This is a genomic window from Stomatobaculum sp. (assembly GCF_057248925.1).
The window spans coordinates 1-108,963 of record NZ_DBHIHF010000006.1 but is presented as its reverse complement, the minus strand read 5'-3'; the positions used below and the strand labels follow the sequence as shown (position 1 = coordinate 108,963).

99 protein-coding genes, 1 tRNA gene and 2 pseudogenes are annotated in these 108,963 nt (G+C 53.5%); 87 read left to right on the top strand and 15 right to left on the bottom strand.

What is annotated here, in order from left to right; all coding sequences use genetic code 11:
* Nucleotides 1-187 precede the first annotated feature (187 nt).
* The 5 genes from ACO4XG_RS03390 to ACO4XG_RS03370 are packed head-to-tail and all read right to left on the bottom strand — an operon-like array spanning nucleotide 188 to nucleotide 6,494.
* Complete coding sequence (locus ACO4XG_RS03390) at nucleotides 188-1,897, bottom strand: ABC transporter ATP-binding protein (RefSeq protein ID WP_308508934.1); 1,710 nt, start codon at nucleotides 1,895-1,897, stop codon at nucleotides 188-190.
* Nucleotides 1,894-3,651, bottom strand: coding sequence for an ABC transporter ATP-binding protein (locus ACO4XG_RS03385; RefSeq protein ID WP_308508935.1), 1,758 nt, complete (start codon nucleotides 3,649-3,651; stop codon nucleotides 1,894-1,896). The genes ACO4XG_RS03390 and ACO4XG_RS03385 overlap by 4 nt, the downstream gene beginning before the upstream one ends.
* Nucleotides 3,644-5,155 carry an ABC transporter ATP-binding protein gene (locus tag ACO4XG_RS03380; protein WP_308508936.1) on the bottom strand — a complete coding sequence of 504 codons (1,512 nt, stop codon included), beginning with the start codon at nucleotides 5,153-5,155 and terminating at the stop codon, nucleotides 3,644-3,646. Before ACO4XG_RS03380 ends, ACO4XG_RS03385 begins: the two co-directional genes overlap by 8 nt.
* A complete protein-coding gene (locus ACO4XG_RS03375; protein ID WP_308508937.1) occupies nucleotides 5,152-5,886 on the bottom strand; it encodes an energy-coupling factor transporter transmembrane component T in 735 nt (244 codons plus the stop codon). Before ACO4XG_RS03375 ends, ACO4XG_RS03380 begins: the two co-directional genes overlap by 4 nt.
* On the bottom strand, nucleotides 5,883-6,494 hold the full coding sequence (locus tag ACO4XG_RS03370) for an MptD family putative ECF transporter S component (protein ID WP_308508938.1): 612 nt from the start codon (nucleotides 6,492-6,494) through the stop codon (nucleotides 5,883-5,885). Before ACO4XG_RS03370 ends, ACO4XG_RS03375 begins: the two co-directional genes overlap by 4 nt.
* Nucleotides 6,495-6,680: 186 nt before the next feature.
* Here ACO4XG_RS03370 and ACO4XG_RS03365 point away from each other — a divergent pair, with 186 nt between their 5' ends.
* The 18 genes from ACO4XG_RS03365 (at nucleotide 6,681) to ACO4XG_RS03280 (ending at nucleotide 27,855) form a co-directional block, all read left to right on the top strand.
* Nucleotides 6,681-7,661, top strand: a complete 981-nt coding sequence (locus tag ACO4XG_RS03365; RefSeq protein ID WP_308508939.1) for a helix-turn-helix domain-containing protein — start codon at nucleotides 6,681-6,683, stop codon at nucleotides 7,659-7,661.
* A 457-nt stretch (nucleotides 7,662-8,118) separates the two neighbouring features.
* Nucleotides 8,119-9,102, top strand: coding sequence for an NAD-dependent epimerase/dehydratase family protein (locus ACO4XG_RS03360; RefSeq protein WP_308508940.1), 984 nt, complete (start codon nucleotides 8,119-8,121; stop codon nucleotides 9,100-9,102).
* A complete protein-coding gene (locus tag ACO4XG_RS03355) occupies nucleotides 9,099-9,902 on the top strand; it encodes an MBL fold metallo-hydrolase (RefSeq protein WP_308508941.1) in 804 nt (267 codons plus the stop codon). The genes ACO4XG_RS03360 and ACO4XG_RS03355 overlap by 4 nt, the downstream gene beginning before the upstream one ends.
* Complete coding sequence (locus ACO4XG_RS03350; protein ID WP_308508942.1) at nucleotides 9,899-11,191, top strand: F390 synthetase-related protein; 1,293 nt, start codon at nucleotides 9,899-9,901, stop codon at nucleotides 11,189-11,191. Before ACO4XG_RS03355 ends, ACO4XG_RS03350 begins: the two co-directional genes overlap by 4 nt.
* A 317-nt stretch (nucleotides 11,192-11,508) precedes the next feature.
* Nucleotides 11,509-12,441: a 3-oxoacyl-[acyl-carrier-protein] synthase III C-terminal domain-containing protein gene (locus ACO4XG_RS03345; RefSeq protein WP_308508943.1), complete on the top strand. Its 933-nt coding sequence runs from the start codon at nucleotides 11,509-11,511 to the stop codon at nucleotides 12,439-12,441.
* A 20-nt stretch (nucleotides 12,442-12,461) separates the two neighbouring features.
* A complete protein-coding gene (locus ACO4XG_RS03340) occupies nucleotides 12,462-13,661 on the top strand; it encodes a glycosyltransferase (protein ID WP_308508944.1) in 1,200 nt (399 codons plus the stop codon).
* A 232-nt stretch (nucleotides 13,662-13,893) separates the two neighbouring features.
* On the top strand, nucleotides 13,894-15,597 hold the full coding sequence (locus ACO4XG_RS03335; protein ID WP_308508945.1) for a M3 family oligoendopeptidase: 1,704 nt from the start codon (nucleotides 13,894-13,896) through the stop codon (nucleotides 15,595-15,597).
* Nucleotides 15,597-16,130 (top strand): hypothetical protein, encoded by a 534-nt coding sequence (locus ACO4XG_RS03330; RefSeq protein WP_308508946.1) that lies wholly within the window; start codon nucleotides 15,597-15,599, stop codon nucleotides 16,128-16,130. Before ACO4XG_RS03335 ends, ACO4XG_RS03330 begins: the two co-directional genes overlap by 1 nt.
* A gap of 105 nt (nucleotides 16,131-16,235) precedes the next feature.
* Nucleotides 16,236-18,545 (top strand): ABC transporter substrate-binding protein, encoded by a 2,310-nt coding sequence (locus ACO4XG_RS03325; RefSeq protein WP_308508947.1) that lies wholly within the window; start codon nucleotides 16,236-16,238, stop codon nucleotides 18,543-18,545.
* A 138-nt stretch (nucleotides 18,546-18,683) separates the two neighbouring features.
* On the top strand, nucleotides 18,684-19,670 hold the full coding sequence (locus ACO4XG_RS03320) for an ABC transporter permease (RefSeq protein WP_308508948.1): 987 nt from the start codon (nucleotides 18,684-18,686) through the stop codon (nucleotides 19,668-19,670).
* Nucleotides 19,671-19,686: 16 nt separating this feature from the next.
* Nucleotides 19,687-21,240: an ABC transporter permease gene (locus tag ACO4XG_RS03315; protein ID WP_308508949.1), complete on the top strand. Its 1,554-nt coding sequence runs from the start codon at nucleotides 19,687-19,689 to the stop codon at nucleotides 21,238-21,240.
* 21 nt (nucleotides 21,241-21,261) lie between these two features.
* A complete protein-coding gene (locus ACO4XG_RS03310; protein WP_308508950.1) occupies nucleotides 21,262-22,422 on the top strand; it encodes an ABC transporter ATP-binding protein in 1,161 nt (386 codons plus the stop codon).
* 17 nt (nucleotides 22,423-22,439) lie between these two features.
* Nucleotides 22,440-23,459, top strand: coding sequence for an ABC transporter ATP-binding protein (locus ACO4XG_RS03305; protein ID WP_308508951.1), 1,020 nt, complete (start codon nucleotides 22,440-22,442; stop codon nucleotides 23,457-23,459).
* Between the two features lie 177 nt (nucleotides 23,460-23,636).
* On the top strand, nucleotides 23,637-24,938 hold the full coding sequence (locus tag ACO4XG_RS03300) for a Na+/H+ antiporter NhaC family protein (RefSeq protein WP_308508952.1): 1,302 nt from the start codon (nucleotides 23,637-23,639) through the stop codon (nucleotides 24,936-24,938).
* Nucleotides 24,939-25,076: 138 nt separating this feature from the next.
* Entirely contained in the window at nucleotides 25,077-25,292 is a 216-nt protein-coding gene (locus ACO4XG_RS03295; RefSeq protein ID WP_308508953.1) for a hypothetical protein, read from the top strand.
* Between the two features lie 61 nt (nucleotides 25,293-25,353).
* Nucleotides 25,354-25,953 carry a glycosyl-4,4'-diaponeurosporenoate acyltransferase CrtO family protein gene (locus ACO4XG_RS03290; RefSeq protein WP_308508954.1) on the top strand — a complete coding sequence of 200 codons (600 nt, stop codon included), beginning with the start codon at nucleotides 25,354-25,356 and terminating at the stop codon, nucleotides 25,951-25,953.
* On the top strand, nucleotides 25,950-26,801 hold the full coding sequence (locus ACO4XG_RS03285) for a pyridoxamine kinase (RefSeq protein WP_308508955.1): 852 nt from the start codon (nucleotides 25,950-25,952) through the stop codon (nucleotides 26,799-26,801). The genes ACO4XG_RS03290 and ACO4XG_RS03285 overlap by 4 nt, the downstream gene beginning before the upstream one ends.
* 31 nt (nucleotides 26,802-26,832) lie before the next feature.
* Nucleotides 26,833-27,855, top strand: coding sequence for a YeiH family protein (locus ACO4XG_RS03280; protein ID WP_308508956.1), 1,023 nt, complete (start codon nucleotides 26,833-26,835; stop codon nucleotides 27,853-27,855).
* 364 nt (nucleotides 27,856-28,219) lie between these two features.
* Here ACO4XG_RS03280 and ACO4XG_RS03275 read toward each other — a convergent pair whose 3' ends face one another.
* The 3 genes from ACO4XG_RS03275 to ACO4XG_RS03265 are packed head-to-tail and all read right to left on the bottom strand — an operon-like array spanning nucleotide 28,220 to nucleotide 31,664.
* Nucleotides 28,220-29,467 carry an SLC13 family permease gene (locus ACO4XG_RS03275; RefSeq protein ID WP_308508957.1) on the bottom strand — a complete coding sequence of 416 codons (1,248 nt, stop codon included), beginning with the start codon at nucleotides 29,465-29,467 and terminating at the stop codon, nucleotides 28,220-28,222.
* Between the two features lie 44 nt (nucleotides 29,468-29,511).
* Nucleotides 29,512-30,444, bottom strand: a complete 933-nt coding sequence (locus ACO4XG_RS03270; RefSeq protein ID WP_308508958.1) for a hydroxymethylglutaryl-CoA lyase — start codon at nucleotides 30,442-30,444, stop codon at nucleotides 29,512-29,514.
* Nucleotides 30,445-30,470: 26 nt separating this feature from the next.
* Nucleotides 30,471-31,664 carry a CaiB/BaiF CoA transferase family protein gene (locus ACO4XG_RS03265; RefSeq protein WP_308508959.1) on the bottom strand — a complete coding sequence of 398 codons (1,194 nt, stop codon included), beginning with the start codon at nucleotides 31,662-31,664 and terminating at the stop codon, nucleotides 30,471-30,473.
* A gap of 269 nt (nucleotides 31,665-31,933) precedes the next feature.
* On the opposite strand from ACO4XG_RS03265, the gene ACO4XG_RS03260 reads away from it, so the two are divergent.
* The 4 genes from ACO4XG_RS03260 to ACO4XG_RS03245 all read left to right on the top strand — a co-directional run bounded on the left by ACO4XG_RS03260 (nucleotide 31,934) and on the right by ACO4XG_RS03245 (nucleotide 38,134).
* On the top strand, nucleotides 31,934-33,775 hold the full coding sequence (locus ACO4XG_RS03260) for a sigma 54-interacting transcriptional regulator (RefSeq protein WP_308508960.1): 1,842 nt from the start codon (nucleotides 31,934-31,936) through the stop codon (nucleotides 33,773-33,775).
* Nucleotides 33,776-33,996: 221 nt separating this feature from the next.
* Nucleotides 33,997-35,397, top strand: coding sequence for a sodium/glutamate symporter (locus ACO4XG_RS03255; RefSeq protein WP_308508961.1), 1,401 nt, complete (start codon nucleotides 33,997-33,999; stop codon nucleotides 35,395-35,397).
* A gap of 108 nt (nucleotides 35,398-35,505) precedes the next feature.
* Nucleotides 35,506-36,933, top strand: a complete 1,428-nt coding sequence (locus ACO4XG_RS03250) for an amidohydrolase (RefSeq protein ID WP_308508962.1) — start codon at nucleotides 35,506-35,508, stop codon at nucleotides 36,931-36,933.
* Nucleotides 36,934-36,955: 22 nt separating this feature from the next.
* On the top strand, nucleotides 36,956-38,134 hold the full coding sequence (locus ACO4XG_RS03245) for a M20 metallopeptidase family protein (protein ID WP_308508963.1): 1,179 nt from the start codon (nucleotides 36,956-36,958) through the stop codon (nucleotides 38,132-38,134).
* A gap of 99 nt (nucleotides 38,135-38,233) precedes the next feature.
* Here ACO4XG_RS03245 and ACO4XG_RS03240 read toward each other — a convergent pair whose 3' ends face one another.
* Complete coding sequence (locus ACO4XG_RS03240; protein ID WP_308508964.1) at nucleotides 38,234-39,064, bottom strand: glycoside hydrolase family 191 protein; 831 nt, start codon at nucleotides 39,062-39,064, stop codon at nucleotides 38,234-38,236.
* Between the two features lie 164 nt (nucleotides 39,065-39,228).
* On the bottom strand, nucleotides 39,229-40,215 hold the full coding sequence (locus ACO4XG_RS03235; RefSeq protein WP_308508965.1) for an FUSC family protein: 987 nt from the start codon (nucleotides 40,213-40,215) through the stop codon (nucleotides 39,229-39,231).
* A gap of 195 nt (nucleotides 40,216-40,410) precedes the next feature.
* Between ACO4XG_RS03235 and ACO4XG_RS03230 the strand changes: the two genes are divergently transcribed.
* From ACO4XG_RS03230 to ACO4XG_RS03215, 4 genes are all read left to right on the top strand, one after another.
* A complete protein-coding gene (locus ACO4XG_RS03230; protein WP_308508966.1) occupies nucleotides 40,411-40,935 on the top strand; it encodes a hypothetical protein in 525 nt (174 codons plus the stop codon).
* Complete coding sequence (locus ACO4XG_RS03225) at nucleotides 40,932-41,126, top strand: helix-turn-helix transcriptional regulator (RefSeq protein WP_308508967.1); 195 nt, start codon at nucleotides 40,932-40,934, stop codon at nucleotides 41,124-41,126. Before ACO4XG_RS03230 ends, ACO4XG_RS03225 begins: the two co-directional genes overlap by 4 nt.
* A gap of 167 nt (nucleotides 41,127-41,293) precedes the next feature.
* Nucleotides 41,294-41,716, top strand: coding sequence for a GNAT family N-acetyltransferase (locus tag ACO4XG_RS03220; protein WP_308508968.1), 423 nt, complete (start codon nucleotides 41,294-41,296; stop codon nucleotides 41,714-41,716).
* 192 nt (nucleotides 41,717-41,908) lie between these two features.
* Nucleotides 41,909-44,590, top strand: coding sequence for a DNA-directed RNA polymerase subunit alpha C-terminal domain-containing protein (locus ACO4XG_RS03215; protein WP_308508969.1), 2,682 nt, complete (start codon nucleotides 41,909-41,911; stop codon nucleotides 44,588-44,590).
* A gap of 4 nt (nucleotides 44,591-44,594) precedes the next feature.
* On the opposite strand, the gene ACO4XG_RS03210 is transcribed toward ACO4XG_RS03215, so the two are convergent.
* A complete protein-coding gene (locus ACO4XG_RS03210; RefSeq protein ID WP_308508970.1) occupies nucleotides 44,595-45,494 on the bottom strand; it encodes a LysR family transcriptional regulator in 900 nt (299 codons plus the stop codon).
* A 119-nt stretch (nucleotides 45,495-45,613) separates the two neighbouring features.
* Between ACO4XG_RS03210 and ACO4XG_RS03205 the strand changes: the two genes are divergently transcribed.
* From ACO4XG_RS03205 to ACO4XG_RS02995, 43 genes and pseudogenes are all read left to right on the top strand, one after another.
* Complete coding sequence (locus tag ACO4XG_RS03205; RefSeq protein WP_308508971.1) at nucleotides 45,614-46,744, top strand: 5-methyltetrahydropteroyltriglutamate--homocysteine S-methyltransferase; 1,131 nt, start codon at nucleotides 45,614-45,616, stop codon at nucleotides 46,742-46,744.
* A 262-nt stretch (nucleotides 46,745-47,006) separates the two neighbouring features.
* Nucleotides 47,007-47,342, top strand: coding sequence for a hypothetical protein (locus ACO4XG_RS03200; protein WP_308508972.1), 336 nt, complete (start codon nucleotides 47,007-47,009; stop codon nucleotides 47,340-47,342).
* Nucleotides 47,305-48,111 (top strand): hypothetical protein, encoded by an 807-nt coding sequence (locus ACO4XG_RS03195; RefSeq protein ID WP_485129648.1) that lies wholly within the window; start codon nucleotides 47,305-47,307, stop codon nucleotides 48,109-48,111. The genes ACO4XG_RS03200 and ACO4XG_RS03195 overlap by 38 nt, the downstream gene beginning before the upstream one ends.
* Nucleotides 48,089-50,614: a hypothetical protein gene (locus ACO4XG_RS03190; protein ID WP_308508974.1), complete on the top strand. Its 2,526-nt coding sequence runs from the start codon at nucleotides 48,089-48,091 to the stop codon at nucleotides 50,612-50,614. Before ACO4XG_RS03195 ends, ACO4XG_RS03190 begins: the two co-directional genes overlap by 23 nt.
* Nucleotides 50,611-52,218: an ABC transporter substrate-binding protein gene (locus ACO4XG_RS03185; protein WP_308508975.1), complete on the top strand. Its 1,608-nt coding sequence runs from the start codon at nucleotides 50,611-50,613 to the stop codon at nucleotides 52,216-52,218. Before ACO4XG_RS03190 ends, ACO4XG_RS03185 begins: the two co-directional genes overlap by 4 nt.
* Nucleotides 52,219-52,377, top strand: a pseudogene (locus tag ACO4XG_RS03180) (5-methyltetrahydropteroyltriglutamate--homocysteine methyltransferase); the annotation flags it as partial.
* Nucleotides 52,378-52,629: 252 nt separating this feature from the next.
* Nucleotides 52,630-54,264 carry a malolactic enzyme gene (locus tag ACO4XG_RS03175; protein ID WP_308508976.1) on the top strand — a complete coding sequence of 545 codons (1,635 nt, stop codon included), beginning with the start codon at nucleotides 52,630-52,632 and terminating at the stop codon, nucleotides 54,262-54,264.
* A 14-nt stretch (nucleotides 54,265-54,278) separates the two neighbouring features.
* Nucleotides 54,279-55,226 (top strand): AEC family transporter, encoded by a 948-nt coding sequence (locus ACO4XG_RS03170; RefSeq protein WP_308508977.1) that lies wholly within the window; start codon nucleotides 54,279-54,281, stop codon nucleotides 55,224-55,226.
* A 153-nt stretch (nucleotides 55,227-55,379) separates the two neighbouring features.
* Nucleotides 55,380-55,850 (top strand): LURP-one-related/scramblase family protein, encoded by a 471-nt coding sequence (locus ACO4XG_RS03165; protein WP_485129647.1) that lies wholly within the window; start codon nucleotides 55,380-55,382, stop codon nucleotides 55,848-55,850.
* 144 nt (nucleotides 55,851-55,994) lie between these two features.
* Entirely contained in the window at nucleotides 55,995-56,219 is a 225-nt protein-coding gene (locus ACO4XG_RS03160) for a DUF1858 domain-containing protein (protein ID WP_308508978.1), read from the top strand.
* Complete coding sequence (locus ACO4XG_RS03155) at nucleotides 56,219-57,079, top strand: DUF4300 family protein (protein WP_308508979.1); 861 nt, start codon at nucleotides 56,219-56,221, stop codon at nucleotides 57,077-57,079. Before ACO4XG_RS03160 ends, ACO4XG_RS03155 begins: the two co-directional genes overlap by 1 nt.
* On the top strand, nucleotides 57,076-57,444 hold the full coding sequence (locus ACO4XG_RS03150) for a hypothetical protein (RefSeq protein ID WP_308508980.1): 369 nt from the start codon (nucleotides 57,076-57,078) through the stop codon (nucleotides 57,442-57,444). The genes ACO4XG_RS03155 and ACO4XG_RS03150 overlap by 4 nt, the downstream gene beginning before the upstream one ends.
* Nucleotides 57,445-57,551: 107 nt before the next feature.
* On the top strand, nucleotides 57,552-58,589 hold the full coding sequence (locus tag ACO4XG_RS03145) for a M42 family metallopeptidase (protein WP_308508981.1): 1,038 nt from the start codon (nucleotides 57,552-57,554) through the stop codon (nucleotides 58,587-58,589).
* Nucleotides 58,590-58,877: 288 nt separating this feature from the next.
* Nucleotides 58,878-59,252, top strand: a complete 375-nt coding sequence (locus ACO4XG_RS03140) for a GntR family transcriptional regulator (protein WP_308508982.1) — start codon at nucleotides 58,878-58,880, stop codon at nucleotides 59,250-59,252.
* Nucleotides 59,253-59,254: 2 nt separating this feature from the next.
* The gene (locus ACO4XG_RS03135; RefSeq protein WP_308508983.1) at nucleotides 59,255-60,121 is read left to right on the top strand and encodes an ABC transporter ATP-binding protein; all 867 of its coding nucleotides are present in this window, start codon (nucleotides 59,255-59,257) and stop codon (nucleotides 60,119-60,121) included.
* Complete coding sequence (locus ACO4XG_RS03130; protein WP_308508984.1) at nucleotides 60,111-60,764, top strand: ABC-2 transporter permease; 654 nt, start codon at nucleotides 60,111-60,113, stop codon at nucleotides 60,762-60,764. Before ACO4XG_RS03135 ends, ACO4XG_RS03130 begins: the two co-directional genes overlap by 11 nt.
* Before the next feature lie 38 nt (nucleotides 60,765-60,802).
* Entirely contained in the window at nucleotides 60,803-61,201 is a 399-nt protein-coding gene (locus ACO4XG_RS03125; protein WP_308508985.1) for a hypothetical protein, read from the top strand.
* 322 nt (nucleotides 61,202-61,523) lie between these two features.
* A pseudogene (gene tnpA / locus ACO4XG_RS03120) lies at nucleotides 61,524-61,825 on the top strand (IS200/IS605 family transposase); the annotation flags it as partial.
* A gap of 362 nt (nucleotides 61,826-62,187) precedes the next feature.
* On the top strand, nucleotides 62,188-63,108 hold the full coding sequence (locus tag ACO4XG_RS03115) for a helix-turn-helix transcriptional regulator (RefSeq protein ID WP_308508986.1): 921 nt from the start codon (nucleotides 62,188-62,190) through the stop codon (nucleotides 63,106-63,108).
* Nucleotides 63,105-63,515 (top strand): VOC family protein, encoded by a 411-nt coding sequence (locus tag ACO4XG_RS03110; protein ID WP_308508987.1) that lies wholly within the window; start codon nucleotides 63,105-63,107, stop codon nucleotides 63,513-63,515. Before ACO4XG_RS03115 ends, ACO4XG_RS03110 begins: the two co-directional genes overlap by 4 nt.
* 16 nt (nucleotides 63,516-63,531) lie before the next feature.
* Nucleotides 63,532-64,170: a GyrI-like domain-containing protein gene (locus ACO4XG_RS03105; protein ID WP_308508988.1), complete on the top strand. Its 639-nt coding sequence runs from the start codon at nucleotides 63,532-63,534 to the stop codon at nucleotides 64,168-64,170.
* Nucleotide 64,171: 1 nt separating this feature from the next.
* The gene (locus ACO4XG_RS03100) at nucleotides 64,172-64,498 is read left to right on the top strand and encodes a TfoX/Sxy family protein (protein ID WP_308508989.1); all 327 of its coding nucleotides are present in this window, start codon (nucleotides 64,172-64,174) and stop codon (nucleotides 64,496-64,498) included.
* Between the two features lie 552 nt (nucleotides 64,499-65,050).
* Nucleotides 65,051-65,905, top strand: coding sequence for a CbrC family protein (locus ACO4XG_RS03095; RefSeq protein ID WP_308508990.1), 855 nt, complete (start codon nucleotides 65,051-65,053; stop codon nucleotides 65,903-65,905).
* 43 nt (nucleotides 65,906-65,948) lie between these two features.
* Entirely contained in the window at nucleotides 65,949-66,461 is a 513-nt protein-coding gene (locus ACO4XG_RS03090; protein ID WP_308508991.1) for a methylated-DNA--[protein]-cysteine S-methyltransferase, read from the top strand.
* A gap of 137 nt (nucleotides 66,462-66,598) precedes the next feature.
* Nucleotides 66,599-68,083 (top strand): hypothetical protein, encoded by a 1,485-nt coding sequence (locus ACO4XG_RS03085; protein ID WP_308508992.1) that lies wholly within the window; start codon nucleotides 66,599-66,601, stop codon nucleotides 68,081-68,083.
* A 116-nt stretch (nucleotides 68,084-68,199) separates the two neighbouring features.
* A complete protein-coding gene (gene recA, locus ACO4XG_RS03080; RefSeq protein WP_009533244.1) occupies nucleotides 68,200-69,267 on the top strand; it encodes a recombinase RecA in 1,068 nt (355 codons plus the stop codon).
* Nucleotides 69,264-69,872, top strand: a complete 609-nt coding sequence (locus tag ACO4XG_RS03075) for a regulatory protein RecX (RefSeq protein ID WP_308508993.1) — start codon at nucleotides 69,264-69,266, stop codon at nucleotides 69,870-69,872. The genes recA and ACO4XG_RS03075 overlap by 4 nt, the downstream gene beginning before the upstream one ends.
* Before the next feature lie 116 nt (nucleotides 69,873-69,988).
* Nucleotides 69,989-71,509 (top strand): ribonuclease Y, encoded by a 1,521-nt coding sequence (gene rny, locus ACO4XG_RS03070; RefSeq protein WP_485129649.1) that lies wholly within the window; start codon nucleotides 69,989-69,991, stop codon nucleotides 71,507-71,509.
* 239 nt (nucleotides 71,510-71,748) lie between these two features.
* The gene (locus tag ACO4XG_RS03065) at nucleotides 71,749-72,723 is read left to right on the top strand and encodes an N-acetylmuramoyl-L-alanine amidase family protein (RefSeq protein ID WP_308508995.1); all 975 of its coding nucleotides are present in this window, start codon (nucleotides 71,749-71,751) and stop codon (nucleotides 72,721-72,723) included.
* Nucleotides 72,724-72,864: 141 nt separating this feature from the next.
* On the top strand, nucleotides 72,865-73,947 hold the full coding sequence (gene leuB / locus ACO4XG_RS03060; RefSeq protein ID WP_308508996.1) for a 3-isopropylmalate dehydrogenase: 1,083 nt from the start codon (nucleotides 72,865-72,867) through the stop codon (nucleotides 73,945-73,947).
* Nucleotides 73,948-74,014: 67 nt separating this feature from the next.
* Nucleotides 74,015-75,691 carry a dihydroxy-acid dehydratase gene (ilvD, locus tag ACO4XG_RS03055; RefSeq protein ID WP_308508997.1) on the top strand — a complete coding sequence of 559 codons (1,677 nt, stop codon included), beginning with the start codon at nucleotides 74,015-74,017 and terminating at the stop codon, nucleotides 75,689-75,691.
* Nucleotides 75,684-77,351, top strand: coding sequence for a biosynthetic-type acetolactate synthase large subunit (gene ilvB, locus ACO4XG_RS03050; RefSeq protein ID WP_308508998.1), 1,668 nt, complete (start codon nucleotides 75,684-75,686; stop codon nucleotides 77,349-77,351). Before ilvD ends, ilvB begins: the two co-directional genes overlap by 8 nt.
* Nucleotides 77,352-77,432: 81 nt before the next feature.
* Nucleotides 77,433-78,512, top strand: a complete 1,080-nt coding sequence (serC, locus tag ACO4XG_RS03045; protein WP_308508999.1) for a 3-phosphoserine/phosphohydroxythreonine transaminase — start codon at nucleotides 77,433-77,435, stop codon at nucleotides 78,510-78,512.
* 3 nt (nucleotides 78,513-78,515) lie between these two features.
* Nucleotides 78,516-79,685: a phosphoglycerate dehydrogenase gene (locus ACO4XG_RS03040; protein WP_308509000.1), complete on the top strand. Its 1,170-nt coding sequence runs from the start codon at nucleotides 78,516-78,518 to the stop codon at nucleotides 79,683-79,685.
* A gap of 1 nt (nucleotide 79,686) precedes the next feature.
* On the top strand, nucleotides 79,687-80,949 hold the full coding sequence (locus tag ACO4XG_RS03035) for a DUF1015 domain-containing protein (protein ID WP_308509001.1): 1,263 nt from the start codon (nucleotides 79,687-79,689) through the stop codon (nucleotides 80,947-80,949).
* Between the two features lie 14 nt (nucleotides 80,950-80,963).
* Nucleotides 80,964-81,449, top strand: coding sequence for a DUF1700 domain-containing protein (locus ACO4XG_RS03030; protein ID WP_308509002.1), 486 nt, complete (start codon nucleotides 80,964-80,966; stop codon nucleotides 81,447-81,449).
* 34 nt (nucleotides 81,450-81,483) lie between these two features.
* Nucleotides 81,484-81,930, top strand: a complete 447-nt coding sequence (locus ACO4XG_RS03025; protein WP_308509003.1) for a bactofilin family protein — start codon at nucleotides 81,484-81,486, stop codon at nucleotides 81,928-81,930.
* Nucleotides 81,890-83,041, top strand: a complete 1,152-nt coding sequence (locus ACO4XG_RS03020) for an NlpC/P60 family protein (protein ID WP_308509004.1) — start codon at nucleotides 81,890-81,892, stop codon at nucleotides 83,039-83,041. The genes ACO4XG_RS03025 and ACO4XG_RS03020 overlap by 41 nt, the downstream gene beginning before the upstream one ends.
* A 274-nt stretch (nucleotides 83,042-83,315) precedes the next feature.
* Nucleotides 83,316-83,903 (top strand): C40 family peptidase, encoded by a 588-nt coding sequence (locus ACO4XG_RS03015; RefSeq protein ID WP_308509005.1) that lies wholly within the window; start codon nucleotides 83,316-83,318, stop codon nucleotides 83,901-83,903.
* 159 nt (nucleotides 83,904-84,062) lie between these two features.
* A complete protein-coding gene (locus tag ACO4XG_RS03010; protein ID WP_308509006.1) occupies nucleotides 84,063-84,926 on the top strand; it encodes a C40 family peptidase in 864 nt (287 codons plus the stop codon).
* A 120-nt stretch (nucleotides 84,927-85,046) separates the two neighbouring features.
* A complete protein-coding gene (locus ACO4XG_RS03005; RefSeq protein WP_308509007.1) occupies nucleotides 85,047-86,231 on the top strand; it encodes a THUMP domain-containing class I SAM-dependent RNA methyltransferase in 1,185 nt (394 codons plus the stop codon).
* A gap of 1 nt (nucleotide 86,232) precedes the next feature.
* Nucleotides 86,233-86,853, top strand: coding sequence for an RdgB/HAM1 family non-canonical purine NTP pyrophosphatase (gene rdgB / locus ACO4XG_RS03000; protein ID WP_308509008.1), 621 nt, complete (start codon nucleotides 86,233-86,235; stop codon nucleotides 86,851-86,853).
* 45 nt (nucleotides 86,854-86,898) lie between these two features.
* Nucleotides 86,899-86,972, top strand: a tRNA-Pro gene (locus ACO4XG_RS02995).
* An 82-nt stretch (nucleotides 86,973-87,054) separates the two neighbouring features.
* Here ACO4XG_RS02995 and ACO4XG_RS02990 read toward each other — a convergent pair.
* Entirely contained in the window at nucleotides 87,055-87,876 is an 822-nt protein-coding gene (locus tag ACO4XG_RS02990) for an IclR family transcriptional regulator (RefSeq protein ID WP_308509009.1), read from the bottom strand.
* 211 nt (nucleotides 87,877-88,087) lie between these two features.
* Between ACO4XG_RS02990 and ACO4XG_RS02985 the strand changes: the two genes are divergently transcribed.
* The 7 genes from ACO4XG_RS02985 to ACO4XG_RS02955 all read left to right on the top strand — a co-directional run bounded on the left by ACO4XG_RS02985 (nucleotide 88,088) and on the right by ACO4XG_RS02955 (nucleotide 95,819).
* Nucleotides 88,088-89,329: an Nramp family divalent metal transporter gene (locus tag ACO4XG_RS02985; protein ID WP_308509010.1), complete on the top strand. Its 1,242-nt coding sequence runs from the start codon at nucleotides 88,088-88,090 to the stop codon at nucleotides 89,327-89,329.
* 180 nt (nucleotides 89,330-89,509) lie between these two features.
* Nucleotides 89,510-90,496, top strand: a complete 987-nt coding sequence (locus tag ACO4XG_RS02980) for an agmatinase family protein (RefSeq protein WP_308509011.1) — start codon at nucleotides 89,510-89,512, stop codon at nucleotides 90,494-90,496.
* A 225-nt stretch (nucleotides 90,497-90,721) separates the two neighbouring features.
* Nucleotides 90,722-92,128: a lanthionine synthetase LanC family protein gene (locus ACO4XG_RS02975; protein WP_308509012.1), complete on the top strand. Its 1,407-nt coding sequence runs from the start codon at nucleotides 90,722-90,724 to the stop codon at nucleotides 92,126-92,128.
* 266 nt (nucleotides 92,129-92,394) lie between these two features.
* Nucleotides 92,395-93,363, top strand: coding sequence for a metal ABC transporter solute-binding protein, Zn/Mn family (locus ACO4XG_RS02970; protein ID WP_308509013.1), 969 nt, complete (start codon nucleotides 92,395-92,397; stop codon nucleotides 93,361-93,363).
* Nucleotides 93,364-93,379: 16 nt separating this feature from the next.
* Entirely contained in the window at nucleotides 93,380-94,123 is a 744-nt protein-coding gene (locus ACO4XG_RS02965; protein ID WP_308509014.1) for a metal ABC transporter ATP-binding protein, read from the top strand.
* The gene (locus ACO4XG_RS02960; RefSeq protein ID WP_308509034.1) at nucleotides 94,123-94,968 is read left to right on the top strand and encodes a metal ABC transporter permease; all 846 of its coding nucleotides are present in this window, start codon (nucleotides 94,123-94,125) and stop codon (nucleotides 94,966-94,968) included. Before ACO4XG_RS02965 ends, ACO4XG_RS02960 begins: the two co-directional genes overlap by 1 nt.
* Complete coding sequence (locus ACO4XG_RS02955; RefSeq protein WP_308509015.1) at nucleotides 94,965-95,819, top strand: metal ABC transporter permease; 855 nt, start codon at nucleotides 94,965-94,967, stop codon at nucleotides 95,817-95,819. The genes ACO4XG_RS02960 and ACO4XG_RS02955 overlap by 4 nt, the downstream gene beginning before the upstream one ends.
* On the opposite strand, the gene ACO4XG_RS02950 is transcribed toward ACO4XG_RS02955, so the two are convergent.
* Nucleotides 95,760-96,434 carry a YoaK family protein gene (locus tag ACO4XG_RS02950; RefSeq protein ID WP_308509016.1) on the bottom strand — a complete coding sequence of 225 codons (675 nt, stop codon included), beginning with the start codon at nucleotides 96,432-96,434 and terminating at the stop codon, nucleotides 95,760-95,762. The genes ACO4XG_RS02955 and ACO4XG_RS02950 overlap by 60 nt on opposite strands.
* Before the next feature lie 251 nt (nucleotides 96,435-96,685).
* On the opposite strand from ACO4XG_RS02950, the gene ACO4XG_RS02945 reads away from it, so the two are divergent.
* Nucleotides 96,686-97,225 (top strand): hypothetical protein, encoded by a 540-nt coding sequence (locus ACO4XG_RS02945; protein WP_308509017.1) that lies wholly within the window; start codon nucleotides 96,686-96,688, stop codon nucleotides 97,223-97,225.
* Between the two features lie 65 nt (nucleotides 97,226-97,290).
* Here the strand turns inward: ACO4XG_RS02945 and gloA2 are convergent, their stop codons facing one another.
* Both gloA2 and glmS read right to left on the bottom strand, forming a co-directional pair.
* The gene (gloA2, locus tag ACO4XG_RS02940; RefSeq protein WP_308509035.1) at nucleotides 97,291-97,671 is read right to left on the bottom strand and encodes an SMU1112c/YaeR family gloxylase I-like metalloprotein; all 381 of its coding nucleotides are present in this window, start codon (nucleotides 97,669-97,671) and stop codon (nucleotides 97,291-97,293) included.
* Between the two features lie 2 nt (nucleotides 97,672-97,673).
* The gene (glmS, locus tag ACO4XG_RS02935; protein WP_308509018.1) at nucleotides 97,674-99,536 is read right to left on the bottom strand and encodes a glutamine--fructose-6-phosphate transaminase (isomerizing); all 1,863 of its coding nucleotides are present in this window, start codon (nucleotides 99,534-99,536) and stop codon (nucleotides 97,674-97,676) included.
* A gap of 107 nt (nucleotides 99,537-99,643) precedes the next feature.
* Here glmS and ACO4XG_RS02930 point away from each other — a divergent pair, with 107 nt between their 5' ends.
* Genes ACO4XG_RS02930 through dtd form a run of 10 tightly spaced genes read left to right on the top strand, consistent with a single transcriptional unit; the run spans nucleotide 99,644 to nucleotide 108,901 of the window.
* Entirely contained in the window at nucleotides 99,644-100,120 is a 477-nt protein-coding gene (locus tag ACO4XG_RS02930) for a LeuD/DmdB family oxidoreductase small subunit (RefSeq protein WP_308509019.1), read from the top strand.
* Nucleotides 100,120-101,373, top strand: coding sequence for a 3-isopropylmalate dehydratase large subunit (locus tag ACO4XG_RS02925; RefSeq protein ID WP_308509020.1), 1,254 nt, complete (start codon nucleotides 100,120-100,122; stop codon nucleotides 101,371-101,373). The genes ACO4XG_RS02930 and ACO4XG_RS02925 overlap by 1 nt, the downstream gene beginning before the upstream one ends.
* An 8-nt stretch (nucleotides 101,374-101,381) precedes the next feature.
* Entirely contained in the window at nucleotides 101,382-101,873 is a 492-nt protein-coding gene (locus tag ACO4XG_RS02920; RefSeq protein ID WP_308509021.1) for a LeuD/DmdB family oxidoreductase small subunit, read from the top strand.
* Nucleotide 101,874: 1 nt separating this feature from the next.
* A complete protein-coding gene (locus tag ACO4XG_RS02915) occupies nucleotides 101,875-103,122 on the top strand; it encodes an aconitase/3-isopropylmalate dehydratase large subunit family protein (protein WP_308509022.1) in 1,248 nt (415 codons plus the stop codon).
* A complete protein-coding gene (locus ACO4XG_RS02910) occupies nucleotides 103,116-103,880 on the top strand; it encodes a tRNA threonylcarbamoyladenosine dehydratase (RefSeq protein WP_308509023.1) in 765 nt (254 codons plus the stop codon). Before ACO4XG_RS02915 ends, ACO4XG_RS02910 begins: the two co-directional genes overlap by 7 nt.
* A gap of 58 nt (nucleotides 103,881-103,938) precedes the next feature.
* A complete protein-coding gene (locus ACO4XG_RS02905; RefSeq protein ID WP_308509024.1) occupies nucleotides 103,939-104,733 on the top strand; it encodes a hypothetical protein in 795 nt (264 codons plus the stop codon).
* Nucleotides 104,734-104,738: 5 nt separating this feature from the next.
* On the top strand, nucleotides 104,739-105,620 hold the full coding sequence (locus tag ACO4XG_RS02900) for a leucine-rich repeat protein (protein ID WP_308509025.1): 882 nt from the start codon (nucleotides 104,739-104,741) through the stop codon (nucleotides 105,618-105,620).
* A gap of 13 nt (nucleotides 105,621-105,633) precedes the next feature.
* On the top strand, nucleotides 105,634-106,950 hold the full coding sequence (locus tag ACO4XG_RS02895; RefSeq protein ID WP_308509026.1) for a vWA domain-containing protein: 1,317 nt from the start codon (nucleotides 105,634-105,636) through the stop codon (nucleotides 106,948-106,950).
* A complete protein-coding gene (locus ACO4XG_RS02890) occupies nucleotides 106,947-108,443 on the top strand; it encodes an ATP-binding protein (protein WP_308509027.1) in 1,497 nt (498 codons plus the stop codon). The genes ACO4XG_RS02895 and ACO4XG_RS02890 overlap by 4 nt, the downstream gene beginning before the upstream one ends.
* A complete protein-coding gene (dtd, locus tag ACO4XG_RS02885; protein WP_308509028.1) occupies nucleotides 108,440-108,901 on the top strand; it encodes a D-aminoacyl-tRNA deacylase in 462 nt (153 codons plus the stop codon). The genes ACO4XG_RS02890 and dtd overlap by 4 nt, the downstream gene beginning before the upstream one ends.
* Nucleotides 108,902-108,963 lie beyond the last annotated feature (62 nt).

Below are 108,963 nucleotides of genomic sequence, written 5' to 3'. Positions count from 1 at the left end.
CTTTCGGAAAAGCCTTATGAGTTTTTGGATATTTAGATTAGGTATAAATACTAGACCATTCTGATTGAAGAATGATTGTGTGAAAACAAATGCGAATTCAGGTGGAGTGGATGCCACTGAAAAAGAAAAAGCTGCCGCAGTATTGCGGCAGCTTTTTTTGTCACTTCCGGATTTAGCCGAACGTCCTTTATGACGCAATCGATTGTTCGGCGTTCCACATGGCCGTATATTTACCTCCCAACTTTAACAGTTGCTCATGGGTCCCGGACTCCGCGATTTTTCCGTCTGCCACGACGAGGATTCGATCGGCATTTTTTATAACAGACAAGGTATGAGCAATCATCACAACGGTTTTGTTTTCCTGCAGCAGATTTGAAATTGCCTGTTTGACAGCGAGTTCATTCTCAATATCCAAAGAGGAGGTTGCCTCATCCAGAAGCAGAATCGGGCTGTTTTTCAATATGGCCCGAGCAATCGAAAGTCGCTGTCGTTCACCGCCGGATAGCAGATTGCCGTTTTCACCGATGGAGGTATCATACCCTTTTTTCATTTTTCGGATAAATGTGTCACAGTTCGCTTTTTTGCAGGCGGTTTCTATTTTCTCATCCGTAGCGGAAGGCTTTGCGTGGCGTATGTTCTCTCGTACTGTTTCATGAAACAGAAATGTGTCCTGATCGACCATAGAGATGATATCCAGTACATCTTCCGCATTGACATGGAGGATAGAGTACCCGCCGATGTCAATGTCCCCGCTTTCCGGATCATAATATTTTGCAATCAGATTCAAGATTGTTGATTTTCCGGATCCGGAGTCTCCTACAATTGCGGTTAGCTTATGATCCGGTATTGTGAAACTCATTTTTTTCAGAACAGGTTCTCCCCGCACATAAGAGAACGACACATCATGAAAGGAGATGCCGTACTCTTTAGGCGAAAAGATATCTTTGCTTTTCGATTGTTCCTTTTCTGTCAACAGGTTTTGGATGTTTGTTTTTGAAATCAGGAGATTCCTGTAACTGAACATGTCCACCGAAATTGCAGCGGTCAGCTTTGCTAAAACCATCGGCATCATGCACAGAAACAGGAAATTGATTGCGTGGATGGCTCCGGATTGCCATGGGATGAATCCAATCCACATAATCAGCGGAACGGTAAGCCAATTTACAATGTTAAAAGCAAAATTAACCGGAATCCCGTGTGCCTCATATTGATAACTGACTGTGCTGAATTTCCGCAGGGCAGCGGTTGTGTTTTTGTTTTTAGTGCCTCCCATTCCATATGACCGGAAGGTCTGAATTCCGTCGATGTACTCAACGATTTGTCCTACAGCGTCGGCCGTAACAGCATTCTTTTCCTTACCGTACTTTCCCACAATTCGAAATGACAGCCACATTTCGGGGAGCAACAGAAGAAGAGAAAACAGTAGGATGACCGCAGCCGGGAAATACAGAACACCGATAAAGGAGATCACGATGACTGACAGGATCCCGTTTTTTACAAGAGAGGCAAGTTTATGCGTAAGAATCTGCTCATAACCATTGACATCTGCCGTCATAATATTGATGTATTGCCCTTCGCGCTTTTCCGTAAAGCCGGATAACGGAAGCTTTCTAAGCTTATCGCCAAGGCCGAGGCGAATGTTCTTAGACACCTCAGCGCCACCGATTTGGCTCTGCGTATAACCAATGCTGTAAATGACAAGTCGTATCACAAAGATAGCTCCGACGAGGCCGGATAGACTGAAGATGCGCCGCATAGAAGCAGTACCGTCGTACAGCATTGTGAGCACTGCGTAAATGACAATATAGTTACTTCCGGAAAGAAGTCCCTCCAAAACGGTCAATATCAGACCACGGTAAAACCGGGTATTTTTGTGGAAAAGGTTTTTATCTGTCATCCTGCGATACCTCCTTTTCCATAGGTGATATTCCTTGCTGATTCATAGCTTTCCCAACTTCTTCGGTAATAGCTGTTGCGCGAAAGCAGTTCATCATGGGTGCCGATATCGGAAATCGTATGATTCTCTACCACCGCAACCTTGTCACACATGCCGACAACACTGAGCCGATGAGCAATGATGAGGACGGTTTTCCCCTTGGAGAGGTTCCGGATTGCTTTGTCAATCTCCATCTGATTTTCCGGATCGGCGGCACTCGTCGCTTCATCCAAAATAAGAATCGGCGCGTTTTTTAAAATTGCCCTTGCAATGGCAATTCTCTGCTTTTCGCCGCCCGAAAAGCGGGAACCGTAACTCCCGACTTTTGTTTCATATCCGTCGGGGAGGGACATGATGAAATCGTCAATTTGTGCTGCACTTGCAGCTTCTCTAACCTGCTCCAAAGAGGCGTTCATCCCCATGCGAATATTGTCAAAGACAGAGTCTCGTGTCAGGAAAGTCTTCTGAAAGACGAGAGATATATGCGCGAGGAGTGTTTCGTATCGGATACTTTTGACGTTTTTTCCTCCGATTAGAACCTCTCCGCCATCCGGGTCGTAGAAACGGGAAATCAGTGCGGCAATCGTGCTTTTACCCGTGCCGGAGGCGCCTATAACGGCGACTTTTTCGCCTTCGCGGATGCACAGGTTGCAATTTTCAAGCACATTTGTTTTTCCGTCATAGGAAAAGCGCACGCCTTTTAGTGTGATATCACGGCTTTCGGGGAAAGCATCTCCGCCTTCAAAAACCGGAAGTTCCAGTATTTCTTTTACTTTTGCAATGCCGCTGAACGCCTGCGCGAAATTTCCGGAAAGCTGTTGAAGCGGAAGCAATTCCGTCAAATACAGGGACCCGATATAGGTAAACAGGAGAAATACGCCGGATGTGATAGTTCCCCGCAGGAATAGCCTTCCGCCCAGGGGAACGATCAGCAAAAGTCCGGACTCCAGTATCAGAATGAAGACAGCATACAAGGGAGCAGTCTTTTTCGAGATTCTGTTCCACGCTCTGTTTCCGTCGAGAATGGCTTCTCTGAATTTTTGAAATGATTTGCTGCCCATCCGGTATGCCTTAATCAGACGCATGTCGCGGACATATTCGACCATGACGGAATTGAAGTCGGCAAGAGATTCGTTGGCCTCAGGCAACATATCAGACATTTTTTGAAACACTGCCATCATCACCGGAATATCCAAAAGGAGAGGAAGCAGAGAAATGAGTGCCAGCGGAACATTCACCGTCATGAGATAAGCAAAAATAACGACAGGACCGGTAAGATAGCTGACAAGCTCCGGAATGTTATGTGCAAGACATAACTCTAACTTCTCAATGTTCTCATTCAAGACGGTTTTGATTTCACCGGTGCTCCGCTCGTTGACATATCCGAGCGGAACCTTCGCCAGGTGTTCTATGATCATGCAGCGCACCCGAAACAGGGTGTTATAAGCACCTTTGTGCGAGAGTACACCGGACAGACCAAGCAGAATCATTCGAAGAATGGTTGTGACTGTTACCGGAACGATGCTGTCCGTCAATTCTTTCTTTGTCAGCGTTCCCAGTAGGACGCTGTCCATCAAGCGATAAATGCCGACATACGGTCCGATTACAAGCAGTCCGCTCAAAAATGCACACAAGACAGAGGCAAATAAGTACCATTTGTCGCTGCCGGCCCATGTAAGAAGTAATTTGACCGGTTTTTCTCGTCCCTTATTCAAACAGATCACCTCCCTTATTTATCCCCACGGCAGAAAAGAACAATTGCTTCATCTGCGCCTTGTTATCCGCACGGAATTTTAAATCGTCGCTGATGTCACCATCGGAAAAAACAAGTATGCGGCTACATGTCCTGCAAAGAAATTCATAATCGTGTGTCACAACAAATATGATTTTCCCCTGTTCGGAGAGCTTGCGGATTATTTTGGCGACGCTTGTCATGCTCTCATAATCCAATCCGCTGGTAGGTTCATCAAAGACAATCAGTTCTTTTTTACATATCTGTCCCACAGCGACGGCCAGCCTTTGCTTTTGTCCGCCGGAAAGCGTACCGGGATGTTGTGCGGCGAAGGGTGTCAGATCCAGCGTGTCCATCGTTTCTGCAATCAGAGCTGAATTCGGGTTACGAATGCCGAAGGAGCATTCTGCCTCCACGCTCTCTGCAAAAAGTTGAAAATTCACATCCTGCATGACCATATAGGAGATTTCCTGCCGTTTTTTCTTTGAGATGATTTTGCCATCCCGGAAAAAATCTCCTTTGATTTCTGGATGCAATCCGCAGAGGGCTCGCGAAAAGGTCGTTTTACCGGTTCCGTTTTTCCCGACAAGTGCAATTACCTCACCCCGCGAAAATTTCGCGCTGATATTTCTCAGCACAGGTTCTTTCCTGTGGAACAGGGAAACATTTTTGAGCTCCAGACTGTTTTCCGGTTCTATTTTCGCAATTACCCCGGGAAGCTCTTTTCGCAAGTCAGTGGTTCGGAGCCCCAGTATTCGGCGCTCTTCTTCTGTCAGGGTCAGGAATTCTTTGGCAGAGTAATTTTTTGTTATCTGTCCTTCATCCAATACAAGGATGCGGTCAACGATATCCATCAGGTAATATAGGCGGTGTTCGACAATCAAAATGGTTTTTCCCTGAGACTTAAGCTCTTTGAGATGAGTTCTTAAAGCATCAACGGTCTCCATATCCAGATTGGAGGATGGCTCGTCCAAAAGGTAAACCGAGGGATTCATGGCATATACAGAGGCAAAAGCAATCTTCTGCTTTTCTCCGCCGGAAAGAGAGAAAAGATTCCTTCCGCGCAGATTTTCGATTTTCAGATTCCTTGCGGCGGCAGCTACTTTTTGCGCAATCTGTTCCCTGGGCAAGGCCCGGTTTTCCACGCCAAATGCAATCTCGCTGTCTGTATCCACATTGAAGAACTGTGTCTTTGGGTTCTGAAACACCGAACCGACAAGAGATGCGATTTCGTACATCGGAAGTTCCGAAAGGTTCTGTCCGTCAAGCAGAACATTCCCGGTCAGCTTCCCGGGATAGATATTGGGGATAAGTCCGTTTACAAGGCGCGTCAAGGTGGTTTTTCCGCAGCCGCTCTTCCCGCAGAGAAGGACGCATTCTCCGTCATTCACCGTGAAATTGATGTCATGCAAACTCGCTGTTCTATGTATATTCGTCTGCGCCCTGTGTGAGTCATATGAAAAAGATACATGCTGAAATGTAATCATGGTGACACAATCCTTTCCCAAATAAGACCCAGCACAAGAATGCAGACTGCAAGAACTGTGGCAATCCGGTCTCTTCTCCGGAAGCGTATCTCAAGAAGGCAGGTACGCGGTGTTGGGTTCTCTATCCCGCGAGTCACTGCGGCGGCAGAGAGTTCATCTGCCGCATTGGAAGCTGTCATCAGCAAGGGGACATAGAGACATTCCACCGTCATAACCGGATTTTTCAGAAAGCCGAACAAGGAGGGGGTTACATCTCTGAGCCGCATGGCGTCCTTGATATACCCCCAATCCTCACAAACTGTGGGAATGTACCGAAGCATGATTGCCAACGGAATAATCACCTGCTTGGGAATATGTGCCTTGTTCATCGCGCTCAGGAATTCATTGACCTTCGTCGTGGAAAGAATAATGTTTGCCAGAAAAGCACAGGGGTAGACCGTATAAAATAAGCCGAGCCAGGATGTGAATACGGTGTACAATAGGCCTTTTTCAAGTGACATAATTCGTGTTGTCAGCAGGTAAAAGACGCCGTAAAATGCCGCCGGGACAAGTGACATTCGGACTTTTCCGCTTGCGCACCCGAATATGGTAATCGCAAAAACGAGTAAGTTCTCATAGGAAATAGAGGGCACAATCATCGCTGAAATCACGCATAGAATCAGCAGAATCATTTTTGTGCGGGGATCAAACGACAGCCCGGGACGGCTTTCTGTGTTCGCACTTTGTATCATGCCGTGATTCCCGCTTTTTCAAATTGCTTCTTTAACAGTTGACTGCCGACAAAACCGCTGAAAAGGGCGACTAAAACAGTGCCTGCCAACATGGTTATCAAAATCCGCCGGTTGACGGTTGCCGCCATTGTATCTAGGTATTCCTGCGGTGTGCCCTTTTCCGACATCCTGCTTACCCAGGCTTGCGGATTGATGAAATATGCAAGATAGGACCCGGTTCCGCCGAGGCAGAAAACAATATAGGATAGAATGTTGATTTTAATATTCCGATAGCGTCCGGTCCTTGCTACCGTATCGGCCAGTGCGCTTCCGGCCAGATAGCCGATGGTCATTCCGATATGCATGCCGGTCACATAGCAGAAGATTGCCATCATCAGACCCGCAATAAAAATAGGGCCCGGTTTTGGGACTTTTGCGACCAGTAAAAGATATACCGGTCCGGCAAGAAGTGCCGCGCCTACCGGAAAATAAAAGGTCAAGGTCGGGAACATTGCAAAGGGGCCCCCGCTCAAGGAAATACATATCAATAGAATGGCGGAAAAGACACCGACAGTAATGAGATCCTTGACTGTAAGTTTCTGTTTCCTGCGGTTTGTTTCACTTGTCATAACAAAGGCCCTCCCTTTCAGTGTACACATTGCAGTGCAAAAGACGCGGTGGTAGTATAGTATTAGATTCAACTAATTATAAAAACAGTATAGAAAATCAGGAAAAGCAAAACAATACGGTTGAGAACGGTTTGTCTGATGCGTATGAAATCGCGTCCGATATGTATGATTTCGAGGGGATTACGTATGGAAATCGACGAATTTTACAGAGAATGGCTTACCAGCAGCGGTTTTGTTGAGAGTAAGTCAACACACAACTTCAGCCCTGCCGGAAAAGTGTACCTCGCTCCAAAGGGAGTAGCCTGCGGATATTACTGGGTCTACGGAGAAAGAGATTTATTTGATATTAAAATCCACGATTTCTATTTTTTCGAGGATCATTTGATATCCCTGACTACGCCGGAGTGTTTAAGCATTACCTACTATGACTCTGTGTCCGGGGAGGAGTTGACCCCTTACCGCCGCTTAACCGCAGGGTGTGTCAAAACCTTTCACGGAGGACATGAGGTATATCAATTTATGATGCACAAGAATATTCCGATTCGTTCCGTGGGAATTGAAGTATTTCCCGCATATTATGAAGAGTATCTGCGGGAAAGCTACCCGAATGACTATGTTCCTCCGCAGGAGGCATTCAGTCGCGTTGGGCAAACACTCGACTTCCCGAAAATGTCACAGCTTTTGCGTCAGGTTTGGGAGTATAGAGGAGAAGGCATACCGGCAAAGTTGTTTTATGAGGCCAAGGTTGCGGAAGCAGTCTCTCTTGTTTATGAACGTGGAAAGAACAGCAAAAATGACAGCTGCGGAAGAATATCTAAGCAGGACATGGATGCCTTGAACAATGTCGCATCCTATATCAATGACCACTTCAATTCGGAACTTCCGCTGGATACGCTTGCACGAATCGCCTGTATGGGCACCACAAAGTTGAAGACCTCTTTTAAGCAAACCTATCACTGTACGATTTCCGAATACATCCAACAGCGACGCATGCGTCACGCGGAAATGCTTCTGGTCTCTACAGACCTTGCAATCGAACAGGTTGCTTTGGCTGTCGGGTATTCCAATGGCGGAAGATTTGCGGCAAATTTCAAAACCAATACAGGGCTGTTTCCATCGGAATATCGCAAAATGGCACACAGGAAATTCGACAGTTCTCTCGGATGAAGAGAAAGCTGACTTTTCGGAAAAGAGAGGAAGTATCCGCATATTGCGGTGCCCATGACATTGTGAGGAGTTTGATAAAGGGACTGAATTCGTCGGCAACCGGAGTTGAGAGGATGTGAAGGCGAAGAAGACTGAGGCAAATCTGCCGGAGAAGAAGACCGTTCTGATTGAAAAATGATTGTGAGAAAACAAACGCGAATTCAGGTGGAGTGGATGCCACTGAAAATGAAAAAGCTGCCGCAGTATTGCGGCAGCCTTTTTTATGCCCTGTCGCAATGTTGAAAAAGCCCCGATGAACCGTTATGATAATTAGCGTATTGATAACAATGGATGTAATTATGCTGCAAACCGTTCCACAGGAGAGTTTGGTCTGATTTTGTAGGCGTAGTTGCTTTGCCCCGGCTGCGCGCGGTTGCAGCCGGGGCTTTGTATTTCCGAGAAAGTGTATGGGAGGAAGATGAGCAGAGTATTGGTGACCGGCGCGTACGGCTTCCTGGGACGCTATGTGGTGCGGGAGCTGCTCGCACACGGGTATGAAGTGGTCGCGTTCGGGCGAAAGCGGGATGCGCTCGAGGCGCTCCGCGCGGACGGCGCGGAAGAAGCAGAGCTCTTTGTCGGGGATTTCTGCCGGCAGGAGGACATCACGGCGGCGACGAAGCATGTGGATTATGTGATCCACGCGGGGGCGCTCTCTACGGTCTGGGGCAAGCGCTCTGCGTTCATGGAGACCAATGTGCGCGGCACGCAGCGGGTAGTCCGCGCCTGCAAAAAAAACAAGGTGAAGCGCCTGGTCTTTGTCTCATCGCCGAGCATCTACGCGGGTAAGTGCGATCGCCTGAACATACGGGAGGAGGACTACGATGCCTCAAATCACCTGAACTACTATATCGAGAGCAAAATTTTGGCGGAAAAAGTACTGCGGGAGCAGCGGAGCGTTCCCTGCGTAATCCTACGCCCGCGGGGGCTCTTCGGCATCGGGGACAGCAGCATCATCCCGCGGCTCATCAAAGCAAATCGGCGGAGCGGTATTCCGCTCTTTCGGGGCGGACATAATCTCGTGGACATCACCTGCGTGGAAAATGCAGCGCTCGCCCTGCGGCTTGCCATAGAGAGCGAGGCCGCGGTAGGGCAGGTCTATAACATCACGAACGGAGAGCCGCAAGAATTTCGGGCAATTCTGGAGGAGCTCTTTCGAGCGCTCGGCGAAACGCCGCGGTATCTGCGCCTGCCACTCGGCCTTCTCTACGGCGTCGCGACTTTGTCGGAGCGGGTTTACCGCCTGTTCCGCCTGGACGGGGAGCCGCCGTTTACGTGTTACACGATATGTACGCTCGGCTACAGTCAGACCTTAAACATCGAGAAAGCGGAGCAGGAACTCGGCTACAGGCCTATTGTCAGCCTACGCGCGGGGATTCGGAAGTATGCGAAGGGGGAGCGATGACAGCATTCAAGTCCGTTGAGAGTATCCGTTACTATGCTTGCGGCTACTGCACCAATGATTTGCACACGGTGTTTCGGGGATATTCGCATGAAAAGCGGCAGTTTCCGGCGGGCGTCTTTTTAATCCGGCACGCGAAAGAGGGATATATCCTTTTTGACACCGGCTATAGCAGCGAAATCTCTGCTTTAGGGTTTAAGGGGAGGCTCTACCATCTGTTGAATCCGACTGTTGTGCGCCCGGCGGATGAGATTCAGAATCAGCTCATGGCGGACGGGATTCAGCCGGAGGAGATACGCTATCTCTTTCTGTCCCACCTGCATCCGGACCACATCGGCTGCGTGAAGCACTTCAAGTCGGCTCGGATCGTGCTGAGCCGGGACGCCTTTTTGCGCTACCGCCGCAACCGGCTCGGAGACCTGATTTTTCAAAGGCTCTTGCCGCCCTGGTTTGCGGCGCACTGCACGGTGCTTCGGCGGGAGCGGCTTCGGGAAGAGAAGAATGCGTATTTTTCTTACTGTGATTTTTTCCGGGACGGGAGCCTTCTCTTAACGCAGATGGACGGACACGCGCGGGGACAGCTCTGCTGCCTGGTGGAAAATAAAATCTTTCTCGGGGCGGATGCAAGCTGGGGCAATGAATTCGTCGGAAAAGCGGATGAACTCTGCTTTCCGGCGCGGCTTGTGCAATACGATATGCGCGCCTATCGGGAAAACGATCGCATTCTGTCGCGCATGCGCTCGGACGGCATACGGCTATGCTTTAGCCATGACCGCGGAATCGAGGAGGTCATCAAGGGATGAGAGAGCGTTTGGCGGTTGTTTGGTACTTTATTCGGGCGCGCTATTTACAGCGTTTCCGCACGAGAAAGGCGCTGCGGCGCTATCAGAAACGGCGGGTGCTAAGGCAACTCGCCTATTTGAAAGAGCATTCCCCGTATTTTAAGGAGCTTTCCGTTCATAGCTTCGAAGACTTTAAGAAACTGCCCCTGATGAACAAGCAGTTCATGATGGAGCATTTCAATGCGCTGAATTGTGTCGGCGTGGACCGGGATGAAGCGCTTTCCCTTGCAATCGACAGTGAAAAGCAGCGAGAATTCTCGGAGAAGCTCGGCGGTATCTCGGTGGGGCTGTCCTCGGGAACAAGCGGGGCGCGCGGACTCTTTTTGGTGAGCGACAGGGAGCGCGCGCTCTGGGCGGGGACGGTGCTCGCCAAGTTTTTGCCGAAGGGCAGAATTTTCGGGCACCGCATCGCCTTCTTTCTCCGCGCGGACAATAATCTCTACGAGACCATAGATTCCAAGCTGATTCGGTTTCGCTATTTTGACCTTCTGAGAGACATGGAAGAGAATCTTTCGGAACTCGCGGCCTACCGCCCGAGCTTGCTGGTCGCACCGCCGTCGGTCTTACTCGACATCGCACGGGCCATGGAGAGCGGAGCACTCAGAATCAATCCCGAAAAAGTGATCTCGGTCGCGGAGGTGCTGCGCGCGGAGGATGCCGCCTATCTAAAGGCGCAATTCGGACTTCAAGTCATCCACCAGGCCTATCAGTGCACGGAGGGCTTCCTCGGCTATGTCTGCGAATACGGGAACTTTCACTTAAATGAGGAACTGGTGTTAATCGAACGGGAGTATCTGGACGAAACGCGCTTTGTCCCCATTGTCACGGACTTTACAAGGCAGTCGCAGCCCATCGTCCGCTACCGTCTGAATGACATTCTGGTTGAGAAAAGGGGGCATTGCCCCTGCGGGAATCCCGCAAGTCTGATTCAATACATCGAAGGGCGAGAGGACGATATCTTTTATTTTGCGGGCATCGATCGAGACAAAGTCGCTGTCTTTCCGGACTTCATAAGCCGCTGTGTGATTTATGCGGAAGGGGTAAAGAACTATAAGGTCGTACAGGACGGCAGCGCGCATGTAACTGTCTATCTGGAGCGGGAGCGCTCCGATACCTTAGCGCAAATTCGGCGGGAGTTTTTGCGTCTCGCGGAAAAGATGAAGTTTCACTGCCCGGAAATCGCGTTCGCGCCCTATGTTCCGGATCCTCGGCGCAAGATGAAGCGCGTGGAGCGGAAAATCGGGGGTTGAGAAAAGATGTGTCGCCGGATAACAAAGCTATTCCGAGCGTGCTTATCGTGGGTTTTGCGTAATCGGGCAGGCGCGAACTTGGGAGAATGGCAAAACGACTGCCGTGCTTCCTGTGTATATGCAAACAAAGAAGCGTAACAACGAAAAAGCGTAACAACGAAAAGCGGTGAAGCGCAACATGAAATGCAGGAAGAAGTGAGCAATGCAATATTGGGAATGCAATCGATGAAAGATAAAGCTGTAAGCGAAGTAAACGGTGGAATGAGCACTGCGGAACGAGACGGAAGCGTTGGACTTGGAAAGGAGAGCAGGCAGAGATGAGAAACATCCGAATTGCGGGCTACGGGAAGTATGCGCCGGAAAACACAATGGAATTTCACGGGGAGTGCCGTTATCGCGCAAACGGCAGCGAGACGCAACTCGATATGGCGGTCAACGCAGCCAAACGGGCGCTTGCGAGCGCGAAGATGCAAATCAAGGAGATGGACTGCATTGTCTCGGCGAGCGCGGTCATGATGCAGCCCATTCCCTGCAATGCGGCTTTGATTCACGAGCGGCTTGCAAAGGGCAGCAATATACCCGCAATGGACATTAACTCGACCTGCACAAGCTTTGTGACGGCACTCGATATGATGTCTTATCTAATCGACGCGGGGCGTTACCGGAATGTCCTGATTGTCTCGAGTGACATTGCTTCCGAGGGCTTGAATGAGAAGCAAGCGGAGAGCTATGAACTTTTCTCGGACGGCGCCGCTGCCTTTATCATAAGCCGCACGGAGAACGAGAAGCAAGGTGTCGCGGACAGCATCATCCGCACCTATTCGGAGGGGGCGCACGCCACCGAGATTCGGGGCGGCGGTACTCTGCATTCCGCCATGAAATATCGTCCCGCGGATAAGGCGGATTACTGCTTTGACATGAAGGGAAAGAGTATCTTAAGTCTCAGTGCCAAAAAGCTCCCGGAACTCTTCCGGGAATTTGAAGCGCAGAGCGGAATTTCCTGTGCGGAGGTCGATATGATTGTGCCGCATCAGGCGAGCAAGGCACTGCCCTTTATGATGAGTCGCCTCGGTATCCCGGCGGAAAAGTATGTGAACCGGGTCGGTCAATACGGCAACATGGTCTCGGCTTCGATTCCCTATGTGCTCTGCGCGCTCCTTGAGGAGGGCAGGCTTAAGGAAGGAAATCGTGTGCTTCTCTGCGGGACGGCGGCGGGACTTACTTGCAATTTGCTGCTGTTACAGCTCTGAGGCAGGAGATGCAAAGCGCAATGAGAGGCAAACGAGTGGTCTTTTTTTCGACCCCGGCATACGGGCATCTGCAGGCTGTGTACCAGGTGCTCGCGCGACTTGTCAGGGCAGGCGTTCGGGTTGACTGGTATTGCACCGAAGCGTACAGGGACTTGGTCACGAAGACGGGTGCGCACTTTCATCCCTATTGTGTGGATTTTTCGCGCTATCCGCTCGACCGGCTGACGGCGGACTTTTTTTCGCTCTACCGCGGACTGCTTGTGCTGAACCGGCGCTGCTATCTGCGCCACAGACAGGAAATCCGAGAGAATCCGCCGGATGTCATCCTCTATGATTCCATGTGCTCGTTTGCAAAGAACATTGCAAAAAAGCTCGGCATCCCTTCCGTCTGTCTCTGTACGACCCTCGCTTATAATCTCCCAACCTTAGTGTTTTCGAATCTCTTTTGGCCCTCGCTTACGCTAACCCTCAGGCACGCGCCGGAACTCCTGCGGCTTACCCGTAAGGAGCAGTGCTTCCGGCGGCGGGAGGGGCTGCCGGGCTTTCGTCCTTTGGATCTCTTTGTGAACAGCGGGGACAAAACCCTGGTGTTTTCGCCCCCGGAATTTCAACCCTTTGTGCGGAGCTTCCCGCCTTCCTTTGTCTTTGTCGGCACCACGATACGCGACCGGTGCGGGAAGGGGCCTGTTTATGAGACATATGATATTTATCTCTCGCTCGGTAGTATTTTCGCGGCGCGCGCGGGCGAACTGGAGAGGCTTTTAGAGACGCCGCTGTTTCGGGGGAAAAAGGTGATTGTGAGCGCGGGAGAGGCCGCGGCGGACTTACAGAAACGCCTCGGGCGTGAGCGGCTTACCTTTGTGCGCCGCACGAATCAGCTTGCCCTGCTTAAGAAGACCGGCCTCTTTGTGAATCACGGGGGCTTAAACAGCGTCTATGAAAGTTTATACTTTGGCGTCTTTCAGCTCTGCCTGCCGCAACAGGAGGAGCAAAAACTGACCGCACTGATGGCAGAGCGAAAGAAGTTCGGGCTTTATGTGAGAGATCTTTCCGACCTCACCGCAGCGAAAGTCGAAAAACTGCGGCGCGCGTGGCGGCCACAGATAAAAAAATACCGGCGGGTGCTTCACGCTGCGGACGGGACGACACAGGCCTGCCGGGAAATTTCAAAACTGCTCTTCTCTACAGGATATCCGGACAGAGAGAGCATATACTTATAAAAATACAACCACTCCGCAAGAAATATGCAAAAACTGACGGGATAATCCCGATAAAATTGCACAAAAACAAGGCATTAAACTTATGCAGATAGACGGATAAAACAGTGTTATTCGTGTGGGACATAGCAATTATACACCACTAACTACAGGAAAGCATTGCCGCTATGGGAGAAATGAGGTATTATTCTAACTAAGGCTTGGTTTATGTGTATCAAGACTACGGAGGATAAGCATGAAGTTCAAAGAAATGCAGTATGAGCGGATTTCGGTGGAGAGCATCGCCGAAGAAGAGAAGAAGCTGATCAAAGCGCTGCAGGAGGCAAAGACTTTCGCAGAGGCGGAGGCAGCTTTCCTCGCAATCGACAAGCTGGACAGACATGTATCGACGATGTTCGCCCTTGCCTCGATTCGCCATTCGATTGACACCACGGACAAGTTTTACGACGAGGAAGAGAACTATTGGAACAATGCCTCGCCGCAGATTCAGGAGTACAGCCAGGAGTGGACCAAGGCTCTGCTCGCTTCCCCCTTCCGCAAGGAGTTTGAGGAGAAGTACGGTAGCATCCTTTTCACCAATGCGGAGCTCGCGCTGAAGACTTTTTCTCCGTCGATTATCCCGGAACTTCAGCAGGAGAATGAGCTCGTCACAGCCTACGAGAAGCTGCTCGCGAGCGCACAGATTCCGTTTGAGGGCGGTGTCTATACCATTTCGCAGATGACGCCGTTTAAGAATGACCCGGACGATGCGAGACGCCTCGCGGCCTGGAAGGCGGAGGGACAGTGGTACAAGGACAACCAGGAAGAGCTCGACAGACTCTATGATAAGCTGGTGCACCTTAGGGATACCATCGGCAAAAAGCTCGGCCACGATAACTTCCTGCCGGTCGGCTACTGCCGCATGCAGAGAAACTGTTACGACAAGGCCGATGTCGAAAAGTTCCGCGAGGCCGTGCAAAAGTATGTGGTGCCGGTGGCGGTCAAGGTTTACGAGAGACAGGCAAAGCGCCTCGGCAAGACGTATCCGATGAGTTACGCCGACAATGCGATGGAGTTCCGCTCGGGCAATCCGAAGCCGCAGGGCACGCCGGACGACATTGTCACGGCGGCAAAACATTTTTACGAGTGGCGTTCCCCGGAGACCGCCGAGTTCTTTAATCACATGATTGACGATGAGCTCATGGATCTGCTCTCCACCAAGGGCAAGCAGGGCGGCGGCTACTGTGCGGAAATTGCGGATTACGACACGCCGTTCATTTTCGCAAACTTCAATGACACCCAGCACGATGTCGAGGTCATGACCCATGAGGCCGGCCACGCGTTCGAGAGCTACCTGAATCGTCACCGCGTGCCGATGGAGACCATCACGCCGAGCCTTGAGGCCTGCGAGGTGCACTCGATGTCGATGGAATACTTTGCGGAGGCTTTTGCCGAGGAGTTCTTTGGCAAGGACGCCAGGAAGTATCTCTACTCCCATTTGACCGGCGGCCTGACCTTCATCCCCTACGGCACGATGGTCGATCACTTCCAGCACATCGTCTACGAGAACCCGGATTTGACCCCGGCCGAGCGGCATGCCAAGTGGAAGGAGCTGATCGGTATTTACCAGCCTTGGATGAAGCTCGACGGTGACATTCCGTTCTACGCCGAGGGACAGAACTGGCAGAGACAGCATCACATTTACTCGCTGCCGTTCTATTACATCGATTACTGCCTCGCACAGACAGTCGCGCTCCAGTTCTGGAATCGGATTCAGAAAGATCAGAACGACGCGTGGAAGCATTACATGGCGTATACGAGTCAGGGCGGCAGTGTCGTCTTCACGGAACTTCTGAAGAACGCGGGGCTTGACAGCCCGTTTGAGGGAGATTGCTTAAAGCAGGTCTGCGAGACAGCCGCGGCTTATCTGGACAATTACGACTTGTCGGATTTCGCCTAATGGGAATGTTCCGTACGCCCTATGACCGGGGCGGTGCTCTCTCGAAAGAGGCCATGCAGGAGAGGGCAGAGCGTTATCTGGATATGCGGGAGAAGGAGAGCGCAAAGCAGGAGAACCGGTTGATTGCAATCCGCTATCTTTTGCTCTGGCCGTTCGCACTGTTGCCGGGGTTTCTTCCTCAGGTGGCAGTCGCGCATACGGCGTTGCTCCTTTTGCCCTACGCACTGGAACTGGTCTGTATGTTGCTCACGGGGATTACCCTGGTCGGCTTCGTACAGAATGCCACGGGTAGCGTGAACGGACGGCTCTATAAGCAGCTGTTTACCGGGTTACAAATGCGGGCGGCGCTCGCCGGTCTGTTCGGCGCACTGTTCTTTCTCGCACAGCTTCTCTGTATGTTGCTTCACCGCAACGCACGGACACTGAGCGAGGGACTGGTGCTCCTGATGCAGTTCCTGTTTTTGCTGACCTTTGTGTTATTTTTCCGGCAGACGGATCGGGTGATTCGCAACTGGCGTCTGGCGGATTTATAAAAATCGGCATCACCGGAATGACCCTGCAAGGGAGGGGCGTTCTGTTTGCAAGTCGTCGTGCATACGGTATGTGCGGCAACCAACAATCCGAAGGAGGAGAAGGGTATGAGAAAGACAAGACGTGTCGTTGCTTCCCTTTTAGCAGCGACCATGGCAGTTTCGCTTCTGGCGAGTTGTTCTTCGAAGAAGGACACGGGAGCCTCGGACGGAACACAGAAATCGGGGGATTCGCAGGCGGGTAATACCGGCGACAGCGTGGTATACGCAAGCGGTGAGTTCAACGGTAAGTTTTCGCCGTTCTTTTACGAGACTGTGCCGGATTCGGATATGGTCGGGCAGTGCACGGCCGCCCTTCTTACCACAGATCGAAACGGCGCCGTCGTCCTGAAGGGCATTGAGGGCGAGACCAGAGAGTATAACGGCAAGCAGTATACCTACCACAGCCTTGCGGACTGTACAATTACGGAGAACAGCGACGGCACCGTCTACTACGATTTTAAGCTGAAGGACGGCGCCAAGTTCTCGGACGGCGAGCCGATCACGGTCGACGACGTGATTTTCTCGATGTATGTCTATTCGGATCCGACTTATGATGGCTCTACGACCTTCTTTACGCTTCCGATTCAGGGTATGGAAGAGTACAGAACCGGTGTTGACACCCTCTTTAACCTGATGGTCAAGGCAGGCGAGAATAACACCGACTTCTCTAAGTGGACCGAAGATCAGCAGAAGAAGTTCTGGGCTTCTTACAACAAGGCCGCTGAGGCTTTTGTGAAGGAGATTGTGGATTCCTGTATTGCGAAGGGCACCAACAAGGAAGGTGATTCGATTGCGGCTGTCGCTGCGAACTACGGCTATCCGGATCTCAAGGCGGATGCGACCGCAATGGATTTCTTCAACGCAATGCTCGCCAAGTATGACGGCAGCGTGAAGGATATGTCCGACAAGGAAAATGCGGGAACGCCGTTCTCCGAGCTCATGGATAACTACCAGGATTTCGCAATCGGTGTTGAGACAGGTACTTCTGCACCGAACATCAGCGGTATCCAGAAGACCGGCGACAATACATTCCGCATTGTCACGACGAAGGTTGACGCACAGGCCATCTACCAGATTGGTGTCGTTGTTTCGCCGCTTCACTACTACGGCGACAAGGCGCAGTACGACTACGCAAACAATAAGTTCGGCTTCCCGAAGGGCGACCTCAGCCTGATTCGTTCGAAGACTTCGAAGCCGCTCGGCGCAGGCCCGTATGTCTTTGACAAGTATGAGAACGGCGTTGTCTCACTGAAGGCAAATCCGTACTACGACCAGGGCGAGCCGAAGATCAAGAATCTTCGCATGAGCTACATCAACCAGTCCGACTACATCAACTCGATCATCGCGGGCACGGCAGACATTGCGAACCCGTCCTACACGAATGAAATTGCGGACGCAATCAAGAAGGCAAACAGCAACGGCGAAATTTCGGGCAACAAGATTTACACGGTTGCGGTCGATGCATTGGGCTACGGCTACATCGGCATGAACTCGCACAACATCTCGGTCAACAAGGAGCCGGGCAGCGATGCTTCGAAGAACCTGCGCCGCGGCTTCGCAACCATTTTTGCGGCATACCGTGATCTCGCGGTCAGCACCTACTACGGCGACAGAGCGAGCGTCATCAACTATCCGATTTCCAACACCTCCTGGGCGGCACCGCAGCCGACCGACGACGGTTACGAGATTGCATTCTCGAAGGATGTAAACGGCAATCCGATCTACACCTCCGGCATGACGGACGAAGAGAAGTACGCGGCTGCAAAGAAGGCAGCGCTCGGCTTCTTTGAGGCGGCAGGCTACAAGGTTGAGAACGGCAAGATTGTCTCCGCACCGGAAGGCGCGAAGATGGAGTACACGGTCATGGTGCCGGGCGGCGGCACGGGCGATCACCCGTCCTTCATGATTATGACCGAAGCGCAGAAGGCACTCGCAGACATCGGCATGAAGCTCACCATCAACGACCTCAGCAATGTCGCGGATATGTGGAACAAGCTTGAGGCCGGACAGGCTGAAATCTGGTGCGCGGCATGGCAGTCCACGCCGGACCCGGATATGTATCAGGTTTACTACTCCGATGTTGCAAACGGCGGCAAGCAGCCCGGCGGCTCCAACGATCGCTATCAGATTGAGGATGCAGACCTCGACAGCATGATCCTGCAGGCGAGAGAGTCGACCGATCAGGAGTACAGAAAGACCATCTACAAGGCTTGCCTTGACAAGATTGTCGACTGGGCTTGCGAGGTTCCGGTTTACCAGAGACAGGAAGTCACGACTTTCTCGGCAGAGCGTATCAAGACCGACACGATCACACCGGATATCACCTCCTTCTACAAGTGGTATGCGGAGATCGAGAACCTGGAGCTGAACAAGTAAGTAGCTACGGAAATCCGTAAATGTTGTTTTCGGGCAGTAACCGCATCCCCCGGTGACGCGAGGGATGCGGTTTTCCCGATATAGAAGCAGGAACCGCGAAGAGCGGTCGCCTGACCTGTATGGAAGAGCGGGTTTTTTATGAAAAAATACATTATCAAACGACTCTTATGGTCTGTCGTGATTTTGTTTATTGTCTCCTTTCTGATTTACGTGCTGATGCGCTGTCTTCCGACTTCGTATCTCGAGCAGATTGCGAGACAGAAATCACAGCAGCCGGGATCCAAGACTTTTGACGAGTGGATGCAGCAGCTCTCGGCTACCTACGGTATGGACAAGGGCATTATCCCGGGCTTTGCTTCCTGGCTTTCGAAGGCAGTCCGCCTCGATTTCGGTGACAGCTGGAAGTACACGGTTCCGGTCACCCAGAAGTTTGCGCAGGTTGTCGGCATTTCGTTCTGGATGAGCCTCGTTGTCATGGTTCTGGAGGTTCTGATTTCGATTCCACTCGGCATCATCGCGGCGACGAAGCAGTATTCGACCGCCGACAATGTGATTTCGGTCATCGCACTGGCCGGCATCTCCCTCCCGACCTTTTTCATTGCATCGCTGCTGAAGCTGATTTTCTCGGTCAATCTGAAGTGGTTTGATCTGAACGGTCTGATTGGCAGAAATCACGATTTCCTCTCGCCGATGGGGCAGAGATGGGATATCGCGATGCACCTTGTGTTGCCGATTATGACGCTGACCATCGCGAGTGTCGGTGCTTACATGCGTTTTATCCGCACCAACATGCTCGAAGTTCTGAACTCCGATTACATCCGCACCGCAAGAGCGAAAGGTCTCTCCGAGCGCCGCGTCATTTATCATCACGCATTCCGGAACACCTTGATTACGCTCGTGACCCTCTGGGGTACTTCGCTGCCGGGACTGTTCTCGGGTGCCATGATTACCGAGCAGCTGTTCTCGATTCCGGGTATCGGCTATACCTCTTACCAGGCCATGGTATCGGGCGACATTCCGTTCTCGATGTTCTATCTGGTCTTTATCGGAATTTTGACACTGATCGGCAACCTGTTGACCGATATTCTGTATGCCGTGGTTGACCCGCGCGTGCGCATTGAATAAGAAGGGAGGAACTTGTATGTCTGAAACAGAGAAGAAGGCAGAGCAGAATCAGCAGAAAACGACTTACTCCCTGAATGATGATCGCCGCGTTAAGACTTTGTCGCCCGGTGCAATGGTCACCAAGCGCTTCTTCCGGAACCGGATTGCCGTGCTCGGCATGTTCATTCTGATTGCGATGTTTTTATTTTCCTTTGTCGGCGGTGCGATTTCGCCCTACGGCGAGTCGGAGCTCTTTTATCGCACGGACAAGCAGACGCAGAAGTATGCGGGTGTCAAGGTCAATACGGAGCTTCGCTACCAGCAGATCGAGAAGAACGCATTCCCGGCGCTTGCGCAGGCACAGTTCGTGCTCGCAAAGGGCAAGGGGACCCCGGATTTTGCCGCGGGCAATGTGCAGTACAGCTATGAGGAAGCCGGCAAGGACTTCTATGTGATTTACAAGAAAGGCGCAAGCGAGCCGATTGCCTTTGCTTCGCTCGCGACCGTGACTTCTGCGTCCGGCAGCGAAGCGCTTCCGTTTGACATGCAACTTGCGATTCTGAAGGCGGTCACAAACCAGGAGACTTCCTTTACGCTCGGCAGCGACACCTATACGGTGGACGAGGACGGCACGGTCTCAAAGGACGGCCAGCCCTATGCGTATGCGAGCCGCTATGTGATCAATGCGATTATGAGCGATGTCACCTTCTCGAAGCAGTTCAAGGAAGAGCTGATTGCCGAGATTGAGGCGGGCAAGAAGGAGTTCACCTTCAAGGATGCCGACGGCACCGAGGCGAGCTACACACTCGAGTACGATGCGCCTTCGAAGGCCTACAACATCATGCAGAGCAGAGAGCAGCGCGTCTATGACACCTACTCTTCGCCCTCTAAGGCACATCCGCTCGGCACCGATAAGAACGGCATGGACATGCTGACCCGTCTCATGTACGGTGGCCGCGTGTCGCTCTACATCGGCTTCATCGTCGTGATCATTGAGACCGTCATCGGTATGATTATGGGCGGTATCTCCGGCTACTTCGGCGGCTGGGTCGATATGTTAATCATGCGAATCGTTGATATTTTCTACTGCATCCCGAGCATCCCGATTTACATCATCATCGGTGCGGCGATGGACGCGCTGCATGTGGATCCGCAGATTCGTATGATTTATCTGATGATGATTCTCGGCTTCTTCGGCTGGCCATCCATCACCAGACTGGTCCGCGGTCAGATTCTCACGCTCCGTGAGCAGGAGTTCATGACGGCGGCGGAGGCAACCGGTATTAAGCCGATCAACCGCATTTTCCGGCATCTGTTGCCGAATGTCATTCCGCAGCTCATTGTCACCTGCACCATGAGCCTTGGCGGCGTGATTCTGACCGAGGCGACCCTGTCCTTCCTGGGCCTCGGCGTCAAGTTCCCGTTCGCATCCTGGGGAAATATCATCAACGATGTCAACAATACCTATGTGCTCAGCAACTATCTGTTCATCTGGATTCCCGCCGGCATCTGCCTGCTCCTCACGGTGCTTGCCTTTAACTTGGTGGGCGACGGACTCAGAGATGCCTTTGACCCGAAGATGAAGCGCTGATTGCGAACGAAAGGAAATAAGATGGCAAGAGATGACGGCTATCTGTCCGCGCGGGAGTCGCGGCGGATATCAAAGGAAAACAGAAAGATTACAGCAAAGCTCGAGAAGGTGAGAACCCGTCGGAATGTGCCCGAGAGCGAGTACATGACCCAGATGAAGAATCCGGCGAATGCCGTGGAGTTTGAAAACCTCCACACCTTCTTCTTCACGGACGCGGGAACTGTTAAGAGCGTTGACTCCGTGAGTTTCGAAGTGCCGCTCGGCAAGACGGTTGGCGTCGTGGGCGAGTCGGGTTGCGGCAAGTCTGTGACCAGCCTTTCGCTCATGCAGCTGTTGCAGCGCCCGCAGGGCCAGGTGGTGGAAGGCTCCATCCGCCTGAACACCGGGGACAAGGTCTATGAGATCACAAAGACCCCGGAGAACATCATGCAGCACCTCCGCGGCAACTTTATGTCCATGATTTTCCAGGAGCCCATGACCTCCTTAAATCCGGTCTTCCGCATCGGTGACCAGATGGACGAGGTGACCATGCTCCACAAGAAAAGCGAGTATCCGACCAAGGAAGCGGTCAAGGGACGCACGATTGAGCTTCTCAAGATGGTCGGTATCGCAAACAGCGAGGGCATCTACAACATGTACCCGCACGAGCTCTCCGGCGGTATGCGGCAGCGTGTCATGATCGCAATGGCACTCGCCTGCTCGCCGAAGCTCATCATTGCCGATGAGCCGACCACCGCACTGGACGTGACGATTCAGGCACAGATTCTGGATCTGCTCCGCGGTCTGAAGGACAAGATCAATTCGTCCATCATGCTGATTACCCATGACCTCGGCGTCATCGCGGAGATGGCGGACTATGTCGTGGTCATGTACTCCGGCCGTGTGGTGGAAGCGGGAACCGCAAAGGAAATCTTTTCGAGCCCGGCACACCCCTATACCATCGGCCTCATGGCGTCGAAGCCGGTCGTCGGTAAGCACCAGGACAAGCTCTACTCGATCCCCGGCAAGGTGCCGAACCCGATTAACATGCCAAATTACTGCTACTTCCGCGACCGCTGCGACAAGCGCGAGAGGTGTTGCGACGGTGCTTATCCGGGCGAAATCTGGCTCTCCGAGACACACCGGGTCAGCTGCTACCGCTATGATGAGGCACACATGGGTTCCGGGCAGAGCAAAGCCTGAGAGGAAACGAGGAAACGATGGAAAATATCGAAGAGAAGGCATTGACGCCCCTCGTGCACAACGAAGAAAATATCCTGGAAGTCAACGGCCTGAAGAAATACTTCCCGATTAAGGGCGGTTTTTTCAACAGCGTGGTCGGTCAGGTTAAGGCACTGGACGGCATTTCCTTTCATATCAAACGAGGAACCACCATGGGATTGGTGGGAGAGTCCGGCTGCGGCAAGACGACGGCCGGCAGAACCATACTTCGCTTAAACGGCGGCAAGACCGCCGGACAGGTGCTGTTCAACGGCAAAGAAGTCTATGACATTCCGAAGAACGAGCTGAATGAGCTTCGCGTGAAGATGCAGATTATCTTCCAGGATCCGTTCTCCTCGCTCTCGCCCCGACTGCCGGTCGGCGAGATTATCGGCGAGGCGGTGCGTGAGCACAATTTAGTGCCGAAGAACGAGTACGAGGACTATATCGATCAGATCATGGACAACTGCGGTCTGCAGCCCTTCCACAAGGATCGCTATCCGCACGAGTTCTCCGGCGGTCAGCGTCAGAGAATCTGCATCGCGAGAGCGCTTGCGCTGAACCCGGAATTTGTGGTCTGCGATGAGCCGGTCTCGGCACTCGATGTCTCGGTACAGGCGCAGATCATCAACCTCCTGGAGGACTTACAGGAAAAGTACAACCTGAGCTATCTTTTTATCTCGCATGACCTCTCGGTGGTCGAGCATATCTCGGACACGGTCGGTGTCATGTACCTCGGCAATATCGTGGAGTTCGGCACGACGGAGGAGCTGTTCGCAAATCCGCTGCACCCCTACACGAAGGCCCTGTTCTCCGCGATTCCGATTCCGGATCCGGAGGCAAAGATGAAGCGCATCATCCTGGAGGGAAGCATTCCTTCGCCGGCCAATCCGCCGTCGGGCTGCAAGTTCCACACGCGCTGTGCGCAGTGCATGGAGAAGTGCAAGACCCAGGTGCCGGAGCGGAAGGATATGGGAGACGGACACTATGTCTGCTGCCACCTTTACGATGACAAGTAATAAGCTTCTATGCAGGGTTGAGGCTTAAGAGAGAGCAATACGGTTGCCGTCTATGCAGAATTGTGTAGACGGCAGCCTTTTTTTGAAAACAAAAACGGACTGCCGGCATGCGCCGGGTTTCGAGGTGCACCGACAGCCTCTTTGCGAGACGACACAGGCATTGGGGAGGAAAGGTATATGGCCTGGTTGACACTGGGACTGTTTGCGGCGGGCTTGCTGTTATGCCTGTTCTGCAAGCTATCCGTTCTGTATGCACTGAGTTTCGGCCTGCTGCTGTTTTCGGTTTACGCGCGCCGCAGCGGGTTTTCATGGACAGAGATTTTGCGCATGGCGCTTCGGGGCGTTTGGAAGATACGCGGCATTCTGATCACTTTCGTTCTGATTGGCACGATGACCGCGCTCTGGCGGGCGGCGGGAACGCTCCCGGTGGTGGTCTGCTATGCGGCGGGGTTCATTCGCCCCTCGGTCTTTTTACTGATGACCTTTCTCCTGAACTGCGCGGTCTCAGTGCTGACGGGCTCTGCCTTTGCGACCTCGGCGACCATGGGTGTGATTTGCGCCGCGATGGGCAGGACCGCGGGCATCAGCATGCAGTTGACCGGCGCGGCGGTATTGTCCGGTGCCTATTTCGGAGACCGCTGTTCCCCGGTTGCGACCAGTGCGCTCTTGGTTGCGGAACTGACCCACACGAATATCTTTGACAACATTAAAAACATGTTGCGAACCGCCTTGGTTCCTTTTTTGCTCGCCTGCGCGGTTTATGCAGGGCTCGGGCTCCATGCGGTGCCGAGCGGAGAGCTTCTCAACCTGCGGGCGCTCTTTGCAAGGGAACTGCGTCTTCATTGGCTCGCGATACTTCCGGTTGTTGTGATTATGTTGCTTTCCCTGCGGCGGGTGGACGCAAAGACCGCCATGGCGGCGAGTATCTTGACCGCCGTCCCGCTGGCTGTCTTTCTGCAAAAGTTCGCGCCCGCGGACTTACTGCGAATTTCTCTCTTCGGCTATCGCGCATCGGATCCCGAAGCAGCAGCCATGCTGAACGGCGGCGGCATTGCGGCCTTTGTCAAAATCACGGGAATTGTGAGTCTCTCGGCCTCGTACGCGGAGCTCTTTCAGAAGACAGACTTACTGGTCGGGGTCAAGGCCTTGGTGGAGCGTTTCGCGAGAAGAACAAGCCCCTATGCAGCTGTACTCGGGACGTCGGTGCTCTCTGCGATGCTGGCCTGCAACCAGACCCTCACAGTTATGCTGACGAAGCAGCTCTGCGAGGAGGTAGAACCGGAAAGCTCGAGACTTGCGCTCGGGCTTGAGGACAGTGCGGTCATCATCGCGGCGCTGATTCCCTGGTCTGTCGCGGCTGCGGGGCCGCTGGCTTCCATCGGCGCGCCGGGAACTGCGGTCTTACTTGCCTGCTATCTCTACCTCTTGCCCCTCTGGCGATTGATGACGGCAAAGCAGAGGTTCATCGGTTTTGCTTAAACTTGCGGGCGAAGCGAAACTTGAAAAAAGCGCGGAGAGGCGCTATGCTTTAAGGACTTTACCGAGACAGAGCAGAAGCAGATCGAAGCGGGGCTTTCGACCGCAGTAATCGGTGACAAAGAGGCTGCCGCAAAGATTTTGGCGTTGGTACCGGAGGCGTGGATTCAGAAGATTCCGTTTTTTGTGCGGAAGCACGCGACCACCAAGACCATAGAGCGGATTGCAAGCGAGTATCCGGAGCTCTACGCCGTTGCCAAGCGGCCGGGAGCACTGCCCGAGGCGGAGAGAGAGGCGCTTCGCGGCATCATCACGGGCATCTTTGAGGAGAGAATGAAAAAGCATAAGATTCGGTGAGTAGAAACCGGGCTGTGCGGCGCCACTGAAGGCACAGTCTTCGCGACAGAAAGGACGGACCATGCCACCACTGAAAATCATGAAGACCGTATCCGCCGTAAGTTTCATCGCGCTGGCAGCGGCATTCGCGCTGTACCGTTTGACTGATATTCATGTGTTTAAGGTGCTTGCAATCAGCTTTGGGACTGTGTTTTACCACTTCTATGTGCGCCTCATTGTCGGCATTTACATTGACAAGGTCAAGCAGAACCGCGCGGACATCACACGGCCGTGGTACCGGATACGCCCTTGGGAGACACGTTTTTACAAGCGCATCGGCGTGAAAAACTGGAAGGATAAGATGCCCACATCGTTTCCGGAGTATTACGATCTCCGGAAGCACACACCGCTGGAACTCGCACAGGTGACCTGCCAGTCGGAAATCATTCACGAGGTCAATGTGCTTATCAGCGCGGGGGCTCTGCTCGGCGCCATTCCGTTCGGGATGTTTCCGGCCTTTTTCCTGAGCTCGCTCGCGGCAGGCTGCTTTGACATGATTTTTGTCGTGATGCAGCGTTACAACCGGAGTCGCCTTATGCCGCTCGTGGAACGGCAGCGGCGCGCGGCTGGGAAGATAGGCAGCGGCACTGCGCAAGGCAACAAAACAGGAGGAACAAGATGACGGTGACAGAAAAGAACGGGGCGGTCAGAAATAAGCTTCTGCTGGTCAATGACCTCGCTGGTTACGGAAAGGTGGCGCTCTCCGCGATGCTGCCCATACTCTCGCACATGGGGTTTGAACTGTTTACGCTTCCAACAGCGCTGGTTTCCAACACGCTCGACTATGGAAAGTTCGAGATTCTGGACACGAAGGACTATATCCGGGAAACACTCCGCATCTGGCAGGAACTCGGCTTCTCCTTTGATGTGGTGGCGACCGGCTTTCTCGCATCCGATGAGGAGGCGGAACTGCTCGCGGTATTTTGTGCGGAAGAGCGGGAAAAAGGCACCCTGATTTTTGCGGATCCGGTTCTCGGAGATGACGGAAGCCTCTATCACGGCATCGGGACAGCGGCGGTCGAGAACCGGAAAAAGCTGCTCTCGGTCGCGGATATCATAAAGCCGAACTACACGGAGGCCTGCCTCCTCACGGGAACTGCCTACGACGAGACCGGCATCTCCCGCGCGGATGGGGAGACTTTGCTTCGGAAACTGCGCGCGGCGGGAAAAAGTTCGGTGGTCATCACCTCGGTTCCGGTGCGGGAGGCGGCGGGAAAAAAGTGCTGCCTCGGCTATGACCGCGAGAGCGGGCAGAGTTTTTGCCTCCCGTATGAGGAGATTCAGGTGCGCTTTCCCGGCACCGGTGACATTTTCTCCTCGATTCTGCTCGGCGATTTGCTGCGGGGTGAGAAACTTGAGGCAGCGACTGCCCGCGCGATGCGGCTGGTGCGGGCTATGATTGCGGCAAATGCGGACCGCGCGGACAAGTACCGCGGTATTCCGGTCGAGTGCTATCTCGGAGAAATTTGAGTGAGACAGGCGGAAAAGGAGGGAGAAGAGCATGAATTGGTTGCAAAAGAATGGGAGAGGCCTGCTGGTTTGCCTCGCGCTGGCTGTGCCGTCTTGGATCATCGGAAAGCGGTTTCCGGTCATCGGCGGCGCGGTCATTGCAATTTTACTCGGCATGGGAATCGGGATGGTCTGGAGCGACAAGGGACAGGCCGCAGCCGGGATCCGCTTCACCTCGAAGATGGTGTTGCAGTTTGCGGTTGTACTGCTCGGCTTCGGCATGAATCTCGGTGTGGTGGTAAAGACGGGCAGCCAGTCGCTCCCGATTATTGTGTGTACCATCAGTACCGCGTTGCTGCTCGCTTGGTTGCTCTGCCGCCGGCTTCGCATCCCCGGCAACACCGCGATTCTGGTCGGCGTCGGCTCCTCGATTTGCGGCGGTTCCGCGATTGCGGCGACAGCACCTGTCATCGGCGCGGACGATGATGAGGTTGCGCAGGCAATCTCGGTCATTTTCTTTTTCAATGTGCTCGCGGCAATTTTCTTCCCGATGCTCGGCCGCGCTCTCGGCTTCGACACGACAAGCGGCGAGAGTTTCGGCCTGTTTGCCGGAACCGCAATCAACGACACTTCGTCGGTGACGGCGGCGGCCTCAACCTGGGACAGCATGTGGCAGCTGGGCAGCCAGACACTCGACAAGGCCGTGACCGTGAAACTGACGAGAACACTTGCGATTATTCCGATTACACTGGTCTTAAGCCTGCTCCGTGCGAGAGCGGCCGGAAATGAGGCGGGGAGTTTCAGCTTCCGTAGAGCTTTCCCGATGTTTATTCTCTACTTTATTCTCGCGGCGCTCATCACGACCGTTGCGGTACAGGCGGGGCTTCCGGCTTCTGCCTTCCGCCCGTTAAAAGAACTGTCCAAGTTCTGTATCATCATGGCCATGGCGGCGATCGGCCTGAACAGCAATCTCGTGAAACTCGTAAAGAGCGGCGGCAAGCCGCTCCTGCTCGGCGCAATTTGCTGGGGCGGAATTACGGCAGTGAGCCTGTTCCTGCAGAAGATTATGTTTTGAGAAAAAGAGCAGCGAAGTCGCTGCTCCTTTTTTATAGGTTCGTCCTCCCTCGGTACTATGTTGATTGTGGTGATTTACATTATACCTGAAGGACGAGCCGCTGGCTCTTTTCGATTTTTGAATTTACACCATTATATGGGCATTACCGTGGTGTTACAAAAAGCGCTGACCACTACATCGTGTCGCTGTTTTAGAAAGACTAGATTTGCAATATCTGTGCAATCTTTGTGAGCAAATTCTAGGAATTTGGAAAAGAATAGACGTCAGAATAAAAAAACAAAGACAGGTGGATGTATGAACATCCGACCTGTCTTTGACATTCAGAAAAGTCGCTTGTATAAGGTGGGATGAAGGCAATACCTTATCATCCCAAAATATTATATACTCCAAGAAGCGCGACAAGAACAAGAACGAAGAGGCATACAGCTGAAGCTGCAAATAATGTCAGGAAGAGCTTATTTTCTTTTTCTTTGTCGAAGTCCGGATCGGAAGAAGCTGCAGCCATAATTAATCCGCCACCTGTTGATGCAGGGCTAAGGCCTGCAAAGGAAGCTGTCAAACACATGATGCTGATAAGTCCTACAGGAGATATGCCAACACTTGTTGCAACATTGCCAACGGTCGGAATCATGGTCGGCCAGACGACACCAATTGCGGAACTAAACCATGACATAATACCGGCAGTCAGCCCTTGGATTGCAGTTGCTGTCCTCGGTGTCATAATAGAAGCCAGACCATTGGAGAGTAATTCAACTCCGCCAACTGAAATTACGATATTCATCAACATGCCAAAACCAGTTACCATCAGCAGGGTGGACCAGGAAATTGCCTGAAAAACTTTTTTCTCATCAGCAGCACCGATCAAGATGAGGAAGATGCCAATGGCAAATGCCAATAATCCGACATTGCGGGAGAAGAAGGCAGAGCCGATAATAAGGACGGCAAATCCGGCAAGAGTCAGGAGTTGCATTCTGTTAAAATGAGGGATGTCTTCCTGTTCTGTCATAGCATTGGGTTTTTTACCTCTGCTAAACCAGAAATAAGCAGCGATAGCAAGAATTATCGTTGTAATTGTAGCATAGATTAAAACATCTATCTCATAGCCTTGGATACCCTGTGGTGTTGCGAGTTCCCGAATTAGTGCAGATTCAGGTGTAATCGGAGAGAAACGTCCGGCGAAGGATCCCATTTCTCCAATAATGGCAAGCATCGTAGAACTATAACCGGTGGTTTTCGCCAGAGGCAGGGAAAGAGCTGCCACAATTCCAAGTGCAGGGACACAGCCAGGACCAATGGCTGCAATACCATAACCAATGATATAGAGCATAATAGGTGCAATAAAGGCATGGCCACCCGAGAGACGTAAGACCTTTTTGGACAGAAGCTCAAGCGCTCCATTGGTTATGCCGACTGCGCAGAGTAGAGAGACTCCGAGAAGCATAATGAACAGGCTGGATGAAAATCCCTTTATGACTTCTTTGTCAGTTGTACCGATAAAGCTGGCAAAGATTGTGACAGTAAGAATAGCAATCAGTCCAACATTCATTTTGCGGAAAAATCCAACGAAAATAGCTGCGATGAGAACTAGTAGTGAAACAAAAGCAATATTCATGGTTAAACTCCTCGCGGATTGATAAGGTGGTGGATTGTAATAGGTTACGAGTTCTGAGGAACCGGAATCAAATCATGAATGGTATTTTTTACAAGTAAGTTTGCTCCAGAGTAATTTCCTGGGATTTCCTCATGTTCCTCTTTGGCCAAAGTGAGAATCTTATCAAATGAAATGCCGGTATGAACTCCCATTTCTTCGAACATGAATACCAAATCTTCGGTTGCTGTATTACCAGAGGCTCCGGGGGCAAAAGGACAACCACCAAGACCGCCAAGTGTAGATTGAATGCCGTCAGCGCCGGCCTTCCATCCTTCAAGAGAACAGACAATCCCCATCCCTCTTGTGTCATGGATATGGAGTTCCAGCCGTGCGTCAGGAAAGGCTTTTTTCATGGCACGTGTGAAAGAAGCTACTTGTGCGGGATCAGATTGTCCCACGGTATCGCATAAATTAAAAGTGCGTACCCCCATGTCATATGCTCGCCCACAGAAATCTACTACAGCTTGTGCGGAACGCTGTTTTCCTTCAAAGGGACATCCAAAAGCGGTCGCCACATCCAGTACGACTTTCATATCACTGAGCTGCTCAATGATTTTACGGAGCTCTTCAAAGCTTTGATCATGTGTTTTGCGAACATTAGCCATATTGTGACTTCGGCTCAGAGAAATCACAGTGTTCACCTTTTTGAGACCGGCTTCGTGCGCATTTTGCGCGCCGCGAAAGTTTGGAACAAGAGCAAAAAGGTCTAAATCAGGATGACGCTCTACGATGGTCTTAGCGACTGTTGTAGCATCCTGCATCTGCGGGATTGCCTTGGGGCTCACAAAGCTAGTAATCTGAAGATGTTTGATACCCGTTGCAATCAGCTGCTCAATGTAATATATCTTGCGCTCAGCCGGAAGATAGCTACAGAGATTTTGGAACCCATCACGAGGTCCGACCTCGATGATGTCGACATGATGGTTAATTTCGCTCATGGTATTCCTCCTTAGAAAGTGTTAAATCAGATGATTTTCTTTTCTCGCAAAAGTTCAATCTGTTCCGGACTAAGATTTGCGTAGGCTTGGAAAATCGTGTCATTGTCCTGGCCAAGAGAAGGCGCAGGGGTTTCCGGATCGGCAGGATGGTTTGTAAATTTGAGTGCATTGTTTGTGGTAGGAACATCTCCGATACCAGGCTGGCGGATAGAAGGAAACATCTTTCGTGCACCGGCAATTTGCGGATCTTTCACAATACGGTCAATAGTATTGATTGGTGTAGAGGGGACACCGACTTTATTCAATTGATCGGCCACCTCATCAATCGTGGAACGCATAGTCCAAGCTTCTATGAGCTCTTTTAAAGCGGCATGATTTTTCACGCGATCAGAGACGGTGAGAAATCTTGGATCTTCCTTAAGCTCAGGCATTCCCATTACATCGCAGAGCGTCGCATAAAGTTTGTCATTGCCCGCACCGATAATGACATCTCCATCGGAAGTACGGAAAGAGTCATAGGGATAAGTCGATTCGTAGCGATTGCCTATGCGAGTAGGAATACGCCCTCCATTGAGATAAATCATATTGATGTTTTGCATCGCTGATACAACCGAATCAACTAAGGCAACATCAACTTTTTCACCCTCCCCAGTCTTATTTTTATTGTTAAGAGCTGCGAGAATGCCGATTGTAAGATTCAGCCCGCCAAGAACATCGCCCATCGGAGTGCCTGTACGCGTGGGAGCACCACCTTCCCAACCGGTCGTACTCATCAATCCGCCGGCAGCTTGACCGATGATGTCATAACCTGCACGCTTACTATAAGGGCCTGTATGTCCATAACCAGAGACAGCGCCGTAGATAAGGCCCGGATTAACTTTTTTTAGGTCCTCATATCCGAGATGTAACTTTTCCATAGTGCCGGGACGATAGTTCTCAATTAAGATGTCAGCTTTCTGAACCATTGCGAGGAAAACCTCACGCCCCTCATCTGTTTTAAGATTCAGGGTGCAGCCCTTTTTTCCACGATTAAGGCCCATGTAGTAGCAGCTCTGTCCGCTAACGAAGGGACCATAGGCACGGCTGTCATCTCCTTTTCCGACCATTTCGATCTTGATGACAGTTGCACCCATGTCAGCAAGTAACATGCCACAATAAGGACCCGCCAACACTCGTGTCAAATCCAGAACAACGGTACCTTCCAATAACCCGTTAGCCATAACGCACCTCCATATTCTGTATAGCCGGATCGTACAGCTTGTTGCCAGATAGCTGTATTTGATGAATGCAAGATAGCAAAAAAGGGATTTTGGGGCAATTTGACGAAAATGAAGGACAATGTTGATGTGATTTGTTTCTCATACGGGGAAATACAGAAGAAATTGAAACAAATCGTGATATAATTAAGGTCGCTTTCTCAGGTGTGAAGTGGAGTGGGACGGATTAAGGACAAAAAATGTGAGAATTTTAGGGTAACAGGAGTAGGGGAATGAAAGAGAGCTATAAGATCTGTTTTCTGGGATATCAGGGACTTACAGAAATGGCCAAAAAGACAATTGAAGATATGAAATTGTCGGACACAGAGTTTATGTTGCGAGATTGTACACCGGATAGTCTGAGAGAGGTTTTGGATGAGGCGGTAACGGCAGGCTATGAAATTTTCATTGGAGGTGGAAGCAACTATGCTAGGTTTAAGCAAATTAGCTCGATGTACATACAAGAGTTACAGGTGACGGAAGTCGATTATCTGACGGCTTTGAGAAAATCGGAGGCCTATGGGCATAATCCGGCAATTGTTTTGTATAAATATAGGCAACCCATTGACATCGCTGTACTATCACAACTTTTCGGAAAGCAAGTGGGTCTATTGGTATACGAAGAGACGGGTGAATTGAAAGATTTGATTGAGGAATCAAACTATGATGTCCTGATAGGAACAACAGTAGTACGAAGTTATGCTTTACAGGGAAACAGGCAATATGTACTTGCCTATGCAGGGGAGAAGACAATACGTAGCGCAATTTTGCGAGCAAGAAATAGCGCAGCATTTATAAAAAAAGAACAACGCCTTGCGGTGATTAATCGCGCCTTAATGCAGGATACGAATATTGGAATTATCATCAGCAATGAAGATGGATATGTAACTATGATTAATAGGGTTGCGGAAGAATATTTAGAGTTGAATGCTGGAGCGGCCAATGGGAGATTGTTGGCAGAGTTACAAAGAAATTTGGCTCCGAGGGAAGATTCAACATCAGAGTTTTTCAGAATTATTCAAGGAGTTCGTCTGCGCTGTACACAAAAAAAACTATTCGTTAAGGGTGAATTTATAGGATATTTTACCACACTAAGAATAGACAACTCCAAGCTCGCTATTACGCGCAACAAAGAAGTTTCTTTGCCAGTGGAAGTAGCATATCATTGGCATGATATGGTTACAGAGTCGGCAGTTATGCGAAAAGCTATTACGTATGGACAGCAAATCACAGACTCGTGGTTTCCTTGTACAATCATGGGGGAACAGGGAACACATAAAAAATTATTTGCAGAGTGTTTACATTCCGATAGCTCGAGAGCTGAAAAGCCTTTGATCATGTTAAATCTATCTACTATCTCTGAAAATGATGCAGGAAGGCATTTGCTGGGTTGTAGTGATCCGAAAGAACCACATGTGGGATTGTTAGAAATGGCAAATGGGGGAACAGTAGTTTTAAGTAATCTTAATTATTCTAATCGGGCTGTGCAAGCTTGCTTACTTGATGCCGTAACATATCATCAGATTGTTCCAACTGGGGGATATAAGAAAATTAGTTTAAACATCCGATTCATAACCATTCTAGACACACCGGTTTATATGGGGGAAATTAATACAGGTCTGTATAGTCTTCTTACAACGCAGGTGATTGAAGTGCCGCCTATACGAGATAGAAAAGAGGATATAGTTCCATTATTTGAACGAGAAATAGAGCTGTGTATTAATAAGCCATTCCGATTAAAACGCTTTGAAAAAGCTATTAATGTTTTGCAATGGTACGAATGGAGAGGAAATCTTTCAGAGATACAGGCATGCGCGGCACGCTTTGGATTGTCATACTTAGAAAGATCTTCTGCAACACAGGCTTCTGTATACAGAAATGTCATCGACGCAATCGGAAGGAAAAAAATAATAAAGCAAGCAGAGGACAATTTTAATAAAACGGAACAGACAGCAGCGGACTTTAGTAGGATGGTAAATGAGATGTGTGATTATGCAGGTATGACACAAGCCGAAGTAGCAGAACTTTTGAAAATGAGCAGAACAACACTTTGGAGGAAGATGGAACAGAACTGATTGCATCTGCTGTTGATCGAAAGAATTTTAGGCCAATTGAAGCAAAAACAGAATATTCATGCAACTTCGATTTGGGGCGAGTGATATGTGAACACTAGTGCCTGAGCCTATTACGGGAGATTTTCTATCTTTGGAAGTGTTGATATATTACAAAATGAGGTATAAAATCAAGACATCGAACGAGCTGAAATGGGTTTGTTGCGTTTAAAGGAGGGGCAAGTATGACATCGGCAATGTTGACAGATTTACTGAAGAGTTTGGGGCTACTAGGTGGAGCATTGATGGTAGGTGTCTTTTTGCGGAGCAAGCTTGGTTTTCTGCAGAAGACTTTCATTCCGGCGTCCGTCATCGGTGGTTTTCTTCTTCTGCTGCTTGGGCCACAGGTCTTTAATGTGACAGGTAAATTAGGCGTTCCGACAGAGTGGTATAGTTACTATTCTATGATTCCGGGTATCCTAATTGTTCCGGTTGTTGCGGGCGTTCCGCTTGGACTTCGCCTCAAACGGAAAGGCAGCGAGGGTGTAGACTCCGGTTTTATAAAAAATGTATTTCCGCTGTTTTTCATTGGCCTTGGGGTCTCGATGACTCAGTTTGCAGTTGGATATTTGGTGCATCTTTTGTTTCAAGGATCATATGATTTTTATAATCAGTTTGGCATTGAACTTGCAATCGGTTTTGTTGGCGGACATGGAACGGCAGGTACTCTTGGCAATACCTTGAAAGAGTTGAATCTTCCCTATTGGGAAACTGCACAGGGAGTTGCTACGACAACGGCCACATTCGGTATTGTTGGCGGAATTTTGATTGGAATCGCATTAATTAACTGGGCAGCGCGTTCTGGAAGAACAGCACTTCTCAATAAGCCGGCGGACATTCCTGCGGTTTTCTTGAGAGGTTATGAGCGCGATGTGACGAAGCAACATTCCATGGGGCGGGAGACTACGCAGTCTTCTTCTATAGACGCATTAGCTTTTCATACAGCATTGATTTTTTTGGCCTGTGGGCTCGCCTACTTCTGTATTAAAGTGGCAAAAGTTGCGAATATCCCGGTTCTGAAGAGTATTTCGGTTTGGGCTTACGGAATGGTATGCATGTTTTTTATTTGGGGAATCATTTGTAGACTTAAAATCGATTATTTAGTGGATGGTGCGGTGAAGAGTCATATTACTGGTTCTTTTACAGAGTTTGCGGTAACCGGAGCAGTTGCTTCGTTGCCGATTAAGGCAGTTGCAACTTATATTCTACCGATTGTGGTTATGTGCTTTATTGGATATATTGTGACAACTCTCTGGCTCGTGTGGCTCAGCAAAAAACTTTTAAAGGGATATTGGTTTGAGCAGATGATTGGAACTTTAGGTATGGCGACTGGTGTTTTTATAACAGGTGTCATGTTACTTCGGATTTGTGATCCGGATTTAAAATCTCCTGCTTTGACAACTTATTCGTTGTCATATACCGCGACAAGTATTGTTTATTTTGCATTGCTAAATTTGTTTATTACATTGCCGGAAACGAGCGGTGTTTTAATGACTGTTATTGTGGCTTGCGGAATTTCTTTGGCTTGTCTTGTGGCAGCTATCATTTCAGGACGACTTTGCTTTGGAAAGGTTGAAAACCCATAAGAGGTGCTTTTCTCGCTCGTTCGATAAGCGATGAAGTAGATAACGAGCGGTGGAGAGATTTCACCGCTCGTTTACAGTAGGAGATGAAGAGAGAGGGGGAGTATTGCTGTGAAAAGGGACTATGAGAAAAAGTTGATTGAAGTGAGCAGGAAAATCTGGGACTATGCAGAACTTCGTTTTCAAGAAAAAAAATCTGCAGCAGCTCTCGCGGACTTACTGGAAGTAGAGGGGTTTTCCGTGACTCGGGGGCTTGCCGGAATGGATACTGCATTTCAGGCGGTTATCGGGACCGGACATCCTGTCATCGGTATTTTAGCAGAGTATGATGCGCTTTCAGGGCTCTCTCAGGAAGCGGGGGCGTTGGAACCCATTGCACGAGCTGGGATTGAGTCCGGTCATGGATGTGGGCACAATCTACTTGGTACAGGAGCAGTTGGTGCGGCCCTCTTACTTCGAGATTATCTAGAAGAAAGTGGGAATCTGGGAACTGTTATGCTTCTCGGTTGTCCTGCCGAAGAGGGCGGCGCGGGGAAAACATATATGGCTCGCGCCGGTGTGTTTGACGGACTGGATCTTGCATTGACTTGGCATCCCGCTGGAGGGTATGCGGTTATGACTGGGTCAATGCAGGCTAATTGCCAGGCCTATTTTCGCTTTAAAGGAAAGTCGGCTCATGCGGCTGCGGCACCATTTCTAGGAAGAAGTGCTCTGGATGCTGTGGAACTTATGGATGTAGGCGTTAATTACATGCGGGAGCATATTGAGCCGACTGATCGCATTCATTACGCGGTATTAGATACAGGTGGCAGTTCTCCCAATGTGGTACAGAACCATGCAGAAGTACTGTACCTAATTCGTTCTACGGATAATGAGAAAGTGCAGGCACTGTATGAAAGGGTCTGTAAGGTTGCGCAAGGAGCAGCATTGATGACAGAAACAGAACTTGAAATCTGCTTTGACAAAGCTTGCTCGAATACAATATCAAATTCAGTGCTGGAGGATGTGCTTTATCAGAGTATGCTACGAATCCCGTTACCACACTATACTGAGGAAGAATTACGCTTTGCTAGGCGAATCCGTGACACTTACCGATCTTTATCGATGGAGAATGACTTAGCACTCTCATTCCTTCCCAATGTAAAGCAGAGAGTCTATGCCAGAAAACTGGCAGAGACGGAGATGGCACAGTTTGTGGTTCCGCATGAACATTTGGATGTTTATATTGCTGGTTCCTCAGATGTCGGAGACTGCAGTCATGTGGTTCCAACTGCCCAGTTTGTGGCGGGAACGGCGACGCCGGGAACACCGGGACACTCTTGGCAGATGGTATCACAGGGGAGATGTAGCACTGCAGAAAAAGGGATGCTCTATGCAGCGGAAGTTTTAGCGGACGCTGTGAAGACTATATTTGAGAATCCGGAGCTTGCAGTGCAGGCAAAAGCAGAGTTTTTGGCGGTGACGGAAGGAAAACCCTATGTCTGTCCGATTCCTGTCGATATTAAACCACATCAACAAATGAGGAATAGGATAGTTTGAAACATTCAGAAAGGAGAAAATTTTGCTTAATATTATTGAAGAAGCAAAGGCAATCAATCCGCAGTTGATCGATATCCGCAGAGCGTTTCACAGAGACCCAGAGATATCGAATCAGGAGGAGCGAACGGCAGAGAAGATTCTCAAGATTTTGGAAGAGGTTGGTGGCTTTGAAATTCGAAGTGGCATTGGAGGGCATGGGATATTAGCGGATCTCCATGGAAAAAATGCAGGAAAGAACATTGCGCTTCGGGCGGACATGGATGCTCTTTCGATACAAGAAGAGACCGGGTTACCTTTTTCTTCACAGAACCCGGGCATCATGCATGCCTGTGGACATGATGGGCATATGACTTGCTTACTCGGAGCGGCGAAACTTTTAAAGGCACATCAGTCGGAAATACAAGGAAGCGTGCGTCTTATTTTTCAACCGGCAGAGGAGATGGCTCCGACCGGTGGCGCACGTAAAATGATTGAAGGTGGTGCACTTGAAGGAGTGGATGCAGTGTTTGGCTTACATGTGTGGCCGAATCTGCCAATCGGTAAAATCGGAACAAGACCGGGTTCATTGATGGCGGCATCAGATCATTTTTCTATTACGATTAAGGGAGACAGCGCACACGGTGCAATGCCACAACTTGGGCATGACGCTTTAGTGGCAGGTGCACAGTTTATTTCTGCAGTGCAGAGTATTATAAGTCGAAATACGGATCCGTTGGAAGCTTGTGTGGTGACAATCGGCGTTTGTCGAGCCGGAACACGTTACAATATTGTGCCGGGGAGCTGTTATCTGGAAGGGACGGTAAGAACTTATAGTCCGGAAGTGCGGAAGAATACTGAAGTTCGGATGCGACAGTTACTAGCAGGTATCTGTGCAGCAATGGAATGTGAAGCGGAAATAAGCTATGAAAATGGATATCCTGCTTTACGAAATAATCCGAGAATGGCAGAATATATGATGGAAGAAATCACAAAGCTCTTTGGGGCTGAGAATGCTGTCAAGATGGAACGTCCTGCTATGACAGCAGAGGACTTTGCGTTCTATCTCGAGGAAGTGCCTGGAGCGTTTGCTTGGTTAGGAACCCAGGCGACCGATGATGCGGAGTTCTGGCCGCTTCACAGTAGTCATTACAAATCTAATGAGGATGCACTTTGGAGAGGAGCTGCGCTTCTTGCCTCTCTGGCACTGAATTTTAAAGCCTAAGGAAAAATCCGTATCCTAGTTGATAGGATACGCTGATTCTTGGATTCGCATATGAGCTAGAGATATCTATGATAAAGTGCACAAACGAAAAGGAGCTGCCTACCGCAGCTCCTTTTCGTTTGCACTGTATGCAGTAAATCCGTTTTTCTCACAATAGCTCTGTATTTCCGCCGAAAGCTTTGCGGAGGGGCGGTATTCAATGAGATAGATCTTGAGGCCCGCTTCTTTGGCGCGAGTCAAATAGTCGAGGTAATAGTTGCGGGTCTCGGCATCCTGTGCGGTATAGCGGTTTTTCGCAAAGTCGATTTTCGTGAAGACACTCTCCTGATTCACGCCGTCGAAAAGCGTACGGGCAGTTCCGTTTTCCATACAGGCGCTCACAAAGACATCGCCGCCGTTTACGATGCAAGGCTTTTGATAGCGGCTTAGGCCGTGGAGCATGGTCGTGAGCCCGTTGAAGATATCTTCGCGCGGGTAGAGTGCGTAGACATCGCAGTTGTCGAGGAAGAAGCCGTCAAGCCCGAGAGCGGCATACGCGGCCCCGAGTTCATCGACCACGAATGTTTGCCAGGCCGGGGAGGAGACATCCACCCAGTGCTCCTCGGGCCAGTTTTCGTAGGGGGCGAGGGTGATAGTTGCAAAGCGTTCATAATACGGGCGATAGTTCTCGATGGAACCTAAGTTTAAGTAGCCGTAGACGCTTTTTCCCTCGGCTTGCAGCGCTTTGATTTGCTCTGCGGAAAAGGCGCTCGGCTCAATCACGACTGTGCGGTAGGGGCGAAGGCGTTTTAGGTCTGAGGCCTCAAGCCCGATGAATACGCCGTAGGGGTACGAATTGGCGGCGGGTTCGGGGCGAAATAAGCGAAGGCAGAGCAGGCAGAGCGCAAGGAGCGGGAGCAGAAGCGGAAAAAAGCGAAGCGGTTTACGCATAGCGTGTCCTCCGTTCGAAAAGGAATGAAAGTTCGGGATGTTGAAATGTATGATACCACGAATCGGGCGGCGGGAAAGCGGACGGGCGTTATCGGAAAAATAAAAAAGCAGCATCCGCAAATGCGGGCGCTGCTTTTTCGTTGCCGTTTTCGGCCTTGTGTCTTTTATTCGGAATCTGTTTCATCATGCGAGGAGACATATATCACTTCCTCATGTGCCTCCGGTCCGATCGGGTAGGAGACATTGAGAAGTTGCCGGTTCTTCATGAGGCCATAGATGGTCGGGATTGCCCCGCACAGCATCGCGAAGTAGTAGAGGGCCAGATTGCGGTAGTAGACCGGAAGCAGTTCGCTTGTCTTGACCACCTCGTTGACGACCGGGAATGCATCGAAGACATTTGCTTCATAGGCGCGCGCAATCGTGATGGCCCAGTCGAGCTGATTGCCGAGGTAGGTCATACCGACCATGATGAGAATACTGCACACAAGGCCAACGGTATCGAACTTGCCGGAGAGCAGCTCATAGCCCTTTGCGACGCAGACACCCATGACCAGGCCAGTCCAGGGTGAGACATAGCCGAGTTGACCGATCAACACCATTACAAAGAGGCCGGCGAAACTTCCGATTAAGGCGCCGACAATACCGGCAATCGGGTTGCCGCGCTTGGCATTCTGTTCATTAAAGGAGGACTGGGCGCGATTGCGCTCCGTGTCGTACTCATCATGGGTCAGGAAGCGGAGACCGCCGCTCACATAGTAGCAGCTGCTTTCATCCGGGCGGCCGCTCAGCTCACTGCAGTCGCGGAGGCTGTTCGCCTTGAGGAATTCGGTGAGCACCGCGGCGGCGGCAGCGCTCCGCTCAAGTTTGCCGTTGTCGGTCATTGCGTTCGGGATGGAATAGGTCGCGCGATAGCCCTGAACAGACGGGTTGGAGAGAACTTTCTTGTTCTCCTTGTGTGCCTGCTTTAAGACCTCTTTCTCCGGCATTTGGCCTGTGCCGTTTGAAACCGAGACGATGATTTGGCGCAGATTGTTCTGCATGATGAAAGCGATGTGGTAACCGTTGTAGATGCCTGCGACGATTCCGCTCTCGCGGTCGTAGTTGAGTCCAAGCTCCGTGGCGAGCCGTTGATTAACGCTTATGACAGACATGTGAGCTCCTCTCCGATCGTATATTCTTAAAAACCTTCCGAACCAGTATAGGGGGTATTTCGAAAGAAAACAAGGTCGAGTCTTTCGACGACAAAAAGTAATATATACTTGACATAAGCGAGAGCCGGTGCTATCTTGATAATGTAAAAGATAAACGACATTGTGTCGCCTATATCTTGAGAGGAGGATAGGGAAATGAGTTCTTATTATGCAGGTATGATGTGTGGTATGCTTGCGGCAGGCGTGCTGCTCTATGTTTTGAAGCGCAAGCGGGATAAGGAAGGGACCGTGGTCTACGATGAGCGCCAGCTGATTGCGCGCGGTCGCGGCTTTCAGTATGCCTATATGACCCTCATTGCGTTGCTCATGCTCTATGCGGGTTTTGAGGAGCAGACGGAACCCTTTGTGTCGCCGGGTGTCATCCCGATTGCGATTTTGCTGTTATCGGGGCTGGTACTCTTTGGCTACTGCCTGTTTCACGATGCCTATTGGAGCTTCCGCGGGGAGAAAAAGGAAAAGCGCGTGCTGATACTCTGGCTTGCCATGGCCCTGCTCTCGCTCGCGCAGAGCATCCACCAAATACTGGGTGGCAGGCTCAAAATCAACGAGCGTTATTCGGCGCAGTCCCTGCTCCCGCTGTTGCTCGGCATCTTCTTTGCGGGTATGCTCTTACTGCAGTGTATCAAGTACGTGATGAACCGCCGAGAGGAGGAGCGATGAAGAATTTGCGCCTGAAAGCCGCGCGCGCAGCAAAGGATTTATCGCAGCAGCAGCTTGCCGATTTGGTCGGAGTGAGCCGTCAGACCGTTAATGCCATCGAGAAGGGGGATTATAATCCGACCATACGGCTTTGTCTCGCGATTTGTCACGCGCTGGATAAGACCCTCGATGAACTGTTTTGGGAGGAATAATCGAAACAAATAAGACCAAAACGCTTGTATAACGGCATTTTAAAAGGGCACTGCGATATCGCAGCGCCCTTCTCCGTGTTATACTGTAATCAGCCGTCGTGTGGCTTGCGACGTATTTTGTGTGGCTGCAAAAACGGACGGAAGGACTGCTACAGGAGGTGCTCTTTATGCGGACATATCGGGAATTCGGTGCGGAATGCCTGGCGGAAGTGCAGGAAATCTATGCGGCCTGCGGCTGGACAAGTTATCTGGGAGATGAGGAAAAGTTGCGGCGGGCACTCGGGCGCTCCCTCTTTTTGCTCGGCGCTTTTGAAGACGGCGCTTTGGTCGGCTTTGTGCGCTGCGTCGGCGACGGGGAGTACATACTGTATGTGCAGGATCTGATTGTAACGCCCGCCCTGCAGAGAAAAGGCATAGGGAGAGAGCTCATGCGGCGCAGCTCGGAGAGATTTTCTCATGTGCGGCAGTTTCTGCTGATTACGGATGCGGCGGATGCGGTCTCGAATGCTTTTTACAGCGCCATCGGACTTAAGACCACGCTCGGCGGCTATCCCTGTACCGCATATTATCGGGATTTGCCCGAACTGTGACGGCAATGCTGCCGTACTTCCGTGCACGGTTGCTTACATTTCGAAATTAAGAAACAGCATGCTTGCGGGCGTGCTGTTTTTGTTGTATTCGGGACTTAAAAAGCGAGAGAAACTGTGTTATAGTAAATAAAATAACATTGAAATGACGGGGCGAACTTTTACGGAGAAGCGATATCATCACGGGGGAAGGGTATGGCGGAAATCTCTATCGAACGGCTGCATTTATCGGTTCGCGCGAGCAATGTGTTACATCGGATGGGAATCCATTCTGTCGAGAAATTGCAGATAACCCCGATGGAGAAGATTGCGGCGCAAAGAAACATCGGGGTCAAGACACTGGGGGAGATTCAGGCCGCGTTGCGGGATTTGGATGCTTTGATGAAGCAGCCTGTGACTTCGCAACGGCACAGCTTGCGCCTCGAAGAGGACTTGCAGGGCGAAGAAGAAAAGGTCATAGCGCTGACGGAAAAGCAGCGGGAAGAGTTGTCGAAGCATTCGATCGAAGAGCTCAATCTGTCTGTCCGTTCCTATCGTGTGCTCTGTCGGGAGGGCTGTCGCACACTTGACCGGGTCGTACTGGCAATGCCTGTTTTTTCGACCCTGCGGGGACTTGGGAAAAAATCCATCGATGAAATCAAAGAAGCTGTCGCGCGCTGGCTAAGCGACCATTTCGAAGGGGCCGGCGACCTGTCCGAGGCGACAGTGGAAGAGGGACTGAAAAGCCGTCTGCAGGAACTCAGCGCGGAACTGCACCCGGTGGCGGCGCTTTGCTGGGAACAGTTGTACCACTATCTGGAAGCCGAGCAACTGCTACAGCAGGCGCAGCACTTTGCGAAGCAGGAGCTGCTGCGCACGGTACTCTTGTTGCCGCAGCTGAAAAGACCGCTCCGGTCTTTTTGGGAGGGGCTTTCCCGCCACGGCGTGATTGCGGAGGCCATACTCTCAGAGCGCCTGCGGGCTTTAGAACTGCCGTTTGACGAGACGATGCTGCTTGAGACTTCGATCGAGAACGGCGTTCTGATCAAAAACAGAGGGATGGTTCTCCTGTATCGAGATAACTTCGAGGAGGCTTACCGTAAAATCCGGAGACAGGACGAGCGTGCGGCACAGATTCTCCGCCTCCGGGTTGAGGGGCAGACGCTACAGGATATAGGAGATCGCTTTCAGGTGAGCCGTGAGCGCATTCGGCAGATTACGGCGCGCATGATGCAGAAGTTTCCGCTGCTCTTCGAAGACTATTTTTCGGAGCCTTATCAGCATTTTTATCTGCCGAAGTCCCGCTTTTTACAGGCGTTTCCGGAAGTGAGCGCGGAGGGCTATGAGTTCCTCTCGCTTCGTTACCCACACGGCAAAGCAGAACTGGATACGGAGTCGCTGGCGACCTATACCGGTCTCTGGCGGCGCAGACTGCGGGAATTTTTGGCGGAGGAGAATGCAAAAAATGCGAGGGAAAATATCTCTAAGGCCGAGATAGTCAAGCGCGTACTGATCGCAAACCGCAACACGCCGCTCAGCATCGAAGAGTTGGAAGAAAAGTATTACCGCTACATCGAAACCCGGGGCTATCAGAAGGAGCGGCTGCAGTTTAACATCCGCACCCTCGAAAACTATCTGAGAAATGCGCCCAATATTGTACTCAACCGCGAAAGTCTGATTCGCTGGTGCCCTGTAAAGGCTTCGCGTCTCTTTGAGGCGATTGATTTCAGGCGGTATCAGGATATGGCTATTTCCGCCGATCTTATATTTCGCGATTACCCGGGTTTGATGGAAGAACTCGGCATTCTGGACAGTCACGAGCTCTTCTATGCCATCAAGTCCGCGGTCGCCTCGCAGACCTCGCTCGCGTTTCGCATCTGGTGCCGCCGGGTGCCCATGCTGGTGATCGGAGAGGCCTCCGAAGATGAGCAGGCGCTGAAGCTGCTGCGGGAACTTTCGCCGGTGTCCTTTCAGGCCTATTATGCGGCCTATGAGGAGCGCTACGGCGTCAGGCGGGAGAGCTCCCAGCGAAATCCCCTGATTTACAATACCGTCAACCAATATTACACCGACGGAATGTATGTGATTGATGTGCCGGGCATCGATCCGCGGGATGTCCGGCCGTTGCGCGCGGCGCTCGCCAAAAAACAAATCTGGTTCATTGACGAACTCGAGACATTGTTTTTGCGGGTCTGCTCTCATACTTCGGCGGAAGCCATCAATGCTGTGGCATTTCGCGCCATCGGCTATACGCTGAACACCTCCTATGCCTATGACGCCGCCTACGGAACGGCGCTCCGCTTTTTTGAGCAGTTGGTGTTCACGGCAGATAAGATTAATCTTGAACTGTTGGACCGGCGGCTTCTTGATCTTGCCATATTCGCGAACGTGCTCGAAAAAAAGAAACAGAATCTGGACTATATCGAGACCGCACCGCGCGTTCTGATGTCACTGCGCAAGGTCGAAGAGGTGTACGGACTTAAAGTTGAGGACCTCTGGGCCATCCAGACCTTGATGTCTGCCTACTATGACCTGCCGTATTTTAACGGCAGGAGTCTTTGGAATAAAGTCAAAAAATTCCCGCTGATACGGCGGCTTCGTGGCAATGACTGGATGCTGACCTGTATCATGCGCCAACAGGCGGGCATATCTTCGTTTTCGGTGGCGGGCGGGCTCATCTTGTCGCGAAACAGTGCGTCGCTGAGCTTAAGCCGGATGTGTGAATGGCTCGCCTCTGTCCGCGGGCGTATGTCCCTGCAAGTGTTGGAAAAAGAGCTGAACGGCCTGTTCGGGACGCGCGTTCCGGCCTATAAACTGGCGGAGAAACTGCGGAACAGCGGGAATTGGAATCAGGTTCTGACAGACACGGAGGAGCCGTACGGTAGTGACGAAGCCTGAAAGGTCAGTGAACAAATTGTCGCAGAAGGTCGATGTAGGCGAGCGTCAGATCACTGGCCGGGCGCTCCTTCGGCAGAACATAGCCGAGTTCCATATAGTCATCGACCGCAAGCGGACGCGCGACAATGTTCTCGCCGTTTAACTCGGTATTGATGATGCCGGAACAAATGGTGTAGCCGTTCATGCCAATCAATAGGTTAAAGAGGGTCGCGCGGTCGCAGACCACGATGTCCTTGTCAGACTCGGCGGCACTCTGAATTTCCTCGGAAAAGTAAAACGAATTGTGCTGTCCCTGCTCATAGGAGAGGCGGGGATAGTCGCGGAGATCTTCCATCGAGATCTCCGCTTTTTTTGTGAGCGGATGCTGTGTCCCGAGGAAGACATGCGGTTTTACGCGGCAGATGGGCGTGAAGGAGAGTTTCATCTCCTGAAAGTTTCGCTGCAGCACAGCCGCATTGAACTGATTCCGATAGAGGACGCCGATTTCCGAGCGGACCTTGGCGACATCTTCCAGAATGCGGTAGGTCTCGGTCTCCCGCATGTGGAATTCGTACTGGGAGCCGCCGTAGGCGTTGAGGAGCGCGACAAAGGCCTCGACCGCAAACGAGTAGTGCTGGGAGGAGACACAGAAATGGCGGCGCCCGCGCGCTTCACCGGTGTAGCGCTGTTCGACAAGAGACACCTGGTCCAGAATCTGGCGCGCGTAGCCGAGGAATTCCTCTCCCGCGGGGGTGAGCGTGAGACCTTTCCGGGAGCGGAGAAAGAGGGTAATGCCGAGCTCCTGTTCAAGTTCGCGGAGGGCGGCAGTCAGCGAGGGCTGAGTCACAAACAGGGCTTCGGCGGCGGCGGTCAGAGAGCCGCGCTTGGCAATCACATCGATATAGCGGAGCTGACGCAGAGTCATGGAACACACCTCGTTTCATAAAAATTAGCTATGTTTTTCAAGATATTATAAATATTTTCCAAGAGAAGAACAAGTCGCTACAATGAGGGACATGAGAAACAAGCAAGGAGGATTCAACAATGAGCAAGTGGACAACACCCTTTCGATATGACTATGTCGGGAGCTTTTTGCGCCCGGAGACTTTAAAGCAGGCGAGAGCCGATTGGAATGCGGGAAAGATTTCCCGCGAGGAACTTCGCAAGGTGGAGGATGCCTGCATCACGGATTTGATTGAGAAGCAGAAGGCGCTCGGCTACCATGTGATTACGGACGGCGAGTTCCGTCGGAGCTACTGGCACCTCGATTTCATGTGGGGGCTAAACGGCATCGAGGAGATCGAGCTGGATCACGGCTATTATTTTAAGGGGGAGGAGACCACGCACGGTTCCTGCCGCATGACGGGAAAAATAAGCGGCGAGAACCATCCGATTGTACAGGACTTTCTCTTCGTGAAGCAGTTTGAGGACGAGAACACGATTGCAAAGCAGACGCTGCCCGCTCCGGCGCAGACCCTCGCCGAGCTCTTCCGCGAGGACAATGCGCGGATTACCCGCGAATTTTATCCGGATGACGAAGAGCTGCTTCGCGACCTTGCGGCGGCTTACCGGAGAGTCTATCTGGACCTCTACGCGGCGGGCTGCCGGAACATTCAGCTCGACGACTGCACCTGGGGTATGATTGTGGACGAGGAGGGCTACTGGAAGATGCGCGAAGGCGACGGCGCAACCCTCGAGCAGGAGGCGGAGCGCTATCTGAAGGTCAATAACCTCTCCCTCGAGAACTTGCCGGAGGATTTGGTCGTGAACACCCACATCTGCCGCGGCAACTACCACTCGACCTATGCGAGCAGCGGCCCCTACGACAAGGTGGCGCCTTATGTCTTTGCGCAGGAAAAGGTGGAGAGCTTTTATCTGGAGTACGATGATAAGCGCTCCGGCAACTTTACGAGCTTAAAGCAGATTCCGCGCGGCAAGAAGGTGGTGCTCGGCCTCATCACGAGCAAGCGCCCGGAACTCGAATCCAAGGAACTCATAAAGCGTCGCATCTATGAGGCTTCGCAGTATGTACCGCTTCGCGACCTTTCCTTAAGCCCGCAGTGCGGCTTCGCCTCCTGCGAAATCGGCAACAAGCTGACCGAGGAAGAGCAGTTTGCAAAGCTTCGTTTGGTCAAGGAGATAGCGGAAGAGGTATGGGGAAAGGAAGAGGCATAAGCGAGCAGGAAACAGTACACCGAAAGGAGCGCGGAAATCCGCGTTAAAGACAGCTGTCAAAAGACAGCTGTCTTTTTTGTGAGAAAGTTATGAAGGATCCAAGGAAGAGTGCTGCGGACTGTGAAAAAAGTTATAAACATAAAGGAGTATTAGCTTTGAAAATTGGGACAGACATTGACATAAATATGTACAAAAGTTAAAATAAATATATTGTAACTGCGAATAAGTGGTGAACTTCAGTCAAAACGGATAGGAGGTCGGAATGAGCTGTCGGTGTGAGGATATACGCTGTTGTAAGGCAGAGCACATGCGTCTGGAGGCCTGTTATCATAAATCGGTGTCTTTAAGTAATCTGTTAGGCGGAGAACGGGAGGCCGGTGATTTCATTCTGGCGAAGGAAAAAGAGGCTTTCTATGTGTCGGATTTCCTGCGGGATCAGCTCTGGCAACGGCTTCGCGGCATTACAACCGAGGAATTTGAACGCCATGTGGACCTGAATCTCTCCATGCGGAACTGGATGGAGCGGTTGCAGCAGGAAATCGAGGACCTCGAAGAGGAAGATGAACGCTACCACGAGGATGAGGACAATGACGACTGAAGAACGCGGGCAGGAGGAACAGGAGCGCAGGCAAAAGAAGCGGATAAAACGCATCTTGCTACCGCTTTTGGCACTGTGGCTGGCTGTGCAGCTGGGAAAATGCGTCTATCGAGAGGAAAAGCGTCGCCTCGGCTACGCCCATACTGTGGAACAGTATATGAACCGGAAGTATCGGAAGTTCGGGGATCGGTTTCACTTTTATTTTGAAAATGAAGAAAGACCGGATGGCGTGAGCACTGTGAAACTCTATTCGGAGAAGTTTCCGAACGGAGCCGACTATTGTTATTATCCGATTGAGCGGGATTACTGGTGGGATGAAAACGGTGCTCACTACCTGGATAACTATATGTGTCTATGGTATCAGAAAAAGATGTGGGAAGCTTATGTCCCCTTCTTTGATGAGGCCTTTGGCAAGGGGCAGTATACGATATCCGGTGGTGCCATACTGATGCCGGACTGGCAGGATTACGGACCGGAAACCGGACTGGAGGAATACCTCAATACAGCAGAGGGTTTTTCGATTGCACTGGATGTAAAGAGCGATTTTGCAAAAAGCGAAGAGACTATAGAGATATTGCGAAAACGCATGGTAGAGCGCAATTGGGGATTACGACTATACATTAGTTATGTTGATCAAGCTGGAAATGAAATTGCCTATGATAGAGTGGGTATCAATACCTATTCGATTGGGCGGATTAAGCTGAGATGGGACTATAAAAATGCTGAGATGAAGGAGAGATGGGAACATGCCGGGAACACTGTTGAGTGAAGAAGAACGACGCAATCGAGCAGAGTTGCAGATTCATACCTGCGATTTGGTTCTATACATGCCGCTCGAGAAATTGAATATCGAAAAAAGAGAATTTGCAAACAAGCCGATTTCGATACAGGAAATTGTTGACGATATCGATGAGAGTCTTGCAAGAGATTCCAACTTCCTCAGCGAGGCCGAAAAGCACGAATTTGCCACCCTGAAGGCCTGCATCAGCGAGGAAAAGGGCTACCCGGAACTCGGGGAGATTAAGGTCTCGAACATCAGCTGCTATATGAATAAAAACGTGCTGAAAGCGCAGGGGCTTTCGGATAGAGAAATCACACATATGACGGAAAAGGATTACCAGCTGAACGCTGTCTTTCAGTACGAGGGCAGCGAGGCGCAGGGGTTCAAGCAGGGGTACCGCATCGGGTTTCGCGGGACGACGGCGCGGGACTGGCATGATCACGCGAACAACTATGCGCTCTGGACGGGGCGCTGTGAGCACGGCGACAGGACGTTTGAGTCGGTTTCCTCGATGACGGTTCCGACCATGCAGTACCTCGAGTTGCTCCACGATGCGCCCGGCGTTGACACCGGGTTTCAGCGGGAATTTCGAAACGATCGGGTTGAAATATTTGGGCAGTCGCGCGGCGGGCTCATGGCGGAGATGGCGGTTTGTATCTACCCCGAGTGGATTCCCCTTGCCTATGTGATTGATGCGCCCCAGACTTCCCCGGAATTTGTCGAGGATGTGGTATATCAGGACGGCATGGCGGCCTTTCAGAGTTACCGCGATAAAATCGTGCTGATTCGCGGGAGCAACGATCCGGTCAGTGCGCTCGGGTACAACCCGCGCTACGGCTATTTCGCCGGCGAGTGCGTGGTGCGGCAGTGCGCGGATTATAATATGCTGGAGGCGCTCCTGGATCCCTTCCACGACCATTATCCGGATGCCTTTCTGGTCGAGGGGCCGGACGGGAAAATGCGGGTCGCGCCGATTGCAGCGGAACCGGACGGACCGGTACATGTCCTGGTGCGGAAAATTTCCGAGCGCATTATGCTGGAATTGAGTCAGGAAGAACGGGAACTTGTCATACAGGCACTCATGCTGCTCGCGCAGGAGTTCATGGGCGGCGGCAAACGCGGCGCCGATGATGTAAAGACGGCGGCGGAGAATGCGAAAATCATTGAGAAGGGCATGACGCTCTTTTTCCGGATTACAGAAGAGGTGATTCTGGAAGAGGGACTTTTCGATGGATGCAAGGAAGAGTTAGAGCGGGATCTGGACAGCCTGAGAAGCAGATTGCAGAAAGAGAATCCGATGTTTGCGGAGTGCCTCGACTATGCGGTGCAAAGGGCATTTCAGGCGAGTCAGACCAGACTGCGGCTTTCACTTGCGAAGGCGGATAAAGAGGCAGGATGGGACAATGCGATGCGGGAACTTTCCGCCTTTTTCGCCTTAAAGCGGAGTCTTCTGGGAAGCGGTATGCTGCTCAGCGCCTCGGTAATCGACTATTTTGTGCTGGAGAAGCATTCCGTCAAGGAGCTTCTCGAGATTAAACTGGGACAGTACAAAAAGCTCGCGGAGAATTTCCGGAAAAGACTTAGGATGAATCGGTTTGGCGCGATTGTCACAAACGGCATCGAGGACGGGCTGCAGAGGGATTTGGATGAGTTGAATTCGAATCTGGCGGGGGCTTTGACGACTGCCTACACGCTGCACGGCTTGCAGAGCAAATATTTTAAGAAGAAAAAAGACGGAAAAGACGCGAAAAGCGCCGAGACAATGCCGGACGGCATCGGTCTTCGGGATGCGCTCGAAATCTGGGCGCTGGCCGTGCTGCGGAAAGGAGCGAAGGACAAGCCGGGCGAGACGCAGAAGTTGGATGAGTTGCAGAGTTTCTGTAGAAAGAATGCGGCAGCGTGCGGACAGATGGCCGGTCTTACCTGCAGCATGCTGGCGGAGGACCTTGAAGCGCTGAAGGTGCATCCGGTGCTACAGGTGCTGAAAGAGCAGAATGAAGTGGGAGCACATGATATTGAGGGCAAGATAGCAGCCGCAGAGGCGAGCAATGCGCGTCTCGGCGAGGTCTTCGGAAACTTGGCGGACAGTATGGAACTCGAACTTCCGCCGCTCGGCAGCCCTATGCCGCGGCGCTTGTCGCTCGAGGCATTTCCGGCTTTGTTGCGGGATCCGCTCGCGGTGCGGAGCGGAAGGCTCTCAATCGATCTTGAAAAGTCGAGCGAAGTGATAGGACTTCTGGACAGTTATATTGAACGCGCAGAGCAGCGGGAAGCGGCGCTCCGGGAGCTCTGGGCAAAGCTTCGCGGCATTCGCTTCGGCTTCGGGGTGTGCTCAAATCTCGAGGATATGATGGCGGTCACGGACAAGCGGCGCGAGCAGTTTGCAAAGCACCGGGATCACATTGCGGAATTCCGGCAGCACTGTGCGGACTGGGACAGTGCCGCAAGCGCAGCGATGCAGGCAGAGATTCTGAAGAGGAAAAGACCATGAGGATACGACGAGGGGGAAGGTACGCGGGCTGCGCGGCTGCGCTCTGCCTGCTTGCTGTCCTAGCGCTTTGCGGCTGTCAGAAGAAGCAGGCGGCTCTGCCGCCGGATTTCGGTGGAAAAAAGGTGCTTCGCGTTGCGGTGGTGCAGCCCGGCGCTTGTCTCGATGTGCAGCGCTCGGATACTCCGGAGGTTTCTCTGATTGCGGATGAGGTCACGGAAGGCCTGTTTCGCTTTACGGACGAGCGTTTGCTGGAGCCTGCGCTTGCGGAGGATTTCCCGGAGATTTCGGAGGACGGGCTTGAATATCGCTTTGTCTTGAAGCCAGGGCTCTGTTTTTCCGACGGCACGGCGCTGACCGCGGAGGATGTGCGTTTCAGCCTGACGAGGCTGTTGTCCCCGGAGACAGCATCGCCCGCGGCAACTTATTTTTCGATGATTGACGGGGCTGCGGAAGTGCAGTGCGGAGAGAGCCGTGTGCTTCGCGGCATCACGGTACAGGATGACAGACATTTTACCATACGTCTACAATATCCCTATGCGCCCTTTTTAAAGAATCTCGGACTCTCGGCAGCGACTGTGTATCCGAAGGCAGCCTGCGAGGCGGCGGGTGAGAGCTGGGGCAAACAGGGAAAACTGCTCGGGTCGGGCCCGTTTTTGCTGAAAGAGCAAGGGGATAGGCAGTGCGTTCTGATCCGGAACGAGAAGTACCATGGTACCGCGGCCAAGCTGGATGAGCTCCGCGTGCTGTACTATAAAAATGACGGACAGTGTTTTGCCGCATACCGGCACAATAAGGTCGATTTTACGGCGATCAATGCGGCGCAGTACCGGCGTTGCAAAAAGACCCTGGAGGATGAGGTGCACATTCACCATCCGGTTGCGCTGATTTCGCTGCGCATGAATCCGTGCAGTTCAAAGCTGAAGAACAGTCGGCTCCGGTGGGCCATGACCGTAGGTCTGGACCGCAGGCGTTGCATTGACAAGGCGCTTGACGGTGCGGGGCTGCCTGCAAGTTCCCTGCTGCACATCCGCGTGCCGGGGCACAACAACGCGAGAAATCAGAATTACTATGACTATAAGAGAGCGAGAGAGGCGGTCAAGGAAGCGGGCTATTACGGCGGGCAGATTACGCTCACCGCGGTGGTGCCGCGACAAAATCTGAAATTCATGCGGGAAGTGAAGCGGGAGTGGGAAAAAGTCGGCATAGGATTGAAGCTTGAGGGGGCAGACGAAGCGCGCTGTGCGGAAGCGCTGAACGACCCGCAGGCGGATCTCGTCTGGCAGGAGAACTGGTATCCCTATCCCGAAGGAGACCAGGCGCTGTATCCCTATTTTCACAGCGCAAATTTACCGGCGAATGCGCTCTTCGGGCGCAACGCTGATGTGGATGCTTGGCTCGATGACGCAAGGCGCGAGCCCTATGAGCCGGACCGCGCTGTTTTTTACGCGAAGGCGGATGAGCTGCTCTCAAGGGATGACTGTACGGCCATACCGCTCTACTATCCGCAGTGTCAGTATCTGATGAAGCCCTATGTCAAAAAGCAGTGGTCGGGAAATCTGATTTACCATTTCTGGGATACGGACATCGAAGTGCCGTCGCAGTAGGCTTCGCAGTATGTACCGCTTCGCGACCTTTCCTTAAGCCCGCAGTGCGGCTTCGCCTCCTGCGAAATCGGCAACAAGCTGACCGAGGAAGAGCAGTTTGCAAAGCTTCGTTTGGTCAAGGAGATAGCGGAAGAGGTATGGGGCAAGGATAAAGCGTAAGCGGGAAAATGATGAAATATAAAGGACAGAAACGAGCAGCGGTGCGACAAGACGAACGCTGCTCGTTTTTGTGAACTGAGAACAGTAGTTAAAAAAGAGAGACGACTCTGACAGCAAGAAACGATAGATGCAAAAAAAGACAAGAGTTTTAAATTTAAAGAATATTCAATATAATGCGTGGAGCTTTTATGCTATAAGGAGCATATAAGCTCGTCATGAGATTGACAGAGCGTCTGAGACAGGAGGTTCAAAATGGCAAAATTGGGATATGAGCTCTTAAAGGATCCGTTCCTCAACAAGGGGACGGCATTTACGCAGGAGGAGCGCAAGGCATATCAGCTGGAGGGGCTGCTGCCTCCGGTGGTTGAGACCATTGAGCTCCAGGCGGAGCGCGTCTATGCGGAGATGAAGAAGAAGAGTTCCTTGATTGAGGAGAGACGTTTTCTCATGGATGTCTTTAACCACAACCGCACTCTCTTTTACTATGTCTTTCGCGAGCATCTGGTAGAGCTCATGCCCATTGTCTACGACCCGGTCATTGCCGAGAGTATTGAGAAGTACAGCGAGCAGTTTGTGGATACACAACACGCCTGCTACCTCTCAATTGATCGACCGGAGGAAATTGAGGCGTCGCTTAGCTCTGTAGCGGAGGGGCGCGATATTCGATTGATTGTCGCGACAGATGCAGAAGGCATTCTCGGCATTGGCGACTGGGGTACCAACGGTGTGGACATCTCGGTCGGAAAGCTCATGGTTTATACTGCGGCAGCAGGCATCGACCCCTCAAGTATCTTGCCGGTGGTGTTGGACTGTGGCACAAATCGGGAATCACTCCTTAAGGATAAGTTTTACCTCGGGAATCGTCATCCGAGAATTTACGGCGAGCAGTACAATGCGTTTGTAGAGCGTTTTGTTCAGGCGGTCGAGAAGCTGTTCCCGCGGCTCTATTTGCACTTTGAAGATTTCGGCAGAGCCGATGCGGCTGCGGTGTTAAATCGTTATCGTGACCGGTTCCCGGTCTTTAATGACGACGTGCAAGGCACCGGCATTATTACCCTCGCAGGCATACTCGGTGCCATGCGGATTAACAAGGAGAAGCTCACGGAACAGAGATATCTCTGCTTCGGAGCGGGGACGGCAGGAGCCGGAATAGCGGATCGCGTGTTCAAGGAGATGGTCGCGCAGGGTCTCAGCGAAGAGGAAGCGAGACAGCGCTTTTACTTGGTTGATAAGCAGGGGCTGCTCTTCGACGATATGACGGATCTTACGTCGGAGCAGCGGCCGTTTGCGAGAAAACGCACGGAATTTGCAAATGCCGATGAGCTCACGACACTGGAAGCAGCGGTCTTTGCGGTTAGACCGACCATCATGGTCGGAACTTCGACCCAGCCCGGCACCTTCACCGAGAAGATTGTGCGCGGCATGAGCTCTTGGTGTGAGCACCCCATCATTTTCCCGCTGAGTAATCCGACTGAGCTCGCAGAGGCGAAGGCAGAGGATCTGATTGTCTGGTCCGAAGGCAAGGCAATGGTCGCAACGGGAATTCCCGCAGATCCGGTGGAGTATAAGGGCGTCCGCTACGAAATCGGTCAGGCGAATAATGCGCTCATTTATCCGGGACTCGGGCTTGGAAGCATTGCCGTGAACAGCAGTCGCATGACCGATGAGATGATTTCCGCTGCCGCGCACTCACTCGGAGCCTTCCTCACCCCGGATGAGCCGGGGGCGGCGGTAATCCCGCCGGTTGCCCGACTCACAGAGTTCTCGCATACAGTGGCTACAGTGGTTGCGGAATGCGCAGTGAAGCAGAAGCTGAACCGTATTGATGGAGATGTGGAGAAACTGATTGCGGATATTTCCTGGAAAGCAGAATATAAGCCGCTCTGACTTAGGAGAAGGCTGTGATTTTACAAGTACTGGCGAGTATTATTCCAATTGTATTTTTGATTGTACTGGGCTTTTTTCTGCATGAAAAGAAGTATCTGAGCAAGGGGCTTGACAAGAATCTAACCTTTTTGGTTATGAATATCGCGCTGCCTGCGTCGGTCTTTCTGTCGGTCGTCAATAACTTGACGATTAAGACGCTGGAAGAACTCGCAAAACCTTTGATGATCGGAATGATTGCGTTCGTAGCCAATTATCTGCTATCGTATTTTCTCATGCGAGTGGTGCGCGTTCCGCGCGGTCGCAGAGGAGTTTTTCTGAATACCATCGTGAACGCAAACACGATTTTTATCGGAATGCCGCTCAATCAGGCACTTTTCGGGAGCCAAGCAGTCTCCTACTTCTTGGTTTACTATGTGCTGAATACGGTGTCCACTTGGACCCTCGGTTCTGTGTTGATTGCACGGGACGGTCGCACGGAACAAGCGGGAGGCGGGAAAATCAATCTCAAACAAATCTTGTCGCCGCCCATTTTAGGGTTGCTGCTTGCGATACCTGTGCTTCTTTTTGGCTTGAGCCTGCCGAAACCAGTAATCAGCTCGCTAAGCTATCTAGGCTCTTTGGTCACACCGCTCTCGCTGCTCTATATCGGCATTGTGCTCTCGGAAGCAGGTCTTAAGAGTGTGCGCTTTGACAAGGATACGCTGGTCGCGCTGCTCGGAAAGTTTATTTTAAGTCCGGCTTTGATGGCGTGTGCACTTCTTTTCGCAGGGCGTTTCGGTATCACGGTACCTGTACTGCTCAGAAATACAATGATTGTACAGGCAGCAGTGCCGGCACTTACGGTGTTGCCCATTTTGGCGGGAGATGCGGACGGAGATGTGGAATATGCGACGAATACCGTTGTTACGAGCACAATACTGTTTTTGGTTGTGATTCCGATCGTGATGATGTTGTTAAAATAAATCTTACGAGGCGGCTGTCGAAAGGCAACCGCCTTTTGCTTGGCGGCAATTTGAGGGACATAAGAGTATTGGCAAGGCCCGGAAAAGACACTATACTGGCAGGCATAGCGGGGCAGTGTTGTGTCTGCCCGCGTGTCAAAGGAGAAAAAAGCAATGAGAATTATCATGCGCCAGCGTCTTTTTTCGATTCTGGATCACTATGAGATTTTTGACGAGGCGGGACAGAAGCTCTTTCAGGTCAACGGAAAGTTTGCGCTTGCGCCGGAGCTTCGCATTCAGAACGCCGAAGGCGAAGAACTCGGCTATACAAAGTTCGAGATGTTTCACCTCTTGCCGCACTATAATTTCTTCGCGGGCGGCGAGAAGATAGATCGGATGGCCAAGAAAGTCACGCTCTTTCGCGCGCGTTACGAATTGGAGGAGTCCGGCTGGACGGTGCAGGGCAACTTTCTTGCCCACGAGTACCGGGTGACGGATGCGGAGGGCAGAGAGATTGCGAATATCTCCAAGTCCTATCTCAAGGTTCGCGACACCTATGCAATCGACGTGCCGGATGAGAGAAATGTGCTCCGCGTATTGATGATTGCGCTGATTGTCGATTCGGTACAGCATCCGGAACACTGACGAAGGTCGGAAAAGCTTCACAGAAAAGGTATGGAAAAAAGTGGAGCGGGTTGCTATACTATAGCGACAGGACATCCGATCCTGTCGCTATTGTTTTTTGATAGCGCTTGAGAGGCAACAGGCTGCCTCAGAAAGGAGATAATCATGGATATCAACAATCTGACCAAACTCGCGGAGCTCTTCAAGCAGTACCCGTTCTTAAAGGACGAGCTCGTCAAGTACAGCGACAAGTTCGCGGCGCTCAACAACCCGCTCGCAAAGGCGGTTGTGAGCCAGGTTAATCTGGAGCAGGTGTCGCAGACTTCCGGTATCGATGTGAATACGCTGATTGCGAAGATCAAAGAGATCGTCGCAGCCCATCAGGCGTAATGCGGGTGGGCAAGAGAGCACTCAGCCTCGCAGCTGCGAGTTTCATGGGGCTATGCCTCATGGCTTGCAGCTCTTTTCATAAGAACGGGCGCGTGAGTGAACCGGTTGAGATCAATTTACAGGAGCAGAGCGGTCAGGCGGAAGTGCGACAGGCGCTAAACGGGTCGGGGATTCCGGCGGAAGACAGTCAGGAGTTTTTTCGCGAGGTGGAGCGCTTTCAGAGCGCGGTCGGCGATGCCGTGGATGAGGATGTGATGGCAGACCGCTGGGAGAAGGCCTATCCGGATTTTGTCGGAACGAATTGCCGGATTACCGCATTTATGCTCGCGCGCTCCCTCGTCAAGGTAGAGGGCGGCACGGCGCCGGCGGAGAGTGCCGATGAAAATCTGTTTCTGGATCTGGAGGCGATTCAAAAGGCGCCGGTAGAGCTCTGGAGTAGCGGAGACAACGGCAAATTTGAGCGTCTCTTTGCGGAAGTGCCGGCGGCCGATACAAAGGACACGAGTGTACAGTGCGAACAGGTGCGGAAAGCCTGGAAGGAGCGAGGCATTTCCTTTGCGGACGGAAAAGCGAGCATTGTCACGGTTTGGCTGCACTCGAAACTCACGCCGGAAGAAAATATTCTGTTTCCGGGTCATGTCGGGGTCCTGGTGTCGGAAGACAGCGGAAAGCTCCTGTTTGTCGAGAAACTGGCGTTTCAGAAGCAGTACCGCGCGCTGCGCTTTGAGAACCGCGCGAGTTTGAACGCCTACCTGATGGGGCTCTATGACATCGATGAGAACCAGCCGACCGCACGCACCTTCCTGATGGAGAACGATCGGATGATGCAGGACTATCGAGTTTTGAAGAAGGGAGCATGAGAGAAATCGAAGAGAAGACCTTTCGTGTCAGGCACTTGGAACTGCTTCTCGAGGCCGTCATTGCCCGCGCGGGCCTGGTAAAGACAGAGGTCACGGACTGCAGGGCAGAGCGGAACCGCGTTGCCTTCCGGATGGGCGGGCACAGCTACCGCCTGTTTGTCACGCAGTATGAGGACGATGTATTCGGGGAGACAGTGACCTATCTTTTGTTCGATGAGACGAATGCGCTCCTCGCGCGGGCTTCGTCCAAGCTCTACCATTTCGAGATTGACGGCAGGCGCTTTGAGCAGCTGGTGCCGGAGGAGCTCTCCTGTGAGCTCTGTACCGGCGGCTGCCCGGATTGTCTGAAACTGCGACAGCAATAAAATCTTGGCAAATACTACACAAGCATCGTGTGCTGTGCTAAGATAGCTTTTGCAAATTGACGAAATATCCGCTGCCGGGTATCTTATTTTTTGTGAGGAGGAATGGTATGTCTCAAACATTGAAATATTTACAGGAAATTTTGGCAATTCCCTCTCCGACCGGCTTCACGAAGGAAGTGCAGGAGTACTTGCTTGCAAAGACAAAGGAATTCGGTTTCCCGGTGAAGCATACGGAAAAGGGACTGGTCATTGTAACAGTGAAGGGCAAGGACGATGAGCATCAGCGCATGGTGACGGCGCATGTCGACACCTTGGGCGCAATGGTGCGCGCGGTGAAGCCGAGCGGACGCTTAAAGCTTGCGCAGATCGGCGGCTATCCCTGGAACATGATTGAGGGAGAGAATTGCCTCGTGCACACGGCCGACGGCAAGAAAATCGGCGGCACCATTCTGATTCATCAGACCAGCTGCCATGTCTATAAGGATGCGGGCACGGCCGAGAGAAATCAGGACAATATGGAAGTGCGCCTCGACGAGAAGGTGACAAACGAGGCGGAGACCAGAGCACTTGGCATTGAAGTCGGCGACTTTGTCTCCTTCGATCCGCGCACGCTGATTACCGAGAAGGGCTTTGTGAAGAGCCGTTTCCTCGATGACAAGGCGAGCGCTGCGATTCTCCTCGACATTCTGGATCGCATCAGCAAGGAGAAAATCGAGCTTCCGTACACGACTCACTTCGCGTTCTCGGTCTACGAGGAAGTGGGACACGGCTGCAACTCCTCGATTCCGGAGAAGGTCGTCGAATTCCTGGCTTGCGACATGGGCGCCATGGGCGACGATCAGCAGACCGATGAGTACACGGTCTCGATTTGCGCAAAGGACAGCTCCGGCCCCTATCACTACGCATTCCGCCAGAAGCTCGTGAACCTCGCGAAGGAAAAGAAGATTCCGTATCGCGTGGACATCTACCCCTACTACGGCAGCGATGCTTCCGCAGCGATGAACGCGGGCGCGGAGATTAAGCACGCGCTGCTCGGCGCAGGCATTGAGTCGAGCCACTCCTATGAGCGCACCAACAAGGAGTCGATCGATGCGACCGAGGCCCTCGTGATGGCTTACCTCGAGAGTCCGCTGGTGGAAGACTGAGAGCAGTCCGAAAACGGCAAGGGCAAATAGCAAACAAAAAGGAGAGCTTTCCGCTGCGGCGGGAGGCTCTCTTTTGCTGTGAAAAACACTTGACTCTTACCTTGGCAGAGCAACATTACTCCCCAACCCCATGAACAATCGATTGGCTGTGCATGAAAAAAAACCAATGACAAAATGACGGAAATAAAGTCTTGCTATTCCGTAAAAACTCTGATTGTTTATTGACAATGATGTGCCTTGAATATATGCTGTGTATATACGGAATACACAGCTGAGGTGCGAAATCATATGAACATAATTGTATCCAATTCATTGGATGTTCCGCTGTATATACAGATCAAAGAACAGATTAAGGAAGCGATTTTAAAAGGTGAGCTGGAGGATGGAGAACTCTTACCATCCATTCGAAACTTTGCAAACGATGTCCATGTAAGCGTCCTGACGATTCGCCGCGTCTATGATGAATTGGAAAAAGAGGGTTTTGCCTTCAGTCAGGCGGGCAGGGGAACTTTTGTCTCGAGGGGCAATCCGGAACTACTTCGGGATTTCAAACGTCGCATCATCGAACAGGATTTACAAAAGGCTGTTCATAACGCGAAGCTGTTTGATATCGAAAAAGATGAGCTGTATGCGATGGTGGATATTTTGTATGAGGAGGATTAGCCATGGACAATATTCTTGAAGCGAATGGTCTTGTGAAAAGGTATCCGACTTTTACGCTTGATAGCATTTCTTTTTCCTTGCCGGAGGGATGTGTCACCGGCTTCATCGGAGCCAACGGTGCAGGGAAAACCACGACGATACGTTCCATTCTCAATTTGGCACATAAGGAATCTGGGACAATAAAGATTTTTGGCTTAGACGCGGACAAGCATGAACGGGAAATCAAGGATCGCCTGGGCATCATCATGGATGGCAGCTATTTCTATGACAACCTGTCAATGGAGGATATGAAAAGTATTATTGCTCCGGCCTATTCCAAATGGAGTGATGCCGAGTACCGCACTTATATGGAAAAGTTCGATCTTGACCCAAAGCAAAAGATTTCTACACTCTCTGGCGGGATGAAAATGAAATTTGCCCTTGTGCTGGCGCTTTCCCATCAGGCTGAACTTCTGATTATGGATGAACCTACAAGCGGACTTGATCCACTTGTGCGAAGGCAATTCCTGGAAATTATCATGGACTACATGAAAAACGGAGGAAAGGGAGTTTTCTTCTCAACACACATCACCTCTGATTTGGATAAGGTCGCAGATGTACTTATTCTCATTGACGGCGGGAAAATTGTATTTCAGCAGAGTAAAGATGAGCTCCTTGATACATTCCGCATCGTGAAAGGCAGTGTCGCATTACTAAACGACCGAAACAAAAGGCTAATCAGAAATCTGAAGATCTCAACTTATGGATTTTCGGCATTAACAGATCGGATTGCGGACGTCAAAAAAGAAATTCCGGGCGTGTTGTTTGAAAAAGCAAGCATTGAAGATATTATGCTCGCGTATGTCGGAGGGAAGAATAATGATCGCTAATCTTGTGAGAAAGGACTTTTTGTTGATAAAAAAGATGGCGGTGGAGTTTTTAGCTGTCAGCATTCTCGTTCCGATTATCTTGATGGTTAATGCAGCACAAATGGCGGGGATTGAAATAATATCCTGTTTATACATGGTCATTTTGACAGAGATTCTCTTTATGCAATCTGTTGCAACGGAAGAAGAAAAGAGCCCAAAAGCAGTAGCGCTTCTTTGTGCAGCGCCATATTCTCGAAAAAGCTACATTATTGCAAGATACATCTGCTATTTAATCTTATATGGTGAGTGTCTTGCTGTTTACTCAATGATTGCAGTCATCTATCCTCGGTTTGATTTTTTGAATATTACGGAAGCTCTGACGGTCTTTTTGATAAGTACTGTTTTTTATGGCATATATACTCCGATTATGCTCAAATACGGGGCTACAAAGGGACGGCTTGTGCTTTCCGCTTCGACATTGTTTGTTTCAATGGGACCTGTTTTTCTTGCGCGCTTGTCGCTCCCAAAGCTGCATCACATCATAGAGTTTCTGCAAGGTTCGTCGACTCTTATGATTGCAATTCTTGTCGGTATTTCCGGCGTTGTCATATTTATGCTGTCAATGTTCCTGTCTATCCGTATTTTTTCCCGCAAGGAGCTGTGAGCATCTTTACAGATGGATGTCAGGGAAAGGAGCTGAACATGTCAAAAATGAAGATGTCAAATGAGATTTTATTCTTCGACGCCATTGCGGTAATAGCTTTTCTGTTCTGCATCTACAATTTGCTCAATCTCTTGTTGATTCATAATAAATCAGCAACAACAAAGGGCACAATTATATCCTATACGACTGCAATTCCCGGCACGACAGCTTTTCACAATTCAAAATGGGCACAGGTTGCTTATAAGGTTAACGGGAAACAGTATATTTCTCAAAAAAGCATACAGGTTCCATTTTCCTCTGAAATCGGAAGCACCGCGCAGATTCGTTACGATACACAGCATCCGGAAAGGTTATATAGTTTTACCCCTGCAAGAATTTTGATTTCACTCGGAATAACGATTGTCAGCATAATCGTCATTGTAGCTAGGCTAATCTAAGCAATGAGAGTATGGGTATCTGCTATTTTTTGAAACAGGGATATTGAGTAAGTTGGCTGAAAGTCGCGGCTGTCCTCGCATAATAATTGAGCGGCTGTTTTGCGATAGCGGCAAAAAGCAGTAAGTCTTGAAAAGACTTACTGCTTTTTTGTGAAGCTTTTGGCTTTAGCCTGCTGAGCATGGTTCGCTTGCAAAGCAAGTGAACCGTTGCGAAGCAAAAACCCACCCGCTATGCGGGTGGAGACAAATCGTTTAACAAAGAAATCACCTTTCCGTACAATAGAGGTGTCCAAGCCACTACTGAGAAAGGAAAGGTGATTTCATGCCAAAGGCAAATAGTGCTGCACATACCAAATGGCTGTGCAAGTACCATATCGTCTTTACGCCAAAGTATAGACGAAAAATAATCTACAATCAATACAAGAAGGATTTGGCTCAAATCCTGCATGATCTTTACGCATACAAAGGCGTAGAGAGATTATAGAAGGACATTTGATGCCAGATTATATGCACATGCTAGTGGGCATACCGCCAAAGATTCGTGTGTCATCTTTCATGGGCTACCTGAAAGGGAAAAGCTCGCTGATGATGTTCAATCGGCATGCGAATCTGAAGTATAGGTACTTTCTGTCTGAACTTGGCGGCACAAAACGGCCTGAAAAGCATCGCATTCTGCTGCATCTCTACGGGGGGGTATTTATGTTCACGAACCGGCGGGCAGCAGAAATTGCGGTGGAGACAGTTCGCAAATGGCTTGCGGAGACGGGCAGTAATATCCGGGTTGTTTTTAATGTCTGTAAGGATGAGGGCTTTAGGATATACGAGAGGATTTTGAAGTGAATAAAGTTTAAGATTGACGGCCGGTGGAGCGTGATGCTCTGTTGGCCGTCTTTTTTGTTTTCAGAAAAAAGACGTAGCGATACAATAAACATGACATACTTATGTCGTGTTATCTTTGTTAAGATATGAACGGAGCGTGAAAAGCAATGAAGATAGACAGGCTGATCGGGATATTGTCGATCTTGCTGCAGGAAGAGAAGACAACGGCGCCCGAACTGGCGAAGCGGTTTGAGGTTTCCAGGCGAACGATTAACCGGGATATCGAGGACCTTTGCAAAGCCGGAATCCCGATAAGGACGATGCAGGGTACAGGCGGCGGTATCAGCATCATGGACGGATACCGCATGGCCAGGACGATTCTTACATCAAAGGATATGCAGATGATCCTTGCCGGTCTCCGAAGCCTTGACAGCGTGAGCGGAAGCAGCTATTACGGGCAGCTGATGGAGAAGATTCGGACAGGCTCATCCGAATTTATAAGTGGCAGGGATTCCATGCTTATCGACCTGTCCTCGTGGTACAAGGGGACGCTTGCGCCAAAGATTGAGATCATACAGGAAGCGATAGATAACAGGCATCTGCTTGATTTCAAGTATTACGCTCCTTCGGGTGAGAGTGTCCGCACGATAGAGCCGTACTATTTGGTATTTCAGTGGTCGAGCTGGTATGTATGGGGCTGGTGCTTAAGCCGCAGGGATTTCCGTCTGTTTAAGCTGAACCGTATGGACGGGCTTTCAGACACGGGAGAGGCCTTTATATGCCGAGACGTTCCAAGGCCAGATTTGTCCAATGAGAAGATATTCCCGGGCGGCATCCCGGTAAAGGCTCTTTTCACGCAGGATGTGAAGTGGCGGCTTGTGGAAGAGTTCGGTTCTGAATGCTTTACCGAGATGGATGACGGGCGGCTGCTCTTTTCTGCGGATTATACGAATATGGAGAACTTTGTCACATGGATACTGACTTTTGGTGGCAACGCAGAGGTTCTGGAACCGCCGGAAGTTCGCAGGGCGATTAGGAAAGCTGCTGAGGAAACATTAAAAAACTACATGGAGGATAATGCAGTATGAGATTAGACGGTTTTGGATTACTGGTTGAAGATATGGCGAAAATGGTTCGCTTTTATCGGGATGTGATGGGGTTTGAGATTAGGGAGGCGGAGGATACGTCCAATGTGTACCTTGTGAAGGATGGAACCCTGTTTTTACTGTATGGAAGGAATGATTTTGAAAAGATGACAAGCCGGAGATATGAGTATATCAAGGGCTTGAATGGCCATTTTGAGATCGCGTTGTATGTCGATACTTTTGATGAGGTGGATGTTGCCTTCAAAAAGGCGGTGGAGAACGGTGCAACGCCGGTACTGGAGCCTGAACCGGAGCCGTGGGGGCAGAGAACCTGCTATATCGCCGATCCCGAAGGGAATCTGATTGAGATCGGTTCATGGAACAAGCCGTATGAAGAAAAAGATCAATAGGCCGGAGGAAGCACAGGTGGCATTTGATTATAAAAAAGAATATAAAGAGTTTTATATGCCGAAGGCAAAGCCGGAGATTGTCACGGTTCCGAAAATGAACTATATTGCCGTCCGCGGAAGCGGAGATCCGAATGCGGAAGACGGCGATTACAAGGCGGCTATCGGGCTTTTATACGCGATTGCTTTTACAATCAAGATGAGCAAGAAGGGCGACCATAAGATCGAGGGGTATTTTGATTATGTGGTTCCCCCGCTGGAAGGTTTCTGGTGGCAGGATGGTTTGTCCGGGGTTGATTACAGTCATAAGGAAGATTTTCAGTGGCTCTCCGTGATAAGGCTTCCCGACTTTGTGACAGAGGAAGATTTCAAGTGGGCGGTGAATGACGCAACAAATAAGAAAAAGCAGGATTTCAGCAAGGTGGAGTTCCTTACGATTGAAGAAGGACTCTGTGTGCAGTGTATGCATATCGGGGCTTACGATGATGAGCCTACCACGGTTGTCATGATGGATCGGTATCTGGATGAAAACGGATACGAGAATGATATGTCCGATGACAGGCGGCACCACGAGATTTATCTGTCTGATGCGAGGCGTGTTGCACCGGAGAAGCTGAAGACTGTTATCAGGCATCCGATCAAGGCAAAGGGAGATTGATATGGCATCAACGAAAGAATATCTGGATTTCGTCATAGAACAGCTATCGGGCATGGACGAAATATCCTATCGGGCGATGATGGGTGAGTATATCCTGTATTATCGTGGCAGGGTGTTTGGCGGCATATATGATAACCGACTCCTGGTTAAGCCTGTTCCGACGGCGGTGAAGCTGATGCCGGATGCTCCAATGGAGCTTCCGTATGATGGGGCGAAAGAGATGATCTTGGTAGATGATGTGGACAACCGAGAGTTCCTGTGTAAGTTGGTCGAGAGCATGTGGGAGGAACTGCCGGAGAGGAAAAGGAAGAATCCAAAGAAACCATAGGTTTCGCGGAAGGGATTCCAAGGCGGACAGTGTCCGCTTGGCACACGACTTTCCCGCGGAAAGTCCGGTGTGTTATACCTTTGCGATGGTAACGGCAGCCTGAAACAGCGTGCGCCCCTTGAACGCGCGGTCTGTTTCAGGCTCTTTTTTTGCGAAAGGTCGGGCCGAAAAGAAGTGAACTCGGGGATGACAGGTTCTGATTCATGACGGAAACACCGGCACGCATCGTATCATCCCGGTATCGTGCGAGCAGTGAAATCAAATGTGGGAACTTGGATGTTCCGGCAGCAGATTCAGCGGAAAGCCCAAGCTCTTCGGGAAGTCCGTAGAGACCAATCCGGCTGGCCGGTTCCGCCCGGGTAATATCATTATCTTTTATCAGATCCCGGATACGCTGCCGCGTATCGCCAGAGAGATAGGCCTAGGGCATAACAAGCGGCCGCGGGAGCAATCCCGCGGGATGGCCTGCGCCGTTGAAACTTGTACTGGAGCGCGGTAGCCGCTTCTTGTTATAATGGTAGCGTTATCGGGAAAACTTGGGAGGAAAGCGCGATGAATGAATTTCAGAGACAGTATATCGAATGCTCGAAACGCTACCGGGAGAAAGAGGATGCGGACAGCGTGCGCGCACTCTATGCGCTGAAGGAAGCTCTGGAGGCGGAAGCTGCGCCGGAAGCCAAGCGCGTGCTGGTCGATGTCTACGACTTATTGGATTATAAAAAGAGCGCCTATGAGCTCTTTTTAGTCCTTGCAAATAAGACCGATCGGAAGGACTTAAAGCGTCTCGGGAGCCTCAAGGATTACGCCGAGAATTGGGGCGATACCTTTGCGGTCAAATGCCCGAAAACAGCGGCGGAAGCGGAGCGGCAGAGCGAAGCGGCGGAAGAACTTCCATTTTTCCGCTACCACCCGCACCCGCTGGAGACCGGTGTGTTCCGGGAGGTGAAAGAGGCGCTTTCCTGCGACTGCTGCGGAAAGCCGACCAAGATTTATTACGAAGGTCCCTTCTACGGCTTTCACGCGGACAGTCATTTTTGCCCGACCTGCATAGCGAGCGGAGAAGCCGCACGGAAATATGACGGGGAATTTCAGGATCCATTTTCGGTCGATGAAGGCGTTGAGGACCCGGCGCGTCTCGATGAGCTGATTCACCGCACGCCGGGCTATATCGGCTGGCAGCAGGAGCACTGGCGCGCCCACTGCGGCGATTTCTGCGCATACTTAGGCGACGTTGGTGCCAAGGAAATGAAGCTACAGGGTGTGCTCGAAGAAGTATTGGAAGATCCCATGTGGGACGAGAACGAAAAGCAGTGGATACGGGAGTCCGTGAACGGCGGTTCCATGCAGTGCTACCTGTTCCGCTGTCTGCACTGCGGAAAGCACATGGTCTGGATGGATTTTGACTGAGGCGCCGGGCAAGCGAAATGTGACCGGCCGGAAAGAAGGAAGTATGATGTATATCGCGCACGCGGATTCACCCGTCGGAGCGCTGACCCTCGCGAGCGCCGACGGCGTGACGCTCTCGGGGCTCTGGATTGACGGGCAGAAATATGACCGCGCCCTTCTGAAAGAGGAGACTGTGCGGGAATGCGAGATAGAAAGTCTCGCAATCTTTCGGGAGACCGCGCGCTGGTTAAAACTCTATTTTTCGGGGCGGGAGCCGAACTTTTACCCGCGGCTTTCATTCAGCGGTTCCGAGTTTCGAAAGGAAATTGCGCGGGAGATGCTCTCGGTCCCCTACGGGCGGACAGCGAGCTACAAGCAGCTTGCGGAGAGTCTTGCCGCGCGGCAGGGAAAAAGCTATGTGTCGCCCCATGCGACCGGCGGTGCAGTCGCGCATAACCCCTTGCTCATTCTGATTCCCTGCCACCGCATCATCGGTGCGGATGGGCGCCTGACCGGCTATGCGGGCGGACTCGAGCGGAAGAAATATCTGCTCGCACTCGAAGCGGGGCAGTTGTGAAAGCGAAATGCAGCACCTTAAGAAAGTTTAACTGTTTTATTATTTTAAAATAGTAAAGATTAGGGTATAATAACGGAAGCTTCTTGGCATCAGTGGTAGTACAACAGAAAAACGGGGAAAAGAGAAGGGAGTTCGGCATGAAGATGAGACAGAAGACAGTGTTACTTTCACTTTCTCTGGCGGCGGCGCTGGCGGTTTCGGGCTGCGGCGGCAAAAAGGCAGAGTCGAAATCCGGCAATCAGACCGCTGCGGCAAAGGCGGAAACTTCCGAGGCTTTGAGCAGCGAAGCGGCGAAGGTGAGCGGCAGTGCAAGTGCATCCGGTGGGACAACTGCGGCAAGCAAGGCGAGCGAAGAGGACAGTAAGTTCCCGACCGAGGTGAGAGCGGCGTTCACGGAGCTCCGAGACGTCAACTACGACGAGAAGAAGAGCAGCGCAAAGAAGCCGGAGGGCGACGTTTTGACGCTTACTTCGGGTCCCGTCACGGCGGAACTTCCGGCCAAGGGCTTTCAGCGCTCCAACGATCCGGAACAGGCCAATTACGAGGTCTGGGCGGTCACGGAGGATGGGCAGGGACGCGCTGCGACGATCACGCTCGAGGTGACGGCGGGCCAGGGATCCGGTGTGCGGCGCGGCGCCGATCGCGTGCGTTCCCTCGAAACGAGCTATAGCTACCAGGATTACACGGACATGAAGGCCAAGGTCATCAACGTTGGCAAGCAAAAGTGGCTACGTCTCTCCTATCGCTCGGACCGAGGGAAGGGGCAGAGCCGGGTGGTTCGGGACTTTGTCGATTACATCGGCTTTCTCGCAAACCGCGAGGTAGTGCTTCGCTTTGAATACGGCACGACTGCGGAGGAATACAGGGGAAGAACCGAGTCCCCCTTCACCGAGGAGCTGATGGAGCAGATGGTAAAATCCATCGCGACGGTCCCGGTGAACGAGTATAACCCGGCCGGAATCGACTTAAATCCGTATGTCGACAAGGCAAATGTCAAGCCGAATACGGTGACCGGCGTGGAGGAATACCTGCAGACAGTGCCGCTGAGTCTCGATGCGGGCGACTTAAAGAAGATGCGGAAGGGCGTCAGATTGCTCGGAGATGCGTATCTGCAGAAGATGAAGGAACTCGACTTAAGTGCGGTGGAGGACTGCTCCTCGTTCAGCGGCGAGACCGTGGTACTCCATGGGAACGAGGACAATGAAAGCATCTCGATTCGGCTTCCCGCGCAGTTTAACTCGAGTCAGAACGGACCGCTCTATCACCGGCACTTAAACGTTGCGGACTATAACACCGAATCCTACATCGAGGTCACGACCGAGGTAAACAGCGGAAACGCGCTCGAGAGAGCCATTTTCAGCGCGAATGCGTACATTTCGCAGTTTGTCGAGGCCGAGCAGGTGGGCGTGCAGGTCTACGGCGACAAGCCTTTCTTTGTGACCCTGCAGCTGGATAAGAGCACCGAGCCCTTCGGAAAACTTCTCAAGAAGAAAGCGATACTCTGCGTGCACAACACCCTCGTCACAGTGGAATTTGTGGGGCGTGGGGAGGAACTCACTTCGTTTACGGAGGGAGAAATCGAAGTTCTCAAGTCGATTGCTGTAAACGGAACCGGCGAATAAGAGTTTCACTTGCAAAATCCGCCGGAAGCGGGTAAACTGATACCAGAACAAAGGTTCGCGGAACGAATGTTTGCAAATGCGGTTCCCGCGATTTGACTTGAGAGAAGAGGTGCGGCATGGATCAGGATGCAAAGAGAAAAGCGCTCGATGAGGCGTTAAAGCAGATTGAAAAGGATTTCGGCAAGGGCGCAGTCATGAAACTTGGCGATCCGAGCAATATGATGAATGTGGAGACCACGCCGACCGGCTCGCTGAGCCTGGATCTCGCGCTGGGACTCGGCGGCATTCCGAAGGGACGCATCATCGAGGTCTATGGCCCCGAGTCCTCCGGTAAGACCACGGTCGCATTGCACATGGTCGCGGAAGTGCAGAAGCGCGGCGGTATTGCGGGCTTTATCGATGCCGAGCACGCGCTGGATCCGGTCTACGCAAAGAATATCGGGGTCGATGTCGACAACCTCTACATCTCCCAGCCGGACACCGGTGAACAGGCGCTCGAAATCACCGAGACCATGGTGCGGAGCGGCGCCGTGGACATCATCATTGTGGACTCGGTCGCGGCGCTCGTGCCGAAGGCGGAGATTGAGGGCGATATGGGAGACCTCCACGTGGGTCTTCAAGCGCGCCTCATGAGCCAGGCGCTCCGTAAGCTCACGAGCATTGTCAGCAATACGAACAGCACCGTGGTCTTCATTAACCAGCTGCGCGAGAAAATCGGCGTCATGTTCGGCAGCCCCGAGACCACGACCGGCGGCAGAGCGCTGAAGTTCTACTCCTCGGTGCGTCTGGATGTTCGGAAGATCGATGTCTTAAAGCAGGGCGGCGAGATTGTGGGCACGCGCGTTCGCGTAAAGGTTGTGAAGAATAAGATTGCGCCGCCGTTTAAGGAAATTGAGTTCGACATCATGTTCGGCAAAGGCATCTCAAAGGAGGGTGATATTCTGGACCTCGCGGTCAAGGAGAATATTGTCGAAAAGAGCGGCGCCTGGTTCTCCTATGAGGGCAATAAGATAGGCCAGGGCCGCGAGAATGCCAAGAGTTTCCTGCACGAGCATCCGGCGCTGGCGGCGGAGATCGAGAATCGCGTCCGCGAAGCGCACGGCCTCGCGCCGGTTGAGACCGAGGCGCTCCCGGAGGGCGCCGAATTCACACTGCCGCTGACGGAAGAGCGGGATGCGGAATGATTATTACGGAAATTCTGCCGCTCGGCGCGAAAAAAAGCAAAGTCCTCACCGACGAGGACTTTGCTTTTTCACTTTACCGGGGGGAAGTCAAAAAAATGGAGCTGGAAGTCGGGCGGGAACTTACGGCAGAGTTTTTACAGACGAAACTTTACCCCTTACTGATTCGCCGCAGTCGGGAGCGCCTGCTCTATCTTTTAAAGCAGAGGGACTACACCGAGGCGGAACTGCGGCGAAAATTCCGCGAAGGCTTTTATCCGGAAGAAATCGCAGAACTCGCGCTTGACTATGGGCGGAAACTGCACTATGTCGATGACCGCCGCGTCGCGGAGACCTATATCCGGACGCGGAGCGGCGAGAAAAGTGCACGCTATTTAAAGACCGCACTCTTAAACCGCGGGATCGACAAGGAGCTCATTGAAGAGCTGCTAGAAGAAGAGGCGCCGGATGAGACCGCGCAAATCTGTCGGGAACTTAAGAAAAGGCACTACGCCGCAGACATCGACAAGAAGGAAGAACAGCGGATTTTTGCGGCACTGCTCCGCAAAGGCTACTCCTACAGTGCAATTCGAGATGCAATATGCACTTTTACTTGCGATAATTCTTAAGATTTGCTAGTATAGACTTATTGCCCAAAGTGAAAGCGCAATATTAAGAAAATAAATTGTACCATGAAAACTGAATAAGGAGGTGCTCTGTGTCACAAATCATCATTGCAGTTGTCATCACGGCGGTGATTGTGGCTTTTTTGAGCTGGAATCTTGCGATTGAACACCGGAAGAAAGACTATGAGAGCAAGATCGGCAGCGCGGAAGTAAAATCCCGAGAGATTATCGAAGAAGCCCTGAAAACCGCGGAGACGAAGAAGCGCGAGGCGATGCTCGAAGCCAAGGAAGAAGCGCTCCGGACGAAGAACGAACTGGAGCGGGAGACCAAAGAGCGGCGCGCGGAGTTACAGCACTATGAGAATCGTGTGCTTAGCAAGGAAGAGAATCTCGACAAGAAGCAGACTTTGCTCGAAAAGCGGGAACAGACCCTGCAGCAGAAGGAGGAGAGCATTGCGGCGAGAAGCCGTGAGGTGGATTCTCTCTACGACAGGGGGATGGAAGAGCTGGAGCGCATTGCCGGACTTTCGGTTGAGCAGGCGAAGGAATTCCTGCTCCGCTCGATTGAGGACGATGTGAAGCACGACAAGGCGCGTATGATCCGCGATCTTGAGAGCGCCGCAAAGGAAGAGGCGGACAAGAAGGCGAAGGAGTATGTGGTCAGTGCCATTCAGCGCTGCGCCGCAGACAGCGTCGCCGAGTCCACGGTATCGGTGGTACAGCTGCCGAACGACGAGATGAAGGGTCGCATCATCGGCCGTGAGGGCAGAAATATTCGCACGCTCGAGCAGTTGACCGGTGTGGAACTGATTGTCGACGACACACCGGAGGCAGTCGTGCTCTCGGGCTTTGATCCGGTGCGCCGCGAAATTGCGAAGGTTGCGCTTGAAAAGCTGATTAACGACGGCCGCATTCATCCCGCGCGGATTGAAGAGATGGTCGAGAAAGCGCAGCGCGAGGTCGATACGCGGATGCGCGAGGCCGGTGAGGCAGCCGTGCTCGAAGTCGGAATCCACAGCATTCATCCGGAGCTTGTCAAACTCATCGGACGCATGCGCTACCGCACAAGTTACGGGCAAAATGCCCTGCGTCACTCGATCGAGGTTGCGGAGCTGTCCGGTATTCTTGCGGCGGAGGTCGGCGTCGATGTGCGCATGGCGAAACGCGCAGGTCTTTTACACGACATCGGTAAGGCGGTTGACCACGAGATTGAGGGTTCCCATGTGCAGCTCGGCGTGGAACTCTGCCGGAAGTACAAGGAGAACCAGATTGTCATCAACACGGTGGAGTCGCACCACGGCGATGTCGAGCCCGAGAGTCTGATCGCATGTATCGTTCAGGCCGCGGATACCATTTCGGCGGCGCGCCCGGGCGCAAGACGCGAGACCATTGAGACTTACACGAATCGTCTCGCGCAGCTCGAGGAAATTACGAATTCCTTTGAGGGCGTCGAGAAATCCTTTGCGGTGCAGGCGGGCCGCGAGGTTCGCATCATGGTCATGCCGGAGAAGATTACGGACGACGATATGGTCATTCTGGCGCACAATGTTGCAAAACGCATTGAGCAGGAGATGCAGTATCCGGGCCAGATTCGGGTCAATGTGATTCGCGAATCGCGGGTCCAGGATGTGGCAAAGTGAGATAGCGGGAGTGTCCGCGCTCTGTTTTATACAGAGCGCGGGCATTTTTTGTTTACGGCGGCCATACGGTGCAGTCAGAAAAATGTAAGCTCGTTGTTATTGACGATATAGCGGTTATCGGGTATTCTATAAACAGTCCGATTAGAAAAAATGTAGAGAAAGCATCATAAGGACTGGATAAGTTCTGTTCACTTTTTCTGGGGACGAAAATCGAGAGCGATTCAAAGGGGGAAATGGCAATGAAACATGTCGTAAAGGGAACCGTTCTGGCAGGAGCTCTGATGCTCTTCACAGCGGCATTCGGAATGACCGCTTATGCAGACAAAGCGATTAAGACCGTCGGTATCAAGGTGACGGGAACCGTAAACGCGGGCAGTCCGATCGGCGACGAGAAACTGGAAATTAAGCCGCTGGGCAGCCGCTATACGGTGAATCACTACGAGGTCCTGAACGAGGGCCCGAGCTGGAAGGCGACGGATGTCCCGGACCTCAAGATTCACCTGCAGGCGGAGGACGGCTACTACTTCCGGGTCAATGCAGCGAGCCAGGTTCACATTGACGGCGCGGAGTATGTGACCGCGACGCGCGAGGACAATGCCTATGCGTTGATTGTCGAAGTCAAGCTCCCGAGCCTCGCACTGCAGGCTTCGAGCATCAGTGAGGCAAATCTCACGAGCACCACGGCGAGCTGGACCGAGTCCCTCGGCGCAGGTTCCTACGAGACCAAGTGGAAGAGAGACGGCAAGACAATCGGCGCTGTCAGAACCGTGCAGGGCACCTCGCACGATGTCAGCTCGTTCTTCACCAAGGCCGGCGTGTATTCGTTCCAGGTGCGCGGCGTGAGTGCACAGAATCCGGATTTCCGCGGACCGTGGACCGAGTCGAACGATATTGTCGTCACAGAAGAGATGGCAAGCGCACAGCGCGCAAAGAACGCAGCTGCCGAGAGCACAGGCACTTGGGAGGCAAACGGCGACAAGTGGCGCTTCCGGCTGCCGGACAGCAGCTACGTGAAGGGCGCTTGGAGAAAGATTAACAACGAGTGGTATGTGTTCGACGAGAACGGCTACATGATCACCGGCTGGTTCAAGGACGGCGACAAGTGGTACTACCTCGACGAGAGCGGCAAGATGCTCTATAACCGCGTGACCCCGGACGGCTACCAGCTCGACATCAACGGTGTCTGGGTTGCACCGCTCGCCAAGGCACAGTAAGACGGATACGGATATTCATAAGACGCTGTATTTTTCAAGCTTTCTTGAAAAATACAGCGTCTTGTTTTATTATGATGAGAAAAGTTTTTCCTGAGAGAAAGCTTTTTGGAATCCCGAGGACAGGCACAGGAGGAGACTACTGTGGAGAAGAAAATTGTTTTGATTCCGGGCGACGGCATAGGTCCGGAAATTGTGAGAGAAGCAAAGGCTGTGCTCGCTCACGTCGCGGAGAAGTTCGGACATACATTTTCGTTCACCGAAATCGACATGGGCGGCTGCTCGATTGACCGCTACGGCGAGCCGCTGACCGATGAAAATCTGCAAAAGGCGAAGGAGAGCGATGCCGTGCTGCTCGGTGCCGTGGGAGGAAACGCTGAGACGTCTCCCTGGTACAAGCTGGCACCTTCCCTGCGTCCGGAGGCAGGACTCCTGAAAATCCGGAAGGAACTCGGTCTCTTTGCAAATCTGCGCCCCGCGTTTCTCTATCCGGAGCTCGCGGCGGCCTGCCCGTTAAAGCCGGAGCAGCTGCGGAACGGCTTTGACCTTGTGATTGTAAGAGAACTCACCGGCGGCCTCTACTTCGGCGAGCGGCACACAGAGAAGGTAAACGGCGTCGAGACCGCGGTCGATACTCTGGTCTACACGGAGCCGGAGATTCGGCGCATTGCAATTAAGGCGTTTGAGGCCGCGGCAAAGCGCAGAAAGTCCCTGATCAGCGTGGACAAGGCAAACGTCCTTGACACTTCGCGCCTCTGGCGGCGGGTCATGGAGGAAGTCGGCAAGGACTATCCGGAAGTCAAGCTCTCGCACATGCTGGTCGACAATGCGGCCATGCAGCTGGTCTACAATCCGGGACAGTTTGATGTCATCGTGACCGAGAACACGTTTGGCGACATTCTGTCGGATGAGGCGAGCATGGTGACGGGCTCTATCGGCATGCTACCGAGCGCGAGCCTGAATGAGACGAAGCTCGGACTCTATGAGCCGAGTCACGGTTCCGCGCCGGACATTGCGGGACAGGATAAGGCAAATCCGCTTGCAACCATACTCTCGGCGGCAATGCTGCTCCGCTACTCCTTCGATATGGAGAGTGAGGCGCGCGCCGTGGAGAGCGCTGTCGCAGCGGTGCTGCGGGACGGCTATCGCACGCCCGACATTTACACCGAGGGCACGAAAAAGGTCGGCACCCGGGAGATGGGCGCGCTGGTCATGGCCCGCATCTGAAACGAAATCACCTAATTTTTATTTTTGTTACAGCTTGAAAAGATATAGCCAGAAAGAAGGACTTACCATGTTAAGCGATCACGTCAAGACAGGGATGCAGCAGGCACCCCACCGCTCTTTATTTAATGCACTCGGCTTTACCCCGGAGGAGATGAAGAAGCCGCTCATCGGCATCATCTCGTCCTACAACGAAATTGTTCCGGGCCACATGAACCTCGATAAGATTGTCGATGCCGTGAAGCTCGGCGTCGCAGAGGCGGGCGGTATGCCCGTCGTAGTTCCGGCCATCGCGGTCTGCGACGGCATTGCAATGGGACACACGGGCATGAAGTACTCGCTCGTCACAAGAGACTTAATTGCGGATTCGACCGAGTGTCTTGCGAGAGCACATCAGTTTGACGCGATGGTCTGTGTTCCGAACTGCGATAAGAACGTGCCGGGTCTCCTCATGGCGGCAGCGCGCGTCAACATTCCGACCATCTTTGTGAGCGGCGGCCCCATGCTCGCAGGCCGCGTGAAGGGCGAGAAGCGCTCGCTCTCCAGCATGTTTGAGGCGGTCGGCGCTTATGCGGCCGGAAAGATGACCATAGAGGATGTCTCGGAGTTCGAGGAGAAGGTCTGCCCGACTTGCGGCAGTTGCTCCGGTATGTACACGGCGAACTCGCTGAATTGCCTCACCGAGGTGCTCGGTATGGGTCTCCGCGGCAACGGCACGATTCCGGCTGTCTACTCGGAGCGTCTGCGCCTTGCAAAGCACGCAGGCAATCAGATCATGGAGCTCTACCGGAAGGATATCCGTCCGCGCGACATCATGACCGAGAAGGCGTTCATGAACGCGCTGACCGTCGATATGGCACTCGGCTGCTCGACGAACACGATGCTGCATCTCCCGGCAATCGCGCACGAGGCCAAGGTGAACATCGATGTGAATATCGCGAATGAGGTCTCCGCGCGCACGCCGAACCTCTGCCACCTCGCACCGGCAGGTCACACCTATATGGAGGATCTGAACGAGGCGGGCGGCGTCTACGCTGTCATGAAGGAGCTCTCGAAGAAGAATCTCATCAACCTCGACTGCCTGACCGCGACCGGAAAGACGGTCGGCGAGAATATTGAGAACGCATGGAACCTCGACAAGGAGGTCATTCGCCCGATTGAGAATCCCTATTCCGAGACCGGCGGCATCGCAATTCTGAACGGCAACATCGCCCCCGAGTCCTGCGTCGTGAAGCGGAGCGCGGTCGCACCGGAAATGTTAAAGCACAGCGGTCCGGCGCGCGTCTTTGACTGCGAGGACGATGCCATTACGGCCATCAAGGGCGGTAAGATTGTCCCGGGCGATGTCGTCGTGATTCGCTACGAGGGCCCGAAGGGCGGCCCCGGTATGCGCGAGATGTTAAACCCGACCTCTGCGATTGTCGGCATGGGCCTTGGGTCCACGGTTGCCCTGATTACGGACGGACGCTTCTCCGGCGCAAGCCGCGGCGCTTCGATCGGCCATGTGGCACCGGAGGCGGCGGTCGGCGGTCCGATTGCGCTGATTCAGGAGGGGGATATCATCGATATCGACATCGACAACCACACGCTGAACGCGCGCGTCTCCGAAGAGGAGTTCGCAGAGAGAAAGAAGAACTGGAAGCCGCGCGTCAATGAAGTGGACGGCTATCTGGTTCGCTATCGCGAGCTTGTGACCGGTGCGCCCCAGGGTGCTGTTCTCTCGGTGGAAGGTTGGAAGCATGACTAAGCTGAGCGGCGCGGAAATTGTAATCGCCTGCCTCAAGGAACAGGGCGTCGACACCGTCTTCGGTTATCCGGGCGGCGCGATTTTGAATATTTATGATGCACTCTATAAACACAGAGATGAGATTCACCATGTGCTGACCAGCCACGAGCAGGGCGCCGCGCACGCGGCCGACGGCTATGCGCGCGCGAGCGGCAAAGTCGGCGTGTGCCTGGCAACCAGCGGTCCCGGCGCGACGAACTTAGTCACCGGCATTGCGAGCGCCTACATGGACTCTTCGCCGATTGTCGCAATCACCTGTAATGTTGCCAACCCGATTCTCGGAAAGGACTCGTTTCAGGAGATTGACATCACCGGTATCAGCATGCCGATTACCAAGTACAACTTCATTGTCAAAGATGTGCGGGAGCTCGCAGGCGTGTTGCGCCGTGCCTTTCAGATTGCGCGGAGCGGCCGCCCGGGGCCGGTGCTGGTTGATATCACGAAGGATGTGACGGCGGCGGTGACCGACTATGAGGCAGTTTTGCCGGTGTCCGAGGCGCTGCGCCCGCTCCCGGCGGAAGAGAAAATCGAAGAAGTGCTTGCGCTCCTCAAAGCCGCGAAAAAGCCCTGCATTATGGCGGGCGGCGGCGTGATTTTGTCGAATGCCGCAGAGGCGCTCACGGCTTTTGCGCATCGCCTCGACGCACCGGTCTGTTGCACGCTGATGGGCCAGGGTGCTTTTGACCAGAACGACCCGCTCTACACGGGTATGGTAGGGATGCACGGCACCAAGACCTCGAACTATACGGTCTCGGACTGCGATTTGCTCGTGGTGGTCGGCGCGCGCTTTTCCGACCGTGTCGCGGGCAGTCCGAACCACTTCGCGGCCAAGGCAAAGATTTTGCAGCTCGACATTGACGAGGCGGAGGTCAATAAGAACATTCATGTCGCGGCCTCCCTGGTCGGCGACGCGGCGGCCTTGCTCACTTGTCTGACAGAGAAACTGCCGGAGCAGCGGCACGCGGACTGGGTCGCAGAGATTCAGGCGCGGAAGGAGCGTTTCCCGCTGCAAGTCGGCGAGGGGCTCACGGGCCCCCGTGTGATTCGGGAACTCGATCGGCTCACGCCGGACGACGCAATCATCGTTACCGAGGTCGGCCAGCACCAGATGTGGGCGGCGCAGCACTATGCGTATCACAGCCCGAGAACCTATCTTACGAGCGGCGGCCTCGGTACCATGGGCTTCGGTCTCGGCGCGGCAATCGGCGCGCAGACGGCGAAGCCGGACAGAGTGGTCGTGAATGTTGCGGGCGACGGTTGCTTCCGCATGAATATGAATGAGCTCGCGACGGTAGCCCGCGAAGAGCTTCCGCTCATTGAGCTGATCGTCAATAACCATGCGCTCGGCATGGTGCGGCAGTGGCAGACGCTCTTTTATGAGCAGCGCTACTCGTCGACGGTACTCAGAGACCGGGTGGATTACTGCAAGATTGCGGAGGCGATGGGCATCAAAGCCTACCGCGTGACGACGGTGGAGGAATTGCGGACAGCGCTCCGCGAGGCTGTCGAGAGCCGGAAAGCGGCCGTACTGGATGTGCTCATTGATTCGGATGAGAAAGTCTTCCCGATGTGCCCGCCCGGCGCGGATCTGAAGGAAGTTTTTGATGAGAGCGATTTGTAACTTCAAAATCACCCGAAATATGGTAGAGTAATATTAAGCATTTGTTTCGTTTTGAGGATTCGCAGACAGAGAGGAGAAAGGATGGCACGCGTATTTAATTTCAGTGCCGGTCCGGCGGTACTTCCGGAGGAAGTGTTGCGGGAAGCGGCGGAAGAGATGCTCGATTACAAGGGGACAGGCATGTCTGTGATGGAGATGAGCCACCGCTCCAAGATGTTTCAGGATATTCTGGATGACGCAGAGCAGGATTTTCGGGAGCTTCTCGGCGTGCCCGCAAACTATAAGGTGCTCTTTATTCAGGGCGGCGGCCATGTGCAGTTTGCGATGGTGCCGTTAAACCTCATGAAAAACCGCAAGGCGGAGTACATTGTCACCGGACAGTGGGCAAAGAAGGCCATGCAGGAGGCCGCGCTCTATGGCGACGCGCGCGCTGTCGCGTCGAGTGAGGATAAGGTCTACAGTTATATTCCGGACTGCACGGATCTGCCGATTCGGGCGGATGCGGACTACCTCTATTTCTGCAAAAACAATACGATATACGGAACAGTCTTCCATGAGACGCCGAATGCCAAGGGAAAGACCCTGGTTGCCGATGTCTCCTCCTGCTTCCTTTCGGCACCCGAGAAGATCACGGACTACGGGATTCTCTGGGGCGGCGTACAGAAGAATGTGGGACCGGCCGGTATGGCGATCGCAGTGGTGCGCGAGGATCTGATCGGAGACTGCCTGCCCGGCACACCGACCATGTTGCGCTATGAGACCTACGCGGCACACGGCTCGCTCTACAACACACCGCCCTGCTACAACATTTACATCTGCGGCAAGGTGTTCCGCTGGATCAAGGAAATCGGCGGCCTCGCGGCCATGCAGAAGCAGAACGAGGAGAAGGCGGCGTTGCTCTACGATTTCCTCGATCAGTCGAGGCTTTTCTCGAACCCGGTGCGGCGTGAAGACCGCTCTGTGATGAACGTGACCTTTGTGACGGGCAATGCGGCGCTCGACAAGAAGTTTGTCGAGGAGGCAAAGGCCGCGGGTCTTGAGAATCTGAAGGGACACCGGACAGTCGGCGGCATGCGCGCAAGTCTCTATAACGCAATGCCGAAGGAGGGTGTGCAGCGCCTCGTCGACTTTATGGCGGCATTCGAGAAGCGGGAGGCCTGAGTTATGTTTCACATTTATCGGAAGAATGCGATTTCGGAGGAGGGCTTACAGAGCCTGCTCCCGCATTTTGCGCTGACCGACGCGCAGGGAGAGGCAGAGGGCATTCTGGTGCGCTCTGCGGATATGCACGAGGAGAAACTCGGCGCGGCGACCCTCGCCGTTGCGCGCGCGGGCGCGGGTGTCAATAACATTCCCCTGGAGCGCTTTGCCGAGGAAGGGATTGTCGTCTTTAATACCCCGGGGGCCAATGCAAACAGCGTCAAGGAGCTTGTGCTTTGCGGCCTTTTGCTCGCCGCACGCAATGTGCTCCCGGCGGTCGAATGGCTGCGGGAAAAGCAGGGCGAGGCTGACATCGCAAAAGTCGCCGAGCAGGGGAAAAAGCAGTTTGTCGGCACGGAAATTCGGGGCAAAAAGCTCGGCGTCATCGGCCTCGGCGCAATCGGCGCGGAAGTCGCGAATGCGGCGGTTGCGCTCGGTATGGAGGTTTACGGCTACGATCCCTACCTCTCGGTGAACGGCGCCTGGAGAATCACGAAAGAGGCGCGCCATGCGACTTCTCTCGAGGAACTCTGCAGGCAGTGCGATTACATCACGATTCATGTCCCGCTGACCGACAAGAACCCCGGCATGATAGGCGAAAAAGAAATCGCGGTGATGAAGGAAGGTGTGGTCTTCCTCAACTTTTCGCGCGACAAGCTGGTCGATGAGCAGGCAATGGGGCGGGCGCTCGAGAGCGGCAAGGTGCGGCTCTATGTGACCGACTTTGCGAATCCGCTCTCCATGACCTTTCCGCAGGCCATTGTGACGCCGCATCTCGGCGCTTCGACCGAAGAGGCCGAGGATCACTGCGCGGTCATGGCGGTCAAGGAGCTCATGGACTACCTCGACAACGGCAACATTCGCAATTCCGTGAACTATCCCGATTGCGACATGGGCGTTCCGACAGGCGCACAGCGCATTGCGCTGCTCCACAAGAATGTGCCGAACATGATAGGTCAGATCAGCAGTATGCTGGCAAAGCAAAACATCAACATCGACAATATGACAAACAAAAGTCGCGGCGCGTATGCCTATACGCTTCTGGACCTTGAGACCCGTCTCACGGCAGAGGATGAGGCGGCCCTCAGAGCCATTCCGGGTGTGATACGTTTCCGCGCGGTGACAGGAGGCTGATATGGCAGAGGTCAAGGCGTTTTGCGCCCTTCGTCCGAACGAAAAGCAGGCGGCGGAGGTTGCGGCGCTTCCCTATGATGTCTACACGAGAGAGGAAGCAAGAGCTGCGGTGCAGGGACACCCGTTTTCCTTTCTGAATATTGATCGCCCGGAGACCCAGTTTCCGGAGGACTGCGATATGTACGCGCAGGAAGTCTATGAGAAGGCGCGGGACATGCTGCGGGAGCAGACCGCAGCGGGCATCTATGTGCGCGAGGAGCAGCCGGTCTACTACTTCTATGAGCTGACGGTCGAGAGCGGTGTGCTCGCGCCGCTCTTACAGGGACACAGCCAGACCGGTGTGGTCGCCTGCTCGTCGGTTGACGACTATCTGAATCAGGTGGTCCGGAAGCACGAGAATACGAGAGAGGAAAAGGAGCAGGATCGCATTCGCCATGTGGACATCATGAATGCGCAGACCGGCCCGATTTTTCTGACCTACCGCGGTACGGAGGCCTTAAAAGCCTGCGAGAAGCGCGCCAAGCAGCAGCCGCCGCTCTATGACTTTGTGAGTGAGGACGGTATCCGCCACCGCGTGTGGCGCGTCGCTGATCCGGCGGAGGTAGAAGCGATTACCGAGGGCTTCCGCGAGGTGCCGACCACCTATATTGCGGACGGTCATCACCGTGCGGCGTCGGCGGTTAAGGTCGCGCTGAAGCGGCGTGCGGAGCACCCGGATTACAAGGGCACGGAGGAGTTCAACTACTTCCTCTCGGTGTTATTCCCGGAGGAGGAACTCCGGATTCTCCCCTATAATCGCGTGGTCGCCGATTTAAACGGCGAGAGCCCCGCAGATTTGCTGCTCGCGCTCGATCAGGCATTCACGATACGCGACAACGGCGAGACCGTGCCGACGCCCGGCAAAAAAGGCGAAGTCGGCATGTATCTCGACGGTCACTGGTATGCGCTCTGCGTGCGCGAAGAGCTGCGCGAGGAGGACCCGGTCGAGGGACTCGATGTCTCCTTCCTGCAGAATCTTGTGCTTTCCCCGCTGCTTGGCATCGAGGACCCGAGAACCTCGGAGCGAATTCGCTTCATCGGCGGCATTCGCGGCAGCGAAGAATTAAAGCGGCTGGTCGATCAAAAGGGCGGCGTGGCCTTCCTCATGTATCCGACGCAGATGGAAGAGCTGCTCTCGGTCGCGGACGCGGGGCTTCTGATGCCGCCGAAATCCACCTGGTTTGAGCCGAAGCTTCGGAGCGGTCTTTTCATTCACACATTGTGACGGATCGGATTTCTATGACGAAGCAGGAATTTTTAGACGAACTGGCACTGCGCCTCCGCGAGGAGGGTGCGGAGCGTCTGGTCGCGGAAAATGTGGATTATTACCGCAGTTATATCGATGAAGAGGTCGCAAAAGGGCGGCGCGAAGAAGAAGTGCTTTCCGAGCTCGGAAACCCCGCGCTGATTGCGCGATCCATTCTGGATGCTGCGGGCTACCGGGTGGACGGTATTCCGGATCGGAATCCGGACGGTGACCTCGGTGAAAACGCGGGTAGCTATTACCGGACACAGAGCGAGGAGAGAGAAGGACAGGAAGACCGGAATATCCATGTCGAAGTGCGGCAGGTGAATTCCTGGATTGCAGGGATTCTGTTTCTTCTCTTTGTCGTGCTTCTGGTGCTCGCCGTTTTGGGCTTTATCATCTGGGCGGCGCCCGTTATTTTGGCGTTGTTGCTACTTAGCTTTATGTACCGCGCGCTGATAAGTTTTTTTCAGCGCTGAACCTACCAACAGAGCGATAGAAGGAGGAGAGGACATGTTTAGTTCAAAGAGCAAGACAGAGCCGGTCACACCCGTGTCCGGGAATAAGATCGACACCATTATCGGCGATAAGACGCGGGTAGAGGGTACGCTGCACACCCAGGACACAACGAGAATCGACGGTCGCATCAAGGGAGAGGCGATTTCCGACGGCTATCTCATCATCGGCGAAAACGGCTATGTGGAGGGGGATGTCCGGAGCGAAAACATGCTGATTGCAGGAACCGTGCAGGGCAATATTTTTGTGCGGGAGCGCCTTGAGGTCACGGAGAGCGGTAAGATTATCGGTGATATCACGACCAAGTCTCTGGTGATTGCGGAGGGCGCATCCTTCGCCGGAAAGTGCACCATGACCTCGCTGCAGAAGGTACAGACGGGCGAGCAAAAGGAGGCAGAGAAGCATGTTGCGGAAGCGAACCGGAAGGCCCCGGAGACAAAGTAAGAAGGACACGGGTTTTACCTTGCTGCTGCTCTCAAACAGCGAGAAAAAACCCGTGCAGTTCCAGCTTCCGCCTCTCTTTTTCAAAGGCCTGTTGACGGTTACGTTACTTCTCATCGGTCTGACCGGCTACGGGCTCATTTCGGCGGCACTCTTAAAACCGGTGGCACGCCAGAAAGTCGTGCTTGAGCAGGAGATTGCGCAGCTTCGCGCGGAGCAAGACAAAATACGCTCGGAGAACCAGAACCTGCGGGCCTACAGCGCGCAGCAGGACAAGGAGATGCAGAACCTGCAGGAAGTTTCCGCCGAAATCAAGAACAACATCGAAAATCTGCAGGGCAGAGACAGTGAGATTCGCGGAAAGCTCGGTCTTCCGGCAGAGAGCAGCGCGGCGGAGAGCAGTGCTTCCGGAAGCGGTGAGACAGCGGAGACGCAGGCGAGCGAGACGCCGGTCGGCGAGGCAAAGACCACGGAGGATTTACAGCCTCTCATGCTCGGCGACGCCGGCGAGTCCGATATTTACGACACGACCGCGGGAACACCGGCAGAGAACATTTTGCAGCGGGAGAGCAATATTCAGCTCTCGGTGCTGATGGGCGCGCGCCAGCGGCGTAACACCATGCAGCTCGCGGCGGAGTTGGAGCAGTCACGCGCCATGCTCTCCGAGGCCTCCGATAACTATGACCAGTACGAGGGTGTGATTCGCTCGCAGGAATTCCAGGAGGAACAGCGGAGAGAGCGGGCCACACAGCGGCGCCAGAGCATTCGCGCCTATGCGCTGTCCTTCCTCGGCGGCCGCTATGTCTGGGGCGGTGAGAATCCCTATTCCGGTGTGGACTGCTCAGGCTTTACGCGATACATTCTGAGCCATGCGGGCGGCGTGTACATCAACCGCACGGCGGCGGAGCAGGCACAGCAGGGCAGAGAAGTCTCGATTGACGAGGCAAAGCCCGGCGATCTGATTTTTTACAGCAACGGCAGCCGCGTGAATCATGTCGCGATGTACATCGGCGACGGCAGAGTGGTGCACGCCTCGAATGAGAGAAACGGCATTATGGTATCGCGCTGGGATTACCGCACACCGGTTCATATCCGGAATATGATCGGCGAGTAACAGCGCTGTAACATATCTGTAACAATTTAAAGAGAATCCTGTGCGTTTGTTCGCACGGGATTCTCTTTTTTGACGCACGGAGAACCGTGGGTTTCCGTGAGAGCGAAAGCCAATTGTAAACATTTTGTAAAAAACTTGACGCGAGAGTCCCGCCGGAGTATACTGGCCAATGTAATAATTCCGTAACAAGTAAGGAATTGTTCCGTAATAAGAACAAGAAAAGAGTATGAGAGAGCGTCCAAGACGACTAAGCTTTTACACGGAGGGACAATCGATGAATCGTTTTAAAGGATATCTTGCAATGGCGGCACTTGCTTCTGTTATTTCCGCGGGTAGCGCAATGACTTCGATGGCGAGCACCAAGGTCACGAAGAACACGGCAGCCTGGGTCGAAGAGGCAAAGAAGCAGGAAGAGGAAGCAAAGGCTGCGGAAGAGGCAAAGGCAGCGGAGGAAGCGGCGGCAGCCGCGGCGGCAGAGGCAGCGGCTGCACAGAAGACAAGTACCCGTCAGCAGGTGGTTGACTACGCGCTCTCGTTTGTCGGCGGCCGCTATGTCTGGGGCGGCACGGATCCGCATAGCGGTGTGGATTGTTCGGGCTTTACGCGCTACATCTTAAGCCACGCGGGCGGCGTTTCGATCAGCCGCAGCTCGGCGGAGCAGGCCGGTGAGGGCAGAACCGTGACGGCAGACAGCATGCAGCCGGGCGACCTGCTCTTCTATTCCAAGGGCGGCGGTGTGAACCATGTCGCCATGTACATCGGCAACGGCCAGGTGGTGCATGCCTCCTCTTCGAAGACCGGCATCATTGTTTCGGCCTGGAATTACAGAACGCCCGTGCGTATTGCGAGCTATCTCGATTAATTAACATTTGTCGTTAAAAAATAAAGAAATCATAAAGATTAGAACGTTGACTTTGCCGATAGCGCCACCTATACTGAACTTATATTTGCAACAGATTGCAACATCTTCGTAATAACTATCGATATTCGGGGGAATCATCAGATATAGGGGGACACTGCTGTGAAAAAGAAATTGGGAGTTTGTGCGGCTCTGGTCATCTGTGCATCGATTGCGGCGACTGCGCCGGCATTTGCCGCAAAGGACGATGCGATTTTTGTCGAGGCTCTTGACCAGAGCAGCGGAAGCGGAGCAGAGGGCGGCGAGGTCAACGGTCTTGTGCCGGAGTTTCACGCCGAGGAAGCGGAAGCTTCCGACAGCGAGGGCAGCGAGCGCGTGGAGTCCGCGGTGATCGGCGACATGAAGCCGGTCAAGCCGGTGGAGGCAGTCGAGGAGAAGAACGAGAGTCTCTCCAACACGTCGGCTGCGATTGTGCGCCAGGGCGTGTCCAGCAAGTCGGAGACCGAGAAGGCACAGAAGTCCGACAGCAGTGCGGGACCGAACGGCAAAATCAAGGCGAAGCTTAGCGGCAACAGTTCGGATCCGGTGACGGCGCAGTCCAAGACTTCGGGCGGCGCCGGCAAGAACTCCACGGACTGGAGCAAGGTCAGCAAGCTCAGAAAGGCCATCGTCAGCTACGCAAAGAGCCTCGAGGGAAGCCGTTATGTGTACGGCGGCATCGATCCGAAGTCCGGTATAGACTGCTCGGGTCTCATCATGCACGTGATGCGCGAACAGGCCGGCATCGACTTGGATCACTATTCGGCATCGCAGGCGACCGAGGGCGTCGAGGTCAGCGCAGACCAGATGCGTCCGGGCGACATCATCGCTTACGATGGACAGCCGCGCGACGGCAAGGTCAATCACATCGCGATTTACATCGGCGACGGCAAGGCGATTCACGCAAGAGGCAAGAAAGAGGGCGTGCAGATTACCGCTTGGGATTACGCGACCCCGCTTGCGATTCGCAATGTGATCGGCGACTGAGTCAAACAATCGAATTTGAAAAATCCGTCAGTTGCAGCTGACGGATTTTTTTGGCTGAAAATCACCGCATTCAACGAGCTTCGGCTTGCAGTGGCTTCCTTTTTCGCGTACACTTTTCCTATGAAGATGACATATACATTGACGGCGCCCTGCCACTTCGGCTTAGAGGCGGTCTTAAAGCGGGAAATTACAAATCTGGGTTACGAAATCAAAGCGGTCGATAACGGCAAGGTGAGTTTCCTCGGCGATGCCGAGGCGATTGCGCGCGCCAATTTATGGCTCCGGACCGCAGAGCGCGTGCTCCTGGAAATCGGGCGCTTCCGGGCGACCAGTTACGAAGAGCTGTTTCAGGGCACACTCGTGCTGCCCTTCGGAGACTTTCTGCCGAAGGACGGAAAGTTCTGGGTCACCAAGGCGACTTCGGTGGATTCTAAGCTCTTTTCGCCCTCGGACATCCAGTCTGTCATGAAGAAGGCAATGGTGCGCTCCATGGAGCGCTACTACGGCGCTGTGCCCTTCCTTGAGAACGGCGAGAGCTTCCCCTTCCGCGTGAGCATTCAGAAGGACGTGGTGACGGTTTCGCTCGACACGAGCGGCATCTCGCTGCATAAGCGCGGTTACCGCACGGAGACGGCGCGCGCGCCGATTACCGAGACCCTCGCGGCGGCGTTGTTACTTTTGACACCCTGGCACGCCGACCGCATTCTCGCGGATCCGTTCTGCGGCAGCGGCACCTTCCTAATTGAGGCAGCGATGATGGCGTCCAATATGGCACCAGGCATGAACCGCGAATTCTTAAGTCAGACTTGGGAGCATCTGATTCCAAAGAAGGTCTGGTACCGCAGTTTTGACGAGGCACAGGAGCTTCTGATTCCGCAACCCGAGACCGATCTTCAAGGCTATGACATCGACGGCGGCGTGATACGCCGCGCGAAAATCAATGCGGAGCAGGCGGGGGTCAGCGAGTTGATTCACTTCCAGGAGCGGGATGTCTCGCAGTTCAGCCACGCAAAGAAATACGGCTTCATCGTGACCAATCCGCCCTACGGTGCGCGTCTCATGGGAGAGAGCAGCGAGTCAGAGGCGGTTGCGGCGCTCTACCGCACCCTCGGCGAGCGCTTCCGCGCGTTGCAGGACTGGTCGCTCTATCTGATCACGGCCTTTCCGGACGCCGAAAAATGTATCGGCAGAAAGGCGGATAAGAACCGTAAGATTTATAACGGCATGATGAAGACCTATTTTTACCAGTTCCTCGGCAAGAAGCCGCCGAAGCGCGAGAGGCGCGAAGAGAAGCAGGGGGAGTGAGATGCAAGAGATTATTTTCGCGACGGGAAATGAGAATAAAATGCGGGAGATCCGGGAAATTTTCGAGGGTCTTCCCTTTGTGATTCACTCGCTCAAAGAGGCGGGTCTGGTCTCGGACCCGGAGGAGAACGGCGCGACCTTTGCGGAAAATGCTTTTATTAAGGCAGAGGCTGTGCACGCGCTGCGCCCCGATGCGATTGTGATGTCGGATGACTCCGGCCTCTCGGTCGACTATCTGAACGGCGAACCGGGTGTCTTTTCGGCGCGCTGGCTCGGACGCGATACCTCGTATGCTGAGAAGAATGCGGAACTGATTCGTCGCCTCGAGGGCGTCGAAGGGAATGCGCGGAGCGCCCGCTTTACCGCAGCGATTGCCTGCATTCTCCCGGACGGCACCCGGCTTCTCACCGAAGCGCATATGGAAGGACAAATTGCGAAGGCACCGGCGGGCGAAAACGGCTTCGGCTATGACCCCATCCTCTACCTGCCGGAATACGGGAAATGCTCGGCGGAGCTCAGTGACCGGGAGAAAAACGCAATCAGCCACCGCGGCAAGGCCTTGCGGCAGATGCAGGAAAAACTGCGGAGCATCTACGCCGACGCCACGGGCGGAAGGGCATAATTCGGATTTACATTTTTCGGAGAATACAGTATAGTAGACCCTGTGCGGGGTGTAGCCCAGCCCGGTAGGGCGCCTGCTTTGGGAGCAGGATGTCGCAGGTTCGAATCCTGTCACCCCGAGTAAGAAAAGCGGAAGACTTTGGAGACAAAGGCTTCCGCTTTTTGCGTGGGAAAATCGGTGGAATGCGGGATGCGACTGAAATTAGAAGTTTATGGTTTGCTGCAGACGGCGGGCAACTTCGGCGAGTTTCGGGAGGATTTCTTTTTTGCGGCGCGCAATCGTGACGCTCATGCCGGTCAAACTTAAAGTTGCAAACAGATGATTATCCTGACTTGAGTAAATCGGGACGGAGAGCGCCCCAACTCCCTCGAAGAGTTCGCCGTTTTCATAGGAAAACCCCTCAGCGCGAATTTTTTGAAATTCGTTTTGAAGAGCTTCGACTGTGGTGCGGGTCGCCGCGGTGTAGGCGGGAAAAGGGGCGTCTTTCAGATAGATATTTAGCGGTCTCTCTCGTAAATGGGCAAGCACAAGTTTTCCGCTCGCGGAGCAGTAGAGCGGCATGTTGGAATTGGCGCGGCGTACCACAAAGGTGCTGTTGTGCGGTTCGGTCGAGTGTATGAGCTGGAGATAAAGTTCATCAATGCGGAATAGCGTGCAGTTGCCCTGAAAGTAGTCGCTCAAGTTTTGCATGTAATTGTGCGACTGGTCAATCAGGATGCTTCGCTTGGTATCTGATGCGAGAGATGCCTTATTGAAAAGCTCTGCGCCGAGTAGGTATTCTCCGGAACTGTTTTGACTGATATAGCCGTTCATGTGTAGGGTGTTCAGAATGCCGTGAACTGTGCCCTTGTTGAGATTGAGTCGCGTGCTGATTTGCCCCAGCGTGAGTTCGGTATTCGTGAGGTTAAAGCAGTTCAATATGTCGATGGCGCGCTGCACGGACTGAATCTGTTTGCCGGTCAGCAACTGTGTTCCGCCGGAGCTCTTCTCGGCGCCGCGGGCTTTGTGTTCTTGTTGTTCCATTGTATACCTAGCACCTCCTATTTTACTTATCTATAAGCTATTCTTACTACAAAAAGAAGTATTTGACAATATCAAAAAAGAGTTGACAAGCATTGTCCCCTGTTTTGTCATCCGTTACAATGAGCCCATCAAGGAAAGCCACTGAAACCCGGCCGGTGCAGTGTCTGAAACAAATCAAAAGCTATATGGTTCTGAACAGAGGAGGAACGATATGGAACAAAAGACTGCTTCAGCACGCAAGTTTACCTGGAAAGAAAAAATGGCGGCTCTCGGGCCGGGATTCTTGATTGTCGGTTCCTTCATCGGACCCGGAACGGTTACGAGTTCCACCCGCGCAGGTGCAACCTACGGTTTCCAGCTCTTCTGGTGTGTCATCTTTTCGGTCATCGCGGTTATCGTAGTACAGGGGATGTCGGCGCGGCTCGGCATCATCACCCAGGATGGGCTCGCGGAGAACTTAAAGAATGACTTTGCGGATCGCCCCTTGCTTAGAAACCTGCTCTGTGGCCTGGTTGCCCTCGCAATCGCAATCGGCGGCTTCGCTTACATGGGCGGAGACCTGACCGGAACGGCGCTCGGCGTCAGCGCACTGACCGGAGTCTCGACCAAAATCATCGCACCCGTCTGGGGCTTCTGCATCCTGCTCATCCTCAATTTCGCGGGGGATGCGGTCAAGTACCTCGAGAAACTCCTCGGTATCTGTGTCATCATCATGGCGGTCGTCTTCATGATGACCATGGTCATTGTGAAACCGGATCTCGGCGCTCTGTTTGCAGGCTGCATTCCGAGCATTCCGGAAAACGGCGGTCTCATGACCTGCCTTTCCCTGATCGGAACGACGGTGGTCCCCTACAACATGTTCCTGCACGCGGCAAGTGCGAAGCGCACCTGGCACAGCGCGGAGGAAATCCCGTTATGTAATTTCGGCACCACGGTTCCGATGATTGTCGGCGGCATTGTCACCGGTTCCATCATGATTACCTCGGCAGCTGTCATGCACGGCATGACCGTCAACAATGCGATGGATATGGCCATCCAGCTTGAGCCGACCCTCGGCGCACTGGCTCGCCCCTTCATGGCAATCGGCCTTGTCGCGGCAGGTGTCTCGAGTGCGGTCTGTACCCCGATGGGCGTGTCCTACGTACTCGCTGGACTCTTTGGCTGGAAGACTGACAGCTCCGATAAGCGCTACACCCTTACGAACGCAGCGGTTCTGATTACCGGTATCGTGATTGCGGCGCTCGGCACCAATCCGCTCGGTCTCATCATGACAGCACAGGCAGTCAACGGCATTGTCCTTCCCGTTGTCGTCGGTGTCACAGTCTACCTGACTTGCCGCGAGAAGATTATGGGCAAGTATAAGAACAACATGCTCCAGACTGTCCTCGGCATTGCAATCTTTGCGATTTCGCTGATTCTCGGCGTGAGCAGTTTTCTCGGTGTGTTTTCCTAAGGCAGATACGGCGCCACCCCGAACCGGCCGGGCTGTATTCAGGTAAACAGCAGACGGCATACATTCCGGTTTCATCAAAGAAAATGTCAGATTTACCCCCTCGGGGGTTTGTAAATATAGCACGGCACGGCGGATGCGTTTCCGTCGGACAGCAGCGAACAAAATGCAGGAGGTAGTAGTATGAAGTACAGCAAACCGACCATTTATGACCCGAATTTTCTGCCGAACAACGTCTACAGCGGCGTTCCGTCTTGGTTAAATCTCTCGGTAGCAGAGTGCAAGGAAGATCTTGAGGGCCTCGACGTTGTCGTGAGCGGCGTTCCGTGGGAGGGCGGTTGCACAATCGGCGGCTATTCCTCGACTACTGAGGGACCGAAGGGTATTCGCTCTGTGTCCATCCGCTACACCGGCTTCCTTCCGGACTTTAATCTTGACTCCTTCGATTATTTGAAGGCTGCGGATTTCGGTGATGTCGCTTGCCAGAACGGCAACTACGACTTCACATTCCGTCAGATTCGGGAGAGAATTGCAACGATTCTAGATGCAGGAGCGGTTCCGCTGACCTTCGGCGGTGACCACGGAATTGCACTCCCGATTGTCAGTGAGATTGCGAAGCGCCACCCGAAGCGAGTCGGCATTCTTCACTTTGATGCCCACCTCGACAACTACGCTTGCTTCGGCGACGATCTCTACGCGCGCTGCTCGCCCTTCTACCGGCTCTATGAGGACCCGAATATGGATCCGTCCAAGATTGTTCATATCGGTATTCGCGGACCGAGAAACCATCAGGAGGAGTTCAACAATGCGCAAAAGTTTGGCGCAAATGTGATTCTCGGCAGAGAGGTTAAGGAGAACGGCTGGAAGGCAAGCATAGACAAGGCAATCGAACTTGCATTCAAGGACACGGACTTTGTCTATGTCACAATTTGCTCGGATGCGCTGGATGCTGCGAACATGCCGCAGGGGCCGCAGGACATGGGAGGGTTGACTTCGTACGAGCTCTGCATGATGGTGCACGAGGCGGGCCTTGCGGGTGCAAAGGGGTTTGACTTTGTCGAGATTTATCCGGACACCAACAGCCTTCAGACTGCGGCGCACAATGCTTGCTGGGCGGCGCTCTATTACCTGAACGGCTACGCGGAGAGAAAGAAGAACGGCGGAAAGTAAGAGGCAAATGTAAATCCGTATGGGAATTACGAGTGGCGAAGCACTGTCACAATCGGCAAAAGTTGGGATACGAACCTGAGCTTGTCGGAGCACGGAATTCGAAAAAATAAGACAAGCGGCAGCTGCGAAAGAGAAATGCAGGGGGAGCAGAAACCGAGGGTGGATTCTGCTCCTTTTGGCATCGGGGAAGCGTATCGGATAGGCACGAAGACGGAGGTAACAGATATGAAAGCACAGACGGTGAAGCCTTTGATGAAGCCGATGTTTCGAATGCCGGCGAAAGAAGACTATCTGAAGGCAGCGCTCCGGGTCGCACACTGGCTCAGAGCGAACGCGGAACGGACAGAGGCGGGTATACACTGGTATGAAGATCCCATGCATCCCGAAGGGGAAACGGTTATGGGGGAGTTTTCGGTCTACAGCGGCATGCCGGGCCCGATTCTATTTTTGCTGGAGCTTTCGGAACTCACAGGGGATGTCTCCTGGCGAGAAGATGCTTGCCGCGCCGCGGATTATCTCTTGGCAAACTTTGACGAGGGGCGCAAGATGCAGACCGATATGGGGGTTCCGGGCTCCGAGATAGGTCCGATCAGCGGGACGGCGGGCTTAAGCTTTGTGTTCACCGAACTTGGGAAGGCAACGAGTAAACAGAAATACTTGGATTTTGCAGTCGCGGAAACGGAGAAGATTGCAGGGCTCGCGAGGCGGGTCGGAGAAGGCGTTGAATGGCTCGGTGAGCCGGGCGGAATTTCCTACGACGCGGGCATTGCCCTCTATCTGCTCTATGAGGCAAAGGCTTTTGGACGAGAGGACTGGAGAGAGTGTGCAATCCGCGCGGCGAGGCGTTTACTTGAACAGGCGATTGAAACAGAGGACGGCGCTTACAAGTGGCGTACCATCACGGTACCGAACATTGGCATCGATGACGGTGGTGAGATGCCGAACTTCTTTTACGGGACGGCAGGGACGGCTTATGTGCTGGGGCGTTTCTTTGAGGAAACCGGTGAGCCTGCCTTCCTCGAAGCAGCGGAGCGAGGTGCAGCTTATATAGAAAGAATTTGTATCCGAGAGGGAGAGAAGGTTCTGACACCATTCTGTCTCCCGAATCCCGAGCAGATATACTTCCTTGGCTTGTGTAACGGTTTTGCGGGGACGGTGAGACTCTTTTACCTCCTCTCGAGAATCAAAGAGACAGAACGCAAACCGCCCGAGGCATACGGAGACTTTGCCGTGCACATGATAGACGGCATTGTCGCGGCAGGCGCACCGGAGGTCCACTTCAAAGGCTACTGGAATGTAATCTGTATGTGCTGCGGAACGGCTTCGTTGTTAAATGTGTTGACGGGCTTTTATCTCGCAACTGAAGAGCAAAAGTATCTTGAACTCGCAGAGCGGAGCGGGCGTTATCTGTTAGGGCAGTTTACGGATCTCGGCGAAGAACAGGGGTGTTGGTTCCAGTCTTGGCATCGCATTGAGCCTTGGAAGGTGGACGCGCGCATTGGCTACTATGATGGCAATACCGGGGAAGCACTGCAACTCTTAGAACTCTATGCGGCACTTAGCGGAAAGTTCCGTTCGATTCGCTTCCCGGATGATCCTTTCCCGGCGGAGGGAAGCGTTGTGCAACGCTGAGTGCTGCACATTCGGAGGCAGCCAAAACGCAGACAAAGCGACCGGGAGCTTGTTCGAGCTTTGCGCGCGGCTTGTGCCTGTCTTTTCAGCATCGGCTGTTCTCAATTGTTACAAGCGAAACAAGAGAAGGCTTTTCCCACGGAAAGCCTTCTCTTGTTTCTGTTAAAAATAATTCGGAAAAGTCTTGTGAATTAAGTTAGTCTATGCTATCTTTATATTAAAGAGATTAGTTTAAACTAATCAATAACCAGACGGAGGGAAGAATTGTGAACAGTGTGCAGGTGATTCAGAGAAAGTTGCGGAAGTTCGGACTTGCGTTTCTCGCGTTGCTGGCACTTGGGGCCTGCGGGCAGAAGGGGCAGACGGCGGAGAGCAAGGCGGAGAGCGGGAAGCTCAAGGTGACGGTTACGACGACCTTCCTGCAGGATATGACGGAACAGCTTGCGGGCGACTATACCGATATTGCACTGGTCATCCCGGCGGGCGAGGATCCGCACAGCTATGAGGCAAAGCCGGAGGACAGGGAGAAGTTTAAGAGTGCAGATCTTGTCCTCTACCACGGTCTTCATTTTGAGGGACACATGACAGAGCTCCTGGAGGCGGTCAACGGTCATGCGGTCACGGCTTCTTTTGATCAGAATGATATTTTGTCTGCGGACAGCAGCATGGGACTCGCGGCGAATGCGGCGGATCCGCACTTCTGGTTCGATGTGAAGCTCTACGAGAAGGCCTGCGACGAGGCAGCCAAGGCGCTGATCGAGAAGATCCCGGCGCATGAAAAAGAGATTCAGGCAAACCTCAAGGCATACCAAGAAAAACTTGAGGCTTTGGATGCGGAGATTCGCACAACGCTTGCGGAAATCCCGGCGGAGAGTCGCATTCTGGTCACACCGCACGATGCTTTCCATTATTTTTCGAGGCGCTACGGCATGGAAGTGAAGGCGCCCCAGGGTGTCAGTACGGATGCGGAGCTCTCAACCAATGATATGGCGGAGACGGCGGACTTCATTGTCGCACACAAGATTAAGGCAATCTTTGCGGAGTCCACGACGGACCCGGCGCGGATGGAAAAGCTGAAGGAGAGCTGTGCGGCGCGCGGTTTTGCGGTCGAAGTGGTGAGCGGCGGAAGCGATGAGCTCTACAGCGATTCGCTCGCGCAAAAGGGCGAGGACGGCGACACCTATATCACGATGGTGGAACACAATGTGAAATTGATTGCGGCGCATCTGAAATAAGCGCAAGGAGAAAAGAATGAACGAAGAGATGGCGGCGGTCGCAGTGCATCAACTGTCTGCAGGGTACGGAAAGCGGACGGTGCTGCGGGACGTCGCTTTTTCTCTGCCCGCGGGAGAGAGAATTGCCTTAATCGGTCCGAACGGCGCGGGAAAGTCCACGCTCTTAAAGACCATGCTCGGTTTTTTGAAGCCAAAGAGCGGAACAGTGGAGATTTTCGGAGAGCCGCTTAAAAAGGTCAGGTCGCGCATCGCCTATATGCCGCAGAGCGCGGAGGTAAACTGGAATTTTCCGATTACCGTGGAGGGTGTCGCGGAGATGGGGCTCTTCTTTTCACTCGGCTGGTTTCGGAAGCCCGGAAAGGCAGAGCGGGAGCGGGTGGAACAGGCACTCGAAGAATTGGGACTCACGGATCTAAGGAAGCGACAGATTTCAGAGCTCTCGGGCGGTCAAAAAAAGCGCGTCTTTTTGGCGCGCGCTCTGGTGCAGAATGCGGATTTGTTTTTTCTCGATGAGCCACTTGCCGGCGTGGATTACCGGAGCGAGCGCGCCATCATGGAAAAACTGGAGGCGCTTGTCGGCGCGGGGAAGAGCGTAGTCGCCGTGCACCATGATGTCCACACGATTACGCGCTATTTTGACCGCGCAGTGCTTCTCGACGGCGGCACGGTACAGGCGGTCGGAGAAGCGCGGGAGGTTGTGGTGAGCGAAGCCATGCGACGCTGTTACGGTGAGGTGTTTCAAGCGGAGAAGTGGTTGTGATGCGTGTATTACTTTCCTACGATTTTTGGGTGGTCGCGAGCGGCGCAGCTCTCCTCGCGGCGATTGCCGCGGTGATCGGCTGCTTCAGCGTATACCGGGGGCAGAGTTTAATCGGTGATGCGCTGGGACACGCTTCTTATCCGGGCGTGGTGCTCTTTTTTATGCTGTTCCGGACAAGGAATCCGCTGATTCTCTGCCTCGGTGCGGCCGTGAGTGCCGCGGTTTCCTATGCCCTGATCCTCTGGCTGCAGGGTGAAAAAAAACTCGCGCTGGATGCCGTGCTCGCGACAGTGCTCGCCGGGATGTTCGGCCTCGGCATGGTATTAAAGACCTTTATTCAGGGTAATCCCGCGTTTCGGAATGCCTCACAGTCGGGACTCCGCGTCTATATCTTCGGCTCGGCGGCCTTTATGACGAAACGAGATGTGCTGCTTCTGCTTTGCGGTGCGGTGCTGCTCTCGATTCTCCTGCTGTTCTTTCGCAGGCCCTTGCAGTATTCGAGTTTCGATCTGGGGTATGCGGCCTCACTCGGCATTTCGGAGCGGCTCATGGGTGCGGTTATGCTGTTTCTGACGGTCGCGGTCATTGCCCTCGGCATACGGACGGTCGGCGCGGTGCTGATTTCGGCCTTTTTGCTGTTGCCCTGTGTCGCGGCCTCGCAGTGCGCAAAGACCCTTCCCGCGGTGCTCGGACTCGCCGCGCTGATGGCGGTGTGCAGTGCGCTGCTCGGCTGCGCCGTGAGTACAGGGATAGCCGGGATTTCGACCGGTCCTATGATCATTGTCTGCATGGGGGTATTTACATTAGCGGCATTTTTATTCCGCCTCGGAAAGGAGAGAGGATGAGGGACATCATTTTGGTGCTGCTCAGCACCTCGCTCTGCCTCGGCGTTCCGGGCTGCTTTCTGGTGCTTCGCCGCCTCTCGATGACGGCGGATGCGATAAGCCACGCAGTGTTGCTCGGCATAGCGCTCGGCTTTTTCTTTGTGCGGGATTTGAATTCGCCGGTTCTCATTGTCTCGGCGGCACTCTTCGGACTCTTTAGCATCCTTCTCACCGAATGGATTGCACTGCGCTGCAATATCGCGCGGGATGAGGCGCTCGGTCTGGTCTTTCCGGTCTTCTTTGCGCTCGGCGTCATCCTGGTGACACGCTGTTTTCGGAATGTGCACCTCGACACGGAACTCATTCTGATGGGAAATCCGCTGTTTGCGCCTTTTTTGCGGAGTTTTGGCTTGCCGCGCGCGGTACTCTTCAATTTGCTGCTCTTTGCGGTAAACTTGGCCTTCACGGGTCTCTGCTTCCGGCCGCTTTGCTATGCCTGCTTTGACCCCTCTTATGCAACCCTGCTCGGTCTGCCGCTTCAGCGAATTTTCTATGCATTGCTCACGCTGAGCGCGTTTAGTGCGGTGGTTGCGTTTCAAAGTGTCGGCGCAGTGCTCTCGATTGCCTTTTTTGTCGCAGCCGCGGCCGCGGCGAGTCTGCTCGCGCGAAGTCTCGGCGAGATGCTGTTTCTCACTTTAGCAATCGGCGCCGCGGTTGCGGTGCTCGGCACCGTGGCGGCACTTCGGCTGAATGTATCGCTATCCGGCATGTGCGCGACACTTTTCCTGTTCGTTTTGCTCCTGCTGCGTCTCTCAGCGCTCCTCCGCAATCATCAGCACGACGCCGATAATCAGAAGCACGGGACAGAATAAAATAGCTCTGATGCCGAAGATCGGGGACAAATTACCGCCGACACCGGCGCCGAGACCGAAAATCAGGATGATGCCGAAGTAGTAGAGGGCGCGCTCCAGCTGCTCTTTTTTCTTGCTGCGGAGATAACCGGAGACGGCAGCCGTGCCGCTTCTAAGATTGCCGATACACATGGTGCTCGCATAGGCATTGCCGTTTACTTTCCGGAAGGACTGTACCTGCATGGCGCAGGCAAAGGAGACCAGCATATTGGCCTGCAAATTCCATTCCTCTCCCAGAAACCCTACAATGCTGAGCAGCAGAATTTCGAGCAGCAGGATACTCTGCCGCCAGTGCAGGCGGCGCGCCTGTTTAAATCTGGCCTCAAACTGTTCCGCCGCGAAAATGCCGCCGGCAAAGGCGAAGAGCGGGAAGAGATAGCGGATGCCGCCGCTGAAATCGCCCGCAAGAAACTTGGTCGACATCAGGACAATGTTGCCGGTCTGCGCATTCGCAAAGACATGATTGCGGACAATGTAGGTATAGGCGTCCTGAAAGCCGCCGCTGAATGTGAGAAAGGCGGTGAGCAGCATGGTGTCGGAGACCTGACGCCTGGTGGGAGTTGTGTGGTTCTGCATGAGGAATCCTTTCTTCTGCGAGTGAGACAGAATCGTTCGTTCTTAAAGCATAGTAAGTTTTCTTTGATGGTGCAAGGCTCGGACAGTGCTTTCCGGTGAGGGCACGCGAAAAAGTGCACAATTCCGCGAATTCGCGCGGAAAATCCCCGGAAAGCCTTGACAATTCGTACTTTGACCAGTATAAGTCTTAGTAAATGCTTGTGGATTGCTTAAGTATTTCTTAAGCCTCAAAACAAATAAGGAGAGTGGAAATGAGAAAAGAGATTTTTGCATTCGCTCTGACCGCAGCGGTTTCGATTGTCGCTGCAGGCGCTGCCATCGCAGCACCCGGAAGTTCGACGAGTGTTTCGTCTACCTTTGCAACCTCTTCCGTTGCGACCCCGTCTGCGGGCAGCGGCATTGCAGGCGGCGGCGGTGGCGGCGGCAGAGGCGCACGTTCCTCCGGCGGCCGTATCGGCTCGAAAGGTGTCTGGACGAACAGCGCGGCACCGCAGACCGGTGCGGGCGCGTGGGTACAGTCCGGCAGCCGCTGGTGGTATCGCTATTCGAACGGCGGCTATGCGACGAACTGGGCGAAGCTCAGCTACAACGGCCGCACCGACTGGTACTTCTTCGACAGCGACGGCTGGATGCAGACCGGCTGGTACCAGGACAATACCGGCAAGTACTATCTGAATCCGGTTTCGGACGGAACGCAGGGCAGAATGGTCACCGGCACGCTGACAATCAACGGTGTCGAGTATCACTTTGAGACCCAGGCGGGCAACATGCAGGGTCACCTGATTCAGTAATTGAAATAACAAAAAAGCGGCGCGAGCCGCTTTTTTGTTGTCCGGTTTTCGGCTTTTCCGCCTGCTCATTCATGGAGCTCGAGCGGAAGCCCGTCCGGGTCAAAGAAGAAACACATCGCTTTGCCGGTGTAAGTATCGGTGCGGAGGGGCTCCACGCGGACGCCGGCTTGTTTCAGTTCCTCGGCAGTCTCGGCGACCGAGGCGACCCGAAAGGCGAGATGGCGAAGCCCCTGTGCTTCCGGGTAACTTTGGCGCGGCGGTGCGTCGGGCTTTATAAAGAGCTCCAGTTCGGCATCGCCGAGTTGCAGGTCGATTTTCCAATCGCCCTCTGCCTCGCGCCGGTGTTCACGAATCACGGGGAGTCCCAGAAGTTCCGCGTAAAAATGTCTGCTGCGCACATAGTCCGTTCCGATGACGGCGACATGGTGAATCGCCTCGAGTTTCAGGCTCATTCGACGGTCACGGACTTTGCGAGATTTCTCGGCTTGTCGACATCGAGCCCCTTCGAGACTGCGAGATAGTAGCCGAGGAGCTGGAGCGGAACCACTGCGAGGCTGTCCGCAAAGTGTTCGTCGGTCTTCGGGAGGAAGAACGCGAAGTTCACCGTGTCCTCAATGTCGTAGTTCCCCGAGGTCGTGAGACCCATCAGGTAAGCGCCGCGGCTCTTCACCTCGACGAGATTCGAGAGCGTCTTCTCATAGAGCTCGGACTGGGTGAGCACGCCGATTACAAGGGTGCCGTCCTCAATCAGGCTGATGGTGCCGTGCTTTAACTCGCCTGCCGCATAGGCTTCGGAGTGAATATAGCTGATTTCCTTCATCTTGAGGCTGCCTTCCATGCAGATGGCGTAGTCGATGCCGCGGCCGATGAAGAAGACATCCTTTGCGTTGCTGAACTTCGCGGCGAACCACTGGAGCCGCTCCTTGTCGTCGATGATGCGCTGCACCTTTTCGGGCAGGGCAGCAATCTCGGCGAGCAGGCGCTGCTCTTCGCGCTCGTCAATCAGGCCGCGCGCCTTGCCGAGGCAGATTGCGAGCAGGTAGACACCGATCAGCTGGGTCGAGTAGGCCTTGGTCGTCGCGACCGAAATCTCCGGCCCCGCATAGGTGTAGAGCACAAAATCCGCCTCGCGGGCAATGACGGAGCCGATCACGTTGACAATCGCGAGGGTCTTTAAGCCCTGCTCTTTGGCCTCGCGCATCGCCGCGAGCGTGTCCGCGGTTTCACCCGACTGGCTGATCACGACGACCAGGTTGTTCGGGTCGATCACCGGGTGGCGATAGCGGTATTCCGAGGCGAACTCGATGCGGACCGGGAGCTTTGCGAGATCTTCAATCACATACTGCGCCGTCGCGCCGACATGGTAAGCAGAGCCGCAACCGATAATCGTGACGCCGCTGAAGCTTAGAATCAGTTCATCCGTCAGACCGAGCTTTGCGAGGTCCACGCGGTAGTCGAGCTTCTTCCCGTCGGTCTCGTCGCTTAAGTAGGCGCGGAAGGTGTCGGCAATAGCCTTCGGCTGCTCGTGAATTTCCTTCATCATGAAGTGCTCATAGCCGCCCTTTTCGGCTGCGGTCTCATCCCAATCGATCAGCACCGGTGTCTTCTCGACGACATCGCCGTTCAAGTCGTAGAAGGTGACACTGTCCTTGGTCACGCGGCCCATCTCAAAGTTGTCGATGTAGCAGACGCGGCGGGTGTACTTTAAGCAGGCGGACGGATCCGAGGCGATGAAGTTCTCACCCTCACCGAGTCCCACAATCAGGGGGTTATCCTTTCTGGCGAGGTACACCTGTTCCGGGTAGTCGCGGAACATGATTGCGAGCGCATAGCTGCCGCGGACGCGGACCAGGGTCTTCGCAATCGCATCGATCGGGCCCATCTTGTACTTCTTATAGTAGTAATCGATGAGATTCACAATCGCCTCGGTGTCGGTCTGCGAGTAGAAGTGGTAGTCGTGGCGCGCGAGCTTTTCCCGGATTTCCAGATAGTTCTCAAAGATGCCGTTGTGGACTGCGAGCACGGAGCCGTCTTCCGAGACATGCGGGTGCGCATTGGTCTCCGAGGGGACGCCGTGGGTCGCCCAGCGCGTATGTCCGATGCCGCAGCACCCCTTCAGCGCATGGCCGTTGTCGGTCTTATCAGCGAGGACGCGGAGCCGTCCCTTGGCTTTGACAACAACCGGTTCTTTGTCGCCATCGCGGACAGCAATGCCGGCGGAGTCATAGCCGCGGTATTCCAGCTTCTCCAAGCCCTCCAGCAAAATGGGGGCAGCCTGCCTGCTGCCGACGTATCCAACAATTCCGCACATAAAAATCCTCCTTTTTCAATGTGAATATTTTATCACGAATGGGCAAGGGTTTGAACCTATAGAAAAGCTATGTTAAAATAGGCGGAAAAAAACGGAAGAGGAGTTGCATGGGAAAGATATTTTGTTTTGGCAACGACGTGGACACAGATCAGATCATCGCGTCGCAATACCTCCTGTACCCGAGTGTCGAGGAAATGGCACCGCATTGCTTTGAGTCCCTGGACGAGAACTTTGCGTCGGCGGTCAGAGAGGGGGACTTTGTGGTGGCACGCGACAATTTCGGCTGCGGCTCATCGAGAGAGCAGGCACCGGCTGTCTTAAAGGCGCTCGGCGTGCGCGCCGTGTTTGCCAACAGCTTTGCGCGCATCTTCTTCCGGAATGCGATTAATATCGGGCTGCCGGTCATTGTCTGCGAGGGACTGATTGACAAGGTAAAGCCGGGCGAGGAGCTCTCGCTCGACATGGAAAGCGGCACGGTGTGTGTGAACGGACAGAACTATCGCTGTACGAAACTGCCGCCGAAGATGCAGGCAATTCTGGACCAGGGCGGTCTCATTGCGGCGCTGAACCGGGAGGAAGCATAATGGCTATGACTATGGCGGAGAAGATCATTGCGCGCGCGGCGGGAAAGACCAAGGTGCACGCGGGTGATATCGAGACGGTCACGCTCGACTATATGATGTCAAACGACGGCACGACCCATCTCACCATCGGCATGTACGAGAACTTAAAGCACCCGCGCATTGCGGATAAGGACAAGCTGGTCTGGATTGTCGACCACAATGTTCCGGCAGATTCGGTGAAGACAGCAGCCTCGCATAAGAAAATGCGCGATTTTGCGCGGGCAAACGGCATTGCGTTCTATGAGGGCGAGGGTGTCTGTCACCAGATTATGCTCGAAAAATATGTGTCCCCCGGACAGTTTATTTTTGGCGCGGACTCCCATACCTGTGCCTACGGCGCGCTCGGCGCGTTCGGAACCGGTGTCGGCTGCACCGACTATCTCTATGCGATGGTCACGGGACAGAGCTGGGTGCTGGTCCCGAAGACCCTGCGTTTTGAGCTCCGCGGCAGTTTGCCGCAGGGTGTCTACGCGCGCGACCTGATTCTCACGATGATCGGCAAGATCGGCGCAAACGGCGCGAATTATAAGGCCATGGAGTTTGGCGGCGAGGGACTCGCTTCGCTCAGCATTGCCGACCGCATTGCGCTCTGCAATCTCTGCGTGGAGGCGGGGGCAAAGACCGGTCTCTGCGAGGTGGATGCGAAGACGCTCGACTACCTGAAAGAGCACGGCAGAGAGCCGGTCGCTGTCCTGAATCCGGACAAGGATGCGGAGTATGAAGAGGTGTTTGAAATCAATCTCTCGGAAATTCGCCCGATTGTCGCAAAGCCGCATTTTGTGGACAATGTAGTCCCGGCGGAGGAATGCAACGGCATTCCCATTGACGAGGCCTTCCTCGGCTCCTGCAACAACGGCAGAATCGAGGATCTTCGCGTAGGCGCGGAACTGCTCCGCGGCAGAAAGGTTGCGGACAGCGTGCGCTTTCTCGTGGTTCCGGCGAGCCGCGCGGTCTATGAAGAGGCGCTCCGCGAGGGTCTCCTGAAAATCTTTATGGACGCGGGGGCCATTGTGATGAACCCGAACTGTTCGGTCTGCTGGGGTTCCTGCCAGGGCGTCATCGGTGAGGGCGAGACCCTGATCAGCACGGGAACCAGAAACTTTAAGGGGCGCTCCGGCCACAAGGATTCTTACGTGTACCTTGCGAGTGCGGCGACGGTCACGGCGAGTGCTGTGAAGGGCGAAATCTGCACGGCAGAGAGTTTGACAAAGTGAGGCGGCAGATGGAAGAATTTCAGGGAAAAGTTTGGAAGCTCGGAGATGATATCGACACCGACATCATACTCCCGACGGAATATCTGGTCTTTCCGACCATTGCGGAGATGAAGCCCTATGCGTTTTCGCCGCTCCGCCCCGAGCTCGCAGGCAAAATAGCGCCGGGCGATATCATTGTCGGCGGCGAGAACTTTGGCTGCGGCTCCTCGCGCGAGCAGGCCCCGGAAGTCGTGAAGGCGCTCGGCGTGCGCGCGGTCATCGCAAAGAGTTTTGCGCGCATCTTCTTTCGGAATGCGATTAACAACGGCCTTCTCTTAATCGAGTGCCGAGAGCTCTCGGATGAAGTGCGCGAGGGAGACACGATTTCGGTGACGGTCGGCGAAAAAATACACGCAAACGGCAAGGACTATAAAATCGCGGCACTGCCCGAGAATCTCATGGAGATTTTGAATGCGGGCGGACTGGTCAAGGCGATGCGGAAGAGAAATGGGCTTAACTGAGATGAAAATGACAATGATTGAAAAGCTGATTGCCGCAAAGGTCGGGCACGCGGTGAAGCCCGGCGACATTGTGACAGTCGGCGCGGACCGCGTGATGCTGGACGACATCATGATGCCCTTCATCGCGGCCAAATTTGAAGAGATGGGCTTTCAAAAGCTCTGGGATCCCGAGAAGGTCGTGATTATCTGCGACCATCTGGTGCCGGCAAGTCAGGTCGACGATATCCGCGCCTACAAGCTCTCGAATGACTTTGCGGCGAAGTACGGAATTCCGAACCTGCACCGGAGCGACGGCATCTGCCACCAGCTCATGACCGAGGCGGGCTATGTAAAGCCGGGTGACCTGGTCTTCGGAACGGATAGTCACACGACGACCTACGGCTGTGTCGGCGCGTTTTCGACCGGCATCGGCTATACGGAGATGGCGGCGGTGCTCGGCACCGGAGAAATCTGGCTCCGCGTGCCGGAGACCATACGGATTGAGATTAACGGCGAGCTCCCGGAAAACGTGATGTCGAAGGATGTGATTCTGCGCATCATCGGCGACTTGACGGCCGCGGGTGCAACCTACTGCGCGCTCGAGTTCACCGGTGACACGGTCAGAGCAATGAGCCTTTCCTCCCGCATGACCATGGCAAATATGGGCATTGAGGCGGGGGCAAAGTGCGCGCTCTTTGCGCCGGATGAGAAGACTGCGGAATACCTCGGCATCGAGCTCACGGAAGCAGAGCGCGCCTTGGCGGGCGATGCGGACGCGCCCTGCGCGCGTGTACTCCGGTACCGCGCCGAGGACTTTGTGCCCGTCATGGCGCTGCCCTCGAATGTGGACCATGTCGCAGCGATTCGCGACCTGGAACCCGTGGCCATCGACCAGGTATTCCTCGGCTCCTGCACAAACGGACGGCTTGAGGACTTGATGGCGGCCGCAGAGATTCTGAAGGGCAAGCACATTGCGCCCTTTGTGAAACTCATCGTGACGCCGGCCTCCCGGAAAATCTGGGAAGAGGCAGAGGCAAACGGCACCTTGGCGATTCTCTCGGCGGCGGGCGCCATGATTACCCACCCGTCTTGCGGACTCTGCTGCGGGCGAACCGGCGGCATTCTCTCGGACGGAGAGCGCGTGGTTGCGACCAACAATCGAAACTTCCTCGGCAGAATGGGGAGTTCCAAGGTCGAGATTTATCTCGCTTCCCCGAAGAGTGCGGCGGCCTCGGCACTCACAGGCAGACTCACGGAGGCAACATGCTGAATCAGTTTTCGAGAACCCAGCTCTTGCTCGGTGTCCCGGCGATGGAGAGACTCAAGGCTTCCCGCGTCGCGATTTTCGGACTCGGCGGCGTGGGCGGCTATGTCGCGGAGGCACTCGCGCGGAGCGGTGTCGGCGCACTGGACTTAATCGATGACGACAAGGTCTGTCTCACGAATTTAAACCGCCAGATACTCGCTCTGCGTTCGACCGTCGGCAAATATAAGGTTGAGGTCGCGGCGGCGAGAGTGGCGGAAATCAATCCGGACTGCCGCGTGACCATGCATCGCATGTTTTATCTGCCGGAGACTGCGGATCACTTTGACTTTCGCGATTACGACTATGTGGTCGATGCGATTGACACCGTGACCGGCAAGATTCAGCTCATTTTGCAGGCAAGAGAGGCGAATACCAAAATCATCAGCTGCATGGGCGCGGGCAATAAGCTGGACCCGACCAAGTTTGCAATTGCGGATATTTATAAGACCAGTGTGGACCCGCTGGCGCGCGTCATGCGCCGCGAGTTAAAGAAGCGGGGCGTCCGGAAGTGTAAGGTGGTCTACTCGACCGAAGCACCGGTCAGACCCCTGGAGGATCCGAGCATCAGCTGCCGGAATCACTGTGTGTGTCCGCCCGGCACCGAGCGGAAGTGCACCGAGCGCCGGGATATCCCGGGCAGCACGGCCTTTGTCCCGGCGGTTGCGGGACTGATACTCGCGGGCGAAGTGGTGCGTGAGCTCGCGGGGGAGAGAGAAGCATAAGTTTCATTTGGCTTTGCGGGGGAGAAAAGCTAAAATAGAATCAGCGGAGGATAGGACGATGAAAGTCAGACGAGCGATTACTTTTTTGGCGGCAGCGGCAATTCTTGTGACCGCGCTCCCGCAGGCAGCGGAGGCTGCGACCATAACCCGCGGCAAGAGAACCGTGGCATCCGACAAGGTTTTTGTGCCGGATCGCTATCGCGTCAATGCGCGGAGCGAAAAGGCGGCGGCGAATCAGAACCTGTCACAGTTTGTGGGAACCGGGAGCGGCACAAACGGCGCGGGGACCTTTTCCTACGAGGCTTTGACCGAGGCCTATCGGAACAGAGCGCCGTTTTTAAAGAGCAGACAGGACGACAACGGGCGACCGCTGACGGTCGTTTCGGACTGCGGAAGCTACTATGCGCTCGACTTTGTCTCGCTCTACGCGGCGGTCAAATACAATGCGGAGGCGGTTGAGAGCCTGGCGGTCGGCGATACGTTCCCGCTCGACGGAAAGAGCTATGTGCTCACGGCAGTGCGGGAGGACGGTACGCGGGTCTTTTCTCGGACGGGATTTGCGACCGAAGAAGAGATGTCGCTTCGGCATGTCGCGCCGAAGGGGAAAAAAGCGTATTACATTGCCGATGAGAGCGCGGCACTCTACTATACCGGCAAGGTGCGAATCAATAAGGATGCGGCGATTCATGCGGGCGACAAGACGCTCACGGCGGAGCAGTACCTGACGGCAGCCGGAAACGGGCAGAGAGAGGGTTTCCGGGGCGGTTACAACGAAAGAGAACAGTGGATTTCTCTGGACGGCAGCTTCACCCTGGACGCAGCCGGTAATATCGCGGACTTTACGGAGCGCTGAGGCGAATGTTTCTCTTTGAGACAGCACCGGACGGCAGCTTAGTGCTCTCGGGAGTGCGGGACGCCGGAGTAGCGCTCACGGTGCCTGACAGCCGGGACGGTGCGGCTGTCCGTCGCGTCGCGCGCGGGGCTTTTCGGGAGCTTTCCGGCGTTAGAACGCTTGACTTCGCGCCCGGGATTGCGGAAATCGGCGATTTTGCCTGTTACGGCATGCCGGATCTAATCAGCGTCTCGCTCTCCGAGACGCTGACCGAAGTCGGCGATGCGGTGTTTCGTGCCTGTGATGCCCTGCAGAGCGTGCACTACGCCGCGCCGCAGGGCAATTTTTATGCGCTCCGCGCGCTGCTCTCGGAGCCGGAACCGGCGTTTCGCTGCGAACTGAAACTCTCTGACGGCGAGGCGGAACTCTACTTTCCGTCATTTCAAAATGAGTTCGATGAAGACACCATGGCGCGCGCGATTCACCCGCGGATTGAGGGCTGCGGCTACGCCTTCCGGGAGTGTGTGACACGGCGGGAAATCGATTTTTTCCAGTATGACCGCCAGTTTGAACGGGCCGCGGCGGCGGAGCGGGAAGTTGCCTGCCGCATTGCAATCGGGCGCCTCCGTTCCCCCTATCGGCTCGCCGAAGTGCGGCGCAAAGCGTACAGGGACTATCTCGCGGCCGAGAGCGAGACCGCGGCAGAGCTCGCCTTCCGGGACTGGGAGGCAAGTCATGACAGGGCACGCCTCATAGCGCTGCTGACTTGGCTCAGGCGAGAGCAACTTCTCTCCGAAGAAGCGCGGCGCTATGCGCTTCATGAGGCGGGAAAGGCGAAGCTCCCGGAACTCTGCGCCGAACTCATGCAGGGCAGGGAACAAAGGCAGAGCACGGATTTTTCGCTCTGAGAGAGGAGGAGACATGAGCGGCAATCGCGAAGCGCTTACGGCGGCAGGCGAAAAGATATGGAATTATACCGTCACGGAATTGAGCCTCGCGCTGCCGTTTCTTCGCAGTGCCTTCTTTCTGCTTCGCCCGCAGATGGATCTGCGCATTCAAAATATAGGAACGGACGGAAGTGCGGTCGCCTACCAGCCGCGCTACCTGTTGCAGTGCTTTGTCGACAATCCGAGGGCGCTACGGCGGACCTGCTTTCACCTCTTTTTGCATTGCATCTTCCGCCATGTCTACCATGTGCCGGCGGCTGCGGCGGACAGGGAAAACTGGGACCTCGCGGCGGATGTCGCGGTCGAGTACCTCGCGGACTCTCTGGATGAAGACATCCTAAGAGAGACAGAGAGCGATACGCGGCGCGCCTGGTATGAGCGCTTTCTTGCGGAGAGCCGCATCATGACAGCGGAGCGCATCTACCGCAGTTTACAGGGCATGGACTTAAGTTACGACGAGCGGGAAGAACTTCGGAAAACCTTTTGGCGTTGCGACCACAGTCTCTGGAAAAATCCGGAGACCAAGCCGCCGAAGACAGAGGAAAAGTCTCTGCCGGCCGAGGAGAAGCGCTGGGAGGATGCGGCGGAACATGTCGAAAAAATGCTCCTTGCCGCCGGAAAAGAGGCGGGCAAGGGCGCGGAGAGCTTTCTCCGCACCCTTCGCGTGCAGGGAGAAGCGCGGCTCTCCTACGGGGAAATCCTGCGCCGCTTTGCGGTTGAGCGGGAGGTTATGGAGATCGACCCGGACGCCTTTGACTACGGGTTCTACTACTACGGCATGGAGCACTACGGCAATATGCCCCTGATTGAGGAAAACGAGTACCGCGAGGAGCGGCGCATTGCAGCGCTGGTCATCGCCATCGACACTTCGGCCTCGACCCAGCACGGAGATGTGGAGCAGTTTTTTGCGGAGACTTTGGGTATCTTTCGCGAAGAGCAGGCCTTTTTCCGCGATGCGAAAATTCATCTGATTCAGTGCGATGAGGCTGTCAGGCAGGACAGGCGCTGCCATAGCCTCGGCGAACTTGAGGCCGCGCGGGACAGCCTGCAGCTATCGGGCGGCGGCGGCACGGATTTTCGTCCGCTGTTTCGCTATCTGGAGGAACTGACGGCACAGGGGGCCTTGTCGGGGCTTCGCGGTGTATTTTATTTTACGGACGGAGAGGGACAGTTTCCGGAACGGGCAACCCCCTACCAGACCGTCTTTGTATTTCCGGGGCGCGAGGAGAGCGTGGAACAACGTGTTCCCGCCTGGGCGCTCAAGGCATATCTGGAGGAGAAGAAGGCGTGAACATTCAAGAGGCAAAAGAGGAAATTTCCCGCGCAATCGATGCCTATTTGTGGAAGGATGAGAGCGGGCACTATCGGATTCCCAGGGAGCGGCAGCGCCCCCTTCTCCTGATGGGCGCACCCGGCGTCGGCAAGACTGCGATTATGCGCCAGCTCGCCGAGGAGAAGGGACTCGCGCTCGTCTCCTATACCATTTCTCATCACACGCGCCAGAGCGCCATCGGCCTTCCGGTTGTGACCGAGCAGTTTTTTGACGGCAGACCGCAAAAGACCACAAACTACACGATGAGCGAGATTGTGGCCTCGGTCTATGAGATGATGGAGAAGAGCGGCAAGCGGGAGGGAATTTTATTCCTCGACGAGATCAACACGGTTTCGGAGACGCTTGCGCCGACCATGTTGCAGTTTCTCCAGTACAAGACCTTCGGTACCCACCGCGTGCCGGACGGCTGGGTCATTGTGACCGCGGGCAACCCGCCCGAGTATAACCGCGCGGTGCGAGACTTTGACGTGGTGACCAAGGATCGCGTGCGCGAACTTCGCGTGACGGCGGATTTTGCGGTCTGGAAGCACTACGCCTTAGAGCGCGGCATGCACGGCGCGGTTCTCGCCTTCCTGGAACTTGAGCCCGAGGCTTTCTTCTTTGTGCGCGCGGGCGAGACGGGCAAGCGCTTTGTGACTGCGCGCGGCTGGGAGGATCTCTCGGATTCGCTGAAGGCCTATGAGGCGCTTCAACTCGACGTGAGCGGAGATTTCACCGCTTCCTTTTTGCAGGATGCGGAAATCGCGGATAAGTTTTACCGCTATTACCTGCTGTATCGGAAGTACGCAGCGCTCTACGATATTGCGGGCATTCTCTGCGGCAGGGAGAAGGCGGATGCCGCAAGGCTCAAAAAGACCGGTTTTGATGAGAAGCTCAGCTTTATTGCGCTGCTCTCTTCGGCAATCGGGGAGCGCGTCCGGAAGTGGCAGGAGGACTTCCGGGTGCAGCAAGAGGTCTTTCGTATTCTGAAAGAAATCCGGGACGCAGAGGCAGTGGGGCAGACAGCCGTCACAGAGGCACTCCGGGAGGCATGCTTTGCGGCCGAGCAGCGATTATTGCGGGAGCAGGCGGCCGAGGCGCTGTCGCCGTCGCGGGAGCGGCAGCTCACGGAAGTTGTCACAAGGCTCCGGCACTATGAGACCTTGGCGGATGCGGCAGAGCCGAAAGATGCCTTTGCCGCGCTGCGCACAGCTTTTACGGCCGACGAAGCGGCCAGAAAGCAGCGCGAGGCAGAGACCGGAGAGGCACTGTCGCGCTCGCTCCGTTTTATGGCGGAGGGCTTCGGCGAGGGACAGGAGCTTGCACTCTTCCTGACCGAACTCAACGAAAACAGCGCGGTGCTCGCCTTTGCGGATGAGACAGGTCACGCGGACTATGCGCGCTACAATCAGCTCTTACTGCTCAGAGATCGCAGAGAGACTTTAAAAGAGGAGGTTATGCAGTTCTTATGAGATTTGTACTGCAATGTGTGAGTCAGGCGTCCTGCACGGTCGAGGGGCGCGTGACCGGCGCAATCGAAAGAGGGTATCTCATTCTGGTCGGCATCTCGGACAGCGACACCGAGGAGACCGCCGACCGCATGCTAAGGAAAGTGGCGGGACTTCGCATCTTCCCCGATGAGAACGGCAAGACAAATTTAAGTCTCGCGGAGATCGGGGGCAGCGTACTCTTAATCTCGCAGTTTACGCTCTATGCGGATTGCCGGAAGGGAAATCGCCCCTCATTTGTGAAGGCGGGTAAGCCCGAACACGCGGAGCGACTCTATCGCTATCTTCTCGACACTTGCCGCAGGGAAGGGATCGGCAAGACGGTGGAAGAGGGCGTATTCGGCGCGGACATGAAAATTGCGCTTGTGAACGAAGGACCGTTTACGCTGGTGCTCGATTCGGAGGAACTGCTCCGCAAATAAAAAGTATTTGCTAGATTGCAAGATCAAGTAGGACAGTCTGAAATAATTCCTCCGGCGAACTG

Excerpts from the sequence above, each read along its gene's own strand:
- ACO4XG_RS03340 (WP_308508944.1), top strand. The coding sequence starts at position 12,462 with ATGAGAGGCAAACGAGTGGTCTTTTTTTCGACCCCGGCATACGGGCAT.
- ACO4XG_RS03320 (WP_308508948.1), top strand. The coding sequence starts at position 18,684 with ATGAAAAAATACATTATCAAACGACTCTTATGGTCTGTCGTGATTTTG.
- ACO4XG_RS03150 (WP_308508980.1), top strand. The coding sequence starts at position 57,076 with ATGAGAGAAATCGAAGAGAAGACCTTTCGTGTCAGGCACTTGGAACTG.
- ACO4XG_RS03145 (WP_308508981.1), top strand. The coding sequence starts at position 57,552 with ATGTCTCAAACATTGAAATATTTACAGGAAATTTTGGCAATTCCCTCT.
- ACO4XG_RS03130 (WP_308508984.1), top strand. The coding sequence starts at position 60,111 with ATGATCGCTAATCTTGTGAGAAAGGACTTTTTGTTGATAAAAAAGATG.
- serC (WP_308508999.1), top strand. The coding sequence starts at position 77,433 with ATGGCACGCGTATTTAATTTCAGTGCCGGTCCGGCGGTACTTCCGGAG.
- recA (WP_009533244.1), top strand. The coding sequence starts at position 68,200 with ATGGATCAGGATGCAAAGAGAAAAGCGCTCGATGAGGCGTTAAAGCAG.
- ACO4XG_RS03160 (WP_308508978.1), top strand. The coding sequence starts at position 55,995 with ATGGATATCAACAATCTGACCAAACTCGCGGAGCTCTTCAAGCAGTAC.
- ACO4XG_RS02930 (WP_308509019.1), top strand. The coding sequence starts at position 99,644 with ATGGGAAAGATATTTTGTTTTGGCAACGACGTGGACACAGATCAGATC.
- ACO4XG_RS03185 (WP_308508975.1), top strand. The coding sequence starts at position 50,611 with ATGAGGATACGACGAGGGGGAAGGTACGCGGGCTGCGCGGCTGCGCTC.
- ACO4XG_RS03140 (WP_308508982.1), top strand. The coding sequence starts at position 58,878 with ATGAACATAATTGTATCCAATTCATTGGATGTTCCGCTGTATATACAG.
- ACO4XG_RS03125 (WP_308508985.1), top strand. The coding sequence starts at position 60,803 with ATGTCAAAAATGAAGATGTCAAATGAGATTTTATTCTTCGACGCCATT.
- ACO4XG_RS02920 (WP_308509021.1), top strand. The coding sequence starts at position 101,382 with ATGGAAGAATTTCAGGGAAAAGTTTGGAAGCTCGGAGATGATATCGAC.
- ACO4XG_RS03115 (WP_308508986.1), top strand. The coding sequence starts at position 62,188 with ATGAAGATAGACAGGCTGATCGGGATATTGTCGATCTTGCTGCAGGAA.
- ACO4XG_RS03350 (WP_308508942.1), top strand. The coding sequence starts at position 9,899 with ATGAGAGAGCGTTTGGCGGTTGTTTGGTACTTTATTCGGGCGCGCTAT.
- ACO4XG_RS03325 (WP_308508947.1), top strand. The coding sequence starts at position 16,236 with ATGAGAAAGACAAGACGTGTCGTTGCTTCCCTTTTAGCAGCGACCATG.
- ACO4XG_RS03260 (WP_308508960.1), top strand. The coding sequence starts at position 31,934 with ATGAAAGAGAGCTATAAGATCTGTTTTCTGGGATATCAGGGACTTACA.
- ACO4XG_RS02965 (WP_308509014.1), top strand. The coding sequence starts at position 93,380 with ATGAACGAAGAGATGGCGGCGGTCGCAGTGCATCAACTGTCTGCAGGG.
- ACO4XG_RS02950 (WP_308509016.1), bottom strand. The coding sequence starts at position 96,434 with ATGCAGAACCACACAACTCCCACCAGGCGTCAGGTCTCCGACACCATG.
- ACO4XG_RS02960 (WP_308509034.1), top strand. The coding sequence starts at position 94,123 with ATGCGTGTATTACTTTCCTACGATTTTTGGGTGGTCGCGAGCGGCGCA.
- ACO4XG_RS03275 (WP_308508957.1), bottom strand. The coding sequence starts at position 29,467 with ATGAATATTGCTTTTGTTTCACTACTAGTTCTCATCGCAGCTATTTTC.
- ACO4XG_RS02975 (WP_308509012.1), top strand. The coding sequence starts at position 90,722 with ATGAAAGCACAGACGGTGAAGCCTTTGATGAAGCCGATGTTTCGAATG.
- ACO4XG_RS03155 (WP_308508979.1), top strand. The coding sequence starts at position 56,219 with ATGCGGGTGGGCAAGAGAGCACTCAGCCTCGCAGCTGCGAGTTTCATG.
- ACO4XG_RS03235 (WP_308508965.1), bottom strand. The coding sequence starts at position 40,215 with ATGTCTGTCATAAGCGTTAATCAACGGCTCGCCACGGAGCTTGGACTC.
- ilvB (WP_308508998.1), top strand. The coding sequence starts at position 75,684 with ATGACTAAGCTGAGCGGCGCGGAAATTGTAATCGCCTGCCTCAAGGAA.
- ACO4XG_RS03210 (WP_308508970.1), bottom strand. The coding sequence starts at position 45,494 with ATGACTCTGCGTCAGCTCCGCTATATCGATGTGATTGCCAAGCGCGGC.
- ACO4XG_RS03345 (WP_308508943.1), top strand. The coding sequence starts at position 11,509 with ATGAGAAACATCCGAATTGCGGGCTACGGGAAGTATGCGCCGGAAAAC.
- ACO4XG_RS03195 (WP_485129648.1), top strand. The coding sequence starts at position 47,305 with ATGAACGCTACCACGAGGATGAGGACAATGACGACTGAAGAACGCGGG.
- ACO4XG_RS03075 (WP_308508993.1), top strand. The coding sequence starts at position 69,264 with ATGATTATTACGGAAATTCTGCCGCTCGGCGCGAAAAAAAGCAAAGTC.
- ACO4XG_RS03285 (WP_308508955.1), top strand. The coding sequence starts at position 25,950 with ATGACGGTGACAGAAAAGAACGGGGCGGTCAGAAATAAGCTTCTGCTG.
- ACO4XG_RS02980 (WP_308509011.1), top strand. The coding sequence starts at position 89,510 with ATGAAGTACAGCAAACCGACCATTTATGACCCGAATTTTCTGCCGAAC.
- ACO4XG_RS02910 (WP_308509023.1), top strand. The coding sequence starts at position 103,116 with ATGCTGAATCAGTTTTCGAGAACCCAGCTCTTGCTCGGTGTCCCGGCG.
- ACO4XG_RS03380 (WP_308508936.1), bottom strand. The coding sequence starts at position 5,155 with ATGATTACATTTCAGCATGTATCTTTTTCATATGACTCACACAGGGCG.
- ACO4XG_RS02985 (WP_308509010.1), top strand. The coding sequence starts at position 88,088 with ATGGAACAAAAGACTGCTTCAGCACGCAAGTTTACCTGGAAAGAAAAA.
- ACO4XG_RS03100 (WP_308508989.1), top strand. The coding sequence starts at position 64,172 with ATGGCATCAACGAAAGAATATCTGGATTTCGTCATAGAACAGCTATCG.
- ACO4XG_RS03090 (WP_308508991.1), top strand. The coding sequence starts at position 65,949 with ATGATGTATATCGCGCACGCGGATTCACCCGTCGGAGCGCTGACCCTC.
- ACO4XG_RS03015 (WP_308509005.1), top strand. The coding sequence starts at position 83,316 with ATGAATCGTTTTAAAGGATATCTTGCAATGGCGGCACTTGCTTCTGTT.
- ACO4XG_RS03220 (WP_308508968.1), top strand. The coding sequence starts at position 41,294 with ATGCGGACATATCGGGAATTCGGTGCGGAATGCCTGGCGGAAGTGCAG.
- ACO4XG_RS03305 (WP_308508951.1), top strand. The coding sequence starts at position 22,440 with ATGGAAAATATCGAAGAGAAGGCATTGACGCCCCTCGTGCACAACGAA.
- ACO4XG_RS03265 (WP_308508959.1), bottom strand. The coding sequence starts at position 31,664 with ATGGCTAACGGGTTATTGGAAGGTACCGTTGTTCTGGATTTGACACGA.
- ACO4XG_RS02895 (WP_308509026.1), top strand. The coding sequence starts at position 105,634 with ATGAGCGGCAATCGCGAAGCGCTTACGGCGGCAGGCGAAAAGATATGG.
- ACO4XG_RS02955 (WP_308509015.1), top strand. The coding sequence starts at position 94,965 with ATGAGGGACATCATTTTGGTGCTGCTCAGCACCTCGCTCTGCCTCGGC.
- ACO4XG_RS03035 (WP_308509001.1), top strand. The coding sequence starts at position 79,687 with ATGGCAGAGGTCAAGGCGTTTTGCGCCCTTCGTCCGAACGAAAAGCAG.
- ACO4XG_RS03355 (WP_308508941.1), top strand. The coding sequence starts at position 9,099 with ATGACAGCATTCAAGTCCGTTGAGAGTATCCGTTACTATGCTTGCGGC.
- ACO4XG_RS03020 (WP_308509004.1), top strand. The coding sequence starts at position 81,890 with ATGTTGCGGAAGCGAACCGGAAGGCCCCGGAGACAAAGTAAGAAGGAC.
- ACO4XG_RS02900 (WP_308509025.1), top strand. The coding sequence starts at position 104,739 with ATGTTTCTCTTTGAGACAGCACCGGACGGCAGCTTAGTGCTCTCGGGA.
- ACO4XG_RS03200 (WP_308508972.1), top strand. The coding sequence starts at position 47,007 with ATGAGCTGTCGGTGTGAGGATATACGCTGTTGTAAGGCAGAGCACATG.
- ACO4XG_RS02990 (WP_308509009.1), bottom strand. The coding sequence starts at position 87,876 with ATGGAACAACAAGAACACAAAGCCCGCGGCGCCGAGAAGAGCTCCGGC.
- ACO4XG_RS03300 (WP_308508952.1), top strand. The coding sequence starts at position 23,637 with ATGGCCTGGTTGACACTGGGACTGTTTGCGGCGGGCTTGCTGTTATGC.
- ACO4XG_RS03230 (WP_308508966.1), top strand. The coding sequence starts at position 40,411 with ATGAGTTCTTATTATGCAGGTATGATGTGTGGTATGCTTGCGGCAGGC.
- ACO4XG_RS03205 (WP_308508971.1), top strand. The coding sequence starts at position 45,614 with ATGAGCAAGTGGACAACACCCTTTCGATATGACTATGTCGGGAGCTTT.
- ACO4XG_RS03310 (WP_308508950.1), top strand. The coding sequence starts at position 21,262 with ATGGCAAGAGATGACGGCTATCTGTCCGCGCGGGAGTCGCGGCGGATA.
- ACO4XG_RS03280 (WP_308508956.1), top strand. The coding sequence starts at position 26,833 with ATGAATTGGTTGCAAAAGAATGGGAGAGGCCTGCTGGTTTGCCTCGCG.
- ACO4XG_RS03335 (WP_308508945.1), top strand. The coding sequence starts at position 13,894 with ATGAAGTTCAAAGAAATGCAGTATGAGCGGATTTCGGTGGAGAGCATC.
- ilvD (WP_308508997.1), top strand. The coding sequence starts at position 74,015 with ATGTTAAGCGATCACGTCAAGACAGGGATGCAGCAGGCACCCCACCGC.
- ACO4XG_RS03040 (WP_308509000.1), top strand. The coding sequence starts at position 78,516 with ATGTTTCACATTTATCGGAAGAATGCGATTTCGGAGGAGGGCTTACAG.
- ACO4XG_RS03030 (WP_308509002.1), top strand. The coding sequence starts at position 80,964 with ATGACGAAGCAGGAATTTTTAGACGAACTGGCACTGCGCCTCCGCGAG.
- dtd (WP_308509028.1), top strand. The coding sequence starts at position 108,440 with ATGAGATTTGTACTGCAATGTGTGAGTCAGGCGTCCTGCACGGTCGAG.
- ACO4XG_RS02945 (WP_308509017.1), top strand. The coding sequence starts at position 96,686 with ATGAGAAAAGAGATTTTTGCATTCGCTCTGACCGCAGCGGTTTCGATT.
- ACO4XG_RS03365 (WP_308508939.1), top strand. The coding sequence starts at position 6,681 with ATGGAAATCGACGAATTTTACAGAGAATGGCTTACCAGCAGCGGTTTT.
- ACO4XG_RS03270 (WP_308508958.1), bottom strand. The coding sequence starts at position 30,444 with ATGAGCGAAATTAACCATCATGTCGACATCATCGAGGTCGGACCTCGT.
- ACO4XG_RS03005 (WP_308509007.1), top strand. The coding sequence starts at position 85,047 with ATGAAGATGACATATACATTGACGGCGCCCTGCCACTTCGGCTTAGAG.
- ACO4XG_RS03215 (WP_308508969.1), top strand. The coding sequence starts at position 41,909 with ATGGCGGAAATCTCTATCGAACGGCTGCATTTATCGGTTCGCGCGAGC.
- ACO4XG_RS03390 (WP_308508934.1), bottom strand. The coding sequence starts at position 1,897 with ATGACAGATAAAAACCTTTTCCACAAAAATACCCGGTTTTACCGTGGT.
- ACO4XG_RS03135 (WP_308508983.1), top strand. The coding sequence starts at position 59,255 with ATGGACAATATTCTTGAAGCGAATGGTCTTGTGAAAAGGTATCCGACT.
- ACO4XG_RS03110 (WP_308508987.1), top strand. The coding sequence starts at position 63,105 with ATGAGATTAGACGGTTTTGGATTACTGGTTGAAGATATGGCGAAAATG.
- ACO4XG_RS03085 (WP_308508992.1), top strand. The coding sequence starts at position 66,599 with ATGAAGATGAGACAGAAGACAGTGTTACTTTCACTTTCTCTGGCGGCG.
- ACO4XG_RS03225 (WP_308508967.1), top strand. The coding sequence starts at position 40,932 with ATGAAGAATTTGCGCCTGAAAGCCGCGCGCGCAGCAAAGGATTTATCG.
- ACO4XG_RS03290 (WP_308508954.1), top strand. The coding sequence starts at position 25,354 with ATGCCACCACTGAAAATCATGAAGACCGTATCCGCCGTAAGTTTCATC.
- ACO4XG_RS03175 (WP_308508976.1), top strand. The coding sequence starts at position 52,630 with ATGGCAAAATTGGGATATGAGCTCTTAAAGGATCCGTTCCTCAACAAG.
- ACO4XG_RS03065 (WP_308508995.1), top strand. The coding sequence starts at position 71,749 with ATGAAACATGTCGTAAAGGGAACCGTTCTGGCAGGAGCTCTGATGCTC.
- ACO4XG_RS03315 (WP_308508949.1), top strand. The coding sequence starts at position 19,687 with ATGTCTGAAACAGAGAAGAAGGCAGAGCAGAATCAGCAGAAAACGACT.
- ACO4XG_RS03255 (WP_308508961.1), top strand. The coding sequence starts at position 33,997 with ATGACATCGGCAATGTTGACAGATTTACTGAAGAGTTTGGGGCTACTA.
- ACO4XG_RS02915 (WP_308509022.1), top strand. The coding sequence starts at position 101,875 with ATGAAAATGACAATGATTGAAAAGCTGATTGCCGCAAAGGTCGGGCAC.
- ACO4XG_RS03190 (WP_308508974.1), top strand. The coding sequence starts at position 48,089 with ATGCCGGGAACACTGTTGAGTGAAGAAGAACGACGCAATCGAGCAGAG.
- rdgB (WP_308509008.1), top strand. The coding sequence starts at position 86,233 with ATGCAAGAGATTATTTTCGCGACGGGAAATGAGAATAAAATGCGGGAG.
- ACO4XG_RS02905 (WP_308509024.1), top strand. The coding sequence starts at position 103,939 with ATGAAAGTCAGACGAGCGATTACTTTTTTGGCGGCAGCGGCAATTCTT.
- ACO4XG_RS03025 (WP_308509003.1), top strand. The coding sequence starts at position 81,484 with ATGTTTAGTTCAAAGAGCAAGACAGAGCCGGTCACACCCGTGTCCGGG.
- ACO4XG_RS03240 (WP_308508964.1), bottom strand. The coding sequence starts at position 39,064 with ATGCGTAAACCGCTTCGCTTTTTTCCGCTTCTGCTCCCGCTCCTTGCG.
- ACO4XG_RS03370 (WP_308508938.1), bottom strand. The coding sequence starts at position 6,494 with ATGACAAGTGAAACAAACCGCAGGAAACAGAAACTTACAGTCAAGGAT.
- ACO4XG_RS02925 (WP_308509020.1), top strand. The coding sequence starts at position 100,120 with ATGGCTATGACTATGGCGGAGAAGATCATTGCGCGCGCGGCGGGAAAG.
- ACO4XG_RS03330 (WP_308508946.1), top strand. The coding sequence starts at position 15,597 with ATGGGAATGTTCCGTACGCCCTATGACCGGGGCGGTGCTCTCTCGAAA.
- ACO4XG_RS03095 (WP_308508990.1), top strand. The coding sequence starts at position 65,051 with ATGAATGAATTTCAGAGACAGTATATCGAATGCTCGAAACGCTACCGG.
- ACO4XG_RS03375 (WP_308508937.1), bottom strand. The coding sequence starts at position 5,886 with ATGATACAAAGTGCGAACACAGAAAGCCGTCCCGGGCTGTCGTTTGAT.
- ACO4XG_RS03165 (WP_485129647.1), top strand. The coding sequence starts at position 55,380 with ATGAGAATTATCATGCGCCAGCGTCTTTTTTCGATTCTGGATCACTAT.
- ACO4XG_RS03360 (WP_308508940.1), top strand. The coding sequence starts at position 8,119 with ATGAGCAGAGTATTGGTGACCGGCGCGTACGGCTTCCTGGGACGCTAT.
- glmS (WP_308509018.1), bottom strand. The coding sequence starts at position 99,536 with ATGTGCGGAATTGTTGGATACGTCGGCAGCAGGCAGGCTGCCCCCATT.